We start from the raw sequence: 115,343 nt of genomic DNA on the forward strand, positions 1-115,343 counted from the left end.
AACTTGTAAGATAGTTTCTTATTTAATATGATAGAAATGAACTTACGAAAATGGGAGGCGTTTTATATGTATCGACAAGTAGACGATTTTCTAAATGATTGGTCAGCATCAGCACAAGGCACGATTCAAGTACTAAAAGCCGTAACAGATGAAAAGCTAGAGCAAAGCATCGTGGAAGGTCACAGCACACTTGGCTGGTTAGGCTGGCATTTAGTTGGTGCTGCTGGTTATTTCAGTTACTTAGCAGGTTTAAAGGTGCCAATGATACGTCAAGAAGATCCTATCCCATCAACAGCTGCTGAAATTGTAGCTACTTACGAAAACCTAGCAAACAGTGTGAAAGAGGAAGCGGCAAAGCTATCAGATGAAGACTTACAAGAGGAAGTTAAGGGTTTCACTGGACCAATAGCTAGAGGTGCGTTATTACGTGTACTAATCGATCATCAAACCCATCATCGTGGACAAATGACAGTGCTCCTACGTCAAGCAGGTTTACCAGTACCAGGCGTATTGGGACCAACGAAGGAAATGCAATAGTTTTAATGCAGCAGATAAACAGTTATCTGCTGCATTTTTTTATGGTGTGCCCGGTATGCGTATGAACTGTAGGGGGCAATTCCCGAGCCCTGAAGACAGAAAGAAGTAGAGGTTTGCCAAGAGCAAGGTGAAACAATTAGCTTAATACCATATTCAATTTTCAGCTTCTCAGTTTGTGTATGAGATTCAAGTGTAAATAGATTGACTAGTAGATTCGATATATTTCATAAACGTTCACCTATTTTATATAAATTCTATAAGACGGTATTATATTTCCTTAAATATTGATTCTTCTTCCTATTCGATATAAGTATAGTGTTCAGTTTGGGTTTAGGATGTATAGATTACTTTATAGGAAAAAACACTCTATATTAGCTATTTCTCGTATATGCTTTTTACGAAATATGATGCAACTAGCAACAATCTTTACTGTGCGAAAGCGAAGCGACAGCAACAAATCTTTACTGTGCGAAAGCGAAGCGACAGCAACATATTTCTAAAAAACGAGAAGGGAAAGATGTAAAATGAAAAAACTATTATTAGGTTGTGTCGTGGCATCCTCTTTGGCTATTCCCAATTTAGCTTTTGCTGCTAATTCAAGTGAAAGTATTGAAACGAGTACAGACAATGAAGCGACGATTCCTGCATACATGGCTCCTGGAACAGTGATTAAATTTAATGAACAGGAAGAATCTGTTGTTTTGAGAGAAGGAGATAAAAAAGCAAGTTTACCGCAATCTAGACTTTATGAAGACGAATCAGATTTGCCAGTTATAAAACCAGGTATGACGGTGGTCTATGATGCTTTAGGTGCACCAATAGTAGTTGTTCCAGAAAGTAGAGAATCCATTAATGTTGAAATGAAAGAAATTAATCCAGTACAAGAAATACCTCGTGCCGCAAAAACAGAGTCGGGTAAAGTTTCTTGGTATGATATTTGGGCAGAAAGTAATACAGCATCTGGTGAAAAAGCGGATGATGGTGCAGCTCATAAAACAATAGCTTTTAAAACATCTGTTTCTGTAAAAAGTAACGATAATTCAAAAACTACAACAGTTAGAATTTTAGATAGAGGACCGTATGTAAAAGGAAGAATTTTAGATATGTCTAAACAAACATTTGGTAAACTACATCCTATAAGTAAGGGGGTATTTAACGGTACGATTAGTTGGAATGGTTAATAATTCTTTCTAAATTATCTATTTTTATGGTTATGAAAATTCAGTTTACACAATCTTTTTTTTTGTAAACTAATTTTTCAGTGATTCTGATTGAAATTAGATTCTTCTTAATTTGGGGAAATAGATCTATATAAATTTAATAAATAACGGAGTTTCTTATCAACATAATATGTAGTATTTTGATGATTATTGATATGTAATAATGCAACTTCTAAAATAACTTCGCAAAGGATGAAGTGCATAATGTATGGAATTGTTTGTAGATGCAAGAAAACAATGGGTGCTACTGTTATCATTTTTTTATCGTTACTATTAGTTTTGTTTGGATGTCAAAAGAAAGAAGATGCAAGCACAAATTTTGATGAAAATGAAGAACTCATTGTGTCTGTATTTGATATTGATGGCAAGAGTAGTGTTGTGGAGGTAAATGCTGAAAAAAATGTAGTAAATGAATTAATTAATAATGAAGCGGTTTGGTTACATGCAACACTTTCAGGCAATAAACAATATCTTGCCTATACAAGTGCAAAAGGTGAAGGACCTTGGGAGATTTATTTATTAGACAAAAATGATAAAAAAACTTACCAAGTTACAAATGATACTTTAGGACAACTTATTCCTAGATTTGGTGATAAGGAAGGCAACACCATTTACAGTGAAATAATAGGGGCTACTTTCCCTGTCTCTAAAATTGCGAAAGTAGATGTGCAAAAGAAGAATTTTATTGTATTTGATACTGAACAACCTGACCGTGCCGTAGAAATGTATGATGTTACTAAAGACAAAATTATTGGTGCATTTGTCTCTGAGGAAGAGAATACGACAAGAAGGACGGCTGCGAATGAAGCTGGTGAACCTTTAGGGCAAATTGTCTATTCAATATATGAAATGAATTTAGATGGCTCCGACATGAATTTGGTAACGAAAATAAAAGCCATCAATATTGATTCGATGGCATATGGATCAAGTGGGAATTCTGTTATTCTTGGAGGGGAAAATATAAATGAAGATGAAGGAAGCGGCATTTATCAGTTATCTCTTACAGACAAAACATTAACTACTATATTAACAGATCAAATGATTAAAGAAAGTAAGAATCCAATATTATCAGAGATTGGTCAAAGAAGGCTAGCGGTATTGTCAAAAAATGAGCGATTTATTTATTTTTCGGGTATACCTAAAGATGCAGAAGATATTAGTTTTGACGGTATTATTTCTAAAATACAGTGGATCTATAAGTATGACTTGAATAGTAAAGAAATAACAACAGCATATGAGTATAAAAAACCAGCCTTTATTACGGATATGACGGTTTCCTATTAGAGTATGCAGTTGGTTCTGTCAAACAATACCCATTCTTTCGTTTGTATGCAGGTTGTTTCTTCAGTGTTGAGTGAAACGTCTATAGAAAGTGAAATCCTCACCCTACAAGCCATTGGTTTCCTTTGAACCCATATATTTCGATCGAAAAGAATGTATGTTCTTTTTAACCTTTTGATAAATAAAAGTTACTAGATGTATTATAGATGCATGAGTATACCTCGGTTAAAACAATATAATTGAGAGTTGGAGAGGACTTGTCTAACCATGAGACAAAGAAAAACACCTTTCATTGAATAACGGGTATTGAAACCTGAAATAATCAATGAGGAGGTGTTTTTCTATGGATGAGAGAGGTAGGCTAATGATTAGCCTCCTACTCGATAGTGCTAGCAAGGGGCATTGTCAATAATAGCTTTATTCAAAGCTATTATTTGAAGTGGAAGATAGCGCATTCATCAACGCTTTTTTATAGCGAAATGAATAATGACAAATCGTCCCGTTTTTCATTGTAATAGTTCGATAGGTTGAATTAATCTTTTGAATATGTTGCAAATTAACAATATACCCGCGATGGCATCGGAAAAATCGGTCATCCAATTGCTGCTCAATATCTGTTAAATTACTGAAAAATTCATAGACACCTGATTTCTCCTTCAGCTCAATTTTATGCGCATTTGGTGACGTCGCGAAGTAATAGATATCATGAAAAGGAATGATTTTAGTATATTCTCCTATTTTCACTTGGAAGGACACATCTATCTTTTGAGCATGTATATTTTGATGGTGTTGATAAGCAATATGCAAAGTATCAATTAAATTTTTAGCTACATTTGGCTCATTTTTCACGATAAAATCTAATGCTGCTACTTTGTAAGTAAAGGTTAACTTTAATTTGTCCGAATAGGTGGTAATAAAGATAATGGTTGCCAAAGGATCTTTACTGCGTATAGCATTCGCCAGCTCCAAACCATTTATTTTATGCTGAAGCTCAATATCCAATAAAAAGCAATCTGCTCGGTGCTCCTTTAAGTAGGCTAATACCTCAGACGGATTAGAAGCAATTAAAACAATCTCAATATCCTTGAATTGAAATAAAAAAGAGTGAACAATGGTTGATTGTAAAAATTTCCGTTGACGTGCATCGTCCTCACAAATAACAATTTTCATAATAAACACTCCCTAAAAGATTTGTAGCTCCTGTATAAAATGATTCTTTTCGATGCGTGTGTTTAATGTCACATTAGGATAATTCTGTAGAATTCCTCTCACATTAGCTAAACCAATCCCACGCATGTCTCCTTTAGAAGAAGATTGATACTCAAAGATAGTCGAAATATTAAAGTTAGCATCCTGTAATGGATTGTCAATAACGATAACGACAGATTGTTCACGTGAGGGAAGAATGGCAATACGCACGACCGAATCGGCTATAGCAACACTTGCTTCAATAGCATTATCAATCAAAATACCTAGCACCCTCGTTAAATCAATAAGGCTCATATGAACAGATGTAATCGTATGTGGAATTTCCATCGTGATTTTTTGCTGTAAACGATTCGCAAGCAACAACTTAGAGGATAATAAGCCTTTTAGCTCGACAATTTGTAAATTTTCCAATGTACCTATCATTTTACTTTGGAATAAGGTCTGCTGCTCCAGCTGCATAATATCTGAATAAAAATATTGCTTTAATCCCTGTAAATCCTTATCCTCAATATAATTTTGCAGAGACATTAAAATATTTATATAATCGTGGCGAAACTTTTGCATATCTGTATTCACTTGTTCTAATACCTGCATATATTCAAAAAACTGCTGCTGTGCCACTTCTTTTTGCTGAATCGCCTGTATTTTGTTGAGATTTGTAACGAGTAAACTAACGGCAAGTACAATCAATAAGACGTAAGTGATTTGAATAAAGAAATTTACAGTCGTCAATGTCTTATTATCTTGCACCCCTAAAAAGAACATATTTAGGTAAAACATTCCGAGTGTTAGTGTCCCGATAAAAATTAGAAATAGCTGCATTTTCGAGGACAAACACAGTGAAGACAACTTCTTTTTCACAATAGTTTTATAAATGATAATAAGGGATACAAAGCATATTATAAACAAAAGCGTTTCTAGTAGAGTTGAATTAATAGCAAATTGACTATTGATAAGCAATGCTAGATTATTTGAAAAAACCGTAAGTATTAGAACAACAATAACATCAAAAAAAGCAATTATTCTCCTTTTGAACGAGTAAAATAGAAAACTAGCTGCAATAACGAAATAGCCAATAGCAATAATCATTGAAGTATATGAGAACAGGAAGTAAAAAGGAGCTATAACAAAAGTAATAGATTGAAAAAGCATTATAATACTTGGGCGAATAGGTAGGAGATAGAACAATGTCCCGAGAATAAGAGTAGCATCTCTAAATATGTAAAAAAGCATAATGGACTATCCTTTATATAAAGGATGTTCTTTTTTTGATTTTTCAGGTAATTCTACTCCGTAACCTAGCATTCTACAAACATAGACCATATCATTTTTGGTGATAGACATAATAATAGATGAGCTATTTTTGATAAACACTTCAAGATAATTCATGTAAAACAGCCTCCCTTTTTCGAATCCAGCCTCCACTCCTCGTTCGGAAAATCTGTAAGACATATAAAAAGATGAACATTCTATTTCATAAACGTACACCTTTCCTTCTTATTCTACATAAACTTCGTTAAAAATGTGAATAATTTTCTCGAAATGTCGAATTTTATTCCTACTCGTTAAAATGAAAACGAGAGTCGATATTTTGGAAAAATCACTTTATTTTTAGGAAGAATTCTCCTATATAAGCTGCTTTTAGCGTACTCTCATCATAATAATATCTAGTGTTTTGATTGTTATTGATACTTAATAATTCAAATATCCAAAATAACATTGGTAAAGGATTAATCGCATATGTATGAATTAGTTTGTAAGTGCAAAAAATTAACTATAATTTTTTTATCTTTAGTAGTTGTTCTGTTTGGATGTCAAAAAAAAGAAGAAGACAGTACGCCTATTAACAATAGCGAAGAGCTCATTATTTCGATATTTGATAATGAAGGTAAAGGTAGTATTGTGGAAGTAAATGCTGAAAAAAATATAGAAAAAGAGTTAGTCAATAATGAAGCTGTTTGGTTGGACGGGAAGCTTTCAGATAATAAGCAATATCTTGTCTATACTAGTGCTAGAGGGGATGGACCATGGGATATTTATTTATTGGATATAAACAATAATAAAGAATATCAAGTCACGAATGATACTTTAGGACAACTTAACCCTAGATTTGGTGATAAGGAAGGTAAAACAATCTATAGCGAAATAATAGGATCAACATTTCCTGTTTCAAAGATCGCAAAAGTAGAAGTGCAAAAGAAAGATTTCACAATATTTGATACTAAACAATCTGATCGTGCTGTAGAAATGTATGACATTTCAAAAAACAAAATCATTGGAGCATTTGTTTCTGAGAAAGAGAACACGGCAAGATGGAGAAAAGCAAATGAAAATGAAGGAAATATAGAGCAAATTTTATATTCAATATATGAAATGAATTTAGATGGATCGAACATGAATTTGATAACTAGTGTAAAAGCTATCAATATTGATTCTATCGCTTTTGGACCTGATGGTAATTCCATAATCCTTGGAGGGGAGAATGTAAATAATGATGAAGGAAGTGGTATTTATAAGTTATCTCTTAAAAACAAAACATTAACAACCATATTAACAGATCAAATGATTAAAAAAAGTAAGAATCCTATATTATCAGAGATTGGCCAAAGAAGGCTAGCAGTACTATCCAAAAATGAACGGTTCATTTATTTTTCGGGTATACCTAAAAATGGAGATGAAGTTAATTTTGAAGGTATAACTTCTAAAATACGTTGTATCTATAAATATGATTTAGTTGATAAAGAAATTAAAAAAGTCTATGAAAATAAAAAACCAGCTATTATTACAGATTTGACAGTTACATATTAATGTCCAAAATGCACATGTATGATTAAAATCAAAAATATTCATACATAGGGAATACTGTCAGATTTTTATGTTTAAACAAACAAGTATTTAAATAAAGTATACAAAAAATACTCTCCTCAACGTAATGGGAGAGTATTTTTATATAGGAATGAATTAGCTTAAGCTCTTTCCACTCCAGGAGTACATGACTAAATTGAATTTTAGTTGTGTACATTTTTATTTTCTTGAAAATTTTCGAGCAACTATTGCTAGTAAAGATTATAATGCATTCTTATTACTAATGGTAATATATTTACATTTATATGTATTTCATTTAGAATATTTAGAAATAAAAGTAAATAGATTTATGAGAGTTAGAGAGTAATTGCTTGCTGCAGGATTACGATGAAACTTCCTCAAAAGTGGAAGGACTGAGAAGATCTTAACGAGAGGTGATGAAGATGAAAATTAGAGAAGCAACAATGCAAGATGCACAAGGTATTGGAAAAGTCCATGTTGACAGTTGGAGAACGACATATAAAGATATTATTCCTGATTCTTTCTTAAATAATCTTTCTTATGAACAGAGAACAGAACTATGGAAAAAGAATATTACAATAAAAGATAATTACGTGCTAGTAGTAGAAAACGAACTTGGAGAAATAATTGGCTTTGCTACTGCTTCGAATAAAGAAACAAATGACGTGCCCTATTCAAGTGACTTAACTTCCATCTATCTTTTAGAGGAGTGTCAAGGTAAAGGAATCGGAAAACAGCTATTAAAAGAATTATTCATCTTTTTTAAGAAGAAGAATCATCAATCCATATTTGTCGAGGTATTGGCAGAAAATAAAACACGTTATTTCTATGAATATTATGGAGCGGAATATGTGAAAACGGTGCAAATTAATATTGGTGGAAAAGTTTTAGAAGAATTTGTTTATGTGTGGAAAAATATTGATAAGGTTTTAGAAACACTAGAATAAAGGGGTTTGTCATTTATTCATTTTGTTATATTCCCCTATATGGCGGGGAATATAACAATTATTTAAACATGGAGATTCCCTTTTCTAATAACAAGCCATCTAAAAATATTGAAATGAATCTTTTACTTTCTTGCAATAGGTCAAAATCTTTTCTAAAGACTAACCAATCATATAACGTCCCTCGCATACAACGAGAGATGTAAATCGCAATTTGCTCTACATCTGTTTGTTCGGATAATTCACCATCATTTATAGCTTTTTGGACAAATGTGTGCAGGATTTTATACAATTTACGTTCGGAATTGGTAAAGAAATTTTCTTCATTTTCAATTAAGCCGCTTTTGTAAACGGAACGCATTAAATCCATTCCTAAATCTTCTTTTAAATACTTCATTTGTGCCTCAATTAATGAAATAACCTTTTCCTTAAAGCAAAGATTTGCTGGCAGTGTCGTTGTAAACTCCTCATAAAAAGAATCAATTTCTTTGAATTTCTCTAAAAAGATATCGTACTTAGAAGAGAAATGTCCGTAAAATGCCCCTTTTGAGCTTTTGCTTTCTTGAACAATTTCATCAACAGTTACTTGATCGAAGCCTTTCTTTTGGAATAATTTAAGTGCTGTTTCGTATATATGTTTTTTTGTTGCTAGCGCTTGTTGTTGTCTTGTCTTTTTCATTTCCGCTTCACCTAATTTCTATCAATTTCGCCTTGGCTTAATTGTAGCTGACGCTTCGCTTTCGCTATAAAAAACATTTGTTGTTGCTGACGCTACGCTTTCGCACAGATAAAACAATTGCTGTCGCTACGTTCGCACTACGCTTTCGCACAGATAAACAATGCGTCCGGATTTTGAATTGTGCCTGCACAATTCATTCCTTTCAAAATCTGCTACTTAACTTTACCATAATCCTCGATTTCGTCATAAAGTTATTTTCTAAATTATCAGAAAAATATTGACAATTAATTGTCTGTCCAATTAATATACAGACTATAGTCTATGAAACTATTTCAAAAGGGGTGTATATCATGGATTTAATCGGAAATAGAACATTGCGTTCTGTTGTAAGGGAGAGAGCTGAGCTACAGCCTGAAAAAAGCTTTCTTCATTTTGAAGATAAAAATGGAGAACTTTTCGAAAAAAATTATGGGGATTTTTTTCAAGAGGTTAGACGTTTCAGTAATGCACTACTTAAGCTTGGCATAAAAAAAGGGGACCATGTTGTACTACATTTACCAAACAACATGGAATTTTTTACAGCATGGTTTGCTCTTGCTGAAATTGGGGGCATTATGGTGCCAACTAACATTTTATCACCAGCGGATGAGATGAAGTATATTATTACACATTGTGAAGCAGTCCTTATTATTACGGAAGCGGACTTTTTCGAAAAGTTTGTCAGTATTAAATGTGAAACACCGACAATACAAAATATTATTTTAACGAGACAACAAAGTAAGCTTAAGGGTGTTTTAAATTTCTCTGAGCTCATTAAAAATGAAAGCGATCACAATGACCATTTCCCAACAGTGTTATCAGAAGACGTTGTGGCATTGCTTTATACATCTGGGACAACATCTAAACCAAAAGGTGTTCAAATTACACATGCCAACTATATTTTCACAGGTGAGTTAATGGCTCATACCATTGCTTTAACACCTGAGGATCGAACATTTATTGTCTTACCGCTTTTCCATGGAAATGCACAATATTACTCAACGATGTCTGCCATCATGGTAGGAGCAAGTATTGCAGTTACGGAGAAATTTAGTGCATCGCGTTATTTTAAGCAAGCAAAGACGTTAGGTGGAACAGTTGGTTCATTATTTGCTGCACCTATTCGGATGATTTTAGCGAAAGATTATGAAGAGGAGGCAAAGGATAATCCGTTACGACTTGTCCTTTTTGCACAAGCGGTAACCGAACAACAGCTTGTTCAATTTGAAGAACAATTTGATGTGAAATTATTGCATCTATATGGTTTGACTGAAACTGTTGGGATCCCACTGATAAATCCTTTATTTGGTATGCGGAAAAATATGAGTATAGGTAGACCAAGCATCGGCTATGAGGTTCAACTTGTTGATGAACATGGATTACCGGTTGGACAATGGGAGATTGGTCAAATCGCCGTAAAAGGGATTCCAGGAAGAACATTAATGAAGGGATACTTAAAAAACGAACAAGCGACAAATGACACACTTAAGGAAAACTGGTTACTAACGGGTGATAATGCACGAATCGATGAAGATGGCTATTTTTATTTTGTCGATCGTTTAAAGGATATGATTAAACGTTCAGGCGAAAATATTGCAGCGCATGAAGTAGAGAGTGTCTTAGCGGAACATCCAGCAGTATTCGAAGCGGCAGTCATCGGTATTCCAGATGAAATGCGAGATGAAGCTATTAAAGCGTATGTCATATTACAGGCCGGTGCTACTGTCAGTGAAGCGGCGTTAATAGAGCATTGTCGAGAACGTCTCGCAAAATTTAAAGTGCCAGATCGTATTGAATTTATGACGGATTTCCCTCGTACACCGGTCGGCAAAATTCAAAAGCATATTTTACGAAACTCGTATTTAATGACAAAAAATTGAATGTTGAAAGAAGGGACTATATGAAAAATGTGAAAATATTATTAGCAAGTTTAGCGGGTTCGATCATTGAGTGGTACGATTTTTATTTGTATGGGACTGCAACGGGATTAGTTTTTACTACATTATTTTTCCCATCGTCAAATCCAGCAATCTCAATTTTAATTGCTTTTGCTACGTTTGGGGCTGGATATGCAGCACGTCCAATAGGCAGTATAATTTTTGGACATATGGGTGACCGTGTCGGTAGAAAAGCCTCGCTCATGCTTACTTTAATAGGGATGGGCGGTAGTTCCTTTTTGATAGGTTTATTACCAACCTACGCACAAGTGGGGTTACTCGCGCCAACGCTTTTAGTTTTTTTGCGACTCATTCAAGGAATTGCCCTTGGGGGAGAATGGGGTGGTGCGGTGTTACTAGCAACAGAATCAGCTACGAAAGGTGTACGCGGTTTTTTTGGTTCCATTCCACAGCTTGGTGTACCCATCGGTTTAGTGTTAGGAACATTTAGTTTCACGCTTATTTCTTCTTTAACGACAGAAGCGCAATTTATGGCCTGGGGATGGCGCTTACCATTTCTTTTTAGCGCTGTTTTAATTGTTTTAGCCATTTGGATTCGAAGCGGAATAGAAGAAACACCTGAATTTAAACGCAAAAAGGACAATGGTGAATTAGCTAAATTACCAATTGTCCAAGTATTTAAATATAACAAAAAAGATATTTTCCGCATTATTGGATTAAAAATTGGAGACGGATTCTTTAATGTATTTTTAATGTCCTTCATTTTAGTGTATGCGACTACGTATATAGGCTATCCAAGGGATGTCGCATTATTGGCTCTGACGATAAGTTGTGCCACAATGATTGTAACGATTCCGCTTGTTGGGTATTTCTCAGATTTTATTGGACGTAAGAAAATTTATATTGGTGGCCTGGTTACGATGTTACTTCTAGCCATTCCATATTTCGTCATGATCCCGATTAATTCAACCTATTTCTTTATTATGCAAGTCGTTTTACTTGGTGTCGTATGGGCAGCTATTTTTGCGACTCAAGGTACGTTTTTCTCTGAATTATTCCCAGCGAATGTTCGATATACAGGGTGATCCTTTGGCTATCAAATCGCTGCAGCCATCGTCGGTTTCGGACCAATGCTATGGACATCTTTAGCAACAGAATATGGGGCATCACCCTATTTATTTGGTCCATTAATGATAGCGGGCCTCCTTCTATCATTGCTACTTGCTGTATTTGCACCTGATACACGGACAATCACTCAATATGAAGAATCTGCTGAGAAAGTACAAGAAGATGAACTTATTTCAGAGGTTCAAGTAGAAGTAGCAACCTCGACAAAGTAGAGGCAACTGACTAATCGCAAAAACATAAAAACAGGGTTCTCCTTTTTGAATAGGAGAACCCTGTTTGTTATTAGTTTAAGCCTTGGCTATCTTTCCACTCTAAGAATTCATCATAAGTTAATAGTTTATCTAAAATTGTGCCGTCTTCACGGATTTCGATGACACGGTTCGCAATTGTTTGGATGAACTGATGGTCATGTGATGTGAAGAGCATCGCACCTTTGAAGCGCATAAGTCCTTCATTTAGTGCTTGAATAGATTCAAGGTCAAGGTGGTTCGTTGGTTCATCTAGTAAAACAACGTTTGCTGTAGCAAGCATCATTTTAGATAGCATACAACGTACTTTTTCTCCCCCTGAAAGTACAGAAGGGGATTTTTTTACTTCCTCACCAGAGAATAACATACGACCTAAGAAGCCGCGTAAGAAGCTTTCTGTTTCATCATCAGGAGAATATTGGCGTAACCATTCCACTAATGATTTCTCTGAACCTTCGAAGTATTTATCGTGATCATTTTCAAAGTAACTTTGAGAAGTTGTTACGCCCCATTTGAACGTACCAGCATCTGCTTTTCTTTCATCCATTAAAATATCAAGAAGAGCCGTTTTGGCCATTGGATTACCAAGTAAAATGATTTTATCTTCTTTATTCATTGAAAAGCGAATATCTTTAAATAGTGTTTCGCCTTCATTGCTTGCTGTAAGACCTTCCACTGTTAACACATCATTACCGATCTCACGTCCAGTTTGGAAGTTAATGAATGGATATTTTCGGCTAGAAGGTTTAATGTCGTCAAGCTCGATTTTATCCAACATTTTCTTACGAGAAGTCGCTTGGCTTGATTTCGAAGCGTTCGCAGAGAAACGAGCAACGAATGCTTGTAGCTCTTTAATCTTTTCTTCTTTCTTCTTGTTTTGGTCTGCCATCATTTTTTGTGCTAATTGGCTAGACTCATACCAGAAGTCATAGTTACCAACATATAATTGGATTTTAGAGAAGTCTAAATCCGCGATATGCGTACACACTTTATTTAAGAAGTGACGGTCATGGGATACGACAATAACTGTATTTTCAAAGTTAATTAAGAATTCTTCTAACCATTGGATTGCTTTTAAGTCAAGGTGGTTGGTAGGCTCATCTAGCAATAGAACGTCTGGTTTACCAAATAGAGCTTGTGCTAATAATACTTTAACTTTGTCAGAACCTTCAAGATCAGCCATTAGCATATAGTGAAGCTCGTCGCCAATTCCTAACCCGTTTAATAATGTTGCTGCTTCTGAGTCAGCTTCCCAACCATTTAGGTCAGCGAATTCACCCTCTAATTCAGCAGCACGCATGCCATCCTCATCAGAAAAGTCTTCTTTTGCGTAGATAGCGTCTTTTTCAGCTTTTACTTCCCAAAGACGTTTGTTCCCCATAACAACTGTATCTAATACATTATATTCATCGTATTCAAAGTGGTTTTGTTTAAGGACTGATAAACGTTCGTCCTTACCCATTGATACATGACCTTCTTGTGCTTCAATTTCACCAGAAAGAATTTTTAAAAATGTTGATTTACCAGCACCATTTGCCCCGATTAAACCGTAGCAGTTCCCTGGTGTGAATTTTATATTTACGTCTTCAAATAGTTTACGATCGCCATAGCGAAGACCTACATTACTTACTTGAATCATGCAAGTTCCTCCTTTTTTTCACAATGTACCTAGTATATCATGAAATATGTTCCATAGTCTATAAACATTATTAAATCAACGTTTGGGGTTCTGAGTTGTTAGATGTTTGAGTGGAATAGGAGAGTGGGGATAAATAAGTTGCGGAAAAAGATAAGATTTTTTAAACGTTTCTGGGGTAAAGAATAGGTAAGTAAATGAAATTGATTTATCACTACTTTATCAGGTATGTTGATTAACCATTTTTATCCACCTTAATTAAATTAGAAGGAACTGATTTCCGCTACGGGCTACTCGCTTTGTCGCTGTCGCGTCGCTTTCGCACAGGGCAAGGCTTCCTGCAAGCGAGCGTCAAGTAGCCCTACGCTACAAGCTCTTCATCATAACATGTGGTTGATTCTTTGATAGAAAGAGCTTGGTTTCGATAAAAACCCAAATAGTTTCGATAAAATGAGATTTTGTTTCGATAAAAACCCAAATAGTTTCGATAAAATGAGATTTTGTTTCGATAAATCTTCAAAGTATTCCTATAAAACGAACGAAAGTAGCTTAGCGATTCTGTTTTGGGGCTCGATACTAAATAGTAACAAGAAAAACCCTTTCATCGATCAATAATAAACCTATTTTTTCCTAATCAACACGCCTACTAATTTATTACCTTTTAACATTTCGTTCAAAGGAAAGATTACGAGCAGCTTAAAAAAGAATACTATGATTTCCAAGATAAAGGTCTGTAATTTTTTTGAACAATTAGAATGAAGTGGGCTCATCACCAAAAGTTGTGGATGACATTTTTTAAAATATATGTGCTGTATATTAGTTGATTGGAGTGGAGGCTGGGCGACTCCTTGGGGATCAGCGTCACAGATGAGACCCTGGAGCGAGCAACGCGAGTGAAGCGGCTCATCGGACGCCCCCAGGAAAGCGCCAAGTCGGAACGGAAATCAACCACACGTTTTGGTGAAGAGCCAGAAAGTGTTTTATGTAAATGCGACAATATTGAATCGGTTGAGCATAAAATTTCATACTAAATGAGAGTTATTTGATAGCATTGTAAAACTTTAAAAATACAAAATTAATAGATAAGGACTGCATCTATATTTTTAGTGCAGTCCGTTTTAATTTTGTCGATTGAAACATAGAGTTTAGTTGATAACATGCCAATATATGCTATAATTTTCCTAAATAAACTCTATCAAACTCTAATATAATAGTAATATTAGCTACTTATTTTATTGGGGGGGTGATTGAATATGAACCAAAAGGAGGATGAAGATATGTATAATGTAATGAGCAAAGAAAAACTTGAAGTAAACAAAGTTTCCGCGTATATAGTCAATGCTCCTGAATGCCATTTCGGAAATTCAATAGACGACAATGTGAAACTTCAAAACCTTCTCACGTTTGCTAACTTAATTCATTACGCTCAACATAATTATTTCCTATTTGAAAATGATATGTTTGCATCTAAAAATGGCATCTTTGTAGAAGATGTTAGAACTCCTTATCATACTAATTTTAATGGATATATGAATTCTTTACAATCATACTCTACCGATTTTACAGAAAATCAGTTGAATTCAATAAACATGAGTATTTCTATATTCAATAAGCTTAGTGCTAAAGAACTTTCTGAGATACAACATGAGTTAGCGACATGGCAAGTTTGTTATGAGAATTTTCTAGTTGGAAAAGGCTATGAGAAAAAACTAGGTAAAATTGATCGCAACAACATTAGATTAGAAGATATTGAAAAGATAAGAAAAATGATCAATAGTTACAATGAAAATAACGAAAAAGATTACTCTTTTGAAAAAGTAAATGGAATTACTTTTTATTATGAGGAGTCTGAAATACCTGTAAGCAAAGAAGATATTTTAGAATACCTTGCATTAGTTTCAGAAAGTGAAGTAAATGGCGAAGACGACACATTCTTTTTAGCATTCGATATTGATCAAGGATTATATCACTATTAGTGTAGGTATCGGTTTTCTTCTCCGATTACCTTTCGCTGACAATGGCGTTCTATCAAATAAGAGAACGTTTTTGGTAATTGGAGAAGAAAACAACTTTTTGTTAATGTTGAATGTAAGTACATCTAGAGGTAAAGAGCATAAGTTACTGTTTGAATCGAATGAAGAGATTATAAAATATAATCCACCTTTTGCTTATAAATCTTTTGTAAAATTTGATGCATTATATAAGGTAGAAAAATGTACAACTTTAAATAAATTCATTTTACGTAGAGGACAATCATTAGATACTGATGAATTAAATAGACTGACCATTCTATACGCAAACTACGCAGAAAATAATGAGGTTATAGAATCTGTTACCACATCAGAAGAGTTGGATAATTATTTATCCATATAACACCAAATGAAAAGAAGAAGTTGAGTGATTATTTCACTTTAATATGGTACCTGTAGTTAGGCCACTTGAAAAAGAGTGTTTTATCTACAGGTATTTTTACTTGAAATTCAAGATATAAGGACAAGGGGACAATATCAGAGGTGAAAATACTTCAAAAGAATCCTAATGTTAAACGTGTTAGCGAAAGGACTATTACATATACTGATGCCTTTAAAAATAAATTTATGGATGAGAATCTATTTGGTAAACTCCCCCGACAAATTTTTATGGAGAACAACTTTGATGTGGATGTTTTAGGGATGAAACAAATTGAACAATCAGCCCATAGGTGAAAAAGCTTATGAAAAGAATGGATTAATTGAGTGAGCTTACTGATTCAAGGAAAATGGGTTCTGGCAGACCATTAAAACGAGAACTTACATCATCCGAAATAATTGAACGACAGGAAGCCAGATTTAAGCTACTAGAGGGGCAAGTAGAAACTCCGAGCGAGCATTCAAGCCTAACTAGGTGTGGCTTTTTATCTGAATGAAATGGTGTGGAATGAGTATTAGATAATCTATTTTAATGGAGGTGATAGAGATTGAACAAGAAGGAGGATGATGAAATGTTAGAAGTCAAAGAAAAAATCGAAGCAAAAAAAGTTAGACTGAGTATTAAAAACATCGAAATTATCAAAGAACTAGCATCAAAACAAGAACCCCTTATAGTGGAAAATGGCATTGCTAAAATAGATTCTTCTCACCCTGATTATGAATTTTGGATGGAGGATTAATTGAGTTATGAAGGTTGGAGATATATACAAGATTGACTTTCCTTTTGAACAAGGACAAGGCAGTAAATATCGTCCTGTCCTTGTTTTTATTCTAATTACTGAAAATTCGGAATTTATTGCTTTGAAAATAATGTCTACTCCAAGATCATTTAATAGAGTTAAAATAGATAACTGGAAAGAAGCTAATTTAAGTAACGAGTCTTATGTCCAATTAGACAATTTTAAAAGAGTTAAGTTTAATAAGAGTTCTAATTATGTTGGCACTTTAAATTTCGATGACTATAATAAAATAGTTTCTGAATTTAATAAGTTCCATGAGCACGTAACTGTTCAGAAATAATATCCATAAGACTTATATTTATACAGAAGCTGTTTTTCCCTTTCATTTGGAAGGGTTTTTTATTTGAAAACATATTCTTACATAAAATAATAAAGAGGGAGGGATTTAGAGTAATTAGCTAGTAGGCATACTTCCTGAAATACCTTAGAAAATAGATTGAAACTATTTACCTCATTTCTACACACTTAAACTTATACATAAACGAGCGGTTCGGAATCAGTTTTTGGCGCTAGCTGATCACTATTTCGGCATACCTGAGTGGTTCGGTGTGACACCCGATCAGTTTTTCGGTATACCCGAGCGGTTCGGAGTGTTACCTGATCAGTTTTTCGGTATACCCGAGCGGATTTGGTCGTTACCCGATCACTTTTTCTCCACCCAAATCCTGCCCCATAAATTCTTCCAAGACAAGCACCCGAAAGTCCTCGATATAGCTAGATGCACAGCACTTTTCTAATTCAATTCTGCGTTAACTCGATAGAACACCATGAAATAGGTTCCTTAGTCTATAAATATTATTGAATCAACGTTTATCGTAAAATTAAGGATTTGTCCTAGTTTCTTGTAAAATGTTACTGAATCCGCCAATTTTGGAAATATTTTATGTATAATGAATGTGAAGGAGGGGAATTTTAACAAAAGTCTGACTGTAGTGGTAAATGGATTGGCTTGTGAAAAATAGCTGAGTTACTTCATTTCGAAATACATATAGTTGTAATTATAAGTATTTTTACATTATTTTCAAGCAGACGCAAAAAGAAAGTTTACAAGATTGTATATAATAGGGAGGATAAAATGAGACTAAAAACAATCGCAGCATTATTCATTATGTTACTTTTAGCATTTAATTTTGAGGTAGCTGATGCGAGCACATTTAAAGAAGTTAAAATTATTACAAGCTCATCAATTGAAGTATATGAAAAACCCGATACGTCCTCTAAAGTAGTAGGAACTGTAACAGAAGGAACACTTGTAACACAAATTAGCGAGGGACATAATGTTTCATTTTCACGTATATCCTATCTAAATAATGATGGGAAAATATTAGAGGGCTATATATCAGATGTTGCACTGGATGATGCTCTTTACGGTATTCAGATAGCTAGTTCTAAAAGTGGTTTGGTAGTGAAACAAACACCATCATTGAAAGGAAAAACAGTTGCGACTCTACAACATAAAATGGTTGTGAAAGACTTCGGTTCAGTTGGAAACGGTTGGTCATTAGTGCAATACGGTAATGTCGTTGGTTATGCGACTTCAAGTTTTATGAGTGAATCAAAACCAACAACTAAATATGTATTAACAGAGGGTCTTGTTGTTAGAAATATCGCTAGTCCTTCTGGAGATAATATCGGAGAACTTTCGAAAAACGAAGAAGTTTTAGTTCATTCTACAATTGCTGGATGGTCATTTGTAACAACTCCACTGTACGGAGGTTATGTACTAGATTCACATTTAACTTCTCAAAATCCGTTTGCTAAAACTAGTAAAGGGTCAAGTAGCTCATCAAAACCTTCAAACGGAAGTAAGTCAAAATATAAAAATTGTACAGAGCTTCGTAAAGATTATCCAAATGGAGTAGGTAGCGATCACCCAGCTTATGAAAAAAAGCATGATCGTGATGACGATGGATGGGCTTGTGAAAGATAGATAAATGCTGGGGCATAACTGGCTAAAACCTTAAAAGCGCGAGAAATCAATTTTAGAAACGTTGATTTCTCGCGTTTTTCTGATGAGTAAAATTTTTTATTCGTTAAAAGTAAAGTTTGAGTAAAAATACCTCACCATTTAATGGAATAGTTAATCTACTTCTAAAACGAAGGCATAGAAAGCGTCGCCATGAGATAAATTCGCTTCCTTTTCATCCATCCACCAAACGCCATAAGAATAATAATAAACTCCAGGTTGTGTAGGCGCGGTAAATCGATTGTCTGTAACGATGACTTCAGTTTCCTTGTTATTACTTATTTGTACAACATGAAATTTATTCGGTTTTGGTTCATAGTCCATCACAAAAGTTATATTTTCACCAGATTTAACTTTTATAGGCTTTTTACCTTCTAATAGTTCAACTGGTCCAGCAGTATCAACGCATTCACTTTTACCATCCCCTTGCCAACAATAAGTACCGAGTTTAGTTTCAAATTTTTTATTATCAATCTCAATATAGGCATTCGGAGGCTTTCCTACTGCCAATTCATTAGTATTTGAACACCCCATTAAGGTAAATCCAAAAAGAGCTACTACATATAAAAAATATTTCTTCATGCAAATCCCTCCTTTATATATAGACGGACTCGTTAATACTAAGTTACAAACAATTTTCATATTTATGGAACTTATGGTTTTTTTATCAGCTCGAACAGTTGCAAAATGTATCCAGATGTATGAAATGAATAATAGTTTTTCAATCAGCACTATTAAATATATGATTTTCTTCGATAAATACTAAGCGTCAAGCCGATAGCAACGCTTCCAAGTAGCATTGGGAAAAGACCATAGCTAATAAATGGGATTGGCATTGACATGAGGGGGACAAGTCCAAAGAGCATCAATATTTGGTATACAATTTGCGTTGTTAAAAAGGCAAGCCCACCTATCATTAATAAACGACCATATTCGTTTTGAATGATGCGTAATGTGTGTGCAATACGATAAATGATGAAGCCAAGAATACCTACAACGATGACACCTGCAATAATCCCATACGTTTGTAAAATCGTGAGTAATACAAAATCAGTATGCGCTCCACCAGCAAACGGTTGATTGCTAGTGCCAAACCAGGCAAGCTGTTTCATCACACTTGAGAGAAGTAATACATTCGGATTATCTTCTAAACCTGGTGTATAGATAGTCTGCATTCGTGAAAGCTGGTACGGTTTTAATGGTGCCAACATTAAGTAGCTGATTAATGCTACAAATAGGAAACTAAATGCTACGGTAACTGTTAGCTTTTGCTTGCGAGAAAAGCTACTAGCATAAAATAATGTCGCTATAATCGCTGTATACGTACATAATAGTGAAATATCTGACAATCGCATGTAGTAGTATGCACCGATAAAATAAAGAATGAGTAGCAACCATAGTGATTTTTTTTGTTTAGCGAAAAACCCAGCAAACGCAATTAAAAAGAGAGGCAACGTCATCCAACCTTTTAGTTCAAGGGGACCTGCTTTAAAAAAGGTCACACCATTAATCATTCCATTACCATTTAAGATAATAAGAAATAAAAGACATGCAAGTACATAAATAAGCGTGGAATAGCGTTCAAGCTTGCGAAAATCGAGTCGCATGAATAAAATCGCCACCGCAATGCCCCCAATAACAATTACGACATTACGGATGATAAAATCTCGTAACGCGAGTTCAGCAGGCAGGAGCGGTAAGAAGCTACACATTGCTGCCAGCACAAATGGAATAACGAGTAGCCAATCGATTTTCGGTTGATGAATCTGATTAAGTGAGACACCGAGATTTGTAGCATTGCCCATTTCATGCACAGCCTGTTGTTCCGCATCAATATCGCTATAGCCCTTTTTCTGCCAAGCCTGCTTTGATTTCGCTAAATGATACGTCAACTCCTTTTCAACAGCATCATGCGCATCCTTGTTACGAATATGTCCCTTAACATGTTGAATAAATTCTTTAATCGTTCGCATAGCACATCTCCTTCAGTAATTGCTGAAGAGAAGGGAGCTTTTCTGTTTCTTTATTAAGTTTTGTCAGCAGTTTAATGCCCTTATGTGAAAGAACATAACGCTTTTCGTTCTCGTGCCACTCGCTTACGACAAGTTGCTGCTGCTCAAGGCGATGCAGCGATGCATAAATCATCCCTTCATTGAAATGAACTACGTCTTTGTTTTTTGTATAAAGTAGTTGTGTAATCTCATAACCTGTGCGCATCGTTTGTAGCAGCGGTAACAGCACCTGATCCGAAAGTTCCTCGTGCATACCTTTGCGCACAGCTTCTCGATGCTTTTCTGTAAATTGCACTTTTTGAAATTGATTTTTCATGGCTTGTTTAAAACGTGTTTCCGTCAAATGGATTCCCTCCTAACGCTTTTTGTAATAAAGCTCGAGCCTTACGAAGTCTTGTTTTCACCGTATTTTTATTCAAAGATAAAATGCTGGCAATCTCCTGAATCGAGTACTCCTCAAAATAATAAAAGTAAATAAGTTCACGATATTTTACGGGGAGTGCCATCACGAGGTCAAACAGCGCATCATCTTCACTATGTTGAACGACCTGTTCTAGTAAATCACCAGTTTCCAATGTTTCCGCTAACACATTTGTTTCGATAACATCGACGTTTTTCTTGTACCAGCTCTTTATATAGTCCTTTGAATGATTGATGGCAATACGCCACAACCATGTCTTCAAACTTGATTTACCCTGGTAGCTTGAAAGGGCCTTATAGCACTTAATAAAAATCTCTTGCGTTAAATCCTCTGCAAGTGCAGCATCATGTACATATGTATAAACAAGCTGTAACACCTCTTGACCATAATCTGTCATAAGCTCTTCGATTACCTGATCTCGTGATAATCCGCTTACTTGCATTGTTTCTTCCATCTTCATCCCTCCTTACCTGTTCATTCATTAGACGATTGCCAAATAGTACCGGTTTTATTTTTGCAAAAATCCAGGTGTGTTGATTAACCATTTTTATCCACCCTAATAAATAGAAGGATCTGATTTCCGCTACGGACTACTCGCTTTGTTGCGAGCGAGTAGCCCTACGCTACAAACTCTTCATCATAAAATGTGGTTGATTTCTTTGATAGAAAGAGTTTGGTTTCGATAAAAGCCCAAATAGTTTCGATAAAATGAGATTTTGTTTCGATAAAAGCTCAAATAGTTTCGATAAAGAGCGATTTAGTTTCGATAAATCTTCAAAGTATTCCTATAAAACGAACGAAAGTAGCTTTAGCGATTCTGTTTTGGGGCTCGACACAAAATAGCAACAAGAAAAACCCTTTCATCGATCAATAATAAACCTATTTTTTCCTAATCAACACGCCTGATAAAAATCACTATTTATTGGATCATCACCAAAAGTTGTGGATGACGTTTTTTTAAATATATGGGCTGTATATTAGTTGACCTTCGTTCCGACTGGGCGACTCCTTGGGGATCAGCGTCGAGGGCACTGAAAAAGTGGTTAGATAAAGGAAGTAGCGAATTTTTTCTCTACTTCCTTTTCTTTTTCATCTATAATTATTAGTATACTGTTCATTTTAGGTGGTGCTTTTTATGCTTTCCAAACAAGAAACGCTTGCTCTTAGTCCTCATATGGCAATCTATGATTTAGTTGTGCCAAAAGATAATATGCTTCGTCAAATGAAGGAATTAATTGATTTTACTTTTGTTTTAGAGGAATTAGAGACTAAATATTGTCTAGATAATGGTCGTTACGCTATTTCACCTATTCGTATGTTCAAATATTTATTACTTAAGGCAATTTATGATATTTCTGATGTTGATGTAGTAGAACGTTCTAAATATGATATGTCCTTTAAATATTTTTTAGATATGGCACCAGAAGAAGGTGTTATTGAGGCAAGTTCTTTAACAAAATTCCGTCGATTACGTTTACAAGATGTCCAATTGTTAGATTTACTCATTCACAAAACCGTAGAACTAGCTATTGCACAGGGTGTTTTAAAAAGTAAAACATTGATTGTAGACGCAACACATACGAAGGCACGCTACCAACAGAAGTCCCCGAAAGAGTTTTTACAAGAGAAATCAAAACAGGTACGAAAAGCCGTGTATCAATTCGATGAAACAATGAAATCAAAATTTCCCACTAAACCGACTTCTCAAGATATCCAAAAAGAAGTGGACTATTGTCACCAAGTCATTCAAATAATAGAAGAAAATAAGGCTATTGCTCAAATACCAAGTGTACAAGAAAAAGTAAATGTCCTCAAAGAAGTTATTGAAGATTATGAGCTTAAAATAAATTACTCAGCTGATCCTGATGCACGTGTCGGTTATAAATCTAAAGAGAATCCTTTCTTTGGTTATAAAACACATTTGGCAATGAGTGATGAAAGACTTATAACAGCAGTAGTTGTAACAACAGGTGAAAAAAGTGACGGGAATTATTTACAAGAGCTAGTAGAGAAGAGTGAGCAAGCAGGCATAGAAGTGAACACCATTCTTGGAGATACAGCGTATTCTGGTAAAGAGAATTTATTATACACAAAAAAGAAAGAGATTCAACTCATTTCAAGGCTACATCCTGTTATTACGAACGGTCAACGGAAGCAAGAAAGTAAGTTTGAGTTTAATAAAGATGCCGATTTATATGTGTGCCCTGCTGGACATTTAGCAAAGAGTAAAAGTATTAAAAAGCGTAAGAATTCCACGCAAAATACACAATTAAAATATTTCTTTGATATAGAAAAATGTAAAGTTTGTCCTTTAAAAGAAGGGTGTTATAAAGAAGGAGCGAAAACAAAAAGTTATTCAGTTTCTCTTCTGTCAAATGAACACATAGAACAAGAAGTGTTTCAGGAAACGGAATCCTTTAAACAATTGGCAAAAGAACGCTATAAAATCGAAGCAAAGAATAGTGAAATAAAAAACAGACACGGGTATAATCAAGCAAACGCCACGGGTCTATTTGGTATGCAAATACAAGCAGCCGCAACGCTATTTGTCGTGAATATGAAGAGAATTTTAAAACTAATGAACGAAAAAAGCAAAGAATAATGAAAGAAATCGGACGACCCCTTCCTAAAAAAGGATGAAATGGCGCCCGATATTTTTTTTGAGTTAAAAAATTTTAATTTTGATGAGTTTTTCAGTGCCCTCGATCAGCGTCACAGATGAGACCCTGGAGCGAGCAACGCGAGTGAAGCGGCTCATCGGACGCCCCCAGGAAGCTCTGCTCTGCGCGAAAGCGAAGCGGCAGCGGCAAATGTTTTATCTGCGCGAAAGCGAAGCGGCAGCGGCAAATGTTTTCTGTAGCGAAAGCAAAGCGACAGCTACAAAGCGCCCAGTCGGAACGGAAATCAACCACACGTTTTGGTGAAGAGCCTATTTATTTGAAATTAAATTAATAATAGGAAAGTATTGCGCTTTTTAATTATTACAAATAGACGGTTGACTTTAAATAGCAGCTCATGTAAAATATTTCAAAATCACAGTTAAATTCGATGAAAAAGAGAGTAGTTTATGGTGCTACTGGAAAGCGAATTAGGGACGGTGTGAGCCTAATGCAGAAACCATAAATGAAACGCACTTTGGAGAAGGTTCTCGAATGAGTAGTAGAGAATATCGGGGAGTCACCTCGTTAACAATGGAAAGTGGTCATATTTTATGGCAACTAGAGTGGTACCACGGGAAAACTATGCTCTCGTCTCTATTTTAGAGACGAGGGCTTTTTTATCTTCATTCAGCAGAAAACTCTTATTTCTAAAGGTAAGAGATGAAAAGGGGATGTGGTTCCTTTTCAGTGAGTTTCCAAACCCCTACTGAATGAAGATAAAGCCTCTGTGCGGATGTTACGGATTTTGAAAGGAATAAATTGTGCGGGCACTATTCAAAATCCGGACGCAATTACGCCAAGACGAAATTAATTATATATTGGGAGGAGAAAAAACATGTATAAACAAATCGCGAAAAGTATAGCTGAGGCATTGAATAACGAACTGACGTTTAATGAAATTCAAAATTTACTGGAGAAACCGAAAAATTTGGACTTAGGGGATGTGGCATTTCCATGCTTTACACTAGCTAAAAAATTAAGAAAATCCCCGCACACAATCGCTGTCGATATTCAAAACAATTTACGCTGTGACTTCATACAAGAAGTTCAAGTAGTAGCTGGATATGTCAATATATTTTACCATCAGCCAACGATTACTAAACAAGTGCTTAGCCAAATAGTAAAAGAAAAAAACTTATATGGCACCGTACAGGAACCAAAAGGGAATGTTGTTTTGGATTTTTCTTCACCTAATATAGCGAAGCCATTTTCCTTGGGCCATTTACGTTCTACAGTAATCGGTAATGCTTTGGCAAACATTGCCGAGAAAAATGGCTATAAAGCAATTCGTATTAATCATTTAGGTGACTGGGGAACACAGTTTGGTAAATTAATTGTTGCCTATAGAAGATGGGGCGATCAACAAACTATTGAAGCTGCTCCAATAGAGGAATTATTAAAAATTTATGTGCAGTTCCATGAAGAAGCGGAAAAGGATGACACACTTAATGAACAAGCACGTGCTGCTTTTAAAGCATTAGAGGATGGGGATGAAGAGGCATTAGCTCTTTGGCAATGGTTTAGAGATGCTTCACTCGTAGAATTCAAGACCATTTATCAACTGCTTGGCATTGACTTTGATTCATTCGCTGGCGAAGCCTTCTACAATGACAAAATGGCTGCTGTTGTGCAAGAGCTGGAAGAAAAAGAGCTGCTTGTAAAATCCGATGGTGCTTATGTCGTTGAAATAGACAATATGCCTCCATGCTTAATAACTAAAACAGACGGTGCTACGCTTTATGCTACTCGTGATTTAGCAGCTGCTATTTATCGTAAACAACAATATGATCCTCAAAAAATATTTTATGTAGTAGGGAATGAACAATCTCTTCATTTTAGCCAACTATTTAAGGTTATTGAGAAGATGGGGTACAATTGGGCAAAAGACTTACAGCATGTGCCTTTCGGGATGATCCTAAAAGATGGTAAAAAAATGTCGACGCGTAAAGGGAAGATTGTTTTATTAGCAGATGTACTGAAGGAAGCGATTACAACGGCGAAGAGAAATATCGAGGAAAAAAATCCAATGCTTGAGCAGAAAGATAGCATCGCACATCAGGTTGGTGTAGGAGCAGTCATTTTTAATGATCTAAAAAATAATCGTCTACATGATATCGAGTTTTCCATTGAGCACATGATGAATTTTGAAGGTGAAACAGGGCCATATATTCAATATACGTATGCTCGTATTTCATCTCTTCTGGAAAAAGCAGATTTCAATAGTAACGAAGTATCTTTCGAAGTATTAGGTGAGCAAGCTTGGCCTGTTATTTTATTACTGGAACAGTTTCCGAAAGTAGTTGTTAACGCTTTTGAGCAAGCGGATCCATCACAAATTGCTAAATATGCCCTACAATTAGCACGTCTATTTAATAAATATTATGCGCAAAATAAAGTATTAGTTGATGACAACCAAAGAAGTTCACGATTGGCATTTTGTCAATGTGTATCTGTTGTTTTAAAAGAATCACTAGCACTGTTAGGAATTGATGCACCTAAACATATGTAGGCACCTATACTTCATCGTGTTAGTTATGTTTTTAATCATTAATTCCAATGAAATTGACCGCAACTAGAAAAAATGGTACAAGGAAATAGTGTGAAATCTGAGGTCTTATCATATTGTTAGACTTTAGTGGGATTTTTCGAAATATATAGAGAGAAGGTTTTTAGAAAATATGAAGAAAAAGCAATGGCGTGTTTCCACGCTACTTGTGATTGTCAGTATTTTTTTCGTTGCGCTCAATATGCGGCCAGCAGTCACAGGAATTGGACCACTATTTAATGTACTTTTAGAGTCACTCCATGTATCCAATACAAAAATGAGCTTTTTAACGTCTATTCCAGTGTTTTGTATGGGGCTCTTTGCACCATTAGCAGTACCATTACAAAAAAAAATTGGAACAAAAACAGCTATTACGATCTTAATAATCATCATTGCATTAGCGAATGGGCTACGCTTTATAAAAGAAAGTTATGGACTACTAGTTGTCACAAGCTTTGCTGCTGGGTTTGCCATAGCGCTTATTGGGCCAATGTTAAATGCCTATATAAAGAAGAAATTCCCGAACCGCTTTACTACAGTTGTAGGTATTTATTCATTTGGTATTGGAACAGGGGCAACATTAAGTGCAGCACTAACAGTAACATTTTATAATCGTTTTCATGAGAGCTGGACAATAGCACTCGGCAGTTGGTCTGTACTAGCAATTATTGCTCTTTTCATTTGGTTACTGACAATACAAAAAGAGCAGGATGAGTTGGCCGAAACAGATGTATCGAGTGAAAATAATGCGCGAAATCCATGGGAAAATGTCCGTGCTTGGACAATTTTAATTTATTTCGGTTTACAAACGTCGTTGTTTTTCTCAATGATGTCTTGGTTAGCACCGATGTTACAGGATAAGGGCTATTCACTAGTCGCTGCAAGTTCTATGCTAACATTTATGTCCATCGTTCAAATGATTGGAAATATTTCTGTTCCTATACTAATGGAGAGATGGTCGAATCGAATCGGTTGGCTTTTCTCTTTAGGAATCCTAGGTATATTCGGCTTTGCGCTACTATGGGTAGGTTCAGGTGCTATGTTGTGGGTTGCGGTATTAATAATAGGTATCGTTTTAAGTGGCTTATTTCCTATTGGACTATTGTTACCATTGGATGAGGCTAGAAATGATGAAGAGGCAAATAGTTGGTCATCAATGGTGCTATCAGGTGGCTTTATGATAAGCGCGATCATCCCTATACTTATTGGCTATTGCTATGATGTCACTGGTAATCATACATTTACCTATGCCATTTTTATGACTTTAATGCTTGGCATTGTAGCTACTACAATTATTTTAAAGAAAAAATAATTTTGAGACATGCGCGAATGTACGGGCATGTCTTTTTTAAATAACATTTTAAGCGTAAATTATAAGGCATTTTTCACATGAAAGCTAAAAAAGAATCGTTTTTTATAGGTATAACGAAATAAATAAAGGGGGTGAGTAGTATTTTCATAATATATAAATTACTATAATATTATTATGTAAACTTGAAACGTATATAAACCTTGTTTATTATAGAGATAGATGTTTAAAGAAAGTTTTGGTGAACGTATGCGGAAACAAATGCTCATTCTTGGAGCAACAGCTGTACTTTTAACAGGCTGTGGAAATGATTCATTGGCTGAAATGTTTCATACTAAAAAGGCCGAGGTAAAATCGGAAAAAGTTGTGAAGAAAAAGGAAGAAAAAATTGTACCAGAAGTAAAAGTAATTGGAGAGAACGGAATCGGTGCAGGGATCATTGTCAAAAAAGAGGACGCAAAGCTTTATATTGTGACAAATGGTGCGCTCGTAGCTTCAAAGCCAGCTGCTCTCGTACAATTTAATAATAATAAGCTTGTGGAAGCCAATGTACACTATATGTCTACAGCATATAATATCGCCATTTTAGAAGTTACATACAACGCATCGGTAAATGTGCCAACCGTATATAACGGGGAATTAAATCAATTAGCTGTTTATGTCGATAGCTTACCGCACGTCATTGAAAAATATAGTGACAGAAAAGCAGCTTATTACATAGATGCAGAACAAAACATACCTTTAGGGAGCCCTGTTCTAGAAGCGGAAAGTGGTGAAATTGTAGGCATCTATTTTAAACGCCAGCTAAACGGTGTTTCACAGCCGTACATATTACCATTTAAAGATATTGTGCAGTTATTGGATGAATGGATTGAAGAGGGTATGAAAACAAGTGAGCGGCTTTCTCAATCAAAAAATTTATATTCATATATAGAACAAGGCGACAAAGAAGCAGTCCAGCAAGCTATTGATCGATATGGAAATAACATTTTTGCTTTTAATGGCGATGAAATAAAGCTGTTTTTAGATAAATTTCATAAGCAATTACAAGCAGCTGTTGAGATTGATGATGCTAGTGTCATGAAACCTTTCGTAGGTATAGACGAATTACAAAGTACATTGGATGGTATGGTTGCGTATTATAAATCCAAACATGCGAAAATACATTTTTCCAATACGACGATTAAAAATATTAAAATAGAAGGGCAAAATATTGTTGTTCGTGCAAAAACGGAATATGTGCTAACGAATGCTGCTGGCCAACAGGCACTTGCGAATTCTATGATGGTATATGAAATAAATAAAAATGAACAAGGCGAATATAAGCTCATTCGTCTAACAACTGAGGAGTGAAAAGTTGGATGGAGCAAGCAAGACAAATGCTACAACATCATTTTGGCTATGATTCATTTCGCAATGGACAAGCACCAATAATAGAACAAACATTACGAGGTCAATCAAGTCTTTGTGTGATGCCAACTGGCGGAGGTAAATCAATTTGCTATCAAATTCCGGCACTGATGCTAGATGGTCTTACAGTCGTCATATCGCCTTTAATTTCTCTAATGCAAGATCAAGTAGAAGCATTACGTGCCGCCAACATTCCGGCCGCGTATATAAATAGCACTTTATCCGTGCAAGAAGTGAATGAAACGATGCAACTTGCGAGTGCAGGATATTTAAAGTTACTTTATATAGCGCCAGAACGATTAGAGAGTGTAACGTTTTTACAAGTATTATCAAATTTATCTGTACCATTAATTGCTGTAGATGAAGCCCACTGTATATCCCAGTGGGGGCATGATTTTAGACCAAGCTACCGAGCGATCCAAAAATTATTTACATTATGGCCCCAAAAGCCAACTGTCCTAGCACTAACGGCAACTGCTACACCAGCTGTTTGTGAAGATATTAGACAATTATTAGATATTGACGAGCAATCTACTGTAATTACCGGCTTTTCGCGTGATAATTTAGCTTTTTCCGTGTTAATTGGTGAAAACAAAGAACGCTACATTAAAAACTATTTAGTGAAAAATAAAAATGAAGCGGGCATTATTTACGCAGCTACTCGAAAAGCAGTAGATGCCATCTATGAGCTTTTAAGTCGTTTGGGAGAATCTGTTGCTAAATATCATGCGGGACTACCAGAGGATATGCGTACATTAGAACAGGAGCGCTTTTTAAAAGACGAGGCGCGCATTATGGTAGCAACCAATGCATTTGGAATGGGAATTGATAAGAGTAATGTACGTTTTGTCATTCATTATCAAATGCCGCGCAATATGGAGAGCTATTATCAGGAAGCAGGCCGTGCAGGACGTGATGGCTTACCGAGTGCTTGTATTTTGCTGTATGCGTCAGGCGATGTCCAAACACAACGCTTTTTAATTGAACAGATGCAGGATGAAGCCCGCATTAAGCAGGAACTAGCGAAGCTGCAAACGATGGTCGATTATTGTCATACAGAAGGCTGTCTACAAAATGCGATCTTAACGTATTTTGGCGAGGTAGCAGGGGCGCCTTGTAGTCGTTGTAGTAATTGTAATGATGGACGAGAAGTCAAAGATGTGACAGTAGATGCACAAAAGGTGTTAGCCTGTGTCGTGAGGATGGGGCAAAAATTTGGCAAGACAATGGTAGCTCAGGTGCTAATTGGCTCCAAAAATCAAAAAATGACGGAGTTTGGCTTCGTAAGGCTATCTACCTATGGCATTTTAAAAGGTCAATATTCCTCGAAGGATGTCTCAAGCTTTATTGAATTTTTAATTGCTGAGAGCTTACTTGCCGTTAAGCACGGCACGTTTCCGACTATTTACGTTTCAGAGGAAGGCAAAGAAGTTCTTATGGGCAATCGAACGGTTATGCGAAAAGAAGCTGTTACTGTACGTAAGATTGTAGACAATGATCCGTTATTTGAGCATTTACGATTATTGCGTAAAGAAATTGCTGATGAAGAAAAGGTACCACCATTTGTTGTGTTCTCTGATAAAACATTACGTGATTTATGCGATAAAAAACCAATGGAGCTTGAAGGATTGCGACATATTAGTGGGATTGGCGAAGTAAAATTCGAAAAATATGGTAAGCGTTTTTTCGATGCCCTTCATTCTTTTTTAGAAACAGTTTAAAGAGAAAAAAAGGAGTGCTTAATTCAACAGAATTAAGCACTCCTTTTAAATTCGAAAAATATAACAAAACGTTATTTCTCCCAAAGCTCGATTAGTCGACCTTCAGGATCTTTAATCCAAATAAACTTTCCAAATTCACTTATTTCTTTTTCCTTCTCAAGAGGAACACCAATATGTTCGAGATGCTTAATAGTTTCGTCTATATCATGTACTTGGAAATTTAACATTACTTGTTGTTCTATTGGAAAATAACTGTCATTTTCGTTAAAGAATGAAAAGACCGTCTCATTTCCTAATTCGGGTTTAATCATAGTTCCATTCCAATTGTCTATTTCCAACTTCAACACTTCACTGTACCATTTTTTGATAACATCAAGATTGTTAGTTCTCCAAAATATCCCCCCGAAACCTTTTATCATCATATCTAGCTCCTGTCGACTTTAAATTTTTTCGTTTTTCGAATTTATGTTTAGTTCCTTCTTCAACTATACCGCTTGAATAGTTTAAGTACAATTTTTCACATCAATCATTTGGGTAGGTTACTTCTTATAAAACGATCGTTAGTTGAAGGTTTTTATTTCATACTTAAAAGTTATTTCTTCATCAAGAATTGATAATATATCGTCGAGGTCAAAAAGCTGTTCTATAAACAGATACTAACATTTTGGAATAATTGTTCTTCAAGCCTTCGACCGTAAGTGAATTTCTTCACCATTTCTTTCTCTAATTTAACATAAATATCCATTTATTTTTGACAATTAGAATCAAACTCGTTCACAAAAAAAGTGTGATATCTTCAAGTTTTTAGATTTTCCAAAAAATTGGCGGTACCCATAAGTAGTAACAAAACAAAAAGAAGAAACCCGGAATATTAATATTCCGGGTTTGATTCTCACTTACTTATAGTGCTCCATGACACACTGCCTCGCTTCCGCATTGAATCTTAAAATTTTTTAAGACAACTTTGCTTTAGCTTCATTCAGCTTTGATGGTCCTTCTGAGTTACCGGTCAGCCCCACTCATCGGGTTAACCCTCCTTGTCATTGGATTTGAAGTGAAATCTTTAATAGTATAGACCGTTTATTATTTCTTATTCACGTTATTTGAAAATGTTTCGACTAGATTGATCAGAAGAGGCTTTTAATTAGCTAAAAGCATTATCTTATAATGACTGAATTTTTTAAACTAACGTGGACATTAATTTCGATCCTTCACGTACGGGAGAGGTTAAAAACTTTATCTTATTATCAGGTGTGTTGATTAACCATTTTTATCCATCCTAATTAAATTAGAAGGATCTGATTTCCGCTACGGGCTACTCGCTTTGTTGCTGACGCTTCGCTTTCGCACAGATAAAACATTTTGTCGCTGTCGCTTCGCACAGAGCAAGGCTTCCTGCGAGCGAGCGTCGAGTAGCTCTACGCTACAAACTCTTCATCATAACATGTGGTTGATTTCTTTGATAGAAAGAGCTTGGTTTCGATAAAAGCCCAAATAGTTTCGATAAAATGAGATTTTGTTTCGATAAAAGCTCAAATAGTTTCGATAAAGAGCGATTTTGTTTCGATAAATCTTCAAAGTATCCCTATAAAACGAACGAAAGAACTTTAGCGATTCTGTTTTAGGGCTCGACACAAAATAGCAACAAGAAAAACCCTTTCATCGATCAATAATAAACCTACTTTTTCCTAATCAACACGCCTGTCTTATTATGAAAAATTCATTTTGAAAACGGCATTACCTAGGTGATTCGTCTATCGAAATGAATGTTTATATTAAAGCTATTTTTCCCAATGCTCAGTGATGAACTGATCTCGACCTGAAAGCGCACGGTCCTTCTCATAATGTTCCGACTCTTTTTTGTAATAGTCCTGATGATAATCTTCTGCAGGATAGAAGTGCTTAGCATCGCGAATTGTGGTTACAATAGGTTTATTAAAGCGACCACTTTTTTCTAGTTTTTCCTTAGATGCTTCGGCAATGCGCTTTTGCTCTTCTGAATAGGTGAAAATTGCTGTCGTGTATGATTCACCACGGTCATGGAATTGACCATAGGCATCCGTTGGGTCGATTTGCATCCAGTAAATATCAAGAAGCTGTTCATAACTAAAAACGCTAGAATCGAATTCAATTTCGACTACTTCTAAATGGCCCGAAGTACCTTTTTTAACATCCTCATAAGTAGGATTTTCTATATGGCCGCCCATATAGCCCGAAGTAACGGTATGTATACCATCCCATTCAGCAAATGGCTTTACCATACACCAAAAACAACCGCCAGCAAACGTAGCTTTCTCAATCATATTGATCATCCTTTCTTTTGTGAAGATATTATAGCATTATTTTGCTCATTTCTATCAAATAGGGTGTAAAATAACGAATAGGTAGTTGATGATAGGAGCGGCAAGGTTTACAATGAAACTTTCCTAACGATGAATCGTTACATTAACTATAAAAAATAGAGGAGTTATAAGTTTATGGAAGAGCAAGATTATTCAAGACGCTCACAACGTCCCAAAAAACGTAGATTGCGAAAAGGGAGAGCATTGATCACATTGTTATTACTCTGTGTCATAGTTATTGTGGGCTATGCTGTTAAGCAATATCGAAGTGGGCTAGAAATGGCAAACGATACAAAGGTAGCTCAGGAGGATTTCAGCGGCGATACAGTAAAAGGCGATGTTGAAAACTATTTATTATTAGGAATCGATACTCGTGGTGAAGAAAAATCACGAACAGATACAATGATGGTATTATCTTGGAATAAGAAAACAAATGATGTCAAACTCGTATCATTTATGCGAGATATTTATGCGAATATTCCAGGTTATCAATCCTATAAGCTGAATACGGCTTACTATTTAGGCGGTGTTCAATTATTAAAGGATACGATTAGCAATATGTTTGGCCTTCCGATTCATCATTATGCTATTATCGATTTTAAAAATTTTGAATCACTTGTCGATATTTTAGCGCCAAATGGAGTAAAAATCGATGTAGAGAAGGATATGTCTGAAAAAATTGGCGTTTCATTAAAGCAAGGTGAGCAATACTTAAATGGTAAAGAATTACTTGGCTATGCCCGTTTCCGCCACGATGCTGAAGGTGATTTTGGTCGTGTCGCACGTCAACAAAAAGTTATCGAAGCCTTAAAGAATGAAGTATTAGCGCCTCAAAATATATTGAATTTACCAAAATTCGTAGGTGCAGCACAAGGCTATGTAACAACGGACTTTTCATCTAAAGAAGAGGTTCAGCAAGTGCTTAAAATGGTGTCAAAAGGTAAAGTCAACTTAGAAAAAGCAACGATTCCAATCGAAGGTAGCTATAGTTTCAAATACTTTAGTCATGCTGGCGATTCAATTGTAATTGATGTAGAGAAAAATAAAGAATTTTTACGTAAATTTTTAGGTATTTCATTGGAGTGATGTTTCGCAAAAACCAATATTATATTGTAAAATAAAGGTATAGGATTTGTATTGGGGTGAGTTCATGGAAAAAGAAAGACCAAGAGAGCGTTCGAATTTCTTTTCAACAAAGTTTATTCGCTTTTTAGGTGGTAAAAATTTATTTTTTACACTAATTATTTTATTATTACTGGCATGCGTTATTTTTATGTTCCAAAAAGTTTCCTTTATATTTACCCCGCTAAAGGTTTTATTTCAGGTAGTAATTCTACCAGGGGTACTAGCCAGTATCGCGTATTATTTATTACGCCCATTATTAGGGCTTTTAGAGAGGTGGCGTATCCCAAGAATTTGGGGTATTTTACTTCTGTATATCGGTGCAATTGGCATATTAACTTTATTAGTATTACTTGTCTATCCGTTTTTGCGAGACCAGTTTACTAATTTAGCAAAGGAATTCCCAGAGTATTTTATGGCGTTAACGCAAAATACTGTGGATTACCTCAATAATTCACGCATCACTGAGTACTTAGATAAAATGAATTTTAACTATAATGAAGTAGTGAATAACTTTACTACGGATATGGTGAAAACGGTAAAAGATACAGCTACAAACTTAGCACAAGGCGTGGCAACTGGTATTACTGGCTTCGTTTCAACCTTAACAGGAATTGTCCTATCATTAGTGACAGTACCATTTATTTTATTTTACTTACTTAAAGATGGTGAAAAACTACCGAACTTTATTTTAAAAATGTGCCCGCCACGTATGCGTAAAGAAGTACATGAAATTTTCCACGACATGGACAAGCAAATTAGTTCATACATACAGGGGCAAATTTTAGTATCCATGTGCATCGGTTCAATGGTGACAATCGGTTTTTTAATTATCGGTATGAAATATGCCTTATTGCTTGGATTCCTTGCTATGATCACGAGTGTGGTTCCATACTTAGGACCAGTCATTGCGATTACACCAGCTGTTATTATCGCTCTTGTAACATCGCCGTTCATGCTAATTAAGCTAGCGATTGTTTGGACAGTCGTACAGCTGATTGAAGGGAAATTCATTTCTCCTCAAATTATGGGTAAATCGCTTAGTATCCATCCAATTACAATTATTTTCGTGTTATTAACGGCAGGTTCTTTATTTGGCGTACCAGGTGTTATTTTAGGGATTCCAGGCTATGCGATCTTTAAAGTACTTGTGACACATTTATTTAAGCTATTCAAACAACGTTATAATCGTTATGAAGATGAGGAACTACAAAAATATGAGGTGTAAGAAGAGACAGCTATTGCGATGTGCAGTAGCTGTTTTTTTATAAATATGTTAAGACTTACTATTGAAATCACTGTGTCATTTTTTCTTGGGTAGAAGTGTTTGAAGTTAGTTGATTTGTAAAAGTATGTAGTGCTTCTGTAAATTTTTCATGCTCTTCAATAAAAGGGAAGTGGTTACTATTTTCAAATATTAGAAGGCTTGAATTAGGCAACAGGTTATGTAGTTCTTCAGAAAATTCAATAGGACATTGAACATCATATTTTCCACATAAGATTAAAGAAGGAACAGAGATGTTTTTTATAGCTTCACAGACATCATAATAACGTAATTCAGATGTGTAAGCCTGCCATTCTTGATTTATTAATAGCAACAAATTGCATTTCTTTGTAGTATTCATCTACTTTTTCTTTAGAATGAATACATAACTCGAAGAATTTTTTTGCTGCAGATTCTTTACTTTTCTTACTCATAAAAGGTAACATTTTAAAGAAGATTTTTATCATATCTTTTTTGTATTTTCCGTTTTCCACATTGAATAAATTGTTTTTAGAGCGGTTTATTTTATTTGATGCTGCTGTACCACATAAAATAATTTCAGAAAGTTTGTCTGGATACATAGAAAGATAAGTTAAACCTAAAAAACCTCCTGTTGAGTGTCCAGCAAAAGCCCAATTAGAATAATTAAGTTTCGTTCGAATACTTTCTAAATCTTTCACAGTTTCTTCCATGCTTAAGTCTTTTTTTGATTTAATTTTAGTGGAAGACCCTGTATTTTTTAAATTTACTAATATTACTTTATAATATTCTCCAATTGCAGCGGAATATGGCTCTTTACCAGATAAAAATTCTTGGTATAAATGTGCTATACAAATAGGATCTGTGCCTTTTCCACCAATAAATACTTCAAATTCTCCACGCTCTGTTTTAATTATTTCTCTTAGCAAAAGACTTCATCCTTTCTTATTTAAAGAGTAGTAAAAATAAAGGAATAGTTATAAATACTTTTATAAATGGGTTGTATAGTTTACTCCTTTCTAAGGCTAAATTATATCACAAAAATTGGAAACAAATTGTTCAAATCATGTCTTATCTTATTTTGAAGCATAGGCAAGATATAATATTGCTATGGTTTTTAATACCTAATTTCATTTTGTATATATTATTCGTGTACACTATTTGTTAACAAAATATGTCGGTCATATAAAAAAACAAGTAGGAGATCCGTTATCTCCAACAAATACGCTAATATACGAGGAGTGTGAAGGTATTTGAGGATATTTGTAGAAGATTTAACGGGAGGTGTTTTATGAAGAAGATGTTATTAGCAATTGGGATGATCATTATAATTGTTGGAGCATTCGTATTCCCCAACAAGCTCTGCTATCCTTCACTCCCATTAGAAATATGAGCAAAAAAGAAGTTGTCGGAAAATTAAAAGAATCTGAGAGGGAAATTGTTAAATTATCCAACGAACTTGGTCAAGAATGGTATATTATAAACGAGCGTAATCCAGCCGTAGCTGATGAAATTATCAAGGAAATGGTTAGTCAAAAAGGGTGGATTTTTAAACAAAAAGAGGGTAGTGGGCTCTTCTTTGAAAGACATGGTGAAAATTTGATTGTAGAAACACAAATGTGGACTAGTGACTTTACGTTAGTGGAAATTCCAGTTAATTTTAACGAATAAGAGTGTTTAATAAATGATAACTACATATATAGGAGGGCTTTATGGGATATATCAAGGATTTGCGTAAAGTAGTTGGTAGTAGACCATTAATTATGTGCGGTGCTTGTGTATTAGTCATTAATAATCTTCAACAAGTTTTACTGCAGCACCGAATAGATAACGGGTGCTGGGGATTGATTGGAGGTTCAATGGAGCTAGGTGAGACTTTGGAGCAAGTAGCTCATCGAGAATTATTTGAGGAAACGGGGCTTACGGCTAAAAATCTTACTTTTATCAAAACTTATTCGGGACAGGATTTTTATTATCAATATCCTCATGGTGATGAAGTATATAATGTAGTTACAGCTTTTGAATGTAAAGAATATAGTGGCTTACTCAGTCATGATCGTGACGAGGCAACAATGCTTCAATTTTTCCCTTTAGATGATTTACCAAAAAATATTAGTCCACCCGATAAACCGATACTTGATGATTACATAGTAAGCAATAGCAAAAACCCTTCCAACAATTAATGTTAGAAGGGTTTTCATCTTGTTTAGATAATTATTTTTGTGATGTTACTTGCACTTGTGCTAAACGATCAACAGCTTCTTGTAGCAATTCTTTCGGTTGTACTAACGCTAGACGTAAATAGCCTTGTCCAGCTGAACCAAATACTGTACCAGGGACTGTAACGATACCAGCTTGTTCAATTAGTTTAAAGGCTAGCTCAGTGCAGTCCATATCGTACGGATATTTAGCCCATACGAACATGCCACCGTCAGAAGGCGCTGCATCCCATCCTAAAGCACGTAAGCCGTTCATTAATGTTTTATGACGTTCTGAGAATGTTTCACGTAAGCTTGCTGTAATTTCCTCCGCATTATCAAGCGCTACGACCGCAGCATCTTGAATCGGCTCGAAAATACCAAAGTCTAAATTTGATTTTAATTGCTTTATTATTTCAATCATTTCCGCGTTGCCGGCGATATAAGCGATACGTGTACCTGCTAGGCTAAAGCTTTTTGATAAAGAGTTAATTTCCATCCCAACTTCTTTTGCACCAGAAGCGGCTAGGAAGCTAATTGGCCCATCTCCTGTAAAGTAAAATTCAGAGTAAGCCGCATCATGTAACACGATAATATTGTACTTTTTAGCAAAGGCAATGACCTTTTCAAAGTATGCGATTGAAGGCATTGCCGGCACTGGGTTACCTGGTAAGTTTAAAATGAGTAGTTTTGCTTTTTGCGCAATTTCTTCAGGTACAGCATCTAAATCTGGTAAATAATCGTTGTCAGCTGTTTGTGGCATATAGTATGGTGTTGCACCTGCTAAATGAATCCCTGCATCATAGGCAACGTAAGCTGGATTTGTGGATAATACGATGTCACCTGGATCACAGAAGGCGATTGGTAAATGCACTAAGCCCTCTTGAGAGCCAATTGTTTGAATGATTTCAGAAGCGGGATCTAAATCTACATTGCTACGATGTTTATAATAGCGGCTAACGGCTTCATAAAAACGTTGAGTGCCTGTTAATGTATACCCGTAAGATTCTGCTAGACCCGCTCTATAGGATAAATGCTCACGGATTTTAGCATGTGGGGGAAGGTCAGGGCTACCTAAACTTAAGTCAATCATTGTCATGCCTTTAGCTTCCTGTTGTTTGGCATGCTTTTTTAAATCTCCGAAAATTGCTGGTGTAAATAAAGACATTTTTTTAGATGGTACGATTTTCAAACTAGTACACTCCTTATAGTTGTATAACAGAATAGTAGTTCACATTTTATCATACAAAAAGGCATAAAGGGAAAGTTATTCTGAAAAAAGAATATATTTCAATAATGGAGAAGATGTGTGCGTAGGCTAGCGGAAATATTTTAGTCAATGCTTGAAATAATAATTTTGACGGAAAAAGAGTAACATTTCTGCTATGATAATGGAATGGAAGGGAGGCTATGAAAAGAATGAAAGTTTATTCTTTAAGTGGTCCAAGTGGAACAGGGAAAAGTACAAGCGCACTAGTTTTCGCCCATAAAATCGGGGTAGAGGCTCTTATAGATGATGGTCTTTTGATTGTTAAAGGTGTGAAAGTAGCAGGAGTCTCTGCAAAATTTGAGAAAAATACGATAACAGCAGTTCGGCGAGCAATTTTTACAGATGATATCCACCGTGAGGAAGTAAAAAAAGCACTTGATACATATAAGGTACAATCAATTTTAGTAATCGGCACGTCCGATAAAATGACAAAGACGATTGCTCGACAGCTAGTGCTTGATCCTATCGAAAAATATTACTATGTCGAGGATGTGCGTTCCAAAAAAGAAATCGCTAAAGCTCGCTTTATTCGACAGACGCAGGGCAAACACGTCATGCCTATACCGTACCGACAAGTAGAGCAAAATTTTTTTAAACGGCTCGTCCAAAAAGGGAAAGAGATTTTCTCTTCAAAGCGTGAAAAAATAGGGGAGACGACGATTGTTCGCCCTGATTTTCAACAGGAATATATCGATATTGAAAAGCAAGTTTATGTGCAGCTACTTACGTATTGCTGTGCAAAACAAAATATCGTACACAAGGTCGAGCAAGTACAATTTGTATTAGGTGAGCTAGCACAAGCAACGATTACCTTACAACTTAAACTGCCAATTAAATACTCATTACCAGATCGATTGTATGAATTACAGAAAACGATACAGGCCGAATTTTATCAGCATTTTGATTATGAATTAGATGCGATTCATCTTCATATTAAGTCGGTAGTGATCAAGCGAAAATCATAAAAAATAGGTACTCCAATCGCAAGTAAGGCGAGTAGAGTACCTATTTTTTATTTTGACTGACGCGTAAAGTGCGGCTGACGCTTTTCTACAAAGGCACGGCAGCCTTCTGCAAAATCCTTTCCTACAAATGGTGTTGAACCTTCCCATAATGTTGGCACACTGTCCACACATTCTTGAACAGATTGCTTCACGGCTAGTAAAGATTCAGGCGACATTCCAGCAACAAGCTTACCCATACGAATCATGTATTTATTTAAATCCTTTTCAGCTACTAAATAGTTAAGCATGCCAAGCTTAAAGGCTTCTTCAGCTTTAAACATACGACCTGTAAATACTAAATCCTTCGTTGTAGAAGGGCCTACAAGTTGAACTAAACGCTGAGCAAATTTGTTATTTAAGGTGATCCCTAATTTACCGACAGGAATCCCGAGCTTTGCTTTCTCGGAGCCAATGCGAATATCACAGGCTAATGCAAGCTCTAAGCCAGCACCCATCGCTGGGCCATTGATGACGCCGATTGTTGGAATTGGTAAACGCTCAATAGTGGAGATCGTTTTTTCCATATGTACAAAGGCTTCTTCGGCTTTCTCAAGGGAAATGGCGTTAAATTCTTTAATATCAGAGCCAGCAGTAAAGTTTTCGCCAGAGCCGCGTAAAATCAATACTTTATTTTTGGGATTATCTAATACTTTCAGGGCAATTTTGGCTAATTGATCCCACATATTTGCTGTTAGTGCGTTTTTAGCCTGTGGGCGATGAATCGTAATAATCGCTAGACCAGCTGTTTCTTGATAAATAATTTTTGCATCCTCTGCCTCAAGTCGAGTTGTTTTTACTTGCATACTAGAAAAGCCCCCTATAGTTAAAAGTTGTTAAACTTATTATATAACACAAATGGCAATAAACACTAAATTATACGAATTTTCATGTAAATCAGCCGTGTTTTACAAGAATAAGGTCATTTTAAAGAAATTGTACTACAACAGAGTAAGGGAAATTGCTATTGTAAGAAAACAAAAGATGTGAGACACTGCTCTAGGAACATTTGTTTCTTCATTGTGAAAGAAGCATTTGAACACTTGAAGCGGGATAGCGTAACAATAATACAGATTATCCGACACTATTGTTTATATAAATAAATAAAACGTACGCACCCAAAATATAGTAAACTATAATTAAAATACGCACAGTTAACAAGGAGGGTGCAAGATGGTCACACTGGAGAAGGCATGGAACAGCTATTTATTACTTTTAAACTCTTTAAAGAAAAGTGCAGCTACCAAAAAGCAATACAATATCGATGGACAGCAATTTTTAGCGTTTGCTCATGAGAAAAACTACTCGTATGTGGATCATCATTTAAAGGAATTGTTATTTACGTATAGCAATCATTTGAAGGAAACGTACACAAATGTCAACACATTTAATCATAAAATTGCTACATTACGAGGCTTTGTAGACTTTGTCTTTTTAAGAGAATGGGTTGAGCATTTTGATTACGAGAGCATTTTACAGCCAAAAAAGAGGCAAAAAGAGGCGTTAAAAGTACTGACAAAGAAGCAATTGATGCAAATTGCAACTGTCTGGCCAACCTATTTTCAATACGCTAAAACAACGGAGCATGCGTGGCTAGCAAGACGTAATGGCTGCATTGTCCAAATGCTGATGGAAACAGGATGTAAGCCAGCAGAGCTTGTACGTATGAAGTGGTCTCATATGACCATCGACTCTTCCTTAATTTATATTTCAAACCACAACGGACGTAGAGAAATAAAGCTTTCTCCGATCTTAATGGACATGCTAACACATTATAAAGAGGCAACAGAGGAATTACATGAACAAAAGGTGGGAGAATGGATTTGGGTTAGCGAGGCTAGTCAATCAAAATCCATCACGACGAAAACAATTGAGCGAATTTTCCAAACGATGTCTAAGGATATCGGAACGAATGTTAGAGCAACAGATTTGCGCTACACTGTCATGCAAAAGGCTTTTCAAAGTGAAAAAACAATCGAAAATATTCAGGAAAAAATGGGGTATGTACGAAAATGGGTGCTTACTGAAAGACATGGACGTTTTGAATAAAGATGGATAGTTTTTTCGTTTGTCTTGAATTGTTATTAAGTGGGTACAAAATATAAATAACAATGGATAATATGCACACACTTATTAAAATCTATTCATAATGGAATTGGCACTTGCACTAGAGAAAAACTAAGGAGACATGAATATATGAAAAACCTTGAAGATTTAATAAATGCAATTATTAATGAGTCAATACTAAGGGAAAAAACGTATACATATTTAATTTTAGGGACTAAGAATTCATTTACGAGCGGATATTTTACTATTGATAATAATGAAGCATCATATGATGGTGACATTACGATTGCACTTTTTAATAAGTATGTCAGCGAGATTGAGACTTTTATGCAGGGGCAGGGCGTTCTTTGTATCAAAGTAGATGCGGGTATATTGGCTGAGCATTGCTTGGTAAAAGATATGAACCCTGAACTATTTGATATGGATGTTTTTGAGTTACTTAATTATCAAAGGTACGGTTTGGAACCTATGGAGAGGGAAAGAAAAGATGTTTTGCAGAAATCGTTACGGGCAGAAAAAATTAAAATTACATTAGTCTTTGCATGTTATATGAATGATATGGACCGAATTAGAGAGTTAGTTTTCCGTGCAAAAAAGTCTGATTTGGATAAGATCTTGGAATATCGGGGCACTCCATTACAGTTTTGCAGTATGCACAATAATGTTGAGGCATTTCGATTATTAGCCGAAAGAGGCGCAAACATAGGTAAACGAGCTCTCACACAAACACCTCTTGAAATTGCTTTTAAATATTCAAGCGATATTGTTAATTATATTCATTCGGAATATCCAGATATTTATGAGAAGGAGGTAATAAAGAAAGGTTTTAATATCGCTCTTCATTGTCAAGATGTAGTTCTACTAGAAGACATTTTAAAATTAGGCTGCGACATGGACCAGGAAAGAAAGCCATTCCCTCCACTTCACAACTTTGCGGATACTAATAACGTTATCGGAATTAAATTCCTTCTGGATCGTGGAGCTAATATTGAATGCAGGAATCAGTATAAACAAACAGCGCTGCACAGGGCAATTAAGGCTAGAAATACTGCTGCTGTTCAAATGCTATTAAAATACGGCGCGGACATTTATGCTAAAGATAACGAAGGAAAAACAGCTTTGGATTTAGCGGAAACTTGTGAAAATGAAGATATTTTACATTTTATAGAAAAATAGCCGTGGAGATGTACGAGGACGATCTTATTATAAGGCAAAGTTACAGCAATTCTTATGAAAGTAAATGAGCTGAGTAATCAAGTTGAACTACGTATACAACTGATTTAACTTCAAATGTAACCAATACAAAGCTACACGATTAATGAAACATTAATTTGAGAGGTTATGGGGAATTTTACTAGTATTTATACAGTAGAATTAATCGATGGTGTATTCTATATAACTGCATTAACCCTGTAATAGTAATGTATAAAAAACCACACATAGACTAGTCACGGAGAACCGTATCACAAATATATGCGACCCTTTTTTAGATTTAATGAGTGAAGGAAATAAAGGTGGTTAGTAGTGGTGGGATGGATAAAAGGTTGTATTAAAGAACCATAGACCGTACCACACAGCGAAATATAGCATGTTTACAGGGAAATAGCTAATGTATGATTAGATAAGATTATTTATATAATAAGGAGGAAATTTAATTATGGATTTATTGCACCCTATATTCGGAGAGTTAGAGTTAAATGAATTTGAAGAATACGAAGCAATTAGACTTACAAAGTTTTCAGGATTAGAAAAAGAAGTGAAAATAACTTTTGATGATGAAATCAACGAAGAACATTGTCAAGCATATCAATCTTTTATAGAAAATTTAGATAGAATAACTCCGGATATAATACAGTCTATCATTGAATATCAGAATGAATGTCATGATTACACTAACTATACAGCGAGTTTTAAATATTTCGAAAATACTAATGATGTCTTAGAAAATACCGAACTTTTTGAAATTGCTCTTCAAACCGAACTTCATGGAGTAGTTACGGACTCAAACCTCTATCATAAAGTAATGAAAGAAGAACTAAATGGCACGGAAGAAGAAAGATACTTAGTGCTATTGTTTGAAGCAAAATGGGTAAATGATGATTATCGCATCTTAAGTGTTGCTTTGGCGAATGAAAAAGTGATTTATGTGACAGATGAAAATATTACAGTTTAATTTGGAGATTATGAGCATAATACGAAGTTTATAAATTCCAGCTTATATCACAGAAACTATATAATAAATGTTTTGAATCATCTTATAAATTTACATTATACAGAAATAAAAAGAGTAATAGGATAAGTCTTTCGCTGGAATAGGGATATCTTTATCAGAACATCTGATAAGGAGATTTACATAGGATTAAAACCCAAAACGATAGATCTTAATAAAACCCTTGATTCTTCTACTTAGCGTAGAAAAATCAGGGGTTTTAATTTAAAACACTGCACACATTGTTACAAATGATTCACTGCTTTAACGCTCACTTTAACTGTTAAATCATGTTTTCCACCTGAATAAACACCTTCAACCGGGCTTATATCAGAATAATCACGGCCAATGCATAAAATAATGTGATTTTCTAATACTTCTACATTATTGGTTGGATCCAGACCAATCCAACCGATTCCTGGTATCATGACTTCTACCCAAGCATGGGTTGCAATATCTCCGATTAAGGCGGAGTTTTCGTCAACGTATAAATAACCGCTAACATAGCGAGCTGGAATTCCTTTTGCTCTTAATATCGCAAGCATGACATGTGTGAAATCCTGACAAACACCTCGCTTAAGGGCAAAGGCTTGACTTGCAGTTGTCGTAACGTCGGTCGCACCAGGATTATATTCAAATGTTGAGTATAAATATTGCATTAAATTTAACGAAAATAGCACAGGATTTTCAGCATGGCCAATCGCATGATAAACTTCCTCTAACTGATTTTCTGTCATATACGTAAAATGTGTAGACTTTAAATAGGGCAAATAATGCTCATAAAATAGCTGAGAGTGAAAAATCGTCTGCATCTCGGGTGAATATTGAATGCGATGAATAAAGGGTGCACGTTGAATGCTGACAATAGATGTCGTTTGAATTTCTAGCTCTTGGTGCTGCTCAGGTATATAAAAAGTGCCAACCGTATTGCCCCAAATATCTGTATGCTCACGCGTTAAAGATGAAGGTGTAATGGCAATTCGATAGGATAATAAGCGCTGGCGCTCATCGCCTCTTGGCTTCAAGCGGATTGTATTTAAGCTTTGATCGACTTCAGACTCATATTGAAAGATATTAGTATGTTGAATTTCAAATTTCATTGTGTCCGTTTCCTTTTGATTACTGACTTGCTTGTTGAAAGGGAGCTGAGGTTGATTCCTTTCAAGGTTGTACGCTGGGTTCATATAAATGATAAATTGTAGCAAATGTATTTCCAAAATCAATACATTGACACAATCTTTCCTCCATTAGCAGAATAGTTTCCTCTAAGGTAATATTCCATAAGTCCACATTCATCATGGCAAATAATAAACTTTTTAATGGGGTATGAAGCTCTAAAAATCTTGCTGAAAGAGGATCGTTTTCTAAACAACTAAACGATTCTTCTAATTTTTGTAAGCAAAACATCACTGAACGTGGGAAATGCTTATCCTGTAATAAATATTGAATGACACAAAGTAAATTTGTTTGGCGGTGCTTCCGCGAATAAGCCTCCGTTGCCTCTGATAAATCGAGTAAAAACGTTCCGTCCGCTTCAATTAGGGAGATGGCTACCTCCTTATGTTGCTCCAGTACAATTAAAGCCATACGAATCGTCTTTTCAGCTCGTTCTAACCATTTTCCAACTTGTATGAAATAAAAAGGTAAATCTCGATCCATCGAGCCTTCGATAAGCCCTGTAACCGTCAACGAAGTCTTTCGAATATTTTGTAAAAAAGAGTTCAGTACGATAAGTGGAATTGGTCTTTCACGTCCGATTATTTCTTGCTGTAAAGATAAATAAAAGGCATTTTGCAATTCCCAAAGCTCAATCGGGATGCTATCACGAGTGACACGTGCATTTTCCCTAACCGCACGTAAAGTAGCATGAAGGGCGTTACAGTTCTTTTCAGAAAAGAGTAGATAGTCGATAAGTGGATTAACTCGAATGGATTCATAAAAGGTCAAGTATTCTTCCTTCGAGGCACAAATATTCAACACCGCTTCCCAATGGTCGATGTATTCATTTTCTTTACCAGATTGCTCCAACATATTCAACAGCTGTACTTGTAATATATGTGCATTCGTTTGTGTTCGTTCACTATATCTTGCCATCCAGTATAGTGCATCGGCTACTCGACTTAGCATACTGTAATTCCTCCTTTAATATCCATGTATCTTTTGCTCCTCCACCCTGTGATGAATTCACGACTAAAGATCCTTCTTTCAGTGCCACACGAGATAAACCGCCAGGAAGCACATAAATATCCTCACCCTTCATCACATATACACGCAAATCGACATGGCAAGGGTACAATCTTCCATCCTGGAAAGCAGGTGCTCTTGACAAGTTAATCGTCGGTTGTGCAATGTATTGACACGGGTTTTCTATAATTTTTTCTTTAAATATCGCAATTTCTTCATCGCTTGCATGTGGACCAATTAGCATATCATAGCCACCAGAGGCACTAACATTTTTTATGACAAGCTCTTTCATATGCTCAAGAACCCATTCACGTTGTCTGTCATCATCAAGATGATAAGTCTTCACATTACGTAAAATAGGCTCCTCATTTAAATAGTAGCGAATCATATCCGGCACATAGGTATACATCGCTTTATCATCGGCAACACCGTTACCAACAGCATTTAAAATGGCTATATTTCCAGCCTTATAAGCATCCATGATATGAGGGACTCCAAGTAAAGAATCCTCACGGAAAACAACAGGATCTAAAAAATCATCATCAATTCGACGATAAATAATATCAATTTGCTCTAGACCATAAATTGTCTTCATATACACCTTATTATTTTGAACAACTAAATCACGACCCTCGACAAGCTGAATATTTAGCTGCTGTGCTAAGAAAACATGATCATAATATGCTGAATTATACATACCTGCAGTTAATAGAACAGCCTTAGGTTCTACACTTAACTCCATACAGGGTGGCCGATGAGAAAGGAGTGCCTTCTTCATAAAGGCCATTTGTTTGTCAAGTGACTGGATGGTATGTTTAGAGAAAAATTCAGGATACACTTCCTTCATGACATATCGATTTTGAAAGACATAAGAAATACCTGAAGGATTACGTAAATTATCCTCTAACACGTAATAAATACCGTTTTCATCACGAATCAAATCAATGCCAGCTAAAAAAATATGATTATCGATCGGTACTTTTACACCAACCATTTCTTTATAATAGTACGGATTGTTCTCAATCAATCGTTTCGGAATAAGCCCATCCTGAAAAATGGACTGTTCATGATAGACATCCTGTAAAAAGCAATTTAGAGCTTTCACACGTTGCTTCATACCAGCTTCAATTACTTCCCACTGTTCATGTGGAATAATTATAGGAATAAAATCAAAGGGCATTGTTCGCTCTGTGCCACCTTGTGCTCCGTATACGGTAAATGTAATGCCTTGTCTCAGGAAGCTTGATTGTGCTTGCTGGTATTTTTCATTTAATTGTTCCTTCGAGAATGCATTGAGCTTATGGTGGAAAGACCGATAATGAGGCTTCGGTTGATTGCCATCTAACATTTCATCAAAAAACAAACCAGATTCATAGAATTTCATCATATGGATCGCCCTCCGAATTTAAGTAGTAGAGAAAACGTGTTAAACTAAATATGAATCAATTTCGCCTTGGCGTAATTGAGTCCGGATTTCGAATTGTGCTCGCACCAATTTTATTCCTTTCAAAATCTGTGTCATCCGCCAAAGGCTTTATCTTCCTTTAGCACCAATTGAGAAGGAACCACATCTGCATTCATCTCACCACTTTTAGAGGAATGAAGATAAATACATAAAAGGAGCTTTAAAAAATGACAATCATTAATTTAATGCAAGCTTATGAGTTAGACAAGCTTTCAAAATTAGGTTTAACTGATGAGGAAATTGTACACACATTGCATACAGGGGATGTATCAGTCTGGCAGGAAAAAGTACCAAACTATGAATTTTCCGAAACAATGGCACTTTATCAAGAAGGAGAACAAACGTTCTTGGACGCTCTGCATGGTAACTATCGTATCAAATATGTAACTTTGCCAGGCATTCAGCGTTTACTGTATCTTCGTTTTCAATTAGAAGAAGGTAAGGATTATCAATTATTAGAAACAGGTATCCAGCATTTAACTTGTAGTGAGGAAAATATCGCGAATCTTCAACAAATGCTATCAACAAACTGGTCTCTAGAAAAACAAGTAGATGGGACATATAGTATTTTTGTTAAGTAATTCGCTTTCGCACAGATAAATAATGCCTCTGAATCAATAAAAACCAGATAATTCCATGCGCATTGTGAGACAAATCGACACGTATAGTTACCCATCTTTTCTTTTTTCGAATCGTCTCACAGGATTTAAGTACACTAGATTTAAATATTCATTTTTTCTGCACTTTATGCCTAAAAATTGAAACTTTCATTAAAACTTTAAAAAAAGATGATTTTCTTTCTAAAAGAGAATCATCTTTTTTACTTTTCACAGCAAGAACGTTTGTTCTGATTTTCGAAAAAAGGGCATTTTTTTCACTATAAAGTTCCCAAATTTATATTTGGGAACGTTTTTCGTGGTAAAATAGAGTAAATAGAGGTGATTTTATGGAAAAGACTAAACTTCCTAAAATAATGAGGGACTTCCTTGTCTATTTAACGACGATTAAAGGGAAGTCTCAGCGCACAAGAAAAGAATACGAATATGATTTGACATTATTCTTCCGTTTTTACATAGCAATCCAAAATGATCATGACATATCAGATATAACGAAAATAGATATTTCTACAATTACAATAGAAGAAATCAGAGAGATTACACTGGAGGATCTTTATTTATTTATGGAGTATTGCGAGGTGCAGCGTGGAAATTCTGCATCTGCGAGAGCACGAAAGGTTGCAACGTTAAAATCATATTTTAAATATCTTAAAGGGAAACGCCGACTTCTTGAGGAAAATCCCGCTGATGAATTAGAGACACCAAAGATTGGACGAAAAAGACCTATCTATATGAATCTTGAAGAAGCCACTCAATTTATCGATGGTATCCAGCCAAATCGTGCATCTCCAAGAAATTATTGTATGATGATGTTTTTCTTAAATTTAGGTATTCGTGTAACAGAGCTTTGTCAGCTACAAAGGTCATCTATACAAGGGCGCTACTTAACTGTTGTTGGTAAAGGTAATAAAGAACGGACAGTTTACTTGAATGATAGCTGTATGCAGGCGCTTGCAGACTATGAAAATAGTGGAAAGACAACGTATAAAGGTGATGGCGAGGAGCCCCTTTTTGTCTCACAAAAGGGAACACGCTTTACACGTCAAACCGTTGCGAAAATTGTTAAACAAATTAATCAGCAATCCGGACTTCAAAAAGAACGACTGACACCTCATAAATTACGACACACATCCGCTACAATGATGTATAAATCAGGGGCAGATATTCGAAGTCTTCAGCATATACTTGGCCATTCAAGTGTTGCAACGACACAAATCTACACACATATTGAGGATGAAGAGCTACAACATGTACTCGAAAATAATCCATTCAATATTGTGCGAGAAAGATAATTTTAAAGGAGATTTATATAATCGAAGAGAATACTTTACATTGTATAGAACATATACAGAATAAGAACCAAAACTTTTGGTGAGGAGAGTAGTGTATGAATCAATTAATAAATGATCATCTGTGTAAAACGAGAAATATTTTAGTTAAGGAAATTGAGTTATTAAGTGACAGTCAATTGAATGATAAGCCTGATTTAAGAAGTTGGAGTATAGCCCAAATTTGCCATCACCTAGCTTTAGTAGAAGCGTCTACAGTAAAGGCGATTGCATGGGGATTAAAACAAGAAGATAGTAAGCAAACGGAACGCAAAAATGTTCAACTTATCGTAGATCGAACAAAGAAAATAACAGCTCCAAAAATTGTTGAACCAGCTGAAGACTTCGTTACAGTTCAGCAAATAATGGAGATGCTTAACGATTCGAGAAAAAAATTAACAACTTTCCTTGATACAATTGAAGATAAATCCATATTAGCAGAAAAATCCGTGAAACATCCTGCTCTAGGTGAACTACCTCTGGATCAATGGCTTGAACAAATTTATTTACACGAGCAACGACATATAGTGCAAATATTAGAAATCAAAATGTGTTTAGAGGTTGAGCATTAACGGAATCGCAGGTGACAGAATACAAAGAAAAACAAGACTGTTGTTAAAGAAATTATACTAGAAATCAAAAATTCAATCGTCATAGAAATAGTCTGGAACATGTTAATGATTTTTCCGAAAATGATAATTCGATTATTAGGGTAACGTCAGGAAAATGCGGATTTACAATGTTAAGGAAATACCAATATTAAAAAGCCAATTTCTCAGTATTAATATAAAGAAATTAGGCTTTTTTTCGTTGCCCCGTTATAGATCTTTAAATTTAAATAGATCTTGTGTACTACAAATGATTCGAATTAAGTCTGTAACCTAAATGATGTAATCTTCCTGTAAATTCTCTAACAATTTTGAAGTTGCTCGCGATCCGTTGCGCTCCTGAAACATCCTCTTCATATATAATATCCATTCCGATCTCATTCAGCTGCTGAAAATTGCCTTGAAGGATTCTGGCTAATCGAACTGACACGAATATGCCGTTTTACGGCATATTATTCCCTTATTTTTGAGTCAAGTCTTGTGAGATTCTCTTAACTATGTTTTTATCAGTCTACTGTACTTGGTTCAAGATAGTACACTCTCTTGAGATAAGAATGAACTAGAAAAAAAATAATCGTACCTTATCCTTTTGTTCTTGGATACAATAGGCTTTCTAAAAGTTGGAGAAAGTGTCACAAAGTATAGCGCCCATTCGTTATAAAGAGTGAGAGGAGGAATTACATGAAAGTTACAAACAAGGATTATAAAAAAATGGAAGAACTATACGAGTTGTATGAACAAAAAATTTATTATGTGGCCTATCCTATTTTAAATAATATTCAGCAGGCTGAAGATATTGTTCAAGAGACGTTTATTACTCTCTATCAGAATCTTGAAAAGGTCTGCAACTTGAACACCCAAGAGCTTAAACGCTACATATTGAGAATTGCGAAAAACAAAACGATCGATAGCTACCGAAAAAATAAACGACATAAAATCTTTTTAGAAGAATATCAAAAAGAGTCGCCAGAAGTAGTAGATGAAAGTATTGAAGAGTGGGAACAGCATTTAATGTGTGAGGTTCAAATTGATACATTGCTAACAGAGTTAAATGATTCATACAGACAGGTTTTTAAGTACAAAGTCTTTTATAATAACTTAACTTATCAGGAAATTTCAAATCTGATGGGAATGACTGAGGTAAATGTCCGCAAGCAATTTGAACGTGCTCGAAAACAAGTACAAAATATTATAGGAGGTATAGAAAATGACGAATTCAAAGAACTCCAAAAAAATGGATGACTTAGTTGAAAAAATTGCTTTAGATGATTTTGATAGACTGGATGAACATCATGAATTTTCAGATACTTACAAGCATAAAAAGAAATTGTTTATGGAAGAAATTAAGATGAAAGGCGGACAACCACAAGCAAAACGTAAAAAGAATCGAATTTTAATCGTTGCTGCCTGCTTAATGATTGGCATACCAACAACTGCTTTTGGCGCAGTGAAAGTCTATGATATGATTGTCCAAAAACAAAATTATGAAGTAAATGTTTCAGTGTCAAATAATGCCTCAAAAAAGAATGACAATTGGTATAAATTAAAAATGAATTATTTGCCGGAAAATATGGTAGAAATCGAAAATGCTCCTATGAAATATTCATTTAAAGATAACTACGCAAAGGGTGGATTTTCATTCTTTCTTTCGAGAGTAGGTGAAAATTCAAATTTTCAAACTTTATACTCAAAAAGCTACGAAGAAAAAGAGATAAATGGTAGGAAAGCAGTGATTGTCAATAAAGACACTGGAGATAAAAGTATTATGTTTGACAGACAGGTCTATCTTTTATTTGAAGAAGAGGGGATTATGCTAGAAAGTACTGTTGGAGTCGATGTAAGTGAAGAGCAAATGATGAAAGTCATGGAGAACATTTCACTTGAGCCCACATCAAAAGAGCTGGCATCATATATAGCAGATTATGATGATGCTCTTTTTAGCGAAGAGAATGAACCAACAGAATCAATCGTTATTCCTTTGAAAAAAGACAGCAAACAACTATTTAGTGTAGGAGAAAAGATTCCAGTAACTATAGATCAAATAAGCAGATTAGACAGCCTCGAATTTGTTATAGAAAAAGTTGAAGTCTTTGATTCAATCAAAGATTTTAAACAAGATAACTTTAATGAATCAGCACTAGGAATACTAAGTGAGAATCAGGCTTTAGATCAGAAAAAGAAATTGTTACCGTATAGACGAGATGTATATAAAGTTGGAAATGGTAAAGAATCAATTGACGAATTAGTAGATTCACAATTAGTTAATCCTAAATTTGTCTACCTGACAACAACAGTGAAAAATATTGGTAAACAGGCAATAGAAGAACTCTATATGAATCCATTCATGCAAGTGCTTAAATATGAAAATAATGCATGGAACTATGCTGTAGAAGATGGAATTGACGAAAAAAGTATTATGTGGGGCGAGGTTGATTATCTAGCACCGCACGGGAAGGGAAAAGATTTTTACAATATTGGCAGTATCCTACCCGGACAAACGATGAAAGTTCACTTAGGTTATTTTGTAGACGAGGATAAACTGGATTCAATATTCCTTGATGCTTTCAATTACAGTGGGTTTGGTGATTATGAAAACATGAATGAGAAAGATCGTTTGTGGATTGATATTCGTAAATAGTAAAAACGATAGGAACAAATAGATAAAAAAGGTTGCTAATATTTAGCAGCTTTTTTTAGTAGAAAGAATTTTTATAAATTAATCCAATTTATCTCCAACAGCAACAAATTACTGAAATGAGACGGTACTGGATGAAAATTGCAAGAGGTAAAGAATTGCTTACATCGGAACAACGACAGGCTCTTATGCAAATTCCTAAAGATGAGCGGGGTCCAGGAACCTACTACACTTTTCTAAACGAGGAGAGAAAAAACGATCTCCGGTATCCCAATTCGCAATAAACTCATATCAAAAGCATCCCAAATTCAATCATACATTGTATGTTGAAACAAATCGGTGCATCTCCATCTTGAAGGGTCCAATTTCTCAGTATTACTTTAGAGAAATTGGCTTTTTTTATTGAAACAACCACTTGACGAAAGAAACAATCTGTTATATATTAAATAAAAATAATAACAACTGTTATAAAACAGTTTAATTCAGGGAGGAATTCTAATGTCAAAGTATCGTGATGGTTATGATTTTTATTGTGAAATGTGTGAGCGCTATGGTTTAGAACCAATTTCATTCCGCTATTATGTGTTACAGTTATCACAGCAGCAACTTTCAGCTTACAACATGCAAGCAAAACAATTAGGTATTTAATAGTTATTGTTATTAAAGGATGTGGTTATTACGGACGTCGACGTGAATATTTTATAAAAAGCCCAGCCATACTAACTTAAATGGACTGGGCTTTTGTATATTTGATAGAAATATCAGACAATTCGTTGACAGAATTAACTATCTGTTATATATTATTTAAAAATATAAATTCTGTTATATAACAAAGGAGTGAGATACATATGTCACACTATAAAGCTGGTTACGAATTTTATCTTCATTCAATCCACCTTTAAAGGTGTGTGATGAATGAGGATGTGGTTCCTTTGCAGTTGGTCTCCAAATGAAGATAAAGCCTCTGGCGGATGTCATGGATTTTGAAAGGAATGAATTGTGCTAGCACAATTCAAAATCCAGACGCAATTACGCCAAGGCGAAATTGATTTAGAGATATGCGAGCAATTTGATTTAGAACCCATTAATTTCTATTATTATGTCAATCAATTATCGCAAGAACAATTAGAGTATTATAACGAGGCTGCACAAATGAAAGGAAGTTATTAGTATGACAGATTATCGAGAAGGCTATGAATTTTATCGACAAATATGTGAGAAACACGATTTAGAGCCAATAAATTTTCACTATTACATTTTAAACTTATCTCATGAGCAATTAAATGCTTACAATGAACGAGCCAAAACATTTGGAGGTCCAATAGAATATGAAGTCTCTTAACTTATAAAATGCCTTACTGCCAGTATGTGACAGTAAGGCATTTTTGTTAGTTTTCGCAAAGAAATTATTCAAGCATCGTAAAAATACAGTAAAATTAAATATTCTAAAGATAAATAGGCTAATTATAATACGTACTATAGCACTAAAGTAATTAAAGTCTTTAAAAACGGGTTTTTTTAGTGAGTTAAAAGACCTCATTTTTTGTCCTTTTTATTGAAAATCCTCAAATGTATATTTGAATGTTTTGATATTTGGGTTGAATTAACTGCTTTTCTCAGACTATAATTAAATTACAGAAAAAAAGGCGATATCCTACAACTATATACCTCGCTAAAATATAAAGCAAAAGTACTAAACTCTTCTTATATTAATGAATGGAGAATGACAATGATGAATATCACGCCTAGTAATATCAATCAAGTTACCTACAGTCTAAAAGAATTACAAGATATTTTTTCAGCGATGAACAGTTCAATCATCGTAGCGATTACAGATCGAACTGGGAAAATCACGTTTGTTAATGATCATTTTTGCAAGATTTCTAAATATACTCGTGAAGAATTATTAGGGCAGGATCACCGTTTACTCAATTCAGGATTTCATCCAAAATCTTTCTTTAGAGAGATGTGGAAAACTATAGGTAAGGGTGAAATGTGGAATGGCGAGGTATGCAATCGCGCAAAGGACGGCGGTCTTTATTGGGTGAAGACAACGATCTTTCCTTTTCTTGATGACTTTGGTAAACCGTATCAATATATTGCTATACGGGTCGATATTACCGCACAAAAGGATTTAAAAAAGATTACCCATATTGCTTATCAAGATGAATTAACAGGGCTACCCAATCGTCGTAAATTAGACCAACGTTTAGAATATGAATTGCATCAATCTCGTTGCACTGGCAAAAAGTTTGCGTTATTTTTCATTGATGTGAATCGTTTTAAAAACATAAACGATGGACTTGGTCATATCATAGGGGATATGTTCTTAGTGGAAATGGCGGAGCGTCTTCGCAACGTTGATTATACATCTAATTCCATCTACCGCCACAATAGTGATGAATTTGTCATGATACTAAATGATGTTGACCGTATTGAGGAGAAGGCCAGGGAAATAATCAACGTCTTTAATGAGAGTTTTATAGTCGATACATATGAATTCTATGCAAGCATTAGTATGGGGATTAGTATTTTCCCAGATCATGCAAACTCCATAGAGGCATTATTGAAGAATGCAGATACCGCCATGTATGCTGCGAAATCTACACGTGGTAATCAATATCGCTTGTACCGACCGAATTTGGATGAAATCAATAATCAATGGCTTTTACTTGAAACAAAATTACATCAAGCGTTAAGAAGAGATAGTTTAGAGTTACATTATCAGCCAAAAATCAATTTAAAAACGAATAAAATGACTGGCATGGAGGCATTACTTCGCTGGTATGATCCTGAACTAGGCCAGATGTCACCAGATCGTTTTATTCCATTTGCTGAGGAATGTAGGCTTATTAATGACATAGGTGTGTGGGTATTAAGAAAAGCATCTGCTCAGGCACGTGCTTGGAATGAGATACATAATTTAAACTTACGAGTAGCTGTAAACATTTCACCGATACATATTAGTACACCAGGATTTGCCGCTATGGTACAAGAAGTGATTGCCGAAACAAAAATTGATCCGCACTTTTTAGAAATTGAAATTACAGAAATGAGTATGCTGGATTATACGGAAGATTTAATTAATACCATTAATCAATTAAGAGCACTTGGTATTACAATTTCAATAGATGATTTCGGAACTGGTTATTCGTCACTGAATTATTTAAAGACATTCCCAGTCGATGTCTTAAAAATAGATCGTGCATTTGTCCAAGATATTGTGCCTGAAAAATCAGGAATTGCTATGATTTCAGCCATGATTTCTCTAGCACATGCCTTAAATCTTCAAGTAGTAGCTGAAGGTGTCGAAGAAGAAGCTGAATTAAATGTGCTACGTGAGCATGGCTGCGATTTCGTTCAGGGCTATTTCTTCAGTAAGCCATTATCGGTAGAAGCCTTTACGCAGTTGATTGTAGATAGCTGTATGTAGTGAATATGGAGGATCTTGTCTTTAATTTTAGACAAGATCCTCTAAGTGTTTATGGATTATTTGGATAATAGTTGGAAGGGTAATTTGACATATACGATTTTAAAAGTCCTGCCAAATATTTCAATTACATTTAGAGATGTCCAATAGCCACTTTTAATCGTAATCACTTCATTCAATAATTTGAAATCAACCAGGTTTGTTTATGTTGTAATTTTATTTTATGATTAATATAAAAATAGGAAAGAAGAAAGAGATGTACTATGCAAGAAACTTTTTTTCAATTATTGGAACAGGCTGGTCCGTTTGCAGTCTTTTTAAGTTTATTCATTAATATAGTAGTGAGTATTATAGGTGTACTACCAAGTGTATTTATTACAGCAGGAAACCTAACAATTTTTGGTCTATATAACGGTTTAATCGTTTCTATTATCGGTGAGGGGTTAGGCGCATTAATTAGCTTTATTTTATATAGAAAAGGGTTAAAGAAATGGAGACATAGTGATTACCAACATCCAGTAATTTTAAAATTAAAGCAGCTTGAGGGATATAATGCATTTTGGGTTATTTTATGCTTAAGAATCCTCCCATTTGTTCCATCTGGTGTTATAACGTTAGGATGTGCATTTTCAAAAGTTTCTCTAGGTATATTTACAGTTGCTAGTACGTTAGGGAAAATACCGTCACTTATTATAGAAGCAAGCGCAATATATGGTTTTATGCAAGTTGATCTTAAGTGGAAATATGTAATCATTATTGTTACCTTGATTCTCTTTCTAATATGGAAGGTAAAGAATAAGTCTTCATATTAAAGTCGAAAGGGAGCACTATTCTAGAAATGAGCATTTTGTGGCTGATCACCATAATATGTATAGAAAGGGGTACCGTCAGTATGGCGGGTGTAAACCAATTAGAACGTGATTTTATCCGTATGCGGCAGTGTGAAGGGATTGAACTGGCTAAGAAAGAAGGAAAGTTTAAAGGTCGGTTAAAGAAGTACCATAAAAATCATGCAGGAATGAATTATGCAGTAAAGCTTTATAAAGAGGGAGAAATGACTGTAAATCAAATTTGTGAAATCACAAATGTTCTAGGTCCTCATTATATAGAAAGCAATCGGAAAGGAACATTTGATGAGATATACCAAAAATCGGAAATATATAATAGAAAATAAATTTCATATAGAGGTGGAATTATATGCCTAAAATTGACAATATGTTAGCAATTCTATGGATGCTTCGTTCAGGTGAAAAAATTACTGCAAAACAAATTTCAGAAAAGTTAGAGATGAATATAAGGACTGTGTATCGTTATATTGATACAATTTCAACAAGTGGCGTACCTATCATTTCAGAACCAGGACATAACGGTGGATACACTTTATTGAACAATTTTATTGAGGCTCCTCTTTTTTTTGATTTTGAAGAGCAAACTTCACTATTTCACGCTGCTGTTTTTGCAGAAGAAGCCGGATATTATGGAGGTGAAGCACTAAATAGGGCCATTTCAAAACTAAGTAAATACTCAAATCAAGAGCAGGAAACAAAGATAAATCAACATTTAACTAGTCTTGAAGTAATAAGTCGATTAAGTTCACCCTCTATGGAACCTTTTTTGAAGGAGTTGGAGCAGGCTGTAGCTGACGGGTACTCAGTAAAAATTCTTTACCATAAAAGTGGCGAAAAGCAATTAAATTATAGATTGGTCGATCCGTACAGAATTATCTATTGGAATAATAAGTGGTATGTGATTGGATTTTGTCATCTTAGGAATGATATCCGTAGTTTTAGAGTAGATCGAATTGAAAGTCTAATGCTAACCGAAAATAAGTTTAACCGGCCAGAAAATTTTTCAGCACGTGACTTTTTTATGAATAACCTCCTTCCAACTATAGAAGATCAGGAAGGGATTACTTATTTGGTTATTAATGGAAATGAAAGTACGCTGAATGATGTTTGCCAACATTGGTTTTTAGGACATTATTTACAAGAACGGACTTCAAATCAAGCAGTTTTTCTTCTTGAAAAAGATATGATACATACATATGTACCTTATTTACTTTTACCGTACAATAAATCTATTAAAGTTATTGAGCCAATAAGTCTTAAGAAAAGACTTATTGAAGTTCTGTCGGAATTAATAAAATTTCATCAAGTATGATAACTTCCCTGACGTTAACTGTCAGGGAAGTTATTTTATAATAGCTATATTAATTGTGATTGGAGTGTTATTGGATGCAAACAAAAAAAGTTTTTCTATATGTATTTAATACAATGTCGGACTGGGAATATGGATATTTAATTGCTGAACTAAACTCAGGAAGATATTTCAAAAAAGATTTAGTGCCTTTAAAAGTAATTACAGTAGGGGCTAATAAAGAAATGATTACTACTATGGGAGGACTGAGCATAAAACCAGATATTTCCCTAGATGAATGTACTCTTGAGAGTAAAGATCTTTTAATTTTACCTGGAGGGACTACTTGGGGAGAAGTTATTCATCAACCAATCATGAAAAAAGTTGGCGAAGCCTTAAAGCTCGGCACTAATGTTGCTGCAATTTGTGGTGCAACTGAGGCTCTTGCGAATATGGGATACTTAGATTCTAGAAAACACACAAGCAATGACTTAGAGTATATTAAAATGGTCTGCCCAAATTATAAAGGCGAAAAATATTATGAGATGAGACCTGCAGTATCTGGTGAGAATTTGGTTACTGCATCAGGAGTAGCTCCTCTGGAATTTGCGATGGAAGTACTGAAAAAATTAGATGTATTTGCACCAGATACATTACATTCATGGTATAACCTAAATAAGACTCATAAACCTGAATACTTCTTCCAGTTAATGAATTCAATAAATAGATGAGCTAAAAAAATCAATTTAGCAGATTTATATTAGTTTAAATAATTACCATGCTCTAGACAATGTCAAAGCATGGTTTTTGAATATAACTTAAAAATGCTTACGGAGTAATGAAAAAGCCCAATTTCTCTATTAATTAACGCTGAATTTTGACTAGTTAGAAGCAATTTTGTCTACAAGGAATAAAAACAATTTTCTGATATTTCCCGAAAAATAATTGATATTATTTAACTGTTTTGCTAAAGTTATATAAAATATCAATTGATGATGTGGCCAAGTAACTAAGAATTGTGAAACAGAGAGTATAGCGTTCGCTGAGAGCTATATCACCGCTTCTTATCTGAAACCTACCACGGAGATGTTATGCAAAACATAACCGAGTCGTTTTCGTTACAAAACGTTTGAGGGTTTTAAGTTTTTCTTAAAACTAAATTCAAGGTGGTACCACGTTTATTCGGCACAAAGACGTCCTTATGTTAGGGACAGCTTTGTGCTTTTTATTTTCTGTAGAAACGGAGGAAAGAACATGACAACACAACAAAATGATTTTTCAAAATGGTACATTGAAACAATCCAAAAGGCAGATTTAATGGATTATACTCCGGTCCGCGGCTGTATCGCATTTAAACCAGACGGCTATGAAATTTGGGAACATATTCAGGAAGAAATGGACCGCCGTTTTAAAGAGACAGGTCACCGCAACGCTTATTTCCCTATGTTAATCCCTGAATCCTTCTTCCAAAAGGAAAAAGATCATATCGAAGGCTTCTCACCTGAACTTCCTTGGGTAACAGAGGCAGCTGGCGAAAAATTAGAAGAACGTTTAGCACTTCGTCCGACATCCGAAACGATGATTGGACATTTATATTCTAATTGGATCAAAAGTTACCGTGATTTGCCGGTCTTAATTAATCAATGGGCCAATGTTTTTCGCTGGGAAAAGAAAACACTTCCGTTCATTCGAACATCTGAATTTTTGTGGCAAGAGGGCCATACAGCGCATGTTGATGAAGAAGATGCACGTAAAGAAACAATGCAAATGTTAACGATTTATAAAGAGGTAGTTGAAGATTTACTTGCAATCCCTGTCTATGATGGACAAAAAACACCTTCTGAGCGTTTTGCAGGCGCAGTTGATACATTTTCTATCGAAGCAATGATGAAAAATGGAAAGGCCGTACAAGCTGGTACTTCTCACTATTTAGGGACAAAATTCGCTGAAGCCTTTGATATAAAATATTTAAATAAAGCCAATCAGCATGAACATGTACACACAACTTCTTGGGGGACTTCCACACGCTTAATTGGTTCTGTCATTATGGTTCACGGTGATGAACAGGGGCTTATTTTACCGCCACGAATTGCACCAACCCAAGTTGTCTTAATACCTGTAGGTCCATGGAAAAAGAACCCTGAAATTATGGAGAAACTAGATGACATCTTCGCAGTCCTTAAAAAGAAGGGAATCCGAGTACATCTAGATGATTCGGACCAATCACCTGGCTTCAAATTTAACGAATGGGAATTAAAAGGTATACCAATTCGTATTGAACTAGGACCTCGTGATTTAGAGAAAAACCAGGCATTGTTAAAAGCACGAGATGAAGATGAGAAGCAATCCATTGACCTGAATGACATTGTTTCAGCAATTGAGCTTGAATTAACAACGATGCAAACGCGTTTATTTGAAAAAGCACGTACATTCCGTGATGAAAACGCTCATACAACGATCGATACACTTCAGGAATTACAGCAGCATATTAACACGTCCAAGGAAAACGGATCTATTCCTGGTTGGATTCTTGCTGGATGGTGTGGAGATGATGCATGCGAGGAAAAAGTGAAAGAAGAGACAAAATATACTTCCCGTAACATTCCATTTAACCCACCAACTACGAAAACTACATGTATTTGCTGTGGCAATGAAGCGAAACATACAGTTTGGTTTGCTCAGGCATACTAAGTTGTCAAATTTTACTTTCATACGCAATTATTCAGCTTTTGTAATATCTCCATATTTACAATCCATATACAGATTATCTGTGGCGGCTGTTATTTTTTCTAACTTTTGTTGTTTAGTCTTGTAAAATTGTTCTAATTGTTTCAATTTCGTCTGAATGATAGGCTGTTTATTAATTTCCTTGATGACTTATCGATGAGTGCTATTTGTGCTTGAATGGCTCGTGATACAACTTCTGTGATGTCCACTATTTTCCCTCTATGTTTGACTACATGAGTAGAACAAACGTTGCAGGTATATTCTTTCAATACTATTTTTGTTTACGACTCGTTTTCCACTGCATTTCTAGCTGGAAATGCAGTGTTTTTATCTTAAATTATCAATGTTTTTTCTATGTTTTCAAAAAAATGCTAGTATGCTAGAATAAAAATAGAACGTATATTCTTTTTTATGGAGGGTGAAAACAATGAGTTATGATTTAATGGTCTTTGATAAAGAGCAAGCTCCAAACAATAAAGAAACATTTTTGCAATGGTATGATGAACAAACAAAATGGGCAGAACCACATGACTACGCAACAATAACAGTTACAACACCAGCATTACAAAAATGGTATCAGGATATGGTGGAACAATTCCCCAATATGAATTTGGTGGATGAGGAATTATTGGATGAGGATGAAGATGACGATTTAGAGAGTCGTTTAACTGATTATAGTATTGGTTATGCCATGATTTACACAGCTTTTGCCTGGTCTGTAGCGGAGGAAGCATATAATACGATGAAGGAGCTTGCAAAAAAGCATGGAGTCGGTTTTTTTGATGTGAGTGGTGAGGGGGAGATTTTCTAAATCATTAAATCGTATGTCGAGAGGTGGATAAGAAATGACAGAAAATCTTATTGCGCAATGGCAAGAGCAAAGAAAGACTTTTGACGCAAATAATACCAAAGCAATTAATGCCATGCATAAGCTAAGGGAGCAAATTCAAAATGCAGAGCCAACAGAGGTAAATTTGCGCATTCTCGTCGAAATTTTCTGCATGTTGCAAATGTATGACGAGGCATACAAAATTTTTACATCCGTCATGGATTTACGCAATAAAAAAGATCAGAGAAAATACGGCTCGATTAAATATTGGATTGACAATCCACAAAATGTAAATCCATTATTGCCACGTGTCGTTCAGGAGGAAGCGAAGATGAAAATACCATTACCAACATTTAAATATATGCCGAATCCAATACAAGCGAATATTTTTAAAACGGGTGAATTAGTTGTTTGCGACTGCTGTAAGCAAGAAGTGGACATTTATTGTACAAAAGGCATTTATGCGATTGAAGAGGTGGAATATCTTTGTCCAAGCTGTATTCATAGTGGGCTGGCTGCGCAAAAATTTGATGGTCAATTTCAACAAGATTTATTAAATTCCGAACTTGTGAAGAATGATGACTATACAGATGAAGTGTTGCATCGAACACCCGGATATATTAGTTGGCAAGGAAATGATTGGGTAGCCCATTGCACGGATTATTGCGCATTTATTGGTTATGTTGGCTGGCAAGAGCTGGTGGAGATGGGCATTACGGAGGAGTTTGAACATTTTAATGGTCATACCAAAGAAGAGCTAGCCGCTACTTTACGTAATAATGGCTCGCATCAAGGTTATCTATTTCAATGCTTAGAATGTCAGCAATACATTCTGTACTCCGACTTTGATTAAATCTAGGTTACATTGGTGAAATATTGGGAAGTTGACCATGGCTCTGAAGAAAATGTACCAGAGCTACTACACTAGTTAGTGGATTGTCCATTTGAAGGAATTCACCAACCCGAAATTTATGCGGATTTTATCGCCATATCGTGAACGTTTTGAGGAAATATTGAAGGAGCTCATGTTATGACAATAGGGGCATTGACTTTGCCGTCTAGTGATGAATTGATGGATATTGATGTGTGCGAATACAATGATGGTCGTGGTTTTGGTGCAGAAATCAGTTACTTGTAGTTTGATAATGAAGAAATTACGATTGTCCTTTTTGTGACGCGATGACAACTTCTGATAAAACAATAATTATGGAATTCTATATCAAAACAATCAAATGGGGGGAAATGAATTTGTCACAGTATATAGAACAGTTTTTGGCGGATGTATGGCGGCAGTTAGAGCACTTTTATCAGCAGGAAAATGACCGAATTAGTAAAATGAAGGACTGGAGCCAACTCCATATAGGGGTTAATCATTATGTAAAGGTGAAATGGACATCAGAAAAATTGAATAAATTACAATGGGGAACCCCTCATTATGGAACGATTTCGATTTATACATATGAGCCATTTAGTTGGCATGACGATGCTTATAGGGTAGCAGCGGGCGATTACATGCAAGAGATAACAGACATCAACCAAATAGAAGAATTATTTTCCGTTTTATGTGCCAAAATGGATGCGGTTTTCCAATCTGATGAATATCATGCGAAGCTTTTTGATTATCGTCTTCAACTTATATTAGAATTTGAGCACGAGGGGCGTGAGCTTTGCTATCAAAAAGAGCTACTAAATAACGACAAATTTACATTAGCGAAACAAACGTTAGCTACTTTTATTGAAACAAAAGTGATGGCTGATTTACCTGTATGTCCTGCTAAGAAAGATGGATTTTTCTTTGCACATTGCCTAGTCAATCCATATTTTTTTCATCAGAGCGTAGCTGATATCGAACCATTAGTGCAACGGTTATTGGAGAAGTATAGCGGGAATGAAGAAAGCTTAAACAAGTGGATATATGATTATACATTGGCATTTAAATCTTGGGCAGAGGAGTATGTTTTATCAGTTTATTTTGAGGAGACAGGAGAATATGAAACGAAATGGATACTAAACTCAGCGGCTAGACCTAAGCAGAAGGAGCTAGAGTTCTTCGTTTATATTGCCTTACAAATCGGACCTAAAGAACCTGATACACGTAAGCAATATCTTGAATTGGCGCAGCAACTTGGCTCACAAGAGGCGGAGGATTATTTACAAAATGGCAGTGATCATTTTGAACATAGAAGGGAAAGTGCGCGCTTTCAAGGAGCAGCCAATGATATTCGAAAATTCATTTCAATTCACATCATTGTTGAGGAAGAAGAGGCCTATCGTGAAGCATTGCATTACATCATCGATTTGTTACAAGCGGGCTTTGTCAAAGGCTATAGCTTACAGTTAGAGAGTCAGGAAGAAAACTATTTACCGATTCAAGGCCTTGCGAAAACTGAGCTGCATCAATTTTTTGCAAATTGCCTTGCGTATCCCAACCTGTTCCCATTGATTGCCGACTATGCAAAAGTGGCAATGGAGGAATATGCATGGTATGAGGACGTGGAGCCTAGCGAGCTATCCGCTATGCCTGGAACATATGCTGTATTTGGTTTAGGGCTTTATAGCGATGCTTATTTCCCCCTTGTGCAAAGCTATATGTCACTTGTTGATTCAGAGCACCAGCTTGTACAAAATAACTATGCAGAAGCTTTTCTTCACATGCACGATCTAGCAGTGGAACGGATGCCTGTACTGATTGACATTTTACTTAGCGCAAATGAGGGGGAGCTCGAGCAGTTAAAAGGAATTCACGTTGATGAACTGGAATTGCTAGCTGAATTGATACTTCAACTGGAGAACAAAGAAGATTACCAACGCAGCTATGTATTATATCAAATTTTTGGCAGTATGGAGGATCTAGCACAGCGCATTGAAAAAGATTCAGCACCAATCCAAGAAATGCTAGAAAAATTAGTAGGTTGGATGGAAGATTACTAATTTGTTAGCTTTCCTTAGTTCTTTAAAGGGTGGGACTTCTCTGTAAGGTAGGAAGTGCAATGTTGAGGAGATGCTAGCTAATATGTCATTTTTATTAGCTGTCATGTTTCAGATGATAATAGATGAAATCAGAACATTGCTTAAATCGAGAGTAAAAGAGCTGTAAGATAGTTAAAATCGCAGTTGCTTTTGATAAAAAATCAGATTTGTTCACCACCTCCGAGTTGGAGAACAATCAAGAAAGAGGTGAATTCTGTTGTTAGATATTAATCAGACTACTGCTTGGATCGATTTGTTGTCCACATATAAAGTCAATCCGAAATATGGCAATCCTGATGTCATTGATCAGTACCTGGATCAGCGGGATGCCGATCCGTTTGATTCACAATGGATGGCTGCACATGGCGACCTGACAGCTATCATTGACAGTAAGTTGGTAACGGATCGAAAGAAGATAGAGATGCTTCAGGATCGCGCCAGTAAGCAAATTTACGAAACAATCATTGGACAGACTAGTCACTCTGACCTAGCCGCCTATGCATCCGATGATGTAAGGCTGATTGTTGGCTACCTAGTGACGGGCCGAGTTAACAGTTTTGCTCTTGAAATGAAGGAAAATTACGAACGCGGCGATTTACCCAATGTTGAAGGGAGTCCTTTTTCATGAGAAAAACTGTACTGGCAGATGTTTCAATCTGCTGGCGCACAGTGATACCCGGCAATATAGGCATAGTTTGTGGCTTGATTTAGAGAAAGAAGGTGTACTTGTCAGTGAAGGTTGGGGTGTAGCGTTTGCTGCATTGCGACTATGGGCACTTGAACTGAGTGATGGACGCGAAATGGCATCTTCTATCTGTTAGAAAAGGAGCCTCAATCATGTATCTAAAATATTCGCCAAGAACGATTGTACCTTTCACTGTCCTTTCGCTACGGGAAAACACTGCTCATGCGGTAGTTACAATAGCAACAACCGCTGTACTGGTAGTTTTTATAGGCAAATTCGACGAAACTATAAGCTTCATTTTATCAACATCCTATGTATTTGAAATAACGGATACTTATAATAGTTGCGTTTGGTCTAAATTTCAAGTGTTAGTAAAAGTAATTAATGGCTAGTGGTGTCACGATGGAAACATCTATATGGATTCCTTTAATTAACATCTGAGATGAAGAAAAAATTTGGGTAGGAACAAGAGTTAGATTATACAATGTAGATCTAACTCTTGTTGAAGATAGCAAAGATGATTACTACGAATACTTAATATCATCTATTTATGACAATGAAACTCACTTACAGCTAACGGTTCACTTTAGAGCTTTATAGATCAAACGAGAACATATGTTTGTTTCTTGATTTGAAGTATAGTATAATTTTTTAATATCTAAGGAAGTGAAAGTATGTTTTATCCGATTGGCAACACAACAATAGATTCTGATAAATATAGAGAAAAATTTGCAAAACGTTATTATCTGCCTTTTATGAAAGAATTGATAGACTTATCCGGATGTTCTTTAAAGGAAGCAAAAGAGTTGATTGATATAGTGATTCATGAGGAAGGCATTATTGTTAGCCAAACATCACAAGAAATACAAGATACTTGTTTAGCTGAATTACAAGATGATTGAGAGAGAGTTGGATTATGCCAAAAAAATTATTGAATATGTTAGAAAAATGGTATGAGGAAAATCAACATGACAAAATTGTAGAAGCGATTGAACAATTGTCTAAGTCAGAGCGAGATTACGAAATAGTAGGTCATTATGGTCGTGCGCTTAATAATGTAGGGCGTTATCATGAAGCGTTATCCCAGTTATGCACAGTAAAAAAACAGGGGCAACAAGATGCGGATTGGCATTGGCGTGTTGGCTATGCTTATTTCTATAGCCAACAATGGCAAGAAGCACTGGCTGCATTTGAAAAAGCAAAGGAATTACAGTTTGATACTAGAACTGAAGAGTATATAGTAGCCTGTCGGAATATTATGAAAAAGTCAGCAAAAGCGCTAGATGATTTCAAGCTTGTACCTTTTCATGAGCGTGATTTCAGTCAATTTTGGGAAAAAAGCGATTATGCGGATAAAAATTATGTAGAAGTATCCCCCACTACCGAAATGATTGCTTCTATAGAAGAGGAACTTGGCTATAAATTGCCAGCAGATTATATTTGGTTTATGCAACAACAGAACGGCGGTATTCCAGTAAACACTTGTTTTCCAACGGCTATGCCGACTTCATGGGCAGAAGATCATGTGGCGATTACAGGGATGATGGGCATTGGTCGCGAAAAGGCTGATAGCTTGTGTGGCAGTTTGGGAAGCAATTTTATGTTGGAAGAATGGGGCTACCCAAATATTGGCGTTGTCATAGCCGATTGCCCGTCAGCAGGTCATGATATCATTATGCTTGATTATCGTACATGTGGTGCAGATGGCGAACCTGCTGTTGTACATGTAGATCAAGAGGCAGATTACTATATTACTTTCCTTGCGCAGAACTTTGCGACTTTTATTGTCGGATTGGTGAATGAGGAAGTATTCGATACATCTGAACAAGATAAACTTGACGATTTGGATATGGTGAAACATGTACCATTCTCTCCTTTGTTACAGTCGTTATGTGAGAAAGCTGGAGAGAGAAATCGGATAGAAGCAGTTATTCGAGGTATTTGTACGCAGATTGTAGAGGACAAAGGCTATTTTGCTTTACATGCAGACGAGATATCCATGCTGATGTATGATATCCAGTTTTGGTTGTACACTGGTGCTAATTCGAAGGTGACGCAAGCTCAATATTTAGCGGATTACAAGAATATCATTGCACTTGCACAAGGTTTCAGTACAGGAGGATATGCCCCAGACTTTGTTTCAAGTTGGTTAAATGAACGCATAGAGCAGGGGGAAATTGTAAGTCAAGAGGGGCTATTAAGTTTTACAACGGATAAGGTAGCTAATCTACATGCTCAAATGATGAATGAAGAACTAAAACCTTTTAGATGGCTAGAACATGATAGTGGAAATATTTCGCTCCTATTAGAAGTAGGCATTTATAAACAGGAGTTGTTTGAAACACGCGCAGATGAAGGATTTCAAGGTAATGGCTACGACTGGTGCTCGCTTGCGGAAATGTATTTGCAAGAGAAGTTGCCAGAGCTAGAAGGCATTGTGCGTTTCGACCCAGAAGCAGATATTTTCTGTGCTTATGCCGACAAAAAAGACGCATTGTTGCGATTCGCTGTTGGATTTAAACAAGCCTGTGAAAATGATGAACTGATATATGAGTTATTTTCTAGGGCAATATTGGATTAATAAAGGGGAAAAGTAACCGATTTTATTTGGATATAGAAGAATAATAGATTTATTGGAGGAATATAAGATGAAAGAAATCATTTTTTTAAAGGGAATGTATCAAGATAGTTATTATCCTACATTTTTAGTTGATAAAATTAAAGAATTATTGGAGCAAATTGTCCGCTATTTAGAGCAAGGTCCCCATTCATTAGAAGATATACAAGTAAAATTTGATGAAATTACACGTGCGATTAATGATTTAGAAGACGAGTTTTTAGAACATGACAGTGAAATTGAAACGGTTGCACGAGATAGTATTGCATTAACTGTTATGGATATATTGGATGTATACAACGTGAAGATTGATATTGAAGACGCATTAAGAGAACGTGAATGGTAGTGAGTTATGTTTAAATAACTGTTACGATGCTACCCATACTCTACATTAAGGCTTTTAAAGAGGGGTTTTTTACTAATTAGAAATTCAAGATAAAGGGGAATGGCCTATGCAAGATATTCGACCAACGTCACGCTGGCGCAATGCGAAAAGAGAAGAAGAGGAAGAATTTACTGCTGGATTGATTGAGAAAGATGACTGTATTTACGCGGAATTGTTTCCAGATAGTTTTATTCATCAGACGGAAATGGTGCTAGAGCAGTATGCAGCATCCATTGCGAAACTGCCAAATCAGCCAGATAGCTATCCTGCCATTATGAAATCTATTGAAACAGCGGTACTTGCCCTAAATGAGATTAATGAGGTAGGTGGAGGCGGATTGATTGAAACTGGCGAACGAGAGGAGCTTTGTGATTATTTTGACCAAGTGCTGATTCAACGTGGAATTGATATTGATGACCTTACTAAAAGTCAGAATCTTGGACGTTATGAGTTAACAGATGATTGGCGTGAGTGGTAATTAGAGGGAGGTGTTCGTTTTGCTTGAATTGACGAGTAACGTATGGGGAAATCTTACAGGACCATATGGCTCTGCAGAGAATGTACCAGTGTTGTTACAGCGATTGAAGCAAGCATACGACCAAGAAACAGTTGATGCGCTTTTTGAAAGCTATTTGTTTCATCAAAATACTATTTATACAGTGACATATGCAGCTGTTCCTTATTTGATGCAGATAGCTTGTTCAACGAATTATCCCGAAGTGCAACATCATTTGTTTATTATCTGCGGTATTATTGAGGCGAGTCGCGGTGATAGTAGCTTTCCGACAGCTTTAAAGATACTTGATGAACATATCGGAGCAAATATTTACAATAGCTATATTGAGGCAATACGTGAGATGGCGTTATTAGGAAAAGATGTGCATACCTACGCAACTACTTTGGATGATAATGTGGAAAAGCGTTATGTTCTCGCCGCAGATGCGACTTATCGAGGAGCGTATAGACTGGCGGATATGCTATTGACGTTTGTGACAGGGGATGAGTATATTGCTATATGTCCACATTGCAAGGAAGATGTATTTTTGTGGGAGGGAGCTACACAGGCATTTGTACAAGACCCTGTTTTCGTCAAGGAACAAGAGGCTCGCAAAGTTGTACCTGCCTCGAAATTTTCAGATATGGAGCAAATATTGTTAGCGGAACAAGCAGTATTGATTGGAGAACACGAACTTGTACATGATTTGCCGTATTTAGCTGGTGAGGTAAACTGTCCTTCTTGTAGTGTAAATATACAAATTTGGTCGGCGCTACTTAAGTAGTAATGAATATATTAAAAATTGAAATGCCAAGAAGAAATGAACTCTATTTTTGTCTCAATACAGTCTCAACAGTGGCGTTGATCCAAATTTTCAACAAAGGGGTGTGTGATTTTGGTCGATGCTTCTTCTATTCATAAAATAACATTTATACTTGGGAATAATGGGTTAATTGACAACCAGAAATACGAGAAGACTCTTTCTTTATCACTTAATGTCTTTGACTATGGTATCTGCAAATTGCGTGATTTCATCAATACAAGGAATATTTCTCAAAGTATCAATTGATATAGTGTGTGATTTTAATGATTATGCGATAGTAAGAAGCATTTTGGTGCATGGATTAAAAACAGCCTTTCTTCCACAAAAGAGTGTGTAATAGTATTACGAAAGTTCGAAATAAAGACAACACTGGAAAGGATGTACAGTTAGATGAAAAAAGCTTTTACATATCAAGACGAAAAATCAAATAAATTTTGGACAATTGATTATTTTGGGATGACAATATGTGTGCATTACGGGAAAAATGGAACGATTGGGAAGTATGAAATGAAAGAATTTGAGTCACAAAAAATTTGTGAAAAAGAAGCCCAAAAGTTAATTGTCAGTAAAATGAAGAAAGGGTATCAAGAAAATCCTACATTTGATTTTGATAATTGTCTTTACTTTGATATAGGGGAATATGGCCCACATCCAAAAACGTCACACCCACGTTTTGTCGCTCATTTCACAGAAGAATTTTATTATGATTGTGGTGATGAAGAAGCACCTTTTGGTAGTGATGAAGGGTCTGATACACTTTATGAAATGGAAGAAGTCATAAGAAAGAAGCGCATCATTGACTTTGCTACTTTCCCGAAACATTTAATAGAGAATATATGGGGAATGCATTATATATCAGTTGACACATTGGATGAAAAAGCTGTACGTGATATCGCAAAAGAGCATGAAATGGATATGATGCAAAGTGACATGATAACTTATGCAACAGCCTTTGGTCAAATTGAAATTACTGGGAAACTAGACTCAGCCTTGAAGAAGAATGCACTTTTAGCATTGAAGCGTTTTGCTATCATGTACTCTGATGGACAATTAACGGCAACGCAGCAGACAATGTATAATGATTTACTTGCGTTTTAAATTGAAGTCTACAATAAATTAGATGGATTATAGCAAGATTGACCCGCATTTGGAGTAAAGAGATGAGAGCGGTTCGCAATGGATAGCTGTAAATTTTTCTATTTTATAGGGGGAGAAGATGATTCCGTTGAAAAATTATCAATTTCACACTTCATTATTTGGAGAATTAGACGTGCCTGTTGATAAAGGGCTTTTTAAAAATTTTACAATTACACTGGCGGGTAAAGAGATTGAGACAAGCCTTGATATTTTTGATGGCATTTTAAATGATGACAATCAAGCAATTGTACAGAAATTTCTTGAGCATATTCCTGAAATGTATCAAAAAGCAAAGTCTACACTTTTTGCTAATTGTCATACTGATTCAGTAATTGCTTATTTTATTCAATATGTGACGGAAGTAATTGATGAAGATGAAGATTATCAAAAATATTTGTTAGAGACTCTCAGTATGGTAGCTGTTGAGGAAATAACAAACGAAGCATTAATTGATGTGTTGGAACCGAGATGTATTCGGATTAGTGCGAATCAACTGCATCAGCTCGATTGTGTTTTTGATTTTTCTCTGGATGAAAATTATAGCGACGAGCTTTTGGTTGTATACTTTGACGAGAATTTTGAGGTATATAGCATTTCTCATGAAAGCTAAATCTTAATTTGAAAAGAAGAAATCAAAAACAGAGAATATTAAAAAACGAAATGATGTAGATTTGCATTAAAGTTGTACCATCTATAAAAAAGTGCGATGAATCCTACAATAGAAATGTAGTGAATTCCTTGATTATAACGAGAAAAATAATTTGGAAACAATGAAAAAGTGAAAAAAGAGAAAAATATACTTCTCGTAACATTCCGTTTCACCCACCAACTACGAAAACTACTTGTATTTGCTGGGGCAATGAAGCTAAGCATACAGTTTGGTTTACTACTAATAATTGAAAAAGTAATACAGCATTAAGCTTGCTTCTTTAATTTAGAGAAGCGGGCTTTTTCTGTTTTTATAAAAAAATAATAGTAGCTCCCATGATAAGGTCGGACTCGACATCTATAGGTTTTGGTTCTTCAATATCAGCAAGGACCCTTTAAATACATTTTCGTATTTATATCGATTATTAATCCTAAAAAACGCAATTTAACCTTAACCTAGATTCATCATTTCTAAAAATTCCAAAAAAGACCAAAATAACATTTGAATTTTTTGAACGCTCATGCTAATTTTAAAATATGAATATAAATAATAATACAAACAATCAAAAAAAACTTAGTTTTATTGAAGCTGCCAGACAAACGCAAATTGTAGAGTGCGCAATCGAGACGATCGCCAGTGTGGGATTTGCACAAGCATCCTTAGCCCAAATTGCCAAACGTGCAGGGATTAGTACGGGCGTGATATCCTACCATTTCAAAAGTAAAGAAGCGTTAATCCGGCAGGTCATTGAAAAGGTGTACACTTCTGGTGAATCTTATATGCGCCCGCTTGTACAATCTGCCACAAGTGCAAGGGATATGTTAAGCGTATATATCGAAAGCAACATTGCCTTTATGTCTGCACATAAAACGTATATGCTCGCTCTATTAGAAATTTGGTCTGGCATCCGGCCTAAAGAAGGAAAGGAGTCATTTGTTTATAGTCTTCAAGAGGCAGCCATTCACGACTTAGAGAAGATTTTCCAATTTGGGCAAATGAACGGAGAATTCCGAGCATTTTCTCCCAGAGTTATGGCGGTAACAATTAGGCAGGCGATTGATGGAGTGCCTCCGCAAATTAGAATGAATCCCGAGCTTGATCTTGATGCTTATGCAAAAGAATTGATCACTTTGTTTAAATTGGCTACCGATAAGAACGTAACGTTGTGAGCATCATCAAAAGCCATCTTAAGGAGGAAAATGGGATGACAGAATGGGATTCAGCCCTTCAGCTACACGGGCTGTGCAAACAATTTGGGAAACAAACCGCAGTTAACAGTGTCAACCTGACTGTGCCTTGCGGTTCATTTTTCGGTTTGGTAGGTCCGAACGGTGCAGGAAAAACGACTCTATTATCTATGGCTGTAGGCCTGCTACGCCCAGACCGTGGAGCGTCGAGAATATTTGGTGCTGATGTTTGGTCAAATCCTTTACATGCTAAGACGTTAGTCGGGGTTCTGCCGGATGGCATGTCATTGCCAGAAAGATTAACCGGGCGTGAACTTTTGACTTATATGGGATTACTGCGTGGACTTGATGCGAAGACGGTTGCCGAGCGTACAGAAGAATTACTTGCGATCTTGGATTTCTGTGACGATGAGCGTACGCTTGTTATCAACTATTCCACTGGAATGAGAAAGAAGATTGGTCTTGCCACGGCCCTTCTACATTCCCCAAAGCTTCTTGTGCTTGACGAACCGTTCGAGGCGGTTGATCCTATTTCTGCATTAACAATTAGAACCATCTTGCAGCAATTTGTTGCCAGTGGTGGTTCTGTCATCTTATCGAGCCATGTCATGGCGTTGGTCGAGCAGTTGTGTGATCATGTTGCTGTTATTGCGAAGGGGAGAGTGGCTGCTTCAGGGCCATTGGATCTGGTGCGTAATGGTAAAAGTCTAGAAGAGGCTTTCGTTCACTTAGTTGGGAAGCGTCCTGAAGAAGGAAAGACACTATCATGGTTAATGTAATGGTTCGAATGAAGCTTTCTTTGCTTCATCACTCGATGAGCGGAGGAAGAGCAATTCTCATGATAATAGGCGGGGTCATCGGTCTATTGCTGGCAGTTTGTACGATTTTACTTGCGATGCTATTTAATAATGATACATCAGCAGATCTTCTCTGTATCGCTTTTGGCCTTTGGATGATTGGTTGGATCATAGGACCTATGTTAGTTGGCGGAGAAGGGACATTAAAAACGGAATACTTCACCTTGCTACCTATTGCCCAACGAAAATTGGCTATAGGGTTACTCGGTGCCTCTTTCATCGGCATCGGACCAATCGTTAGCTTAGTCGCCAGTTTCGCTCTCATTATTTATGCAGCAAGACTTGGCTTTTGGGCTGTTATCGTTGCTGTACCTGCGATGTTGTTGCAACTGGCAATCATCATGCTGATGTCCAAAGTGGTGATGGGGGCGATTGGGGAGGCATCGAAATCCCGTCTAGGTTTGGAATTCGGAGCGCTAATCATTGGAGCCGTCATAGCTTTTCTTAATGTAGGTTGGTATTTACTTCCGAAAATTAACCTATTAGTAGAGAGACCATCACCAGCAATTTCCTTGGTGGCACGAATATTGCCAACTGGCTGGGCGTTGGTTGCGATTGAAGCTGTAAATCAATCCAATTACTTTTCAGCTATAGGTGTACTCTGTGGTTTGGCTTTATTGTGTGGTTTGCTATTCATTGTATGGGCAAGAATGCTGTCAGCGAGCACAAAGAATGAGGCTCGTATAAATCAAGATGGCAGAAATAAATCAATGTTTCTTACTTGTGCCAACATTCTAACGCCAAAAATCTCCAAAATCGGGGTAGTTGTTCTGAAGGAACTGAATACTTGGATTCGGGATCCACAGCGAGGTCGATTGTTGCGAATGGGGCTATGGACGGGGTTATTCTATGGATTATTCGCATCGTTGGGCAGCGTTACTTTATTAATGCCCTGGACCGGCGTAGTCCTCGTAATGTTTACTTGCATATTCTCGAACAATCTTTATGGGTTTGATGGCGGTGCACTGTGGATGACTATTACGACACCGGGTTCAGAACGAATCGATGTACGAGGCCGACAGATTGCATGGTTATTAATTGTAGCACCAGCTTCGATTATAATATCTCTCTTATTCCTTTATTTCAGCAAGTTGGACTGGGCATGGGTATGGGTTTTTGCTTTGCTTCCATCACTACTTGGTGGAGGGGCGGGACTAATCTTGTTCCTCTCAGTTTACAAAATCATACCTGTGACAGACCCACATCGACGCGGACGCGGAACCATTGTCTCTGGTGATGACATGAACGCAGGAGAATTATTGTTAACCAATTTATTGTTGTTGGTATTGCTGCTTTTTGCTTCGATTCCTACATTAATCATAGTGACCTTAGGAACGTTGCTACATCAAAACTGGCTGAAATGGACCGGTGTACCTATGGGAGTGTGTACCGGCCTACTCATTGCTTGGTATTTCGGACGCTTGGCATACCGTCGTTTGGAAACTCATGGTCCAGATATCCTTTCTTTCATGCAGTGTGGCGGAATCGTTCAATCCACTGATATCAAAGTAGCTCAAACAGAGGAGTCATCCACTAAACTATCTGCAGGCAAGACCGTTTTGGTAGGACTACTCGTTACGATGGGGATTATCTTCACGTTGCCACAGGGGATTGTGCCCATTATACTCAAGCTTTTAGATGTAAAGGTACGAAGTTGGTTTATTGCCTTATATCTTCAAGATAACATTCAATTACCTGTATGCATCTTCTTCATTCTAGCTGGTGTGAGTGCTCTGATTATGACTAGAATAATAATGAGGAAACGATGAAACAGCCAAAGAAAAGCCAAAATATACTTCCAGCAGCATTCTGTATAATCCACCAACTACTTGTATTGGCTGTGGAAATGGAGCAAAACATACAATTTGGTAAAAGCATACTAATATCCAAACACCCTCTTAGAAATCAAATAAGAGGGTGTTTATCAATTCATAGTGTTTGACCATTATCAATTGTAAAAACTTGGCCGGTCGCTGATTTTTGAGTCAATTGAAATAAAATAGCCTCTGCAATATCATCTGGTGTTTAAATTCTTTTCAGTGGTAAGTAACCTATTGACTATCTCATCGATATTATAGGTGGATCCTATTTTTACACCATTTTAATTAAAGAAGAGCAGATATCGGCAGATGTTTGGTTAGAACGAATTAAACCAATTATCATGAATGGCATTCACCTAAGAAATAGAAAAGACTTCGATTTATATTTCTTGAAAGAAGTTTTGAGGTCCTGAGAAAAAGAAGTAAGATTTCTCTTGAGTTTATCAACCTAAGATGATGCATGGAAATGAAGGAGATGGCGAATCAATCATAAACTACATGAACAAAAGTATAAAACGAATGCCATTATCACAAAATAAAAATTGACTGGACACTAAATGGTGTCATATAATTAAGACACCATTTAGTGTCCAATTTAAAAGGGAGAGGGGATTTTGAGCGAGAAATATCAAGAGCGTGATGTTTATGCAGCGATTGCTGACCCAACAAGACGTCAATTAATACGTTTGTTGTCGGATGTAGAAGAATTACCTCTTCACGAATTAACGGCTCAATTTCAAATGGGTCGTACAGCAGTTTCTAAGCATCTGGCTATCCTTAAAGATGCTGATCTCGTAATGGCTCGAAGGGTTGGTAGGGAAACGAGGTATCGCTTAAATGCCACACCGTTGAAAGAAATTCAAGATTGGGTATCGCATTACGAAGGATTTTGGAAAGAAAGAATGGCTAAATTAAATCTATTATTGGAGGAAAAAAAATGAAAGCAGATGTATCTTTAGATTATCAATTCACAAGTTCAATCGAGCAGGTTTGGGAGGCATTAACGGATTCAGACACACTTGAAAAATGGATATGGAAAAATGACTTTAAACCAGTCGTAGGGCATAAATTTCAATTCCGAGCAGAGCCAAATGAATGGTGGGATGGAATTGTCAATTGCGAGGTGCTTAAAGTGGAAGAACCTCATACATTATCTTACACTTGGGCAAGTGCTGGAGAAACCACTACTGTTACATGGACATTGACACAAGGCGCAGATGGAACTACTAATCTACACCTAGATCAAACTGGATTCAGTGAAGCAACGAAAGCCCGCCAAGGAGCAATCGAGGGAGCTAAATATGCTTGGACTAACATGGGGACTCAGCTTGAAAAAGTGTTAGCAGCATTGTAATTATTTTATAAATGAACAATTGGACGCTTTTCGGAACACGAAAAGCGTCATTTTTGTCGATTCGTAAACAAAGCAAATGCATTTGAAGTTACGCTAACATGACAGTACTAGATTGAATGGAGAGATTATACGATGAAAATAAATCAATTAATTGCTAACAATATAAATCGTTTAGATGTTGTCTTGCTGGAAGATCAATCGTTAGGAATTGCTGGATTGTCCGGATCTGGTAAAACCACATTTTGCCAAACGATTGGTGAAGAATCCAAGAAGCGTCTCGTTTCTTTATTGCCAAAGGCTGAATATCAGTATTTATTCCCCGATATTATGGAAACGAATTTCAGTGCTATCAAAATGGAGAACATGCCTTTAGTACTTTTTCTCGGAAAATCATCCATTTCTTCCAATCCACGTTCAACGATTGGTACTCATACAGGCGTTTTTAAAGAGATTCGCGAAAATCTTGCAGAAAAGTTTGATCTTTCGCCAGAAGTTTTTTCCTTTAATAATGCATTAGGCTGGTGTCCTGCTTGTAAAGGGCGAGGCACTACTAAAAATGTTGAGTGTAAAAAGTGTGAGGGCAAGCGTTATAATCCGGAAGTGGAGCAATATAAACTAGAATTATGGAATCAACCACATAGTATTTCTGATCTTAACAATTTAAGCATTGAAACGATTTATTCCCTGTCAGAGGAATTAAATATTAGCGAGGAAAGACAACATATTCTTCAAAATATTATCAATATGAATATTGGTTACTTAACATTAAACCGCATCATGGGTACCTTGTCTGGCGGGGAACTAACACGACTTTACTTGGCAGAATTTATGGCGGCCAGTGAAAATACCGTGATTATTATTGATGAAATTTCTGTCGGACTTGATCACCAAACTCTGTTGAAAATTTTAGAACAAATCAAACAATTAGGCTATAAAAATCAAATTTGGCTTATTGATCATTCTGACACGGTGTTAAATACAGCGGATGAGCAATTGTTCTTTGGACCTGGTAGTGGGAAATACGGCGGAAAAATTGTCGAAGAATCACCACGTCCAAAACCTCTTTATTCGGAACGAAATCAGGTAATGCCAACAGACTATTATCAATTTCATGATCTTTACTGTCGTAATATTGAAATGGCAGAAATTCAAATTCCTAAAAATAGACTTGTCACCTTTTCAGGGGAGTCTGGGTGTGGCAAATCGACCCTTGTCAATGAGTGTATCTCTATGGACTTCCTAAAACGATATCCAAAAGATAAACTGGTCATGGTCGGGCAAGACCGAAACCAATCGATTACTAGCCGATCAACTGTTGCGACGTTTCTTGATATCAAAAAGAAACTTACCAAATACAGTGACGAAATTGACGATATTTTTCAACGTTCAATTGAGGACATTATTGAGGAGCTTCCGAATGAAGACATCGCTCATAAACGTTTAAGTTTACTGATCAAGCTGGGACTTGGTTATTTGACGTTAGAAAGAAAAACACAATCCTTATCAACAGGTGAATTTCAATGTGTTCATTTAGTTTCTGAGCTGTTTTCAAATTCAAGAAACCCCCATACGCTGTTTATTTTTGATGAGCCTTCAAAAGGTTTATCCCAAAATATTTTAAACCAATTTATTGATAGTGTTAGGGACATTCTGAAAGATGAATCTATCTCTATTATGATGATTGAACATAATGCCTATATGTTAGAAAGCTCTGATTTTATCGTTGATTTTGGTAAAAGACAGCAGGAACCTGTTCGACATCTTGATGTTGTCAGTCACGATGATTATTTTAGTCAACATAACAATATCAATAGTGTTGCTTCATTGCACATATCTTCAACACTAGATTCAAAAAAGGGCATTCATTACTTAGAAGAAAATCATATTAGCTATTTTAAAAATGCAGAAAACGTCTATAAGGGCGGTATTTTAAAAAGCTTATCCTCAATGGCCCGTTTAATTTATGCTGAATACGAATCTGCAATAATCGCACCAGTCGTCGCCATTGATCTTGAAAGACATTTGTATAGTCAATATAGCTTTCTGTATGAAATTGGCGGCCTGATTAACCATATTGTGGCGGCACATCCGACGAATAAAGATACAAGAAGCTTCGATTTCTTTAGTCAGGAAAATCATTGCCCAAGCTGCTCTGGTCGCCTGCAAATTGAAAAATTTGATTTTGATTTAGTCATTCAAGACAAAACAGTGCCATTCTGGGATGGTTTATTACATCCAGACGTGATGGAAGTATTAAAATATTATCAATATCCGAAATTGCAGTTCCTGTTTGATGAGATTAAAAATGAGCTGGGTCAAGATATTAGTAAGAGCTACAATGACATGACAGAAGAAGAAAGACATACATTCCTATATGGTTATTGGGAAAAGTCGTTTTATGATAAAGCAACGAAGTCTTCGAAAAAATGGGAAGGTTTTAATTTTATCCTTGGACGTTATATGGTTATTTCGAAATCAATTATTAAAGAGCAAATGAAAGCTTCAAAAGAAATGGTTCCCTGTCCAATCTGTCAAGGAGCAGTCCTAAACCATAAGAAAAAACTAACATTCGGAGACACTGATATTCGTGAGATTATTCATCAACCGATCGACCAAGTTATAAAAACAGTAGGGAACTTACCAGAGCTTGAAAAACTAAAAGTAATAGTTGGTGGCGATATGACTCTTTCAGAAGATGTCTCCTTACTTCCAAGGGAAACAAAAGTATCGTTAAAAATGCTTGAATTAGAACTAGCAAGCTTTGTCGGTTATGAAATAGTACTACAAAATGTTTTACCATTTTGGGACAAAATTAAAAATAATATCGAAGCGATAAGCAGCCAAAATCTAATTACAATCTGTGATTTTGCCAATATTGACGAAACGAGAGAAACCATTATTGATAAATATTTCACCAACGGAAAATACAAAAAACTAACGTACGTGTACGAAGCATTTGGCTATAAAAAACTTGTCACTCAAATTAATAAAATTAAAGCAAGTCATAAATGTCCATTCTGTAATGGAAAGAAAGTCATTTCAGAAGATAATCTTCACGATGGTGTGTTTAAATTATCGGTACCATGTGTTAGTTGCTATGAAAGTGGTATCAATGATGAAGGGCGTAAGGAAATTGTCGATGGTGTAGACGTGCAAACGTGGCTAACTGGTAAAGTAAGAGATGTTGTGGATGAAAGCTTACGAACGGAAGCTGTTGCAGATATTCCAATTTTCAATCGTATTCGCGAGTTGAATAAAAGAGATATGATGGCAATTTACCAATGCCTTGAACAAAATAATTAATTAAAGAAAGCTACCTCAGAAACACATTTGCAAAATTAATTTGCAAATGTGTTTTTATGTTATTCTGAGTAAGAGCATGTAAAAAGTTATTAGAATAAAAGGGGAAAGATAGGAATGGCAGAATTAATGAATTGGAAAAATGGTGCTCAAGGGCATAAATTTATAGCTTCTTTTAGCGGAGGAAAGGATAGTGTCTTAGCTCTTTATAAAGCAGCGAAGGATGGAGAAGCAATTGGACTAATCGTCATGCTGGAAGAAGAAGGGCAACGTTCAAGGTCTCATGGAATGCCTCCCGAACTCATACGTGCCCAAGCTAAATCTATTGGATTGCCTGTTTATACGGCCGCTTCAAGTTGGACCGATTATGAAAAAGAATTTATGCGCCTTTTAGAAAAAGCTAAAAATCAAGGTGCAGAAGTTTTAGTAACAGGTGACTTAGATATGCCTGAACATGGCTGCTGGCATGATAAGGTTACGAAGAATGCTGGATTAAAACTAGGCATGCCTTTATGGGAAATGGATCATTGTGAAGCTGTCGATGAGTTCATTAACCTAGGATTTGTAACAATCATTGTAACTGTTAATTTATCTCTAGGAATGAGAGAGGACGATTTAGGGAGAACGTTGACTCATGAATACGTAAAGGAACTTGAAGATCGTGGTATTGACCCTTGCGGAGAAGGTGGAGAGTTCCATACTACAGTACTAGATGGGCCAATTTTTAAGCATCCTATTTCAGTTCGTAAAAAAGAGATTATTAGAGACGGAGAATATGCTTTTTTACCTTTGGAACTAGATTAGATGGTAGGAAGGAAAACCTTACAGACGGTTTTCTTGTTTCGCCTATGAATTATAAGTAGAGCATGTTTTGAAAAAATCGAAACATGCTCTTATTTAATGTGGCAGATATATTCTTATTGAGATAAATTTTTAAAGAGTTTGTTTTTCGATAAAAACCCAAATAGTTTCGATAAAGAGCAATTTTGTTTCGATAAATCTTCAAAGTATTCCTCAATTAGAAAGAGATCTTATTCGTATGCGACAACCTGAAGGGATTAAATTGGCTCAGAAGGGAGGTAAGTTTAAAGGTCTTCTGAAGAAATATCATAAGAATTACGCAGGAATGAATTATGCAGTAAAGCTGTATAAAGAAGGGAACATGACTGTAAATCAAATTTGTGAAATTACGAATGTGTCTAGAGCTTCGTTATATAGAAAGTTATCAGAAGTGAATAACTAGGTCATATTTTCACTTCAAAATAGCTGTAAAAAATTCGGTTAAACTATACAAAAATGTATATTAATGCTAAAATTAATTCAAAATTGCAAAAATTCCACTTAAACTGAAGATTCAGCATAGTTCATTAAGCAACCATTTGCTAAGATTTGATTTTAATAGCAAAAAGGCTTGAATTATATAGAATACTTTTAACCACTACCGTCGCAAAAATTTTAACTGAATTTTCTGTTTTTTATTTTTATCTTTTTAGAATAAAAACGAAGACACTTAAGCAGAGGGTAGTAAACATTCATTTTTTTTACTATATCCTTTGGCGAGGGCGACAGAAGTGTGAAAACCTTTATGGAATCGCTTTTCCTTCGATTTTTCGAATCCAAATATGTGCGGGTTTCCATGGGGCGGCTTTTAACCACCGACTAATTTGTAAATACGTTCGTGTACTACTCGTATCCAGCTGAGCTATCACATTTAAGCAGTAGACAATCATGGCGATGTACACTTGGTTATGCACAGCTTGCTCGCTTTGCCCGTAAAATTTCTTGATGTTCAAGTGCTGCTTCATCCATTTGAAAAATAACTCAATTGCCCAGCGCGATTTATACAGCTCCGCAATTTCGTCAGCGCTTATATCAAAACGAAAGGTAATGAGATGTAACTCATTACCTTTCGTATCCAATACTTTAATAAGACGGAACAGATTTTCAGCACGATTTTGCGTCGTGCCAATCACAATCATTTCATCGGATAACACTTTAGAATCTGTAGGTAGCTCAAATGGCTCACGCACACGTATTACCGCATTTTTACGCAGACGTGAGACAAAGAAGAATCCATCATCTGTCATACGATCGAAGCGCTCATAATCCAAGTAACCACGGTCAAAGACGTACATGCATTCTTTGTCATCGACCAGGACTTCTAGCTGGCCACGATCATGTTCTTTCGCATTTGTCAGTGCAGCTTTGTCGGGGTAAGAATAGCCGTTTTCTAAGTAAACAAGGCGTAAATGCAGCTTCACACCAGATTTTGTTTTGCGGAATTCAGCCCACCGATGATTATTTAGATTCAGTGGTAATGTGCTAGAATCAATTATTTTCAGTGGTGTCGTTGTATTTCTGCGTTGATCAAAATTTGATTTTGTATGAATTTGTTCGACTAAGTTTAGAAAAATCTGTTGAAAAAACTCAGTTGGCACTTGGTTTAACCGACGTCCTAGCTGTGAAAAGCTGATGGATGCTAAATTCGTTGCTTTTTGTAAGTCGTCTGAAAATAACGTGTCACTGATAGCACGTAGGCTTTCCGTTTCATTCAGCTGCGCAAACAGTAATAATCTTAAAAATGAAGCGATGTGAAGCTTCTTTGTATAGTAATTTAATTGATGAGTTTCAACTAATTCCTCCATTTGTGTAGAAGAAATAGGTGAAAACCATTGTTCAAATGATGTTTTTCGTGTAAACTTATCCATTGCGTATGTCCTTTATTTTGGATTTGGATGGTTTACTACCGCCCAACCATTATAAAGGATTTTTTTATGCATAGCCGTTATTACAGAAAATTCTGTTTTTGTAAATTCATTGAATTATTTTAATGCGACGCTAGTGACTTTTAACTAGTTTATAAAATTAGGAGGAGATTCATGGTTTATAATGAGGTAGTTAAAATCGGTGATGCATACTTACTTGCATTAGTATCAGAGTTGTACGGGTTGGAAGGTTATGAAATCAAGCCGGTTAGGTCACATATTGGAGGGCGCAATGTCGTTTATACCTGTGAGAAAGAGGGTACCGACGCAACAATACTCAGAATCTCCTTCTTAAATGATAGAAGCCGGGGAGATTTCCAGGGTGAAGTCGAGTATATCAGGTATTTATTCGAACATGGTGGAAGCGTTTCGGATGTAGTCAACTCTCGGAAGGGGAATTTGCTGGAAGAGATAACTCATAATAATCATACTTTTTTTATCTGCATGTTTCAAAAGGCTAAAGGAAAAATGCTTGTGGAAAATAATTATAGGTATCGGGAAGGAATCCCAATTACCGAATACTATTATAATTGCGGTAAAGTCTTGGGGAAACTGCACCAATTATCAAAAGGATACACTCCTGTCCATAGTCGGTATAGTTTTTTTGACAAATACACTGCTGAATATATCGAGAAACTGATACCAGGTTCATTACCACTTCTGAAGGAAAAGATGTTAGACCTCCTTAAAAACCTAAAAGAATTGGACAGGAATCGTGAGTCTTTCGGTATGGTCCATTTTGATTACAACGACGGGAATTATTCAATAGATTTTGATACTGGACAAATTACCGTATATGATTTCGATAATTCATGTTACTGTTGGTATATGTTTGATCTAGCAGGTCTCTGGACGCAAGGAGTTGGCTGGATACAATTTGAACCAGACGCTGGTAAACGGAAAAAGTTCATGGATAATTATTTTGAAACAGTTCTCGAAGGATACAAATCCGAGACAGGAATCGAAAATTCGATGTTGGATAAGTTGCCCTTATTTATCCAAGTAACCCTTATGGAAGGTATTGTAGATGCATTTGAGGTGTTACGGAACAATGGTGAAGAACTGGAGTGTGACGAGGAGTTGTCGTATCTCATAAAATGCTTGGAGGACGATATTCCGTATAAAGGTTTTTTCCATGAAATTTACTCGTGTGAAGAACCATTTGAATATGAGAAACAAAATGTTTAGTCATTTTGTAGCAACCTTTGCTTTGATGATATTGTGAAAATATGTACTTAGACTATAGAATATGTTAGTTAAACATGACGTTATTTGGAAATTACGAAAAAATATGAAACCCTAATTCTTCTGCTTAGCGTAGAAAAATTAGGGTTTTTACATCCATCAAATGGCTTAACGTGGGTTTTATGTCAAAATGCTGGTAGGATCTATTGTTTAACGTTTTTTATCAATTAATCCATAGTGGAATTAGCATAAATATCCAATAATTAATTATCAAATCCTGTTTCTTATACTACAATTGACATGTCATATTCATTAAGAAAATTCCTTGTAGAAATGCTTAATTAAATAGGGGAAAGGAGTCCAAACATGAGAAGTAGAATATAAAAATGAATTCATATTATTAGACAAGTAAGGTCGGAGATAAGGATACTCTAAAAAGGGGGAATGTTGAAATGAAGAAAATCATTTTATCTATATTACTTGCTATTATTTTAGCTGGATGCAATAAAGTTGTTGCTCAACCACAAGGCAAAGTTGTTATAGATAATAACTATTATATGATGATGGCAAAGGATTACCAATGGGACGAAGACGACGTTGAAATTAAAACAATAAGTTCTCTCGATACAAATGAACTAGCAGATCAATTTGAAACTTTAGAAGTTGAAAAAGAAGATACATTAAAATTTGAGATTGAGAAAAACCCTTCTTCCATAACAGTTATTAGACTGAATGAAGATGGTACAAGTGAAATTGTTGAAATGAAAGATAATAAAATTACCATGCCTTCGGAAGAGGGATATTATATTTATGAACTTAAAACAATTTGGAATAAGGGAAGAGAAACTTTTGTTTTTGATGTAAATGTAAACTAAAATAGAGTAACCTATTTCAATTTAGGTCACTCTTATTTTACTCCCAGGTCTTTTTTGAAGAATTATTTTAAGTCTGAAAATTTTCCGCCAGTAAGTAGTTCAAATAATTCCACTGACTACTCCTTGTCTATATTTCCTATATACAGGGAACTCTTGCCGTAGTCAAATGGCTGAAGGATGGGCAAGAAAATTATGTCTACTGGTTGGACAGTTAAAAAATGCTGGTATTATGGTAGCACCATATCGATTTTCCAAAACAAAAACGATACAATTATTCATACTTGTGATGACTTAAAGGAAAAGATTGCAGGATACTTAAACACCCTATCATAAGATTTTCACTAAAAATAATAAGGGGGCTACTAATATGACAATGAGAAATAAGGAGTTGTCACTAGAACAACGTGAGGAACTACTCAGTACTTTGAAAGCACGTTTTGAAAAAAACATGAAACGTCATGAAGGTCTTGAATGGGCTGAAGTTCAAGCTAAGCTCGAAGCCAATGATGAAAAACTGTGGTCACTCAATGAAATGGAGGGAACTGGTGGAGAACCGGATGTTGTTGGCCATGATAAAAAGACGGGCGAATATATTTTTTATGATTGTTCAGCAGAAAGCCCTAAAGGTCGCAGAAGTGTTTGTTACGATCGTGAAGCACTGGAATCAAGGAAAAAACACAAACCAGAAAATAACGCTATTGATATGGCAACTACCATGGGTATTGAACTTTTAACAGAAGAACAATACCGTGAGCTGCAGAAACTTGAAAATTTTGATATGAAAACGTCGAGCTGGGTGCAAACACCTGCGAATATTAGAAAACTCGGCGGGGCCATCTTTTGTGATTATCGCTACGATACTGTCTTTGTGTACCACAATGGTGCAGATTCCTACTATGCTGCAAGGGGCTTCCGTGGCTCGCTAAAGGTCTAAATTCTTAGACAGATAAATTTAAATTTAGAGGAGATCATCTGGGGGAAGACAACTATCAGGTTCAATTACTTGATGAGCCATTAAAATGTGTGCAGCTATAGATTAAACAACAAAGAAACTAGCGATACTTAGAATTAAACCAAACAAAAATAATAAAGTGATTTCATGGATGTCTGTTTAAAGTACTTTTGTTCACTTTAATTACTAGTAATACCAGAGAGAAACGCCTGGATATAACGGTAATGAGTAGGGGGATAAAAAGGATAATAATCTAGCTTCCAAGACTAAAAAAGTCGAATTCCTGTACGTTAAGGAATCGACTTTTTTGTGTATATGTATAGATTCATTCAAGAATTGACAATAAAAAAATTATGTACAACACATTGAAATACATAATGATTTGTGTTAAATTTATATGGATAGACATTATATAATTATAATTTGCGTACTTTCCCTATTCTAATTATATAATACATTCTATCCTTTCGTCAACTCTTATGTTTATTTTTTTAAGGAGTGGTTACAACGAATTCGAATTTTCAGCAGGAGCAACACAACAGATCGGAGGAAGAAACTAACTTGCGTTGGACCAAAGTGGTTTATAACACGAATACCATTTATTGTTATGGTGTGAGATAAGAGATTGGAAAGACTTCATATAGAAGTGAATGTGATGTAAAACATAGAAATGATATAGAAAGTAGGACTGATTCAATTGTCGCAGATAAACTATTCTGTTGAGAAAAAAGCACCTTACGGCATGATTGCCATTTTATTTATCGGGGCCTTTGTTGCTATTTTAAATGAAACATTACTAAACATTGCCCTTCCGTCCATTATGGAAGAATTTGATGTGAATGCAACGGCAGTGCAATGGCTCTCTACGGGCTATATGCTTATCAATGGTATTTTAATACCTGCGAGTGCATTCTTTATTCAGCGCTTTTCAGATAAAAAGTTATTTATTACAGCAATGTCATTGTTTACTTTGGGAACATTCCTAGCGAGTATCTCACCTGCATTTGGTGTGTTATTAGGGGCTCGAATGATTCAAGCTGCAGGATCAGCGATTATGATGCCGTTATTAATGAATGTCATGCTTACCGCTTTTCCAGTTGAAAAAAGAGGGGCAGCAATGGGAATGTTTGGACTTGTTATGATTACAGCTCCAGCGATTGGTCCGACTCTTTCTGGATGGTTGATAGAGCACTACAATTGGAGAATGTTATTTGATATTGTTCTGCCAATTGCCGTTTTAACCTTAATTTTTGCAGCCTTTAAATTAAAAGATGTAACACCACAACGTGCAATTAAGCTCGATGTTTTCTCTCTTGTTTTATCTAGCATAGGATTTGGTGGCTTGCTTTATGGTTTTAGTTCTGCAGGGGAAAAAGGATGGGATAGTCCATTTGTATACGGCACAATTATTATTGGTACACTTGCTTTAATTACCTTTATCCTTCGTCAACTTCGATTGGATGAGCCTTTGCTTGAGTTTCGAATTTTCCAATATCCAATGTTCGCCTTATCATCGGCCATTTCAATTGTTATTTCTGTGGCGATGTTTTCAGCTATGATCTTGATGCCTATTTATGTACAAACAATTCGAGGGATTTCACCTATGGACTCTGGCCTATTAATGCTTCCTGGAGCTATTGTCATGGGGATTATGTCGCCAATTACAGGGAAACTTTTTGATAAGTATGGAGCAAGAATTTTGGCCGTGATTGGATTGACCATTACCATTGTAACAACGTATTACTTTAGCAAAATTAGTATGAATACAGCTTATTCTACACTTGTTCTACTATATACCTTACGTATGTTTGGGATGTCTATGGTCATGATGCCAGTCATGACAAATGGTTTGAATCAGCTACCAGCGTATAGGAATCCACACGGAACAGCTATGAATAATACGCTGCAGCAAGTATCTGGTGCTATTGGTTCCGCGGTGTTGATTACCGTAATGAACCATCAAACGACTGCAAAAGCAGAGGAACTTGCTGCTGACGCAATGGCTAATATGAGTGCAAACGCAGTTCAACCATCTGCACAGGCTGCAGCTGAAATGCAACAACACATCGTGAATGAAGCGATGTTACATGGTATTAATTTTACCTTTTTCATTTCAACATTGATTGCAGTTATCGCTCTTATCCTTGCTTTCTTTATTAAGAGAGTCAAGCCTAATCATGAAAATCAAACGGATGGGGAACATATAGAAACTGTGAATGAGAAATAATTAAGCTAGAAAAACGGGTGATGCTTACCTCAAGCAACACCCATGTTTTATTATTTCGATCCGGAAATAGAAATTACTGATGTTAACAAGCTTTATAACGGTCTGCATTATATCGGATTATTCGATACCGATTTTTAGTGCAGTAAACGTATTAAAAGAGTAGTAAATTCCTTGGTTAAATAGGAGTTTTCTGCTCTTTTCTTGTGTTAAAAATAGACCTGTTTCTGCTTTGGTTTTATCGTTCACATGAAAATGAAAAGGCACTTTACAAGTGCAAATCGAAAAGTACAGATACTATGGGTAGTTGAAGTATTCAAGCCCTCCTTCACGCCAAATAATTTTAGTTTACATAATATATATACGTTGGTCATGACTTTCTTATTATCGAAAGTTTCCTACGACAAAAGGATGGATTCTTTTACAGATATAAATTATTATTTGATAATAGTTGCTTAACATAGATTTAACACACACCTATTTAAACTAATAAAATGAGGTGATTACGATATGAGAATTCTTGTAGTTGAAGATGAGTTGGATTTACAGGAAGCTATCGCTGAGGGACTTAGAATAGTAGGGTATGCAGTTGATGTCTGTAGTAATGGAGAAGTCGCTTATGAATTGGCGTACGTTGAAAATTATGACTTAATAATACTTGACTTAAATCTTCCGAAAATGGATGGATTAAAGGTTTTAGAAAAGATAAGAGAAGAAAAAGAGGAATTAAAAGTTTTAATCCTTAGTGCAAGAAGTAGTGTGAGTGACAAAGTTAAGGGTTTAGATATTGGTGCGAATGATTATTTAACTAAACCATTTGACTTTGCAGAATTAGAAGCAAGAATAAGAAATTTATTAAGGCGGAAATTTGTACAGGAAAACAATCTTTTAGCTTGTGGTGATGTAAAAATAGATTTGTCAAAGCGTATTGCATTTGTAGATGAAAATGAATTAATACTAACAAAAAAGGAATTTGTTTTACTGGAATACTTATTAATGAATCAGGAGAGAGTTGTCAGTCAAGAAGAATTGATTGATCACATTTGGGATAGTAATGCCGATAGCTTTAGTGGAGCTATTCGAGTTCATATAGCAACATTACGAAAAAAACTAAAAGCTCTTTTAGACTATGACCCCATACGTACAAAGATTGGTGAGGGCTATCATATTGTTAAAAATGATGGTGACGCATGATGTTTAAAAAAATACCAATTCGACAACGACTTACTGCAATGATGATAATTTTATTAACAATTTGTTGTATAGGGCTTACATTAATTCTAAATTTTTCTGCTGGTATAATGGCAACAAGAATTGATGCAGCCACTGCTTCTTTACCTGCTCAAGAGATTGGTCAAGATAGCAATTTTATAGGCAATTTTCAGACGCCATCAAATGTCATGATGCCTACACCATCTGAAGATGCTCAAAAAGCAAAAACGGACTTTCATTTTGAAAGTGTTTATTATATGATTTTAATCATTGTCTGTGGTGGCGTATTGACATACTATATATCGGGCAAAGCGTTAAAACCACTTGATTCACTAAATAGTCAAATTAAGAATAGAACTGTACATAATCTATCGGAAACGATGGACATTCCACCAACTAATGATGAAATAGCTGAGCTAACGAGGTCTTTTAATGAAATGACGAATAAGCTAAACAATGCTTTTATGATGCAAAGCCGCTTTTCCGCAAATGCAGCCCACGAACTCAGAACGCCACTTGCGGTTTTAAAAACAAAGGTTGATGTATTTAAAATGAAAAACGCACATTCAACAGACGAATATGAAGCACTCATTAACATTTTTGAAAAGCAAACACAACGATTATCTGAGCTTGTATATACCCTTTTAGATATGACAAATATGAATGATGAATTTGAGAATGAATCCATCTGTTTGAAGGATATTTTAGAAGATATTGTCTCTGAACTTTCTCATATTGCTAATGAAAAAGAAGTTACTTTATATTTGGATTGCGATGATAGTGTTGTTTACGGAAATACAGATTTACTTTATCGAGCGTTTTATAACATTATTGAAAATGGTATTAAATACAATATTGAGGGCGGTAAGGTAACGATTAAAGTTAAATCGGATAAAAAGCAGATAATGATTGAAATTAGAGACACGGGAATTGGTATCCTGGATGAGGAAAAAAAGTATATATTTGAGCCGTTTTACCGAGTGGATAAATCACGCTCTCGTGAATTGGGTGGCTCAGGCTTGGGACTTTCCATTGTGCAAAGTATCATAACCAAGCACAACGGAAACATCGTAGTTACGGATAATGAAAACAGCGGTACTTGTTTCCAAATTACACTTGGTAAATAAAATATTAATATAAAAAGGCTTTAAATCGCAGTTGATACTGTTTATTTAAAGCCTTTTTTTAATAATTCATGGTGAAATATCCCTCTTAACACGGATTTAACATGGATTGTTATATATTGGTGACATCAAATAGAAAGGATGCAGGTAGTAACCAGGTATTTATGACACCTATCCATCTTGTGGTAGAGGCAAAACATTTTAGGAGGAAATTAATATGAAGAAAAAATTAACAATTACGACATTAGTGCTAGCATTTTCTGTTGTTGCAGGATCTGCATATGCTGCGAGCAACAACGACAAGATTGAAAACACACAAGCTAGTGAAACAACTTCGGCTACAAAATCTAGTGAACCCGTCAACTTAGAGGAAATGGCTAAAGAAAAAGGGATCACGGTAGAAGAACTGATTGCTCAGCTTGAAAAAGAAGGAAAACTGACAGAAGCAAGTGAAATAACTTCGGCTACAAAATCTAGTGAACCCGTCAACTTAGAAGAAATGGCTAAAGAAAAAGGGATCACGGTAGACGAGCTGATTGCTCAACTTGAAAAAGAGGGTAAGCTTATGAAAGCTGAAAACGTTACAGATTCCATGTCAGCAGAAAAAAGCAATAAGTAACATATAAACAACTCTGTTATTCGTGAGAAAAGAAATGATTCGATGAATGTTATCGTAGTGGATTTCAGAAGAAAACGTCCGCCGTGCATAGTATCATTAAAAAATACCTTGGGAAAAATCAAATAAGAATATGAAAAAGGCTTTGAATGGCGGTTATTACCGTTTATTCAAAGCCTTTTTCACTGGAGTTAAATCTTAAACCGAAATAGTAGAAAACAGACTTTTGGAGGTGTTTAAATGTTCTTTTTCATCTACCTCATCTACAAGGAGCAGACGTGTATAATCACATTCTTTTGACTGGATGATGAAAAATGCTCAACCAAAGAATTGGAAAGTCGGTTCAATAATTGTATTAACATGAGACTTAATAATTTTTGGGGAATTTCAATTTTACAACTAATCAAATAATTTAGTCCTAAATTACCAATTTATGCATAGGGATAAAATAAAAATATTATTGACAATGATAATTGATGATAATAAAATGATACTCGTGTAAATGATATTGAAATTCTTTATCAATTAGAGGGTGTTACCTAGGAGGGTCTTCATGGGGAAAAGTTTATTACTTAAATTATCTATCCTTCTATTAATATTAGGAATTGGAATACATACTCCTGCAATGGCAGCTGGAAATTCTAGTCAGGATATTAAGAAGGCAGAGGAATCCGTTAATCGAGCAATTGATTTAGCTTCTCAAGGGAACCTTGCTGAAGCAGAAAATGCTTATGATCAATTTAATAAAACTTGGAGGCAGATTGAAGAAGAAATAAAAGCTTATTCTATTACTGCTTATCGTGATATTGAATCGAATATGGGGAAAGTAGTTTATGCTTTTACTATAAATAAGCAAGATCAAGTATTGTTGGCTTTAAAGGATTTAAAGGCTGTAAATGAAAAATATGCAACTGGCGGTTATCATCAAGAGTCTGAGTTGAAGAAGGAAGATCTTTCTTTGGACGATTTTATTCTCATTTTACAAAAGACTAAAAAGGAAATTCTTGAAGAAAACAAATTAGGTGCTATTGAAGGAATTAAAAACGCTAGTGACAGCTGGTTAAGTGTAGAAGGCGTTGTTGTTGCACAATCTGCATCTATATATAGTGATTCCGAAAGAGACCTTGTTGCCATACAAGCCATGCTAAATGCTAATCCACCAAACTTTGAAGAAGCAGAAAAATTAATTGATAACATGGTGACATACTTAACCCCATTAGCTACAAAATCTCAATATACATATTGGGATGCAGCCATGATCCTAATCCGTGAAGGATTGGAAGCATTACTTGTAGTAATTGCGTTAATGTCGTTTGTTAAAAAATCTGCGGACTCAAAAGGAAAAGCTTGGATTTGGACTGGTGTTCTAACAGGTTTGGGAGTAAGTGTAATACTTGCTCTAATCGTTAAGTTTGTTATATCCTCTGGTGCTTTTGGAAATAACAATGCCCTTATTGGCGGATGGACAGGTGTATTTGCGGCAGTCATGCTGCTATATATGAGCTATTGGCTCCATAGTCAATCTAATATCGCTGATTGGAATAGATACATTCATGAAAAAAGTCAAAATGCATTAACAACTGGCAAGCTCGTTTCACTAGGTGTTCTCGCGTTTCTTGCAGTGTTCCGTGAGGGAACAGAGACGGTCTTGTTTTATATCGGCATGGCAAGCCAAATTAAGCTTCAGTCTTTACTATTTGGATTTTTAATTGGCGCCGCTATTCTTGGGATTTTAGCTTATTTAATGGTCTTTGTTGGTTTAAAGTTACCTCTTCGTCCATTCTTTATGGTCTCAAGCGTAATCGTTTTTTATCTTTGTATCAAGTTCACGGGGATGGGTATTCACAGCTTACAATTAGCAGGGGTGCTTCCTACAACGAATGCTCCTGGTATTCCGAATATAGAATTTTTCGCTCTTTACTCCACATGGGAGAGCGCAATTCCACAGATTATTCTGGTTCTTGCTGCAATTCTTATTCTGTTAATTAAAAAAATAAATAATAAAAATTTTAAAACAGTTAATAATAACTAAAAGAAAGTTGGGATGGATTATGAAAAAGTTAATGGCATTGGTATTAGCAATCGGTCTTGGATGTACTTTATTTTTAGCAGGATGTAGCTCAAAAGATAGTAAGGTATCCGATGGAGTTAATAATATGCTGGAGACTACTAATCAGTTATCCAAAGCTATCGAAAGTGGAGACAAAGCAAAAGTAAAAGAAGTTGGACCAAAATTAGAAGACCAATGGAAGGTTTTTGAAGACGAAGTTAAGAAAGAACATAAAGACCTTTACGAAAAAATCGAAAAATATCTTGACCCTACGATTGCTGGTTCAGAAGCAAAAACTCTTGATAAACAGGCATTAAGTACTTTAAACGAACAACTTACTGATGCCTTAAAAGAATTGAAAAATAAAACTAAATAAAGAAAATGGAAAACACCAACTTTGTGAATCGTTGGTGTTTTTTAAACTTTAAAAGGACCTATTGATTATCTACAACTGAATCCTTAATCATAGGAACAATCAGGTATACTTTAGGAAAAAATGTATACATTATTTGTGAATTAACAGTGGCCCTACATGAAATAAATTTCTACTCTTTTAATATCTATATATTTATTTGTTGAAGTGTTCTTTCTTAGAAGATACGTCGACCAATACTTATGAGGAAAATAGCTGCAATTAAAAAGAAGGGAATGAAAAAGGTTCTAAAGCCTGACCGCATAAAAATTCCTCTTGCTGGATCAACTCCTACTAGTATTCCTCTTTGAACTCTTCCATGGATATCTCTGACCTCTACAGCCTGACCTTGGTGTCTACATAGTTGATGCATAGTAACCCTCCTTTGAGAAGAAAATTTTACTAAGGTTCCTACAATAATTAGTAGAACAAACAATACAACAATTAATGCAAAAGAAGTTGTTATAACTCCTCAAATATCATCTCCTTTAGAACTTGGTAATTTAATATATGAGTTATAAGAATAAATGTTATGGACAAATTGTCGGTAATCCCGTGGAATTTCTTGAAACGTAAGATCAAAAAGGTCTGTCACTCTTTAAATGATAGTAGATAATGTGTGAGCAAATTAGCGTAAAATAATCCCCACCTGAAAAATCAGATGGGGAATAGGCTATTTTTCAGATAACTTGTTAAAGACTATAGACTATACAATTGATTGGCAGAGTTATTGATCATGGAAGTCTATAATACTATTAGGCGTGTTGATTAGGAAAAAGTAGGTTTATTATTGATCGATGAAAGGGTTTTTCTTGTTACTATTTAGTGTCGAGCCCCAAAACAGAATCGCTAAAGCTACTTTCGATCGTTTTATAGGGATACTTTGAAGATTTATCGAAACAAAATCGCCCTTTATCGAAACTATTTGAGCTTTTATCGAAACAAAATCTCATTTTATCGAAACTATTTGGGCTTTTATCGAAACTAAGCTCTTTCTATCAAAGAAATCAACCACATGTTATGATGAAGAGCTTGTAGCGTAGGGCTACTCGACGCTCACTCGCAGGAAGCCTTGCTCTGTGCGAAAGCGAAGCGACAGCAACAAATGTTTTATCTGTGCGAAAGCGAAGCGTCAGCAACAAAGCGAGTAGCCCGTAGCGGAAATCAGATCCTTCTAATTTAATTAGAGTGGATAAAAATGGTTAATCAACACACCTGTAATACTATATCCAATATCCAATCGGGAATAGCTTAAAGACAATAGGCGAGTTGAGAGTTTGCTATCCCATGCCCGTCATATGTAAGGAAATGAGGAGAAAAGATATTGACAATTGGAGAGATAAGGATGCCCCTCAGTCGTTTACTTTTCATAATGCCAACCAGCTTGGTATTCTCCTCGGAATGTCGTTCTCTTTTCCAATAACGCTATTTCTATCCATTGTAGCAATTAATGATTTTTGCAAACAAAACGTCTTCCATACATAATACATCTTTTGGTGTAAACTAATGTATCTGTATATTCCACCTATCATGTTTATTTAAATGCGTTGCTTTCATTATGTAAGACTTTAAGAAGTTCCTCTAGTTGGGGAAAACGTCCATTTTACGGAAATCTAAATTTGATTAATTTGGTCTGAAGCAACTTATTTTCATATTCTAAATTTATTTAGTAATGGTAAAAAAGGTTGCTGTAGACCCACTCGATATTCGTCTGATATCATAGTTGAGTATTTATTGAAGGAAGAAAATTAAGGGTATTTGAGGAGAATTCTTGCCTCATTTTTAGTTGGAAAACTCTTAATCGGAGGTAAGATAAATGGTTAGTGAGAGAGAACAAATCAGTAAAAAAGTTGCATGGATTGCACTTGTATCCAACCTAATTCTAATGATAGGTAAAATCTTCTTTGGTCTTTTTGGGGGGAGTGAGGCTGTTTTTGCAGATGGAATTCACTCTGGGGCAGATGTAGTAGCTTCGATTGCTGTGCTAGCAGTAGTAGGTATCTCTAATAAACCACCTGATAAGGATCATCCCTTTGGGCATGGTAAGGCAGAGGTTATTAGTGAAGCAATCGTTGGAATTATTTTAATATTAGTTTCAGTATATATATTAGTAGAAGCAATTTTAGCATTTTTTGAAGAACCTAGTGTACCACAGTACAGTGCATTGATTGCAGCCATAATTTCTTATATAGCGAAAGAAATATTATATAGACACTCCATAAAACAGGGGGAAAAGTGGAATAGTAAAGCTATTATAGCGATTGCGTTAGATCATAAAGGTGATATTGTTGCTTCCCTTGCAGCATTTATTGGAGTCCTCTTAGCGATTATAGGAAATGCAATTGGATGGACATTTTTGTTATATGCGGATGCTATTGCAAGTGCTATAGTAGCTTATTTTATTTTTAGAATCGCAATGGAATTAGTTAAACCTTCTGTTGATGTTTTAATGGAAAAAAGTGTGGATCAGGATCTTCTAGACGAGTATGAAGCCACTATTCATGAATTCTATCAAGTAAAACGAATAGACAAAATCCGTGCAAGAGAACACGGGCACTATAAGCTTCTCGACATTCGTCTATCACTTAATCATGATTTAACAATTAAACAAGGTCATGATATAGCCCGTGAGATAAAAAATAAAATATTAAATAAATACCCAGATGTAGGGGAAGTCCTTATTCATGTAAATCCTTACTATATAGAACCTAATCAAGAGTAGTATTACAAAGTTGCACAGCTTGAATTGTTGCGCTACTATCTATGCAGCTATTGCTTGTTTTATAGCTTAAATAACCGCTGTGTTCAGTAATGAGAAATTTATTTTGAAAAGAGGCTGGGACTTAACTGGTCAAAACCTTAAAAAGCGCGAGAAATCAATTTTAGAAACGTTGATTTCTCGCGCTTTTCTGATGTGAAATTTTTTAATTTTGCTTTGGAAATATACTTATATCCCTGCCTCTTTAATAGCAACAATCTTTGAGAAATGCTCATTTCGTATGCATTGTTGCTATATTAGACAGACGATAGTTACTTTGATTAATTTTTTAAAAAGTAGTTTATTTTTGTCCTTGATAATTAATGGCCTCTTTAAATTCTTCGCTAGCAAGGATATTATAAAACATATTTCTACTATTTACGTTTGCTATTGTCCCTGTAATTGTATTGTCGATCCATAAATAGTATTCATCATCGTTTAGTTTGATCTTATATTGCGGAACTACTTTGTTATCTACTTCACCAAATTCTCTAGCTTTTTTAAAAGTTTTCTCTATAATCTTTATATCCTTCGCATCAGATATTAATTGTAATGTGTCAGGTTTTTCTTCTTCGAAATTAATTAATTCTTGAATTTCTATCGTTTTTGTTGTTTCTCCATTACCGTCACAAGCCACTAACCATATAGAACAAATAATTAATAACAATATTGTTTTTATTTTCACCTTATCTTCACCTCTTATATACTATTTCTTCTCCATAATCGTTGAATTAATATATCCCCTTATAAGTACTTCTTCACATTGTAAAAAAAACCTTTCCAATTGTCAGAAAAGCTTTTGATCGTGTTGATCCAAAATTTTACTTACGTTTTGGATTCTATGCTTAGTTATTTCAACAACTATATTATTCTTTGTCATTAGCGCCACAACACCACTTTGGTTAGTAATAGTTCCCTGTATAATAGTTGTATCAACAACTATTATACAGCGCAAATAAACTCACTTAATGATTTACACATAAATAAAAATAATAGCACGAAACGCCAGAATAATTGGTAAATCATTGATCCTGGCGTTTTTAGTTGCTCGTAAATTAGAAACCTTCAAAAATGGCTCTTCACCAAAAGTCGTGGGTGACAAAATCAGCGACCTGTTTCTAAACGTAAACGAAGGAATAAACGGTCTTCATTTCGATAGCCAAAACCATGACTTTTGATGAGTTTAATTTTATTATTCGTGCCTTCCATAATGCCATTCGATAGTGGTGAAATAATGGTATCTAGCAACGCTTCTTCACGTGTTATCAATGTAAAAACTTGTAAGTGAAGATTAATCGAAGAAAATGGGCAAAAAAAGAACAACTAACAATTAAGTTAACTGTTCAAAGGGTTCTATAAAAATGAATGATAATTAGGCGTTCATATCAACAAGTTTTACTTGATAATTTTCTTCAGAAGTATCTACAACAGCAGAGATTTTCTTTTCCTCATTACCAACAACATGACCTTCTAAATATACTTCATGTGTTGCATATTCGCCTGAAGAGCTAACTTCATTTATTATAACATCGATATTGTTTTCGTTTTTAAAATGCTCAACTGTAGCTTGTTTTGCTTTTTCTTTCGTATCTGACCATGCTTCTTCAGTAAATTCCTTAGGCATACCCTGGTCAATAATGAAAAAAGCCGAAAGAGCTAGAACAATAATTGTAATTCCACCAAAAATAGATAAAAATTTTATTAGTTTGTCTTCCATGTAAATTCTTCCTCAAATCATGTTTTCTTATTTTTTTCCAACAATAGCAATTCTAAAACACAATTTTAGTTTTAACAATTAAATTTTGGTGACATGAAACTTATAATTTTGTAAGTTTTAGTTTCACTGAACACTTCGAGGAAAGAAATTATAAAAAGGGTCACTTGGGATAGGAGTGACCCTAAGTAACAAAATTAGGAGGTGTAAGGCTAAATTAGCTTTACATACTATTAATATGCCGTGATAGCGTAGTTTGTATAGTTCATAGCCTGAGAAATAGATTTAAAATAAAAAAGATCTGATATGATTCTTACCGAAATTTAAAGAATGACCTATACTTAATTTTTTATAAATTTAATCCAAATCTCTTTAATTCAATGAAAATACCTTCCAATTGTTTTCCTTTTTCCGTTAACGTATATTCCACACGAGGGGGAACCTCTGGAAATATCTTTTTTTTCAATATCCCATGATCTTCTAGTGTCTTAAGACGGAGTGAAAGTGTTTTCGGGCTAATTCCATTCATTGATTTCAATAGGTCACTGAATCGCATCGTTCCTTCTATAAGCAGATCGCGAATAATTAAAAAGGTCCATTTAGTCCCAATCACGTCGAGCGTTTTAGCAATGGGGCAAGTTTCACCTGGTACTCCTTTGGTTAATACAACTGGCTCAATAACACTCATCTAAACATCTCCCCAAAATTTTTTGACTAATTTACCTTATCATATCACAATAGTATACTTTCAGAAACTTTATGAATTAAATATCACTACTTCCATAAATGAAGTTACTATATATATAATATCGTTGAACTTATTATTCCATCCCTTATGGAGGAGGTGATCAAAATTATTGCAAGATATCAACGAAACCAGCTACCGTTTGTACTCAGTGCTTTGCTATTGGTACGTCATCAGGGGGATTCTTCTGAGATGTAGCAAACGATTTGAATTTTACCTTAAGTAGAGTTGGGTTATTGGTTACCAGTTACACGATAAGCGGTATTTTAAGAATTGAATTGTAATGAAGGAGCAAGAACAAGATGAAAAATATACTTATTATTAACGGCCATCAGAAGTATAGTTCAGCAGAGGGGAAATTGAACCAAACATTGATGAACAAGTTGGTCAGTTTTTTAAGTGAAAAGAACAATGTAAAAACAACAATTATTCAAAACGGATACAAAATCGAAGAAGAACAACAAAAATTTATTTGGGCTGATATTGTCATTTACCAAACACCTATCTATTGGTTCAGTGTCCCAGGCTTATTGAAGACGTATATGGATGAAGTATATGCTTATGGTTTATTTTTTAAGGGTGCTGATCAGTATGGAAAAGGCGGGTTATTGACTGAAAAGAAATATATGTTTTCGACTACCTGGAATGCTCCTGAAAAAGCATTTAACGATCCAAATCAATTTTTTGAAGGGGGCAGCCTAGAAGATGCATTAAGTCATTTACATCGTATACATAAATTTCTCGGAATGAAACCTTTAAATAGTTTCTCTTGTTATGATGTAGTCAAAAATCCGCAGGTTGAAAAGTTTGTATTCGACCTTGAAAAACACCTGCAAGAGGTATTGAATTATTAATCTATTAAGTAAACTCATAGGGGGCAAAAAAACATGTTAAAAGATAAAAAAGTTGTAATTATCGGAGGAAGTTCTGGGATTGGTTTAGAATCAGCTAAGCAGCTAATAGCTCAAGGAGCAGAAGTAATCATTGCCAGCCGTTCCGAAGATAAATTACAGAATGCAAAAGAGCAACTAGGAGCTAGAGCAACGGCTTATACTCTAGATACAACGCAAGAACATCAAGTCCAGTCTTTCTTTGAAAAGATCGGCCAGTTCGATCATCTTGTGGTAAGCGCGGCAGAAACATCCGGCGGGTCATTCCTCCAAACGGATACAGCCCAAGCCCGACAACTGTTTGAAAACAAATTTTGGGGACAATATTATGCAGCGAAATACGGTGCTTCAAAAATTTCACCAAACGGTTCAATCACTTTATTCTCTGGGGTTGTAGCTTACAAGTCTATGATTGGTTCAGCAATTCTAGGTGCAGTCAATGCGGCTGTTTCGAATTTGGGCCAGACTTTGGCATTAGAGCTTGCTCCGATCCGAGTGAACATCGTTTCACCCGGTATAATTGATACGCCTTCCCGTAGCAAAATGCCAGAAGAAGCTCGTAATAATTTCTATGCTACTATTGAAAACAAACTTCCTGTGAAACGAATAGGAAGAACTGAAGATGTTGCACAAAGCGTACTATATTTGCTACAAAATAGTTTCGTGACTGGAACCGTTCTTCATGTAGAAGGCGGCCACATTTTAGCTTAAGCCGGAAGCTGAGGGAAAATATATCCCCTAAACAAGAAAAAACACTAGTCTTTTTGTAGAACTATACGAAAGGCTAGTGTTTTTTTATGAATCTTTCCATCACTGAGGAGAAAGAATTTACAACCTTTAAAATGGCTCATCACCAAAAGTTGTGGATGACATTTTTAAAATATATGGGCTGTATATTAGTTGATTGTAGTGGAGACTGGGCGACTCCTTGAGGATCAGCGTCACAGATGAGACCCTGGAGCGAGCAACGCGATGAAGCGGCTCATCGGACGCCCCAGGAAAGCGCCCAGTCGGAACGGAATCAACCACACGTTTGGTGAAGAGCCTTTAAAATCTAAAAATTGAAAAAATATCCACAATACCTTATCATAGTGATGTAAGTGCTTTCATTGAAAAGTGAGGAGGATGACGGTGTTAAGAGCATTAAAAGTAGGTCTAATTATTGAACGAGGTAATCGAAAAAATTTAGTCGCACTAGTCGCTGTTGTTATGATCGTTTTTGGCTTTATGTTTTATATAAAAGCACAAGCTGTTGGTAATCAACTAGTCGAGAAAAAGGGTGATTATTATTCAGCACAAGCTATACTATCAAAGTTTCAAATTAAGGATGCTTCAGAAACAGGTGATGGAAGCGACTTATATAAAAATTTAACTAAACAAAAAAGCAAAATTGCTTTACAAATAGCAGCTTTAACGATGGACAGAAAATCTATGTATTATGAGACTTCATTTCAACTCGCAGAATTAAGGCAAGAGGCATTCGAATTAGAAGGATACGAGAATATTGCAGAATTATTACCTTCTAAAGTGCAAAATTCTATGGACTACCTTTATTTTAAGTGGATGATTGATGAGGGAAAGGATACAATATCCGATTTATTTCAGTACGTACCGTTTTTGTTGTTTTTCTTTATGCACGTTGGAGCAGGCTGGTACATATTTATTAGCTTTCATACAAGTTCTATTTTACTAGATGACTTTGAACACTCTAGTATAATTAAGGGCTTTCCTGTCCGATTTGATCACTATATTTTGTCTAAATGCATGATTACTTTTTTATCTATAGTTACAAGCATTTTGCTCATTTTTATTTGCGCAATTCCATTGTGGATCATAAATGGACTTGGTAACCCATTAGAGCCTGTAGGGATATATGTAGGAAATGCCACATTAATATCTACAATCCAATATATTGCGATGAGCGTTGGTTATATGCTATTAATTTCAATCTTTGTCATGCTGTTGTCGATTATTTTAAATGTATTACTGAAAAATATGTATTTAACATTATTTGTACACTTTATTTTATTCTTTTTACCGATGATATTCCCATCTCTTATTAGTTTAATTCCCTATAATCCTTTTAATTTCATGAACTTCAATGATATTTTACGAGGCTTACCAGTAGATTTAGTGAAGCCTGTTGATATTACTATGAATTTAGGCTTAGTCATCATCTGTATAAGTATTATTTTAATGCTATTCGTTATTAAAACATTCTTCTCAACAGGAAAAATCAATAGGGCATAGGGGGGGTATTATAAGCATGTTCAGTTATTTTAAATTTGAATTCAAGCAGTTTTTTACGAATAAGAAAAACATAGCAATCTATTTTTTACTTGCATTTGCGACCTTTTTTTATGTATTTAAAATAGCGCCAACTTACAATCCGATTGAAAATGTTGACTATGATGAAATTGAGGCGCGCTATTTAACACGTCAGGAATTTTTAGATCATATGGAAGGACAAGATTTAATAGGACTTCATCCTTCCGTTTTTTATGCAATTGAAATATTTAAGCAAATTAACCCTATAGATAAAGGAAGATTAGATGCATTAGATGAGGGGAATTTTAAAAAATATGCAGATTTAACTAGCGAATGGTACTTCTTGACGAATTCGATTACATATAGAAATGAGGCATTTTCATATAACTCGAGGTATTTTACAAAAAATAACAAACACGCAGAAGATGATGCCTTTTACGCCTATTTAGATCATGCTGTCCGTTATGATGCTTATTCGAAAGCAGATTATGAGTTATCATTGGAAGTTTTTGAACAACGCACAGCGCTTCAAACGTTCGAACGCTTATTAAATGGAGTACTTCCGATTATTTTAATTGTCTGTGTACTTCTTTTATCCATTGATATTGTTAAAAAAGATCAACGTCATCCATCTATTTTAAAGGGATTCCCAATTAGTGATTGGAAAAAGCTACTTGTGAAAATGTTTGTTGCACTACTAGGTAGCGTAGTATTATTTGTACCGCTTATAGTTGGCTTTTTTATCATAGGCCTACAATCTGGTTTTGGGAATTTCAATTTACCATCTCCTATGTATGCTGCTCATCTTGATTGGCGTAAGGATGGTAAATTTGAAATGATGACATTAGGTACGTTTTTAGTACAATCCTTAACTTTGCTTTTTACTTGGTTTATCGTCATTATCAACGTTGTGCTATTATGCAGTATTATATTCCGCAATGAGATGGTAAATTTCGCTGTTGGCTTGCTTCTTATTTTTGGCGAGAATTTTTATGCCAGCCGTTACGTCGGCTATTTCTGGGACATTCAAAACTATCCGACATCTTACATTCAAGTAGGACAAATTATTTCAAAAAGGCGAAATTTTTATTATATGAACAATGATTTAGATTTTACTTTAGGATTACAGCTGTTATTTGGACTAGCGGGAGTTGTCATTTTTTTAATAATACTTATTGCATTGAATAGGCGATATAAGTTAATTAAATAGGGAGGGGTAAAGATGCTTGAAGTTCAAAATATTACCGTACAATTTGGGGAAATTAAAGTGTTAAATGATATTTCAATGACATTTGAGCAAGGTGAAATGATCGGGCTTGTTGCACCAAATGGAACAGGAAAATCCACATTTATGAATGTGTTGATGAATTATGTGAAACCTAAGACAGGAAAGGTAGTATTTAAAGATGGCCTAAGCTATTCAAATAAATCAAATGAAGTGAAAATTCATAAATTCGTATCGATGATGCCAGACCAAAGTGACTTGTACAATCACTTAAGCGGGCGCGAGCATTTAAAAATGTTTGCTACAATGTGGCAATCCGATTTAAAACTGATTGATGAAACAATCGAAGCATTAAATATGGGGCATTATGTGAATAAAAAAACAGGCACGTATTCCCTTGGTATGCGCCAGCGTCTATGCTTTGCAATGCAAATTGTCTCAAATACGGAAATTATGATGATGGACGAAGTAATGAACGGCCTTGACCCAAATAATGTAGAAATTATTTCGAAAATATTAGTAGAAAAAAAGGAGGAAGGTAAGATTATTATTATCGCCTCCCATTTACTAGATAATTTAGAGAAATATGCAGACCGAATTTTCTTATTTAACAATGGAAAACTAGTGAATACCAATCAAATTATAGAAGGTTTTAGTCAAGCGGATATTAAAACTATTCGGGTGAAAAATATGGAAAATGATACTAAAATACAACTTCACGAGCTATTTCCTAATATAGAACTTCAAACACTTACAAACGGAATGTCACTAATTCATTTACCAAGTTCTGAAGCAAGTTTGTTAAGTTCGCTTACATCTTTTTTAGTTGAGAGAAATGTGGTGGATTTTGCGTTTGGAAAAGTTACATTAAATGATTTGTATTCTATGTATTATCATGAAGATCAAAATGTGACAGCCAGTTAAATAAGAAAGAGCTATCAAAGATGGAAAGTTGTTCTCAGGTGTTTTCCTTGCTTTGATGCTGATCATTACTTCAGGCCCTACTTATACAGCAAAAGCAAACATCCAAACAGGTAATTTTTCTTAATAATTGTGACTCTCTTGCCCGACGTTTAACTGTTGAAATTATTGTACTAACGGAGAGCAGACTAACCAACGCCTAAAAATGCTTAATTCGTATATGCTGCCAAAGTAGTAGCAAATGAGGGCATTATATATATTAGAGCGTATTCCAACTAAGCCAGCACTTTGCAATCAATTTTAGCTTTATCTATTAAATTTCTGTATCATACCATGTTGACAATCTAATATTTTTTTATTATTATTTTAAAAACGTTAAGCAAACAATTTTATTTCGTATAACCCCAATAATATGGTTTGGGGGTCTCTACCAGGAACCGAAATTCCTGATTACGAAGAAAGTACAAAACTTGTATTTTCTTTGTAGTCAGGAATTTTTTTGTGTTTCAATCTAAAAATTTATTTCAGGAGGTCAAAGATGAACTTTTTAGCATTGCCCAAAATTGAACTTCACTGTCATTTGGACGGAAGCTTAAGGGCTGAAACTATTATCGATATTGCACAGAAGGAAGGCATTCAGTTACCTTCTTTTGATAAGGATGAACTGCAAAAGGAGCTGATTGCTCCGTTAGAATGTGAATCCCTGGATGAGTATTTAAAAAGATTTTCTCTTCCTAATTTGGTCATGCAGTCCAAGGAGAACTTAAGAAGAATTACTTTTGAGCTATTTGAGGATGCAACAAGAGAAAATGTGAAATATTTAGAAGTCAGATTTGCCCCGTTACTTCACACATTACAAGGTCTTAGTGTTGAAGAAGTTATTCAATCTGTTATAGAGGGGATGAGGGACGCTGAAAGCTGTTACGAAATAAAGGGAAATATCATCCTGTCTTGCATGAGGACGATGTCTGTAGAAAGCGCATTTGAAGTGGTTGAAAAGGGGAAAAAGTTCCTTGGTAAAGGTGTGGCGGCAATTGACCTATGTGCATCCGAAGAAGAAGGCTTTTGTGAAAAATTCGTAGATCCAATCTCATTAGCCAAAAAATATGGCTACAGAGTCACTATTCATGCCGGTGAAACGGGAATTGGTAAAAACGTTCTAGAGGCTGTTGAAATGTTAGGTGCTGAAAGAATAGGACATGGAGTATTTATTAAAGATTGTGCCGAGGCTTATCAGATTGTGAAAGAAAGACAGATAGTACTTGAAATGTGTCCAACAAGTAATGTCCAGACGAAAGCTGTTCATCATTATTCAGAACATCCGATTTACAAGTTTCATAAAGATGGAATAAAAGTGACATTTAATACGGATAACCGAACAGTATCAGATACTACAATGGCAAAAGAAATCCATTTAGTGAACAACGAATTTAATCTAAGTGAAGAAGATTATCGGCAAATTTATTTAAATAGTGTTGAAGCATCCTTTGCGGATCAAGAAACTAAAGAATGGTGCTTGGCACAATATTAAATATACACGTAAAAATGCATAGGGCTTGGCTAAAGTAACTACGCTTCTGTCGCTTTTCCTTTTAGTCAATCTGCCCCCATTCAAATAAGAGCATGTTTTGATCAATCTTTTTTCAAAACATGCTCTTTAGATTTGTTCTCATATCAAGGTTACTATCATTAATATAATCAAACTTCATTACTAAACTACATGATGTAGTGATTCAGTAAAGGACACGCCATAAATAAAAGGTAGCATATGATTCCCAGTTTTTCCACGGAAATGATAGTTCTAAAATTTCATCTTTCGTAGGCTTTCGGTCCATATTACGTAATATTTTTATCGAATTAATAAGACCTACATCATCGATTGGAAAAGCTGTCTGGAACCTAAGGCAGCGCATTAAAACATAGTTGGCTGTCCAAGGTCCGATTCCTCGTATTTTAATTAAACTTTTTTCAGCATCCTTAAAGTTCATGTTCATTAGTTTTTCCCTCGATAATTCTCCACCTGCCATTAATTTAGCAATTCCAATAATATATTCACTTTTTTTTACCGTCATTTTAATATCTGCTAGGTCGGTAGGTGTTAACTGTGCAATTCGTTCGTACGATGGGAATACCCAATACTTTTTACCATTGCATTCGATGGAATCGCCAAATCTTTCTACAAATTGCTTCTTTAAGGTATACGCGAAGGCTAAGTTAATTTGTTGCCCTAAAACTCCCCAACATAAAGCTTCAAATAAATCGGGAATGCCGATAACTCGCAATCCATAGAATTTTTGGGCAGGCATTTTAAGTAGTGGGTCAGCTTTTGCCATTTCATAAAATGGCGTTAAATCGTTATCAAGATCAAACCATTCGTGAATATATTTTACAATCTCTTCCCGCTTCCTCTTTTCAATAGGTCTAGAATCATTTAGGAATTGAACAACCATTTGTTTATGATTAATTACGCTTACCTGTACTAAGGACCGAATTTCCCCAATGGCTATAACTTTTGTAATGATATCGTTCTCTACTTCATACATGCATTCATTTTTTTCCCTTGTTAGATAGCCTAGGTTAGCCTTCATGTCGAAATTGTCTGGTAATGCAATTACAATAACATTATTTACTTCATGCCATATCATTTTGTTATTCTCCTCATCGATTTTCTATAATTTTACTTTATCACATAATCATCTACCCTAATTTTGTTATCTTGCTATTACATTCTAAACACCTTATTTTTTTCTAATTATGAGGTTATAGTGTTAATTATCAAGAATGCTAAATAGGAGTTGATAAAAATGGTCCAACATATAAAAACACGTGTCGAAAACTTAAATTGGGCGTCAATTCAACATGAATTAGATGAGCAAGGATTCGCAAAGCTTCCAGTGATTTTAACAAAAGAGGAATGTGAATTCTTCATAGACTTGTATTGTGAGGAAGGGCCATACAGAACGACCATCAATATGACGAGATATCGTTTTGGGAATGGGGAGTACAAATATTTTTCCTATCCGTTACCAGAAATCATCCAAAGTTTAAGAGAGTCCTTTTATGTAGAATTGGCCAAAACAGCCAATCGATGGTTGGGCTATTTAAAGAAAACAGAACAGTTTCCAGATCATCTCCAAGATTTTTTGAACACCTGTGAAAAATATGAACAAACTAGACCAACACCTTTACTATTAAAGTATGAAACAGGCGGGTTTAATTGTTTGCATCAAGATTTATATGGCGATATATTTTTCCCGTTTCAAGTAGTATTTGTATTAAATCAACGTGAAAAAGACTTTTGCGGTGGAGAATCTCTATTAGTGGAACAAATTCCACGTGCTCAGAGTAGGGGACATGTCATCACTTTAGAACAAGGCAGTGCGCTGATATTCCCTACTAATCATAGACCTGTTCTAGGTAAAAAAGGATATTACAAAAATACGGTTCGTCATGGCGTAAGCACGGTTACTTCTGGAGAACGGTACGGTCTTGGAATTATTTTTCACGATTCTAAATAAAAATTAACTTCAATATCTTGCTATTCCATTCCCAGAACTATACATTCTGAATTTATAGGGAGTATATTGTAAGAAGAGGTGATGTCAATGCTGGATAGTATTAATAACGGACATAGAATTTCGAATGATGAAGAAATGATACCAGATGAAAAATGGCAGGCAATACTAAATAATGATGCAGCGTTCAATAATCAATTTTTCTACGCTGTAAAATCGACAGGGATATTTTGTAAACCCTCCTGTAAATCTCGCGTTCCGAAAAAAGAAAATGTATGTATTTTTCCAAACGCAGAACAAGCTCTCCGCGCAAATTTTCGTCCTTGCAAACGGTGCAAGCCCACTAATGAAAATCTGCCTGATAGCGAGTGGGTTGATTTAATTACAGAATACATTGATAAAAATTTCACGGAAAAATTAACGCTAGAATCGTTAGCAACAATTTGTCATGGGAGTCCGTATCATATGCATCGAACATTTAAAAAGATAAAAGGCATTACGCCGGTTGAGTATATACAACAAGTTAGAGTACAAGCGGCTAAAAAGTATTTGATTCAAACAAATAAAGCGATTGGAGATATCGCCATATGTGTGGGTATGGCTAACGCGCCTTATTTTATTACTTTATTTAAAAAGAAAACTGGACAGACGCCAGCGCAATTTCGTCAACTGAGTAAAACGGAGGAAAAGTACAATGAAAACAAAGAATAAACCAACCCTTTATTGGTCTTTACTAAAGTTTAAGGATTGGCATTTTTATATTGCTTCAACTTCAAAAGGGCTTGCGTTTATTGGTTCACAGAACAAACCATTCGAGGAATTGTTCGAATGGGCGAAGAAACGCTTTCCAGGAAGTCCTCTTGTTGAAGATGATGAAAAGCTTGAACCCTATGTCGTTGAAATCACTCAGTATCTAGAAGGAAAGCGGAAAACCTTTACTGTTCCATTTGAGTACGTAGGTACGCAATTTCAGCTAGCAGTCTGGAATGCGCTTTGTGAAGTTCCTTATGGACAGACGAAATCTTATTCCGACATTGCAAATGCTATAAATAAACCAGCAGCTGTTCGTGCTGTAGGAGCGGCTATTGGGGCTAATCCGGTATTAATTACTGTACCGTGCCATCGTGTAATAGGGAAGAATGGCTCATTAACTGGCTATCGGGGCGGATTAGAAATGAAGACATTGCTCCTGAATCTGGAAAAGCAAGTTTCATCTAGTTGTGAGTAATTATTGCCGTATAATGAATGGAGGTTCCGTCATGAAAAATGAATTATTCTACAAAAATCCAAAAACCATTCTGAATAAAGGGACTGGCTTTCTTTCTGGCTATACGCATTCACTAAATCCTTATACAGGCTGTACATTTGGGTGTTCCTATTGTTATGTACGCGAAATGCCTGTATCTCTTTTTCGAGAAGGGGAATGGGGAAATTGGATCGATGTTAAAAACGGAGCTGCGAATTTATTAAAAATGGAGCTTCGTCGCGCCAAAGCCAAAGGGAATGTAACCATTTTTATGTCATCAAGTACAGATCCGTATCAACCAATAGAGCATAAGGAAAAGGTGACGCGATCTTTACTAGAAGTTATGGTAGAAGATCCCCCTGACTTCTTATTAGTACAGACTAGAAGCCCACTTGTAAGTCGAGATATCGATTTGCTGCAACATTTTAAAGATAAAGTTCGTGTAAGTATGACTATTGAAACAGATTCAGAAACGATTCGTAAACATTTTACTCCAAAAGCACCTCCAATCCAGGCGCGCTTTAAGACATTGGAACAATTAGCAGCTGCGGGCATACCGACCCAAGTTGCTATAGCTCCCATCTTACCGAGTGGGGAATACTTTCCTATCAAATTGAAGCCATTCGTCGATCGGATATGTATGGATGACTACTTTATGGGCGATGGCAGTGGTGGAAAACGCACACGAAAACTAGGTATTGAGAAAAAATATGCCCAACTTGGTTTAGAAGAATGGTATGGACCACATGTAATTAAAAAAGTATATAACCGATTCATTGAAATCTTTCCAGAAAATCACGTTTATGTGAGCCAGGCTGGGTTTGAGCCGTGAAAAATAGGAAGTGATTGTATGTATAAATAGAATTATAAAATTCGGAATATTTTGATTTATGATTCATTCTTTATAAATTCGAATTATTGGAGGCGTCTTATGAAAAATAAAAAAAACTTTAATTTTTACAAGCTTTGGCTAGGACAGTCTATAAGTTTGTTAGGTACCCAGTTTACAGTAGTAGCTTTGCCTCTTTTTGCATTAGAGGTGCTAGAAACAAGTGAGGCGAATGCTGCCTTGCTTCGAGGGATTATATTCATACCCTACCTAATTTTCGGATTAGTAGCCGGTGCTTTAATAGACATCCTTCATAGAAAAAAGGTTTTGCTAATTTGTAGTATATGTCAAGGCGTTTTATTTTTATCAGTATTCATATTGACTGGAACAAATATAATAACGTTCCCTTTATTGATGTTTCTCATGTTTTTAAATGGAATATTTACAACGTTCTACAATATCGCAATTCCTTCTTTCTTACCGGAAATAATAACCGATAAAGACAACTTAAAAAGAGGAAATGCTCAACTAGCCCTTTCGGAGTCTCTTTCTATAGTAATTGGCCCTATGCTAGCAGGAATCGTTATTACTCTAGTTGGATTAACAGGCTTATTCACTGTTGACGCAGTAACGTATTTTGTTTGTTTTGTGTGTATATTATTTATTTCAAGTTTTAAACCACATACAGAAGGCTCTTTAAAAAACGTCAATATAAAATCGATCTATAAAAACATATATGAAGGTTTGTTATTTTTTAAAAACCACCCTGTGTTGGAGCCAATTGTAAGCTGTGGCGCTGTTTACGGTTTTTTTAAATACATACTAAATAGCATTTTAGTCATATTCCTTTATAAGGTAATGGGTCTATCTGAACTTGAAATAGGCTTTGTTGTAGGTTCGGCAGCGGTAGGATTTTTAATAGGCAATACGATACTCGTAAAAAAGAGTCAACAATTTAATAATACAAAAATGCTTATTTATAGCGCTACTGTATCAGTTATCGGTCTAGCCTTTATACCGATAATGGGCTATTTAGGAACCGTTTACGGTATAGTAGCTGCAAGTATCATACATGGTATGGGAGAAGGTGTATTTGGCCCTTACGCCGCAACCATACTACAACTTGCCTCACCAAGTCACATGCTTGGAAGAGTAAATGCTGTACAGCGTACCCTTAATTGGGGAGCTTGGGCATTAGGAAGTTTTGCTAGTGCTTTTTTAGTTTCTATACTTGGGCTTCAAACTACATTATTTATAGGGGGCTTCGGAACAACATTGTGTTTAATAGTGTTGTTAAGGCGAGGCATATCAAAAGGAATCAACATTGAATATACGACTTCAATTTAGAGGAGATGATTATAATGTATAAGGTATCAAAAGGAACTGACATAGAAAATACACAACACATTTTATTTATAGGAGGATGGACAAAGCCTATACAAGATGCTATAGATAGGGGGTATACTGTTTCGTATATAGGGTCTTACACTAAACACATATATTTCGATGGAACTATCTTAGAAAAGTGTTTCTATAAAAAAGAAATAGACACAACAAACATACCCGTCTGTGTGTACTATGCTGAAGAATTGTACATAGAGAAACCGTTTGATATGGTTGTATCTTTCAACGAAGTAGCCTTAGATACGGCTAGCATAATTGCAAAGATTTTTAATGTTAAAGGATTTTCTTTCAACGCAAATATGATAACCCGCAATAAAGACATGATGCGTGAAGTTCTAGCAGGCAAAGACTTTTCGATAGATTCGATCGTTTGCAACAACATAAAAGACATTGATGAATTTTTGCACAAAAAAGAAAGTATTATAATAAAGCCCCCGATTGGTGCAGGTGGTAAAGGAGTATCTAAGCTAGACATAGGAGATGACGTAGAGGCATTTATTAAAGAAAACGGTGTTCAACTACCTATTTTAGTGGAAGAGTATATTGAAGGTGACGTAGTTTATACGGTCGAAGCCGTTTCTTATAACAAAAAACATTCTATACTAGCTATATCAGCTGAAATATTTAAAGAAGATACGTTTTTAATAAACTATACTATTATGCCGGCACCTATAGATGACTCTCAAAAAAAATTAATCATTGAGAAAGTAATGCTATTTTTGGACGACATGCAACTGGAAGATGGCATTACTCATACAGAGGTAAAGATAGGAAAACAAAATAAGCCAATAATCATAGAGTCTCAAGTGAGGATAGGTGGCGGTAACATTTGGAAAATGGTAGAACTAACAACTGGCATATCTCAATTTGGATACTATTATGATGCGATAGCTACTAAGACTATAGATGAATTTAGATGTGTACCCTCAAAATGTCAAGCTATGTCTTTAAGCTTGATTCCAAAACCAGGTTACTTAAAAGAAATCAAGTATGAAGGGTTAGCTAACATATCCGAGGTCGTATTAATTGATCTATTAGTAAAAGAGGGCGACACCATACCAACTATTGTAGACAGTACAGGGCGCAAAGGATATATATTATTTACGGCTAATGATATACAACATATGTACGAAGTTGCAGATAAAATATGTGACAATATAACATTTGTTTATCAGGATTTGTCAGAATGGAAACCTTCTTTTAAAAAATTATTTTAAAAGGAATGTGGTACATGACTGGTCTATGTCAAGAAAAAGGACAATACAGGTAAGTTTAAGAAGTGATTGTTCAATTAGAGCAATCGCTTCTTGTGTTAATGGGGTAGTTTAATTGAGTTAATAATTAAAGTTTTCAAAGTAACATCTTTTAATGAAAAGATTAAAGCCAAATGCCTATGTATTGTATCCACTTGGAACACCTTCAAAAGCCACTAAAATACCTGTTTGATTAGTGTCATAATTGTTTCTAAATGATTTCCCCCATTATTATTAGGACAACCATTTGTTTTAGGTGAAATGATAGTCCGGACCATCATCCCATCCCCTTGAACTTGCCGAAACAGTGAAAGCGAATAGGTTAGATTTTTACAGATACATAGAAAAATTCCTCACTGAGTGGCCAAATGTGCTATTCCATCAGGACAGGAATATTTTAAATAAGTTCATAGCCGGGGCAAGTCTATCCAATCGACCTGTGGAAAATCAGTAGCTGTATATCTGATAATATTATCAAAGATATACAGCTACTGTCATGCGTATCCAGAAGTTTATATTTGTAATGACGATTTCCTAAATAATTATAAAATTTTTGAACGAAATGAAGCATCGATGAGTCTAATTAAGGAAGGAGGGGAAAAGGATGGAATTTGAAATCGTGCAGCGTGCTATTCGTGGGGATCATCAAGCGATACTTTCACTTATTGAAATGGATGAAGAAATTTTATATCGCATGGCTTTTACATACATGAAAAATGAGCAAGACGCTTTAGACGTGATGCAGGAGCTGGTTTACAAGGCACTTAAAAAAATGCATACCGTACAACAGCACGAATATGCCAGAACATGGCTCGTGCGCGTCTTAATCAATTGTTGTAAAGACCATTTACGAAAACGCCAACCAACCGTTTCAATTGAGGAACATCACCTAGTTGAATGGGTCATCTACTCTGATATGGAGAGGTTATTGGAACATTTATCCTTGTCAGAGCAGCAACTCGTCTATATGAAATATTTTCAGCAACTAAAAAACAAAGAAATTGCCGAGCTAAATCAAATTCCGGAGGGTACCGTAAAGTCTAAGCTTCATCATATATTAAAGAAACTTAGAAACTTCGCTGGAAAAAAGGAGGACTGGCTATGAGTAAACTACCGATTGACGTTCCAAAGGAGAAACTTCAACAAGTTCGCATGGATATGTATCGTAAAGTACAGCGAGAAAAAAGAACAAAGAAGCGCATTTTTTCAGTTGCAATAGCCTTTTTGTTTTGCTTAAGCTTTTTATTTTCAATTCGTGTTTCTCCTACGATTGCTAGCCATGTTGCAAAAATACCTGGCTTTCAAGCAATTGTATCTGCGGTTGTAAGAGATAAAGGGATACAAGATATTGTCGACAATGAATACTATGAAGAAATCAATGTAACGAAGTCTAAAAATGGTCTATCGCTTACATTACAAGGCGTGATAGCAGATCATACTGGATTAGTACTTTTCTATGAAGCCGATGCCTCATCTGATATTTCGAAATTAAACTTGGAGGAAGTTCAATTGTTCCAAGGGGACAAAAAAATTGAAGGCGGAGGTTCATTTGACGGGATTACAATAAATCAAACACGCATCTCTTCTTCAGTGGAATATGATTTTCTAGAGCCTTTCGATTATACTTCAAAAGATTTTAAAGCGGTTTTTCATTTTAAAGATAAAGATAAGAGGAACATTGAAATTACGGTACCGTTTACACTACAAAATGAAATCGCAAAGGAGAAAATTTTTACTGCGAATCAAACTGTAAATGTTGGTGGTCAGAAATTTACGATTACACAAATTCGTCGTTCTCCATTAGAAATGGCTCTCGATATTGAAGTAGACGAAGCGAATACGATGGAAATATTATCGTTTGATGATATTGAGGTCGTGATGCAAGATGGAGAGCGAAGAAAAAGCAAGCGTCATCCATTATCCAAAAATGTTCGTGAAGGGAAATATACGCTATATTTAGAAAGCAATTATTTCCATAACCCAGAGTCACTCAAAATTATAATTGGAGCTGTTCACGCCGTTCCAAAGGGTAAGGATTTTATCGAAGTTGATTTCGGGACAAAAGAAGTACTCACGAAACCTGATTATTTCAATTGGGACATTTCCGTAACGCAGCAAGATGTATCAGTTGCTATAGATACACGGGCTGAAAGTAGATTTTTATTGCTAACTGATGCTATAAAAGAAGATGGTACGAGGTTAGCACTTAAAGATGCCAATGTTTCACAAGATGAGCAGTACGTAATTGAGACGACGCAATTTGAAGATTATGATGGCAAAGCAAAAATATATATCAACTATTTCTTCAATCCTATTGGAGAGGATATTGAACTGAATATTCCATTGAAATAAAGTACGCAGATGTTCAAAAAGGAGAGACTTTTTGAACATCTTTTTTAATATTTTAGACTAGCTACAGTAACAACACATTGTGAGGCTGTTGAGTGATTGGAGTTAGTATAATGAAAAAAACGAATTTCTGATGATGGAATTCGTTTTTTTTAATCTAAAAAGGATTAATGCAATTTTTGTTGGAGTCAAAAGCATGGTATTTAGAACGTCAAATAGAACG

At 35.5% G+C, this 115,343-nt stretch carries 112 protein-coding genes, 8 pseudogenes, 1 riboswitch and 2 other annotated features; of the genes and pseudogenes, 90 read left to right on the forward strand and 30 right to left on the reverse strand.

Translation table 11 applies throughout. From position 1 onward, the window contains the following. Positions 1-66: 66 nt before the first annotated feature. From QUF91_RS13690 to QUF91_RS13705, 4 genes are all read left to right on the forward strand, one after another. A complete protein-coding gene (locus QUF91_RS13690; RefSeq protein WP_285398869.1) occupies positions 67-537 on the forward strand; it encodes a DinB family protein in 471 nt (156 codons plus the stop codon). Positions 538-872: 335 nt separating this feature from the next. Then, positions 873-1,037: a hypothetical protein gene (locus QUF91_RS13695; protein ID WP_289418117.1), complete on the forward strand. Its 165-nt coding sequence runs from the start codon at positions 873-875 to the stop codon at positions 1,035-1,037. A 24-nt stretch (positions 1,038-1,061) separates the two neighbouring features. After that, positions 1,062-1,718, forward strand: coding sequence for a septal ring lytic transglycosylase RlpA family protein (locus QUF91_RS13700; protein WP_285398872.1), 657 nt, complete (start codon positions 1,062-1,064; stop codon positions 1,716-1,718). 243 nt (positions 1,719-1,961) lie between these two features. Continuing rightward, positions 1,962-3,041: a TolB-like translocation protein gene (locus QUF91_RS13705; RefSeq protein ID WP_285398873.1), complete on the forward strand. Its 1,080-nt coding sequence runs from the start codon at positions 1,962-1,964 to the stop codon at positions 3,039-3,041. A gap of 414 nt (positions 3,042-3,455) precedes the next feature. Here QUF91_RS13705 and QUF91_RS13710 read toward each other — a convergent pair whose 3' ends face one another. From QUF91_RS13710 to QUF91_RS13720, 3 genes are read right to left on the reverse strand one after another with little or no spacing between them, the layout of a single operon-like run. Then, positions 3,456-4,208, reverse strand: a complete 753-nt coding sequence (locus QUF91_RS13710; protein ID WP_289418118.1) for a LytR/AlgR family response regulator transcription factor — start codon at positions 4,206-4,208, stop codon at positions 3,456-3,458. 12 nt (positions 4,209-4,220) lie between these two features. Then, positions 4,221-5,480: a GHKL domain-containing protein gene (locus tag QUF91_RS13715; protein ID WP_289418119.1), complete on the reverse strand. Its 1,260-nt coding sequence runs from the start codon at positions 5,478-5,480 to the stop codon at positions 4,221-4,223. A 6-nt stretch (positions 5,481-5,486) separates the two neighbouring features. After that, positions 5,487-5,636: a hypothetical protein gene (locus QUF91_RS13720; RefSeq protein WP_289418120.1), complete on the reverse strand. Its 150-nt coding sequence runs from the start codon at positions 5,634-5,636 to the stop codon at positions 5,487-5,489. Positions 5,637-5,987: 351 nt separating this feature from the next. Here QUF91_RS13720 and QUF91_RS13725 point away from each other — a divergent pair, with 351 nt between their 5' ends. Continuing rightward, positions 5,988-7,055, forward strand: a complete 1,068-nt coding sequence (locus tag QUF91_RS13725) for a TolB-like translocation protein (RefSeq protein WP_289418121.1) — start codon at positions 5,988-5,990, stop codon at positions 7,053-7,055. Positions 7,056-7,495: 440 nt separating this feature from the next. After that, positions 7,496-8,020 (forward strand): GNAT family N-acetyltransferase, encoded by a 525-nt coding sequence (locus QUF91_RS13730; protein ID WP_289418122.1) that lies wholly within the window; start codon positions 7,496-7,498, stop codon positions 8,018-8,020. 58 nt (positions 8,021-8,078) lie between these two features. Here QUF91_RS13730 and QUF91_RS13735 read toward each other — a convergent pair whose 3' ends face one another. Continuing rightward, entirely contained in the window at positions 8,079-8,696 is a 618-nt protein-coding gene (locus tag QUF91_RS13735) for a TetR/AcrR family transcriptional regulator (protein WP_289418123.1), read from the reverse strand. 64 nt (positions 8,697-8,760) lie between these two features. Continuing rightward, positions 8,761-8,886 (reverse strand): hypothetical protein, encoded by a 126-nt coding sequence (locus QUF91_RS13740; RefSeq protein WP_289418124.1) that lies wholly within the window; start codon positions 8,884-8,886, stop codon positions 8,761-8,763. Between the two features lie 160 nt (positions 8,887-9,046). Here QUF91_RS13740 and QUF91_RS13745 point away from each other — a divergent pair, with 160 nt between their 5' ends. From QUF91_RS13745 to QUF91_RS13755, 3 genes are read left to right on the forward strand one after another with little or no spacing between them, the layout of a single operon-like run. Next, positions 9,047-10,615 carry an AMP-binding protein gene (locus tag QUF91_RS13745; protein WP_285398881.1) on the forward strand — a complete coding sequence of 523 codons (1,569 nt, stop codon included), beginning with the start codon at positions 9,047-9,049 and terminating at the stop codon, positions 10,613-10,615. Positions 10,616-10,635: 20 nt separating this feature from the next. After that, positions 10,636-11,718, forward strand: a complete 1,083-nt coding sequence (locus QUF91_RS13750; RefSeq protein ID WP_289418125.1) for an MFS transporter — start codon at positions 10,636-10,638, stop codon at positions 11,716-11,718. A gap of 45 nt (positions 11,719-11,763) precedes the next feature. After that, on the forward strand, positions 11,764-11,973 hold the full coding sequence (locus tag QUF91_RS13755) for a hypothetical protein (protein ID WP_289418126.1): 210 nt from the start codon (positions 11,764-11,766) through the stop codon (positions 11,971-11,973). Between the two features lie 70 nt (positions 11,974-12,043). Here QUF91_RS13755 and QUF91_RS13760 read toward each other — a convergent pair whose 3' ends face one another. Next, complete coding sequence (locus tag QUF91_RS13760) at positions 12,044-13,648, reverse strand: ABC-F family ATP-binding cassette domain-containing protein (RefSeq protein ID WP_068984202.1); 1,605 nt, start codon at positions 13,646-13,648, stop codon at positions 12,044-12,046. An 845-nt stretch (positions 13,649-14,493) separates the two neighbouring features. Between QUF91_RS13760 and QUF91_RS13765 the strand changes: the two genes are divergently transcribed. The 7 genes from QUF91_RS13765 (at position 14,494) to QUF91_RS13795 (ending at position 18,783) form a co-directional block, all read left to right on the forward strand. Then, the gene (locus QUF91_RS13765) at positions 14,494-14,676 is read left to right on the forward strand and encodes a hypothetical protein (RefSeq protein WP_289418127.1); all 183 of its coding nucleotides are present in this window, start codon (positions 14,494-14,496) and stop codon (positions 14,674-14,676) included. 222 nt (positions 14,677-14,898) lie between these two features. Continuing rightward, positions 14,899-15,621 (forward strand): hypothetical protein, encoded by a 723-nt coding sequence (locus QUF91_RS13770; RefSeq protein WP_285398887.1) that lies wholly within the window; start codon positions 14,899-14,901, stop codon positions 15,619-15,621. Between the two features lie 70 nt (positions 15,622-15,691). Further along, complete coding sequence (locus QUF91_RS13775; protein ID WP_285398889.1) at positions 15,692-16,018, forward strand: hypothetical protein; 327 nt, start codon at positions 15,692-15,694, stop codon at positions 16,016-16,018. A 140-nt stretch (positions 16,019-16,158) separates the two neighbouring features. Then, positions 16,159-16,350 (forward strand): HTH domain-containing protein, encoded by a 192-nt coding sequence (locus QUF91_RS13780; RefSeq protein ID WP_285398891.1) that lies wholly within the window; start codon positions 16,159-16,161, stop codon positions 16,348-16,350. Positions 16,351-16,625: 275 nt separating this feature from the next. Next, entirely contained in the window at positions 16,626-16,793 is a 168-nt protein-coding gene (locus QUF91_RS13785) for a hypothetical protein (RefSeq protein WP_285398893.1), read from the forward strand. 7 nt (positions 16,794-16,800) lie between these two features. After that, a complete protein-coding gene (locus QUF91_RS13790; RefSeq protein ID WP_285398894.1) occupies positions 16,801-17,133 on the forward strand; it encodes a type II toxin-antitoxin system PemK/MazF family toxin in 333 nt (110 codons plus the stop codon). Between the two features lie 795 nt (positions 17,134-17,928). After that, on the forward strand, positions 17,929-18,783 hold the full coding sequence (locus QUF91_RS13795; protein WP_289418128.1) for an excalibur calcium-binding domain-containing protein: 855 nt from the start codon (positions 17,929-17,931) through the stop codon (positions 18,781-18,783). Between the two features lie 150 nt (positions 18,784-18,933). Here the strand turns inward: QUF91_RS13795 and QUF91_RS13800 are convergent, their stop codons facing one another. From QUF91_RS13800 to QUF91_RS13815, 4 genes are all read right to left on the reverse strand, one after another. Then, entirely contained in the window at positions 18,934-19,401 is a 468-nt protein-coding gene (locus QUF91_RS13800; RefSeq protein WP_285398897.1) for a S24/S26 family peptidase, read from the reverse strand. A gap of 152 nt (positions 19,402-19,553) precedes the next feature. Then, positions 19,554-20,792 carry an FtsW/RodA/SpoVE family cell cycle protein gene (locus QUF91_RS13805; RefSeq protein WP_289418129.1) on the reverse strand — a complete coding sequence of 413 codons (1,239 nt, stop codon included), beginning with the start codon at positions 20,790-20,792 and terminating at the stop codon, positions 19,554-19,556. After that, entirely contained in the window at positions 20,779-21,174 is a 396-nt protein-coding gene (locus QUF91_RS13810; RefSeq protein WP_285398899.1) for a helix-turn-helix transcriptional regulator, read from the reverse strand. Before QUF91_RS13810 ends, QUF91_RS13805 begins: the two co-directional genes overlap by 14 nt. Further along, positions 21,155-21,706: a sigma-70 family RNA polymerase sigma factor gene (locus QUF91_RS13815; protein ID WP_289418130.1), complete on the reverse strand. Its 552-nt coding sequence runs from the start codon at positions 21,704-21,706 to the stop codon at positions 21,155-21,157. Before QUF91_RS13815 ends, QUF91_RS13810 begins: the two co-directional genes overlap by 20 nt. A gap of 681 nt (positions 21,707-22,387) precedes the next feature. On the opposite strand from QUF91_RS13815, the gene QUF91_RS13820 reads away from it, so the two are divergent. From QUF91_RS13820 to recQ, 6 genes are all read left to right on the forward strand, one after another. After that, entirely contained in the window at positions 22,388-23,854 is a 1,467-nt protein-coding gene (locus QUF91_RS13820; RefSeq protein ID WP_285398117.1) for an IS1182 family transposase, read from the forward strand. Between the two features lie 94 nt (positions 23,855-23,948). Then, complete coding sequence (locus QUF91_RS13825) at positions 23,949-24,176, forward strand: hypothetical protein (protein WP_289418131.1); 228 nt, start codon at positions 23,949-23,951, stop codon at positions 24,174-24,176. 115 nt (positions 24,177-24,291) lie between these two features. Further along, positions 24,292-24,511 (forward strand) — a binding site (T-box leader). Between the two features lie 236 nt (positions 24,512-24,747). Further along, positions 24,748-26,421, forward strand: coding sequence for an arginine--tRNA ligase (gene argS, locus QUF91_RS13830; RefSeq protein ID WP_285397499.1), 1,674 nt, complete (start codon positions 24,748-24,750; stop codon positions 26,419-26,421). Between the two features lie 169 nt (positions 26,422-26,590). Next, the gene (locus QUF91_RS13835) at positions 26,591-27,769 is read left to right on the forward strand and encodes an MFS transporter (RefSeq protein WP_289418132.1); all 1,179 of its coding nucleotides are present in this window, start codon (positions 26,591-26,593) and stop codon (positions 27,767-27,769) included. A 246-nt stretch (positions 27,770-28,015) separates the two neighbouring features. Further along, positions 28,016-29,119 carry a TcaA NTF2-like domain-containing protein gene (locus tag QUF91_RS13840; protein WP_289418133.1) on the forward strand — a complete coding sequence of 368 codons (1,104 nt, stop codon included), beginning with the start codon at positions 28,016-28,018 and terminating at the stop codon, positions 29,117-29,119. Between the two features lie 8 nt (positions 29,120-29,127). Then, the gene (recQ, locus tag QUF91_RS13845; RefSeq protein ID WP_289418134.1) at positions 29,128-30,897 is read left to right on the forward strand and encodes a DNA helicase RecQ; all 1,770 of its coding nucleotides are present in this window, start codon (positions 29,128-29,130) and stop codon (positions 30,895-30,897) included. 71 nt (positions 30,898-30,968) lie between these two features. Here recQ and QUF91_RS13850 read toward each other — a convergent pair whose 3' ends face one another. Together QUF91_RS13850 and msrA are read right to left on the reverse strand one after the other, a co-directional pair. After that, positions 30,969-31,316: a VOC family protein gene (locus QUF91_RS13850; RefSeq protein ID WP_285397503.1), complete on the reverse strand. Its 348-nt coding sequence runs from the start codon at positions 31,314-31,316 to the stop codon at positions 30,969-30,971. A gap of 1,362 nt (positions 31,317-32,678) precedes the next feature. Then, a complete protein-coding gene (gene msrA, locus QUF91_RS13855) occupies positions 32,679-33,200 on the reverse strand; it encodes a peptide-methionine (S)-S-oxide reductase MsrA (RefSeq protein WP_289418135.1) in 522 nt (173 codons plus the stop codon). A 174-nt stretch (positions 33,201-33,374) separates the two neighbouring features. Here msrA and QUF91_RS13860 point away from each other — a divergent pair, with 174 nt between their 5' ends. Together QUF91_RS13860 and QUF91_RS13865 are read left to right on the forward strand one after the other, a co-directional pair. Further along, a complete protein-coding gene (locus tag QUF91_RS13860) occupies positions 33,375-34,325 on the forward strand; it encodes an LCP family protein (protein WP_285397505.1) in 951 nt (316 codons plus the stop codon). A 64-nt stretch (positions 34,326-34,389) separates the two neighbouring features. Further along, on the forward strand, positions 34,390-35,589 hold the full coding sequence (locus QUF91_RS13865; protein WP_285397506.1) for an AI-2E family transporter: 1,200 nt from the start codon (positions 34,390-34,392) through the stop codon (positions 35,587-35,589). A 67-nt stretch (positions 35,590-35,656) separates the two neighbouring features. Here QUF91_RS13865 and QUF91_RS13870 read toward each other — a convergent pair whose 3' ends face one another. Both QUF91_RS13870 and QUF91_RS13875 read right to left on the reverse strand, forming a co-directional pair. Beyond that, positions 35,657-35,959 carry an alpha/beta fold hydrolase gene (locus QUF91_RS13870; protein WP_289418136.1) on the reverse strand — a complete coding sequence of 101 codons (303 nt, stop codon included), beginning with the start codon at positions 35,957-35,959 and terminating at the stop codon, positions 35,657-35,659. Next, positions 35,919-36,533 carry an alpha/beta fold hydrolase gene (locus QUF91_RS13875; RefSeq protein ID WP_289418137.1) on the reverse strand — a complete coding sequence of 205 codons (615 nt, stop codon included), beginning with the start codon at positions 36,531-36,533 and terminating at the stop codon, positions 35,919-35,921. The genes QUF91_RS13870 and QUF91_RS13875 overlap by 41 nt, the downstream gene beginning before the upstream one ends. A gap of 355 nt (positions 36,534-36,888) precedes the next feature. Between QUF91_RS13875 and QUF91_RS13880 the strand changes: the two genes are divergently transcribed. Further along, positions 36,889-37,275, forward strand: coding sequence for a hypothetical protein (locus tag QUF91_RS13880; RefSeq protein WP_285397508.1), 387 nt, complete (start codon positions 36,889-36,891; stop codon positions 37,273-37,275). 41 nt (positions 37,276-37,316) lie between these two features. Then, entirely contained in the window at positions 37,317-37,787 is a 471-nt protein-coding gene (locus tag QUF91_RS13885; RefSeq protein ID WP_285397509.1) for an NUDIX hydrolase, read from the forward strand. A 31-nt stretch (positions 37,788-37,818) separates the two neighbouring features. On the opposite strand, the gene QUF91_RS13890 is transcribed toward QUF91_RS13885, so the two are convergent. Continuing rightward, on the reverse strand, positions 37,819-38,994 hold the full coding sequence (locus tag QUF91_RS13890) for an aminotransferase class I/II-fold pyridoxal phosphate-dependent enzyme (protein WP_289418138.1): 1,176 nt from the start codon (positions 38,992-38,994) through the stop codon (positions 37,819-37,821). Positions 38,995-39,221: 227 nt separating this feature from the next. Here QUF91_RS13890 and QUF91_RS13895 point away from each other — a divergent pair, with 227 nt between their 5' ends. Continuing rightward, positions 39,222-40,037: a hypothetical protein gene (locus tag QUF91_RS13895; protein ID WP_289418139.1), complete on the forward strand. Its 816-nt coding sequence runs from the start codon at positions 39,222-39,224 to the stop codon at positions 40,035-40,037. A gap of 47 nt (positions 40,038-40,084) precedes the next feature. Here QUF91_RS13895 and QUF91_RS13900 read toward each other — a convergent pair whose 3' ends face one another. Next, positions 40,085-40,879, reverse strand: coding sequence for an enoyl-CoA hydratase/isomerase family protein (locus QUF91_RS13900; RefSeq protein WP_285397512.1), 795 nt, complete (start codon positions 40,877-40,879; stop codon positions 40,085-40,087). Between the two features lie 367 nt (positions 40,880-41,246). Here QUF91_RS13900 and QUF91_RS13905 point away from each other — a divergent pair, with 367 nt between their 5' ends. The 3 genes from QUF91_RS13905 (at position 41,247) to QUF91_RS13915 (ending at position 44,313) form a co-directional block, all read left to right on the forward strand. Further along, positions 41,247-42,122, forward strand: a complete 876-nt coding sequence (locus QUF91_RS13905; protein ID WP_289418140.1) for a tyrosine-type recombinase/integrase — start codon at positions 41,247-41,249, stop codon at positions 42,120-42,122. A gap of 147 nt (positions 42,123-42,269) precedes the next feature. Continuing rightward, a complete protein-coding gene (locus QUF91_RS13910; protein ID WP_289418141.1) occupies positions 42,270-43,316 on the forward strand; it encodes an ankyrin repeat domain-containing protein in 1,047 nt (348 codons plus the stop codon). Between the two features lie 481 nt (positions 43,317-43,797). Continuing rightward, the gene (locus tag QUF91_RS13915) at positions 43,798-44,313 is read left to right on the forward strand and encodes a DUF6985 domain-containing protein (RefSeq protein WP_289418142.1); all 516 of its coding nucleotides are present in this window, start codon (positions 43,798-43,800) and stop codon (positions 44,311-44,313) included. Between the two features lie 281 nt (positions 44,314-44,594). Here the strand turns inward: QUF91_RS13915 and QUF91_RS13920 are convergent, their stop codons facing one another. From QUF91_RS13920 to QUF91_RS13930, 3 genes are all read right to left on the reverse strand, one after another. Continuing rightward, positions 44,595-45,449, reverse strand: coding sequence for a transglutaminase family protein (locus tag QUF91_RS13920; RefSeq protein WP_285397515.1), 855 nt, complete (start codon positions 45,447-45,449; stop codon positions 44,595-44,597). Between the two features lie 61 nt (positions 45,450-45,510). Beyond that, complete coding sequence (locus tag QUF91_RS13925) at positions 45,511-46,476, reverse strand: alpha-E domain-containing protein (protein ID WP_289418143.1); 966 nt, start codon at positions 46,474-46,476, stop codon at positions 45,511-45,513. Further along, a complete protein-coding gene (locus QUF91_RS13930; RefSeq protein WP_289418144.1) occupies positions 46,430-47,920 on the reverse strand; it encodes a circularly permuted type 2 ATP-grasp protein in 1,491 nt (496 codons plus the stop codon). Before QUF91_RS13930 ends, QUF91_RS13925 begins: the two co-directional genes overlap by 47 nt. Before the next feature lie 245 nt (positions 47,921-48,165). Here QUF91_RS13930 and QUF91_RS13935 point away from each other — a divergent pair, with 245 nt between their 5' ends. The 3 genes from QUF91_RS13935 (at position 48,166) to QUF91_RS13945 (ending at position 50,515) form a co-directional block, all read left to right on the forward strand. Continuing rightward, a complete protein-coding gene (locus QUF91_RS13935) occupies positions 48,166-48,579 on the forward strand; it encodes a hypothetical protein (protein ID WP_289418145.1) in 414 nt (137 codons plus the stop codon). Between the two features lie 365 nt (positions 48,580-48,944). After that, positions 48,945-49,907, forward strand: a complete 963-nt coding sequence (locus QUF91_RS13940; protein WP_285397519.1) for a tyrosine recombinase XerC — start codon at positions 48,945-48,947, stop codon at positions 49,905-49,907. Between the two features lie 95 nt (positions 49,908-50,002). Beyond that, positions 50,003-50,515 (forward strand): DinB family protein, encoded by a 513-nt coding sequence (locus QUF91_RS13945; RefSeq protein WP_289418146.1) that lies wholly within the window; start codon positions 50,003-50,005, stop codon positions 50,513-50,515. A 312-nt stretch (positions 50,516-50,827) separates the two neighbouring features. Here QUF91_RS13945 and QUF91_RS13950 read toward each other — a convergent pair. Continuing rightward, positions 50,828-50,985, reverse strand: a pseudogene (locus tag QUF91_RS13950) (recombinase family protein); the annotation flags it as partial. Between the two features lie 247 nt (positions 50,986-51,232). On the opposite strand from QUF91_RS13950, the gene QUF91_RS13955 reads away from it, so the two are divergent. The 27 genes and pseudogenes from QUF91_RS13955 (at position 51,233) to QUF91_RS14080 (ending at position 75,883) form a co-directional block, all read left to right on the forward strand. Further along, positions 51,233-51,793, forward strand: a complete 561-nt coding sequence (locus QUF91_RS13955) for an RNA polymerase sigma factor (RefSeq protein WP_289418147.1) — start codon at positions 51,233-51,235, stop codon at positions 51,791-51,793. Beyond that, positions 51,759-53,189, forward strand: coding sequence for an anti-sigma factor (locus QUF91_RS13960; RefSeq protein WP_289418148.1), 1,431 nt, complete (start codon positions 51,759-51,761; stop codon positions 53,187-53,189). The genes QUF91_RS13955 and QUF91_RS13960 overlap by 35 nt, the downstream gene beginning before the upstream one ends. A gap of 131 nt (positions 53,190-53,320) precedes the next feature. After that, a pseudogene (locus QUF91_RS28130) lies at positions 53,321-53,539 on the forward strand (hypothetical protein); the annotation flags it as partial. 145 nt (positions 53,540-53,684) lie between these two features. Next, the gene (locus QUF91_RS13965) at positions 53,685-53,834 is read left to right on the forward strand and encodes a transcriptional regulator (protein ID WP_274797201.1); all 150 of its coding nucleotides are present in this window, start codon (positions 53,685-53,687) and stop codon (positions 53,832-53,834) included. A 351-nt stretch (positions 53,835-54,185) separates the two neighbouring features. After that, on the forward strand, positions 54,186-54,356 hold the full coding sequence (locus tag QUF91_RS13970; RefSeq protein ID WP_289418149.1) for a transcriptional regulator: 171 nt from the start codon (positions 54,186-54,188) through the stop codon (positions 54,354-54,356). A gap of 1 nt (position 54,357) precedes the next feature. Beyond that, positions 54,358-54,528: a transcriptional regulator gene (locus QUF91_RS13975; RefSeq protein ID WP_285397522.1), complete on the forward strand. Its 171-nt coding sequence runs from the start codon at positions 54,358-54,360 to the stop codon at positions 54,526-54,528. Between the two features lie 387 nt (positions 54,529-54,915). Beyond that, positions 54,916-56,619, forward strand: coding sequence for a putative bifunctional diguanylate cyclase/phosphodiesterase (locus tag QUF91_RS13980; protein WP_289418151.1), 1,704 nt, complete (start codon positions 54,916-54,918; stop codon positions 56,617-56,619). A gap of 260 nt (positions 56,620-56,879) precedes the next feature. Beyond that, entirely contained in the window at positions 56,880-57,428 is a 549-nt protein-coding gene (locus QUF91_RS13985) for a TVP38/TMEM64 family protein (protein WP_289418152.1), read from the forward strand. A gap of 80 nt (positions 57,429-57,508) precedes the next feature. Then, positions 57,509-57,750: pseudogene (locus QUF91_RS13990) on the forward strand (helix-turn-helix domain-containing protein); the annotation flags it as partial. Between the two features lie 63 nt (positions 57,751-57,813). Next, on the forward strand, positions 57,814-58,776 hold the full coding sequence (locus QUF91_RS13995) for a helix-turn-helix transcriptional regulator (protein ID WP_285397525.1): 963 nt from the start codon (positions 57,814-57,816) through the stop codon (positions 58,774-58,776). A gap of 74 nt (positions 58,777-58,850) precedes the next feature. Further along, the gene (locus tag QUF91_RS14000; protein ID WP_289418153.1) at positions 58,851-59,483 is read left to right on the forward strand and encodes a type 1 glutamine amidotransferase family protein; all 633 of its coding nucleotides are present in this window, start codon (positions 58,851-58,853) and stop codon (positions 59,481-59,483) included. A gap of 252 nt (positions 59,484-59,735) precedes the next feature. After that, positions 59,736-59,956, forward strand: a binding site (T-box leader). 50 nt (positions 59,957-60,006) lie between these two features. Next, a complete protein-coding gene (proS, locus tag QUF91_RS14005; protein ID WP_289418154.1) occupies positions 60,007-61,443 on the forward strand; it encodes a proline--tRNA ligase in 1,437 nt (478 codons plus the stop codon). Positions 61,444-61,906: 463 nt separating this feature from the next. Next, complete coding sequence (locus QUF91_RS14010) at positions 61,907-62,290, forward strand: hypothetical protein (protein WP_285397528.1); 384 nt, start codon at positions 61,907-61,909, stop codon at positions 62,288-62,290. A 34-nt stretch (positions 62,291-62,324) separates the two neighbouring features. After that, the gene (locus QUF91_RS14015; RefSeq protein ID WP_289418156.1) at positions 62,325-63,161 is read left to right on the forward strand and encodes a CbrC family protein; all 837 of its coding nucleotides are present in this window, start codon (positions 62,325-62,327) and stop codon (positions 63,159-63,161) included. Positions 63,162-63,556: 395 nt separating this feature from the next. Continuing rightward, positions 63,557-65,239 (forward strand): DUF6138 family protein, encoded by a 1,683-nt coding sequence (locus QUF91_RS14020; protein ID WP_289418157.1) that lies wholly within the window; start codon positions 63,557-63,559, stop codon positions 65,237-65,239. Between the two features lie 256 nt (positions 65,240-65,495). After that, on the forward strand, positions 65,496-65,906 hold the full coding sequence (locus tag QUF91_RS14025) for a hypothetical protein (protein ID WP_289418158.1): 411 nt from the start codon (positions 65,496-65,498) through the stop codon (positions 65,904-65,906). A gap of 67 nt (positions 65,907-65,973) precedes the next feature. Further along, a complete protein-coding gene (locus QUF91_RS14030; protein ID WP_289418159.1) occupies positions 65,974-66,099 on the forward strand; it encodes a hypothetical protein in 126 nt (41 codons plus the stop codon). 538 nt (positions 66,100-66,637) lie between these two features. Next, a complete protein-coding gene (locus tag QUF91_RS14035) occupies positions 66,638-66,865 on the forward strand; it encodes a hypothetical protein (RefSeq protein ID WP_285397534.1) in 228 nt (75 codons plus the stop codon). Positions 66,866-66,879: 14 nt separating this feature from the next. Continuing rightward, positions 66,880-68,544 (forward strand): Imm51 family immunity protein, encoded by a 1,665-nt coding sequence (locus tag QUF91_RS14040; protein ID WP_285397535.1) that lies wholly within the window; start codon positions 66,880-66,882, stop codon positions 68,542-68,544. A gap of 67 nt (positions 68,545-68,611) precedes the next feature. Beyond that, positions 68,612-68,926 (forward strand): DUF5713 family protein, encoded by a 315-nt coding sequence (locus tag QUF91_RS14045; RefSeq protein WP_285397536.1) that lies wholly within the window; start codon positions 68,612-68,614, stop codon positions 68,924-68,926. Positions 68,927-69,032: 106 nt separating this feature from the next. Next, positions 69,033-69,443, forward strand: coding sequence for a hypothetical protein (locus QUF91_RS14050; protein ID WP_285397537.1), 411 nt, complete (start codon positions 69,033-69,035; stop codon positions 69,441-69,443). Positions 69,444-69,462: 19 nt separating this feature from the next. Then, a complete protein-coding gene (locus tag QUF91_RS14055; protein ID WP_289418160.1) occupies positions 69,463-70,245 on the forward strand; it encodes a hypothetical protein in 783 nt (260 codons plus the stop codon). Between the two features lie 429 nt (positions 70,246-70,674). Continuing rightward, on the forward strand, positions 70,675-71,382 hold the full coding sequence (locus tag QUF91_RS14060) for a WGR domain-containing protein (protein ID WP_289418162.1): 708 nt from the start codon (positions 70,675-70,677) through the stop codon (positions 71,380-71,382). 118 nt (positions 71,383-71,500) lie between these two features. Beyond that, the gene (locus tag QUF91_RS14065; protein WP_289418163.1) at positions 71,501-72,031 is read left to right on the forward strand and encodes a DUF2004 domain-containing protein; all 531 of its coding nucleotides are present in this window, start codon (positions 71,501-71,503) and stop codon (positions 72,029-72,031) included. Positions 72,032-72,606: 575 nt separating this feature from the next. Beyond that, the gene (locus QUF91_RS14070; RefSeq protein WP_285397541.1) at positions 72,607-73,239 is read left to right on the forward strand and encodes a TetR/AcrR family transcriptional regulator; all 633 of its coding nucleotides are present in this window, start codon (positions 72,607-72,609) and stop codon (positions 73,237-73,239) included. A 35-nt stretch (positions 73,240-73,274) separates the two neighbouring features. After that, positions 73,275-74,036: an ABC transporter ATP-binding protein gene (locus QUF91_RS14075; protein ID WP_289418164.1), complete on the forward strand. Its 762-nt coding sequence runs from the start codon at positions 73,275-73,277 to the stop codon at positions 74,034-74,036. Beyond that, entirely contained in the window at positions 74,024-75,883 is a 1,860-nt protein-coding gene (locus tag QUF91_RS14080) for a hypothetical protein (protein WP_289418165.1), read from the forward strand. The genes QUF91_RS14075 and QUF91_RS14080 overlap by 13 nt, the downstream gene beginning before the upstream one ends. Positions 75,884-76,043: 160 nt before the next feature. Here the strand turns inward: QUF91_RS14080 and QUF91_RS14085 are convergent. Further along, a pseudogene (locus QUF91_RS14085) lies at positions 76,044-76,166 on the reverse strand (3-ketoacyl-ACP reductase); the annotation flags it as partial. 382 nt (positions 76,167-76,548) lie between these two features. Between QUF91_RS14085 and QUF91_RS14090 the strand changes: the two are divergent. The 5 genes and pseudogenes from QUF91_RS14090 to QUF91_RS14110 all read left to right on the forward strand — a co-directional run. Beyond that, positions 76,549-76,875 carry an ArsR/SmtB family transcription factor gene (locus QUF91_RS14090; RefSeq protein WP_285397544.1) on the forward strand — a complete coding sequence of 109 codons (327 nt, stop codon included), beginning with the start codon at positions 76,549-76,551 and terminating at the stop codon, positions 76,873-76,875. Then, entirely contained in the window at positions 76,872-77,288 is a 417-nt protein-coding gene (locus QUF91_RS14095; RefSeq protein WP_285397545.1) for an SRPBCC family protein, read from the forward strand. The genes QUF91_RS14090 and QUF91_RS14095 overlap by 4 nt, the downstream gene beginning before the upstream one ends. Before the next feature lie 132 nt (positions 77,289-77,420). Further along, complete coding sequence (locus tag QUF91_RS14100; protein ID WP_289418166.1) at positions 77,421-80,591, forward strand: ATP-binding cassette domain-containing protein; 3,171 nt, start codon at positions 77,421-77,423, stop codon at positions 80,589-80,591. A 114-nt stretch (positions 80,592-80,705) separates the two neighbouring features. Continuing rightward, the gene (locus QUF91_RS14105; protein ID WP_285397547.1) at positions 80,706-81,392 is read left to right on the forward strand and encodes a Dph6-related ATP pyrophosphatase; all 687 of its coding nucleotides are present in this window, start codon (positions 80,706-80,708) and stop codon (positions 81,390-81,392) included. 208 nt (positions 81,393-81,600) lie between these two features. After that, positions 81,601-81,831: pseudogene (locus QUF91_RS14110) on the forward strand (helix-turn-helix domain-containing protein); the annotation flags it as partial. A gap of 340 nt (positions 81,832-82,171) precedes the next feature. On the opposite strand, the gene QUF91_RS14115 reads toward QUF91_RS14110, so the two are convergent. Beyond that, complete coding sequence (locus tag QUF91_RS14115) at positions 82,172-83,296, reverse strand: IS4 family transposase (protein ID WP_289418167.1); 1,125 nt, start codon at positions 83,294-83,296, stop codon at positions 82,172-82,174. Positions 83,297-83,467: 171 nt separating this feature from the next. Here QUF91_RS14115 and QUF91_RS14120 point away from each other — a divergent pair, with 171 nt between their 5' ends. The 10 genes and pseudogenes from QUF91_RS14120 (at position 83,468) to QUF91_RS14165 (ending at position 93,967) form a co-directional block, all read left to right on the forward strand. Then, on the forward strand, positions 83,468-84,541 hold the full coding sequence (locus QUF91_RS14120; RefSeq protein WP_289418168.1) for a phosphotransferase enzyme family protein: 1,074 nt from the start codon (positions 83,468-83,470) through the stop codon (positions 84,539-84,541). Between the two features lie 449 nt (positions 84,542-84,990). Further along, positions 84,991-85,413 carry a lipoprotein gene (locus QUF91_RS14125; RefSeq protein WP_285397550.1) on the forward strand — a complete coding sequence of 141 codons (423 nt, stop codon included), beginning with the start codon at positions 84,991-84,993 and terminating at the stop codon, positions 85,411-85,413. A gap of 112 nt (positions 85,414-85,525) precedes the next feature. Next, positions 85,526-85,642: pseudogene (locus QUF91_RS14130) on the forward strand (arsenate reductase); the annotation flags it as partial. Between the two features lie 138 nt (positions 85,643-85,780). After that, positions 85,781-86,347: a DUF4256 domain-containing protein gene (locus QUF91_RS14135; RefSeq protein ID WP_289418169.1), complete on the forward strand. Its 567-nt coding sequence runs from the start codon at positions 85,781-85,783 to the stop codon at positions 86,345-86,347. A gap of 760 nt (positions 86,348-87,107) precedes the next feature. Beyond that, entirely contained in the window at positions 87,108-88,592 is a 1,485-nt protein-coding gene (locus QUF91_RS14140; protein ID WP_481817451.1) for a DHA2 family efflux MFS transporter permease subunit, read from the forward strand. Positions 88,593-89,099: 507 nt separating this feature from the next. Next, positions 89,100-89,783 carry a response regulator transcription factor gene (locus tag QUF91_RS14145; protein ID WP_289418170.1) on the forward strand — a complete coding sequence of 228 codons (684 nt, stop codon included), beginning with the start codon at positions 89,100-89,102 and terminating at the stop codon, positions 89,781-89,783. Next, entirely contained in the window at positions 89,783-90,928 is a 1,146-nt protein-coding gene (locus QUF91_RS14150; RefSeq protein ID WP_353957848.1) for a sensor histidine kinase, read from the forward strand. The genes QUF91_RS14145 and QUF91_RS14150 overlap by 1 nt, the downstream gene beginning before the upstream one ends. 214 nt (positions 90,929-91,142) lie before the next feature. Beyond that, a complete protein-coding gene (locus QUF91_RS14155) occupies positions 91,143-91,544 on the forward strand; it encodes a hypothetical protein (RefSeq protein WP_285397557.1) in 402 nt (133 codons plus the stop codon). A 550-nt stretch (positions 91,545-92,094) separates the two neighbouring features. Then, entirely contained in the window at positions 92,095-93,573 is a 1,479-nt protein-coding gene (locus QUF91_RS14160; protein WP_285397558.1) for an FTR1 family iron permease, read from the forward strand. Between the two features lie 19 nt (positions 93,574-93,592). Further along, positions 93,593-93,967: a hypothetical protein gene (locus QUF91_RS14165; RefSeq protein ID WP_285397559.1), complete on the forward strand. Its 375-nt coding sequence runs from the start codon at positions 93,593-93,595 to the stop codon at positions 93,965-93,967. 214 nt (positions 93,968-94,181) lie between these two features. Here the strand turns inward: QUF91_RS14165 and QUF91_RS14170 are convergent, their stop codons facing one another. The 3 genes and pseudogenes from QUF91_RS14170 to QUF91_RS28315 all read right to left on the reverse strand — a co-directional run. Beyond that, entirely contained in the window at positions 94,182-94,376 is a 195-nt protein-coding gene (locus tag QUF91_RS14170) for a hypothetical protein (protein ID WP_285397560.1), read from the reverse strand. A gap of 33 nt (positions 94,377-94,409) precedes the next feature. Beyond that, a pseudogene (locus tag QUF91_RS28135) lies at positions 94,410-94,469 on the reverse strand (YjcZ family sporulation protein); the annotation flags it as partial. 897 nt (positions 94,470-95,366) lie between these two features. Then, a pseudogene (locus QUF91_RS28315) lies at positions 95,367-95,466 on the reverse strand (dihydrofolate reductase); the annotation flags it as partial. A 353-nt stretch (positions 95,467-95,819) separates the two neighbouring features. Here QUF91_RS28315 and QUF91_RS14175 point away from each other — a divergent pair. Continuing rightward, positions 95,820-96,725 (forward strand): cation diffusion facilitator family transporter, encoded by a 906-nt coding sequence (locus QUF91_RS14175; RefSeq protein ID WP_289418172.1) that lies wholly within the window; start codon positions 95,820-95,822, stop codon positions 96,723-96,725. A gap of 337 nt (positions 96,726-97,062) precedes the next feature. Here the strand turns inward: QUF91_RS14175 and QUF91_RS14180 are convergent, their stop codons facing one another. From QUF91_RS14180 to QUF91_RS14195, 4 genes are all read right to left on the reverse strand, one after another. Beyond that, positions 97,063-97,446 carry a hypothetical protein gene (locus tag QUF91_RS14180; RefSeq protein ID WP_289418173.1) on the reverse strand — a complete coding sequence of 128 codons (384 nt, stop codon included), beginning with the start codon at positions 97,444-97,446 and terminating at the stop codon, positions 97,063-97,065. Positions 97,447-97,865: 419 nt separating this feature from the next. Further along, entirely contained in the window at positions 97,866-98,030 is a 165-nt protein-coding gene (locus QUF91_RS14185) for a transposase (protein WP_289418174.1), read from the reverse strand. A gap of 103 nt (positions 98,031-98,133) precedes the next feature. Next, the gene (locus QUF91_RS14190) at positions 98,134-98,478 is read right to left on the reverse strand and encodes a hypothetical protein (protein ID WP_285395189.1); all 345 of its coding nucleotides are present in this window, start codon (positions 98,476-98,478) and stop codon (positions 98,134-98,136) included. Between the two features lie 346 nt (positions 98,479-98,824). Continuing rightward, on the reverse strand, positions 98,825-99,163 hold the full coding sequence (locus QUF91_RS14195) for a winged helix-turn-helix transcriptional regulator (protein ID WP_289418175.1): 339 nt from the start codon (positions 99,161-99,163) through the stop codon (positions 98,825-98,827). Between the two features lie 359 nt (positions 99,164-99,522). Here QUF91_RS14195 and QUF91_RS14200 point away from each other — a divergent pair, with 359 nt between their 5' ends. The 6 genes from QUF91_RS14200 (at position 99,523) to add (ending at position 106,055) form a co-directional block, all read left to right on the forward strand. Continuing rightward, positions 99,523-100,074 (forward strand): NAD(P)H-dependent oxidoreductase, encoded by a 552-nt coding sequence (locus tag QUF91_RS14200; protein ID WP_285395191.1) that lies wholly within the window; start codon positions 99,523-99,525, stop codon positions 100,072-100,074. Between the two features lie 33 nt (positions 100,075-100,107). Next, positions 100,108-100,821 carry an SDR family oxidoreductase gene (locus QUF91_RS14205; RefSeq protein WP_285395192.1) on the forward strand — a complete coding sequence of 238 codons (714 nt, stop codon included), beginning with the start codon at positions 100,108-100,110 and terminating at the stop codon, positions 100,819-100,821. A gap of 414 nt (positions 100,822-101,235) precedes the next feature. Beyond that, complete coding sequence (locus tag QUF91_RS14210) at positions 101,236-102,360, forward strand: ABC transporter (RefSeq protein WP_289418176.1); 1,125 nt, start codon at positions 101,236-101,238, stop codon at positions 102,358-102,360. Positions 102,361-102,376: 16 nt separating this feature from the next. After that, complete coding sequence (locus QUF91_RS14215) at positions 102,377-103,588, forward strand: ABC transporter permease (RefSeq protein WP_289418177.1); 1,212 nt, start codon at positions 102,377-102,379, stop codon at positions 103,586-103,588. A gap of 12 nt (positions 103,589-103,600) precedes the next feature. Continuing rightward, positions 103,601-104,527, forward strand: coding sequence for an ABC transporter ATP-binding protein (locus QUF91_RS14220; RefSeq protein ID WP_285395196.1), 927 nt, complete (start codon positions 103,601-103,603; stop codon positions 104,525-104,527). 371 nt (positions 104,528-104,898) lie between these two features. Further along, a riboswitch (purine riboswitch) is annotated at positions 104,899-104,997 on the forward strand. Between the two features lie 65 nt (positions 104,998-105,062). Beyond that, complete coding sequence (gene add, locus QUF91_RS14225) at positions 105,063-106,055, forward strand: adenosine deaminase (RefSeq protein ID WP_289418178.1); 993 nt, start codon at positions 105,063-105,065, stop codon at positions 106,053-106,055. 202 nt (positions 106,056-106,257) lie between these two features. Here the strand turns inward: add and QUF91_RS14230 are convergent, their stop codons facing one another. Continuing rightward, a complete protein-coding gene (locus tag QUF91_RS14230; protein WP_289418179.1) occupies positions 106,258-107,169 on the reverse strand; it encodes a DNA glycosylase in 912 nt (303 codons plus the stop codon). A gap of 159 nt (positions 107,170-107,328) precedes the next feature. Between QUF91_RS14230 and QUF91_RS14235 the strand changes: the two genes are divergently transcribed. The 8 genes from QUF91_RS14235 to QUF91_RS14270 all read left to right on the forward strand — a co-directional run bounded on the left by QUF91_RS14235 (position 107,329) and on the right by QUF91_RS14270 (position 115,123). After that, complete coding sequence (locus QUF91_RS14235; RefSeq protein ID WP_289418180.1) at positions 107,329-108,042, forward strand: 2OG-Fe(II) oxygenase; 714 nt, start codon at positions 107,329-107,331, stop codon at positions 108,040-108,042. An 87-nt stretch (positions 108,043-108,129) separates the two neighbouring features. Next, on the forward strand, positions 108,130-108,750 hold the full coding sequence (locus QUF91_RS14240) for a bifunctional transcriptional activator/DNA repair enzyme AdaA (protein ID WP_289418181.1): 621 nt from the start codon (positions 108,130-108,132) through the stop codon (positions 108,748-108,750). Further along, a complete protein-coding gene (adaB, locus tag QUF91_RS14245; protein WP_289418182.1) occupies positions 108,734-109,267 on the forward strand; it encodes a methylated-DNA--[protein]-cysteine S-methyltransferase in 534 nt (177 codons plus the stop codon). The genes QUF91_RS14240 and adaB overlap by 17 nt, the downstream gene beginning before the upstream one ends. A 31-nt stretch (positions 109,268-109,298) precedes the next feature. Further along, on the forward strand, positions 109,299-110,117 hold the full coding sequence (locus QUF91_RS14250; protein WP_289418183.1) for an SPL family radical SAM protein: 819 nt from the start codon (positions 109,299-109,301) through the stop codon (positions 110,115-110,117). Positions 110,118-110,189: 72 nt separating this feature from the next. Next, positions 110,190-111,461 (forward strand): MFS transporter, encoded by a 1,272-nt coding sequence (locus QUF91_RS14255; protein WP_289420076.1) that lies wholly within the window; start codon positions 110,190-110,192, stop codon positions 111,459-111,461. Between the two features lie 14 nt (positions 111,462-111,475). Continuing rightward, positions 111,476-112,735 (forward strand): ATP-grasp domain-containing protein, encoded by a 1,260-nt coding sequence (locus tag QUF91_RS14260; RefSeq protein WP_289418185.1) that lies wholly within the window; start codon positions 111,476-111,478, stop codon positions 112,733-112,735. A gap of 640 nt (positions 112,736-113,375) precedes the next feature. After that, entirely contained in the window at positions 113,376-113,876 is a 501-nt protein-coding gene (locus tag QUF91_RS14265; RefSeq protein WP_285395209.1) for a sigma-70 family RNA polymerase sigma factor, read from the forward strand. Then, the gene (locus tag QUF91_RS14270; protein ID WP_289418186.1) at positions 113,873-115,123 is read left to right on the forward strand and encodes a DUF4179 domain-containing protein; all 1,251 of its coding nucleotides are present in this window, start codon (positions 113,873-113,875) and stop codon (positions 115,121-115,123) included. Before QUF91_RS14265 ends, QUF91_RS14270 begins: the two co-directional genes overlap by 4 nt. Positions 115,124-115,343: the final 220 nt, after the last annotated feature.

This window comes from Lysinibacillus sp. G4S2, assembly GCF_030348505.1.
In the GTDB taxonomy this organism is placed as follows: Bacteria; Bacillota; Bacilli; order Bacillales_A; family Planococcaceae; genus Lysinibacillus.

Coding starts and splice junctions, on each gene's coding strand:
- add (WP_289418178.1), top strand. CDS start 105,063: ATGAACTTTTTAGCATTGCCCAAAATTGAACTTCACTGTCATTTGGAC.
- QUF91_RS13935 (WP_289418145.1), top strand. CDS start 48,166: ATGACAATCATTAATTTAATGCAAGCTTATGAGTTAGACAAGCTTTCA.
- adaB (WP_289418182.1), top strand. CDS start 108,734: ATGAAAACAAAGAATAAACCAACCCTTTATTGGTCTTTACTAAAGTTT.
- QUF91_RS13745 (WP_285398881.1), top strand. CDS start 9,047: ATGGATTTAATCGGAAATAGAACATTGCGTTCTGTTGTAAGGGAGAGA.
- QUF91_RS13995 (WP_285397525.1), top strand. CDS start 57,814: ATGCCTAAAATTGACAATATGTTAGCAATTCTATGGATGCTTCGTTCA.
- proS (WP_289418154.1), top strand. CDS start 60,007: ATGACAACACAACAAAATGATTTTTCAAAATGGTACATTGAAACAATC.
- QUF91_RS14100 (WP_289418166.1), top strand. CDS start 77,421: ATGAAAATAAATCAATTAATTGCTAACAATATAAATCGTTTAGATGTT.
- QUF91_RS14260 (WP_289418185.1), top strand. CDS start 111,476: ATGTATAAGGTATCAAAAGGAACTGACATAGAAAATACACAACACATT.
- argS (WP_285397499.1), top strand. CDS start 24,748: ATGTATAAACAAATCGCGAAAAGTATAGCTGAGGCATTGAATAACGAA.
- QUF91_RS14000 (WP_289418153.1), top strand. CDS start 58,851: ATGCAAACAAAAAAAGTTTTTCTATATGTATTTAATACAATGTCGGAC.
- msrA (WP_289418135.1), bottom strand. CDS start 33,200: ATGATTGAGAAAGCTACGTTTGCTGGCGGTTGTTTTTGGTGTATGGTA.
- QUF91_RS14050 (WP_285397537.1), top strand. CDS start 69,033: ATGCAAGATATTCGACCAACGTCACGCTGGCGCAATGCGAAAAGAGAA.
- QUF91_RS14265 (WP_285395209.1), top strand. CDS start 113,376: ATGGAATTTGAAATCGTGCAGCGTGCTATTCGTGGGGATCATCAAGCG.
- QUF91_RS13705 (WP_285398873.1), top strand. CDS start 1,962: ATGTATGGAATTGTTTGTAGATGCAAGAAAACAATGGGTGCTACTGTT.
- QUF91_RS13940 (WP_285397519.1), top strand. CDS start 48,945: ATGGAAAAGACTAAACTTCCTAAAATAATGAGGGACTTCCTTGTCTAT.
- QUF91_RS13965 (WP_274797201.1), top strand. CDS start 53,685: ATGTCAAAGTATCGTGATGGTTATGATTTTTATTGTGAAATGTGTGAG.
- QUF91_RS14215 (WP_289418177.1), top strand. CDS start 102,377: ATGTTCAGTTATTTTAAATTTGAATTCAAGCAGTTTTTTACGAATAAG.
- QUF91_RS14190 (WP_285395189.1), bottom strand. CDS start 98,478: ATGGAAGACAAACTAATAAAATTTTTATCTATTTTTGGTGGAATTACA.
- QUF91_RS14120 (WP_289418168.1), top strand. CDS start 83,468: ATGGTTTATAATGAGGTAGTTAAAATCGGTGATGCATACTTACTTGCA.
- QUF91_RS14105 (WP_285397547.1), top strand. CDS start 80,706: ATGGCAGAATTAATGAATTGGAAAAATGGTGCTCAAGGGCATAAATTT.
- QUF91_RS13815 (WP_289418130.1), bottom strand. CDS start 21,706: ATGGAAGAAACAATGCAAGTAAGCGGATTATCACGAGATCAGGTAATC.
- QUF91_RS14270 (WP_289418186.1), top strand. CDS start 113,873: ATGAGTAAACTACCGATTGACGTTCCAAAGGAGAAACTTCAACAAGTT.
- QUF91_RS13790 (WP_285398894.1), top strand. CDS start 16,801: ATGAAGGTTGGAGATATATACAAGATTGACTTTCCTTTTGAACAAGGA.
- QUF91_RS14250 (WP_289418183.1), top strand. CDS start 109,299: ATGAAAAATGAATTATTCTACAAAAATCCAAAAACCATTCTGAATAAA.
- QUF91_RS14200 (WP_285395191.1), top strand. CDS start 99,523: ATGAAAAATATACTTATTATTAACGGCCATCAGAAGTATAGTTCAGCA.
- QUF91_RS13795 (WP_289418128.1), top strand. CDS start 17,929: ATGAGACTAAAAACAATCGCAGCATTATTCATTATGTTACTTTTAGCA.
- QUF91_RS13770 (WP_285398887.1), top strand. CDS start 14,899: ATGAACCAAAAGGAGGATGAAGATATGTATAATGTAATGAGCAAAGAA.
- QUF91_RS14070 (WP_285397541.1), top strand. CDS start 72,607: ATGAATATAAATAATAATACAAACAATCAAAAAAAACTTAGTTTTATT.
- QUF91_RS13920 (WP_285397515.1), bottom strand. CDS start 45,449: ATGAAATTTGAAATTCAACATACTAATATCTTTCAATATGAGTCTGAA.
- QUF91_RS13715 (WP_289418119.1), bottom strand. CDS start 5,480: ATGCTTTTTTACATATTTAGAGATGCTACTCTTATTCTCGGGACATTG.
- QUF91_RS14230 (WP_289418179.1), bottom strand. CDS start 107,169: ATGATATGGCATGAAGTAAATAATGTTATTGTAATTGCATTACCAGAC.
- QUF91_RS14140 (WP_481817451.1), top strand. CDS start 87,108: ATGATTGCCATTTTATTTATCGGGGCCTTTGTTGCTATTTTAAATGAA.
- QUF91_RS14165 (WP_285397559.1), top strand. CDS start 93,593: ATGAAAAAGTTAATGGCATTGGTATTAGCAATCGGTCTTGGATGTACT.
- QUF91_RS14040 (WP_285397535.1), top strand. CDS start 66,880: ATGCCAAAAAAATTATTGAATATGTTAGAAAAATGGTATGAGGAAAAT.
- QUF91_RS13805 (WP_289418129.1), bottom strand. CDS start 20,792: ATGCGAACGATTAAAGAATTTATTCAACATGTTAAGGGACATATTCGT.
- QUF91_RS14065 (WP_289418163.1), top strand. CDS start 71,501: ATGATTCCGTTGAAAAATTATCAATTTCACACTTCATTATTTGGAGAA.
- QUF91_RS14175 (WP_289418172.1), top strand. CDS start 95,820: ATGGTTAGTGAGAGAGAACAAATCAGTAAAAAAGTTGCATGGATTGCA.
- QUF91_RS14235 (WP_289418180.1), top strand. CDS start 107,329: ATGGTCCAACATATAAAAACACGTGTCGAAAACTTAAATTGGGCGTCA.
- QUF91_RS14115 (WP_289418167.1), bottom strand. CDS start 83,296: ATGGATAAGTTTACACGAAAAACATCATTTGAACAATGGTTTTCACCT.
- QUF91_RS13695 (WP_289418117.1), top strand. CDS start 873: ATGTATAGATTACTTTATAGGAAAAAACACTCTATATTAGCTATTTCT.
- QUF91_RS14155 (WP_285397557.1), top strand. CDS start 91,143: ATGAAGAAAAAATTAACAATTACGACATTAGTGCTAGCATTTTCTGTT.
- QUF91_RS14080 (WP_289418165.1), top strand. CDS start 74,024: ATGGTTAATGTAATGGTTCGAATGAAGCTTTCTTTGCTTCATCACTCG.
- QUF91_RS13895 (WP_289418139.1), top strand. CDS start 39,222: ATGAAAGTTTATTCTTTAAGTGGTCCAAGTGGAACAGGGAAAAGTACA.
- QUF91_RS14075 (WP_289418164.1), top strand. CDS start 73,275: ATGACAGAATGGGATTCAGCCCTTCAGCTACACGGGCTGTGCAAACAA.
- QUF91_RS14035 (WP_285397534.1), top strand. CDS start 66,638: ATGTTTTATCCGATTGGCAACACAACAATAGATTCTGATAAATATAGA.
- QUF91_RS14195 (WP_289418175.1), bottom strand. CDS start 99,163: ATGAGTGTTATTGAGCCAGTTGTATTAACCAAAGGAGTACCAGGTGAA.
- QUF91_RS13985 (WP_289418152.1), top strand. CDS start 56,880: ATGCAAGAAACTTTTTTTCAATTATTGGAACAGGCTGGTCCGTTTGCA.
- QUF91_RS13885 (WP_285397509.1), top strand. CDS start 37,317: ATGGGATATATCAAGGATTTGCGTAAAGTAGTTGGTAGTAGACCATTA.
- QUF91_RS13925 (WP_289418143.1), bottom strand. CDS start 46,476: ATGCTAAGTCGAGTAGCCGATGCACTATACTGGATGGCAAGATATAGT.
- QUF91_RS13725 (WP_289418121.1), top strand. CDS start 5,988: ATGTATGAATTAGTTTGTAAGTGCAAAAAATTAACTATAATTTTTTTA.
- QUF91_RS13865 (WP_285397506.1), top strand. CDS start 34,390: ATGGAAAAAGAAAGACCAAGAGAGCGTTCGAATTTCTTTTCAACAAAG.
- QUF91_RS14150 (WP_353957848.1), top strand. CDS start 89,783: ATGTTTAAAAAAATACCAATTCGACAACGACTTACTGCAATGATGATA.
- QUF91_RS13960 (WP_289418148.1), top strand. CDS start 51,759: ATGACGAATTCAAAGAACTCCAAAAAAATGGATGACTTAGTTGAAAAA.
- QUF91_RS13840 (WP_289418133.1), top strand. CDS start 28,016: ATGCGGAAACAAATGCTCATTCTTGGAGCAACAGCTGTACTTTTAACA.
- QUF91_RS13710 (WP_289418118.1), bottom strand. CDS start 4,208: ATGAAAATTGTTATTTGTGAGGACGATGCACGTCAACGGAAATTTTTA.
- QUF91_RS13850 (WP_285397503.1), bottom strand. CDS start 31,316: ATGATAAAAGGTTTCGGGGGGATATTTTGGAGAACTAACAATCTTGAT.
- QUF91_RS13700 (WP_285398872.1), top strand. CDS start 1,062: ATGAAAAAACTATTATTAGGTTGTGTCGTGGCATCCTCTTTGGCTATT.
- QUF91_RS14095 (WP_285397545.1), top strand. CDS start 76,872: ATGAAAGCAGATGTATCTTTAGATTATCAATTCACAAGTTCAATCGAG.
- QUF91_RS14240 (WP_289418181.1), top strand. CDS start 108,130: ATGCTGGATAGTATTAATAACGGACATAGAATTTCGAATGATGAAGAA.
- QUF91_RS13800 (WP_285398897.1), bottom strand. CDS start 19,401: ATGAAGAAATATTTTTTATATGTAGTAGCTCTTTTTGGATTTACCTTA.
- QUF91_RS14205 (WP_285395192.1), top strand. CDS start 100,108: ATGTTAAAAGATAAAAAAGTTGTAATTATCGGAGGAAGTTCTGGGATT.
- recQ (WP_289418134.1), top strand. CDS start 29,128: ATGGAGCAAGCAAGACAAATGCTACAACATCATTTTGGCTATGATTCA.
- QUF91_RS13690 (WP_285398869.1), top strand. CDS start 67: ATGTATCGACAAGTAGACGATTTTCTAAATGATTGGTCAGCATCAGCA.
- QUF91_RS13915 (WP_289418142.1), top strand. CDS start 43,798: ATGGATTTATTGCACCCTATATTCGGAGAGTTAGAGTTAAATGAATTT.
- QUF91_RS13835 (WP_289418132.1), top strand. CDS start 26,591: ATGAAGAAAAAGCAATGGCGTGTTTCCACGCTACTTGTGATTGTCAGT.
- QUF91_RS13905 (WP_289418140.1), top strand. CDS start 41,247: ATGGTCACACTGGAGAAGGCATGGAACAGCTATTTATTACTTTTAAAC.
- QUF91_RS14060 (WP_289418162.1), top strand. CDS start 70,675: ATGAAAAAAGCTTTTACATATCAAGACGAAAAATCAAATAAATTTTGG.
- QUF91_RS13720 (WP_289418120.1), bottom strand. CDS start 5,636: ATGAATTATCTTGAAGTGTTTATCAAAAATAGCTCATCTATTATTATG.
- QUF91_RS14125 (WP_285397550.1), top strand. CDS start 84,991: ATGAAGAAAATCATTTTATCTATATTACTTGCTATTATTTTAGCTGGA.
- QUF91_RS13820 (WP_285398117.1), top strand. CDS start 22,388: ATGCTTTCCAAACAAGAAACGCTTGCTCTTAGTCCTCATATGGCAATC.
- QUF91_RS13760 (WP_068984202.1), bottom strand. CDS start 13,648: ATGATTCAAGTAAGTAATGTAGGTCTTCGCTATGGCGATCGTAAACTA.
- QUF91_RS13730 (WP_289418122.1), top strand. CDS start 7,496: ATGAAAATTAGAGAAGCAACAATGCAAGATGCACAAGGTATTGGAAAA.
- QUF91_RS13980 (WP_289418151.1), top strand. CDS start 54,916: ATGATGAATATCACGCCTAGTAATATCAATCAAGTTACCTACAGTCTA.
- QUF91_RS13755 (WP_289418126.1), top strand. CDS start 11,764: ATGCTATGGACATCTTTAGCAACAGAATATGGGGCATCACCCTATTTA.
- QUF91_RS13750 (WP_289418125.1), top strand. CDS start 10,636: ATGAAAAATGTGAAAATATTATTAGCAAGTTTAGCGGGTTCGATCATT.
- QUF91_RS14145 (WP_289418170.1), top strand. CDS start 89,100: ATGAGAATTCTTGTAGTTGAAGATGAGTTGGATTTACAGGAAGCTATC.
- QUF91_RS14135 (WP_289418169.1), top strand. CDS start 85,781: ATGACAATGAGAAATAAGGAGTTGTCACTAGAACAACGTGAGGAACTA.
- QUF91_RS14045 (WP_285397536.1), top strand. CDS start 68,612: ATGAAAGAAATCATTTTTTTAAAGGGAATGTATCAAGATAGTTATTAT.
- QUF91_RS13910 (WP_289418141.1), top strand. CDS start 42,270: ATGAAAAACCTTGAAGATTTAATAAATGCAATTATTAATGAGTCAATA.
- QUF91_RS13860 (WP_285397505.1), top strand. CDS start 33,375: ATGGAAGAGCAAGATTATTCAAGACGCTCACAACGTCCCAAAAAACGT.
- QUF91_RS13945 (WP_289418146.1), top strand. CDS start 50,003: ATGAATCAATTAATAAATGATCATCTGTGTAAAACGAGAAATATTTTA.
- QUF91_RS14015 (WP_289418156.1), top strand. CDS start 62,325: ATGACAGAAAATCTTATTGCGCAATGGCAAGAGCAAAGAAAGACTTTT.
- QUF91_RS14210 (WP_289418176.1), top strand. CDS start 101,236: ATGACGGTGTTAAGAGCATTAAAAGTAGGTCTAATTATTGAACGAGGT.
- QUF91_RS13955 (WP_289418147.1), top strand. CDS start 51,233: ATGAAAGTTACAAACAAGGATTATAAAAAAATGGAAGAACTATACGAG.
- QUF91_RS13785 (WP_285398893.1), top strand. CDS start 16,626: ATGTTAGAAGTCAAAGAAAAAATCGAAGCAAAAAAAGTTAGACTGAGT.
- QUF91_RS14170 (WP_285397560.1), bottom strand. CDS start 94,376: ATGCATCAACTATGTAGACACCAAGGTCAGGCTGTAGAGGTCAGAGAT.
- QUF91_RS13735 (WP_289418123.1), bottom strand. CDS start 8,696: ATGAAAAAGACAAGACAACAACAAGCGCTAGCAACAAAAAAACATATA.
- QUF91_RS14220 (WP_285395196.1), top strand. CDS start 103,601: ATGCTTGAAGTTCAAAATATTACCGTACAATTTGGGGAAATTAAAGTG.
- QUF91_RS13900 (WP_285397512.1), bottom strand. CDS start 40,879: ATGCAAGTAAAAACAACTCGACTTGAGGCAGAGGATGCAAAAATTATT.
- QUF91_RS13930 (WP_289418144.1), bottom strand. CDS start 47,920: ATGATGAAATTCTATGAATCTGGTTTGTTTTTTGATGAAATGTTAGAT.
- QUF91_RS13975 (WP_285397522.1), top strand. CDS start 54,358: ATGACAGATTATCGAGAAGGCTATGAATTTTATCGACAAATATGTGAG.
- QUF91_RS14010 (WP_285397528.1), top strand. CDS start 61,907: ATGAGTTATGATTTAATGGTCTTTGATAAAGAGCAAGCTCCAAACAAT.
- QUF91_RS14160 (WP_285397558.1), top strand. CDS start 92,095: ATGGGGAAAAGTTTATTACTTAAATTATCTATCCTTCTATTAATATTA.